The following is a 112,692-nucleotide window of genomic DNA, read 5'->3' as shown; positions in this document are numbered from 1 at the left end:
AGACCCACTGCCACGGCGAAAATCAAGCCAATGATGACGACAGTCGCCAACCCGAGCAAGGGCGCCAGATAGCTTCGCCCGGCGGGCCGGGCATGGCCGGCGCGCGGAGGTCGCCCGGCGGCCGCGCGACCCGCTGGCACACTCTGCGTCACTACCGTTCCACCTCCTTCGCTAACCGGACAGGTTGAAGTTGCCGTTCGTACCGTAGATAGCTAGCGAGACCAACAGCGTTACCGACACCACGACGATGAGCGAGGTGCGCACTGCGTTACCGGTCGCGTTGCCGACACCTGCCGGTCCCCCCGAAGCGAAATAGCCGTAGTAGGTGTGGATCAGCAGGATCGTGAGCGCCATCAGGACGGCCTGCAGGAACGACCACAGCAAGTCGATCGGGTTCAGGAAGGTGTTGAAGTAGTGCTGGTAAAGGCCCTGCGACTGTCCGAGTAAGAACGTCGTGGTGAACTGACTGGCCACGAACGACAGAATGACGGCGATGCTGTACAGCGGCGTGATGGCCATCATTCCGGCCAGGATCCTGGTGCTGACCAAATAGGCGACGGGCCGAATGGCCATGCTTTCCAACGCATCGACTTCTTCGTTGATCCGCATGGCCCCCAGCTGGGCGGTCACCCCGGCGCCGAAGGTGGCCGCCAGACCGATCCCGGCGACCACCGGTGCCGCGATACGCACGTTGATGAACGCGGCCAGAAAGCCCGTCAGCGCCTCGATGCCGATGTTGCCCAGCGAGGTGTAACCCTGAATCGCCAGGGTGCCGCCCGCCGCCAGCGTCAGGAAGCCGACGATCACAACGGTTCCGCCGATCATCGCCAAAGTGCCCGCGCCCATGCTGATCTCGGCCACCAGCCGAATAACTTCGCGCGTGTAACGGGTAGCGGCGAAGGGTATGCCGGCGAGCGCTTTCCCGTAGAACAGGGTGTGGTCGCCGATCCGGCCCAACGAGGCGACCGGCCTCTCGAATTGGCGGATCAATCGCGGATATGTGGCCCTCAGCGCCATGGGTAGCCCCTACTTCGCCGTCATCTTGATGCCGATCGCGGTGACGACCACGTTGACGACGAACAGGGACATGAAGGCATACACCACGGTTTCGTTCACTGCGTTGCCAACGGCCTTCGCGCCCCCGCCGGTGATCGACAGACCCCGATAGCAGGCCACCAAGCCGGCGATGAGGCCGAAAAGCGCCGCCTTGACGCACGAGATGATTACCTCGGGCACGCCGGTGAGCAAAGTGATGCCCGCGGCGAACGCACCCGGGTTGACGTCTTGCACAAACACCGAAAAGACGTAGCCGCCAAGGACGCCGATGATCACGACGAGGCTGTTGAGCAAGAAGGCGACCAATCCCGAAGCCAGCATGCGCGGTGTGACCAACCGTTGCACCGGGTTGATGCCCAGTACCTCCATCGCGTCGATTTCTTCACGAATCGTGCGTGCTCCCAGGTCCGCACACATTGCCGTAGCACCCGCACCCGCCACGATCAAAACCGTGACCAACGGTCCGAGCTGGGTGACCGCACCGAACGCGGCGCCCGCACCAGATAGATCCGCCGCGCCCAGTTCGCGCAAGAGGATGTTGAGCGTGAAGCTGACGAGGACGGTGAACGGGATGGCTACCAACAAGGTGGGAGCCAACGCCACCCGCGCGACGAACCAGGACTGCTCCAGGAACTCCCGCCACTGGAACGGCCGGCGGAAGGCGAACTTGACCGCATCCGCCGACATTGCGAACAACGCTCCGACGGCCTGCATGGGCCCCGACATGTCCCATTTCAGTTTCAGCTGGGGCAATCCCGCTGACCAGTGGTCAGCTCCCTTGGTCGCCATCGGCCTCAGACTCTTTCCCGGGTTACGAGACTGGCAGTCTTGTTCTCGCGTACTGACTGTTGTAGATTTGGCTGAACCGACGGCCACGGGGGCGTGTTGGAGACGTCGAAAGGCCCTGTGGGCGGCCGGAATCCGGCATATGCCTCGAGCATGACAGCGCTGTCCATCCTCACGCCAGGACCTCCGTTCTGTTGCGTGAGTAGACGCTTCAAAACGTGGGGCCCCGTGTCTTGAAGCGTCCGGCGATTATGACTCATGCCGAGTCCGGGTGGAACGGAAAACGCATAACCGTTATCCGACAACCCATCAGCACACCGCTTAGCCAGGGCGACTGAGGCGCAACGGACACGACGGTCGGCACAAACATCGGGGGATCCTCCGGCTCTAGGTGACGGCGCCGGCCGTCTTGAGTTCGATGATGCGGTCCCAGTCGAGTCCGAGTTCCATCAAGATGTCGTCGGTCTGTTCGGCGAAGCCCGGCGCCGGCCCTGTCTGTGGGGCCGCGACGTCGAACTGGACCGGGTTGGCGACCAACTCGAGCTCACCTGCCTGCACGATGTACTCGTTGGCCCGGATCTGGGCGTCTTTGGCGGCTTGCAGGGTGTCCTGTACGGGCGCCCACGGACCGGCGAGCGTGGCGAAGCGTTCACTCCACTCTTCCAGCGTGCGGGTTGCGATGACCTTGGTGAGGATCTCCACCGCTTCCGCCGTGTTGGCGGCGATCTTCTCCACCGTTTCGAAACGCGGGTCCTCGGCCAACTCCGGCAGGTCAACATGCCGGCAGACGTCGGCCCAAAACTTGGTGGGCTGCATCATCACGAAGGAGATATAGCGGCCGTCGGACGTCGTGTAAAGCCCGACCAAAGGATTGTTGGGAGCGCCGTGCACCCCGGGCGGCGGCGCTTCAAGCCGCTGGCCCAGATGGTTCGTCAGCGCGACCGTATGCCCCATCGACCAAAGGCCGCTACCGAGCAGCGACACATCGACCACGGACGGCTCGCCGGTGCGCTCCCGTTTGAGCAGCGCCGCCGCAATGCCACCGGCGAGGTTGGTGCCCGAGATGGTGTCGCCGTACGCCGGACCGGGCGGCGCGATCATTCCCGGCATGCCGGCGGGAGTGATGGTCGCTGCGGTTCCGGCGCGGCACCAGAACGCGGTCATGTCGTAGCCGCCCTTGACCGACTCTTCGCCCCGCGGGCCGAGCGCGCTTCCGCGCGCGTAGATGATCTTCGGGTTCACCGCCCGAATGTCGTCGACGTCGATCCCGAACTTCTGACGGGCGCCGGGCAGGAAGCTGGTGAGGAACACATCCGATCGGCGAGCCAGCTCGTAGAGCACCTCCTTGCCCTCGGGCACCGACATGTCCAGCCCGATGCTGCGCTTGCCGCGGTTTGCGTGCTCGATGTTGGGGTTGGGGTCACCTTCGACGCGCAGCATGCCGGTCTGTCGCAGCCCTCGCTGCGGATCGCCGGTCACCGCATGCTCGACTTTGACCACGTCGGCACCCCATTCGGCGAGCACCGCACCCGCCGACGGGACGAACCCGTACATGGCGACTTCCAGGACGCGGATGCCCTCGAGCGGCCTCACGCCGGGGCCCCCTGCACCGCCGGGACTGCATAAGTTTTGCGTTCCAAGAATTCCTCCAACCCGGCCACACCCATCTCGCGGCCCACCCCCGACTGCTTGAAGCCCCCGAACGGGCTGTCCGCGCCGAAGTAGTTGCCGCCGTTGATCGAGAAGGAGCCGGTCCGGATCCGGCGCGCCACCGCGAGCGCCCGGTCCTGGTCGCCGCTGAAGACGGCGCCGGCCAGACCGTAGATCGAGTTGTTGGCGATGCGCACCGCGTCGTCGTCATCGTCGAATGCGATGACGACGAGGACCGGCCCGAAGACCTCCTCCTGGGCGATCTCGCTGTCGGGATCGACGTTGGTCAGCAGCGTCGGTGCATAGAAGTAGCCCGGCTCCAACGGCTGGCCACCGGTGACCAGGGTCGCGCCTGCGGCGACGGCCCGCTGCACCATGCCGTCGACCTTGTCCCGCTGACGCTCGTTGATGAGTGGGCCCATGTAGGTCTTCGGATCGGCCGGGTCGCCGTGTCGGACCTTGGCGAAGTTCTCTGCGATCAGCCCGACGATCTCGTCGTGATGCGACCTGGGCACCAGCAGCCGGGAGGTCAGCGCGCACCCCTGCCCCGCGTGGGTCACCATGCTGAACGCCGCGAACATGGCCGCGCCGGCGAAGTCGGCATCGTCGAGCACGATGGCGGCCGACTTGCCGCCCAGTTCCAGGAAGACGCGCTTGACCGTTTCGCTCGCGGCGGCCATGATCTTGCGCCCCACCGCGGTCGACCCGGTGAAGGTGACGACGTCGACGTCGGGACTCGTGGTCAGCGCCTCGCCCGCCTCGGGGCCCGAGGAGCTGAGCACATTGACCACGCCGTCGGGTATGTCGGTGTGATTGGCGATCAGCTCACCGAGCGCCAGCGTGATCAACGGTGTGTCCGGCGCGCCCTTGAGGACCACGGTGCACCCGGCTGCCAGCGCGGGGGCCAGCTTCGCCAGCGCCAGCTGATTTGGGTAGTTGTAGGCGATGATCGCGGCGACCACCCCGGCGGCTTCCTTTTCCACCCAGCGGTGGTGGAGCATGCCCCGCGATTCTTTCTCGCCGAGGTCTTCGGAGAATTCGTAGCTGCGAAGCAGATCCGCGTAGAAGCGCACGATGCCGATCGGCTCGTCGAGCTGGGCGCCCTGGGTCAGCGCTCGGGTGGCGCCCACTTCGGCGATGGTCAGTTCACGCAGCTCATCGGCGTGTTCGATCAGTGCCCGATGCAGTTGGTCGAGGCAGCGGATCCGCAACGCAACGTCGGTGGGCCAACTGGTGGTGTCGAACGCACGCCGGGCCGCGACGATCGCCGCTTCGGCCTCCTCGACTCCGGCATCCGGAGCGTGCCCGATGACAGCGCCGGTGGCGGGATTGATCGACGGGAAGGATTTGTCGGTGGTGACCAGCCGGCCGCCGATCAACAGTCGGCGGTCGGCGGTTGACCCAGGCGCGGCATCCGCGATGGTCGCCGCAGTCGCAGTGGCGGGCTCTGCCGTGTCCTGGGCAGGCATTCCGTACCCCCTAATGTGGTGACGGTCACGATAATTTGATTCTCTTCCCCGGCGAATCTTACATTCGAGTCTCGATAATTCAAGAAACTCTCAGGAATGAGAGCGGGCCGCTGACCAGCAACCCGTACGTCGGCAAGCCGCCGCGTTGAGTAGTTTGACGCAGGCCGAACAGGGTTTCCAGAGTGTGTTGCACCACACTCCGGCGTGAGAGTAGGGTTCTCATAATTGTAAGCGAGATTCTTTGTGACTGAGACGGTCACCCCTGGAGTAGAGGCCTCAACGTGAAGACTGCGGTGGTCACCGGTGGCGGATCCGGCATCGGCCTTGCCGTCGCGCAACGGTTGCGCGCCGACGGTCTCGACGTCGCCACGATCGACCTCCGGCCGTCGGACGCCGACCATTCCTTCACGGCGGACGTCACCGACCGATCGCAGGTGGACGAGGCCTTCGCGGCGATCCGAGCGAAGCTCGGGCCGATCACCGTTCTCGTCAACGCCGCGGGCCTGGACGGATTCAAGCGCTTCAACAACATCACGTTCGAGGACTGGCAACGGGTGATCGACGTCAACCTCAACGGCGTCTTCCACACCATTCAGGCGGTCTTGCCCGACATGATCGAGGCGAAGTGGGGACGGATCGTCAATATCTCTTCGTCCAGCACGCATTCCGGCGCGCCCTATATGAGCCACTACGTGGCGGCCAAGTCCGCGGTCAACGGGCTCACCAAATCCCTGGCGCTCGAGTACGGCCCCAGCGGCATCACCGTCAACGCCGTGCCGCCTGGCTTCATCGACACCCCGATGCTGCGCGCCGCGGCGAAGAACGGATTCCTGGGGGACATCGACGAGACCATCGCGCGGACCCCGGTGCGCCGGATGGGTAAGCCGGAAGACATCGCGGCGGCATGCGCTTTCCTGGTGTCCGACGAAGCCGGCTACATCACCGGTCAGCTCTTGGGCGTCAACGGCGGTCGCAACACCTGAGCGGTGGCTATTCGTCAGCGGTGCCCGGCAACCAGATCAGGTGAGAGGAGACAGCCCCGTGAAGGTTTGGGTGGATTCGGAACGATGCCAGGGCCACACCTTGTGCGCGATGATCGCGCCGGAGTCGTTTCAGCTCAGCGACATCGACGGCAGTTCTTCTGCAATCGACGAAGTGGTCCCCGCAGACCGGCAGGACCAGGTGCGTGAAGCCGCCCAATCCTGCCCGGAGCAGGCCATCGTCATCACCGACGACGCCTGAGTCCGGCATCGGGTACTGACCGACGAAATACTTAGGGAGACAGAGCTTTGAGTGTCGACGACGTCGTCAGCGACAGCGGCCGCAAAAAGAACCGGTACAACTTCGATCGGCATTCCCCCGAGTACCGGTCGCAGTTCAAGTCGATCACCAAGGAGATGCACGCCAAGTGCCCGATGGCGTGGAGTGACACCTACGGTGGGCATTGGGTCGCGGCGGGCAGCCACGAGGTCTTCGAGCTGGCCCGCTGCCCGGCCGTCTCCAACGACCACGACATCAACGGCGAACGCCGTGGCTACAAAGGTATTTCGATCCCCACCGCCAGCCGGGTCAGCGTGGTGCGGGGCGGCATCCTGGAGATGGACGACCCCGAGCACCGCATTTACCGCACCGTGCTCAACCCTTACCTGTCGCCGGCGGCGGTCAAGCGATGGGAGCCGTTCATCGACGACGTGACGCGCGCCTGCCTTGACGAAAAGATCGAGGGCGGCAGCATCGACTTCGTCGACGACCTGGCCAACATCGTTCCGGCCGTCCTGACGTTGGCGATGATGGGCATCCCGCTGGAGAAGTGGAACATGTACAGCGAGCCGGTCCACGCCGCGGTGTACACGCCCGAACACTCCCCCGACATCGAGCGCGTCACCGAGATGCACAAGCAGATGGGCCTCGACATGGTGAACAACATGCTCGAGATCCGGGAGAATCCGAGGCCGGGAATCGTGAATGCCCTGCTGCAGATGCGCATTGACGGGGAGCCGGCGCCGGACCTGGAAATTCTGGGAAACCTCGGCTTGGTCATCGGCGGCGGCTTCGACACCACGACGGCCCTGACCGCCCACTCGCTGGAGTGGCTTTCCGAGCATCCCGAACAGCGGAAACTGCTCAGCAACGAGCGCAAAACGCTGCTCGACCCCGCCACCGAGGAATTCCTGCGCTACTTCACCCCCGCCCCCGGCGATGGCCGGACATTCTCCGACGATGTCGAGCTCGACGGCACGCAGTTCAAGGAGGGTGAGCGGCTGTGGATCTCGTGGGCGATGGCCAATCGCGATCCAGCGGTATTCCACGACCCGGACGACATCGTGTTGGGCCGTAAAGGTAACCGCCACTTCAGCTTCGGCCTGGGCGTCCATCGGTGCGCCGGGTCGAACGTGGCGCGCACGGTGTTCAAATCCATGCTCACCGCGGTGCTCGATCGGATGCCCGACTACCGATGTGATCCCGAAGGCACCGTCCACTACGAGACCATCGGCGTCATCCAGGGCATGCGCAAGTTGCCGGCCACCTTCAGCCCCGGCCGAAGGATCGGCGCCGGTCTGGACGAGACGCTGGAGAAGCTGCAGCGCATTTGTGACGAGCAAGAACTCGCCAGACCGATCACCGAACGCAAGGAAGCCGCCGTCATCGACTGAGCCGCTCGCGGTCCAGCGTCGCCATGCAGGAGAAAGCCGACCATTGACCGCTCCAATTTTTCCGAGTACGCCTGTTCAGCGTGGCCGCGCTCTATATTCAGGCCAGGCGCGTGCGCAGAGACGGGAGACGCATCGGTGAAGACTTTCGCAGCGAGCCTTGCGCTTGCGACGGCCGCGCTGACTCTTACGCCCACCGCCCACGCGGACATGCAGATCGGCAACTACAGGCTGGACACCAGCCGGGATCCCGGCCACGTCTGGATTTTTGCGATTCGACCGTGCAGATACGATCAGGGACCGGAATGCCTCACCGTGCAAGGGGTTCCGCAACCCAATGGGCAGGCGGCGCCCTGGAAGTCAGAAGCGCACCTATCCAACGGCCGCTACACCATGGCGGTTGACGTGCCCGACGGCGTGCGCTGCGTGGTCCAGTTCTTTCCCTCGCATGACGTTTACTCGTGGGATGCGGTGACGCTGGCGGGTCAGGTCGACTCGACGTTCGACACGGGTTGCGGTGGCGGACCGGGGGGCACCAACAGCTGGCCGTTCTCGCTCGTGCGATGGTAGCCGCGTGAGAGGCACAGGAGTCAGTCGATCATGAGGGCGACGGGCGGCAACCACGATGGCTGAGGCGAAGGAACCGCCGCAAGACTCGGCCAAATCGAAGGCCGACGCGATGGCGTTGCTCGAGGAAGCCGAGGCCGAAGCAGCCGAGGCCGAAGCGCTGGCCGCCGCAGCCCGCGCCCGGGCTCGTGCCGCCCGGCTCCGCCGCGAGGCGCAGGCCCAAGCCGAGAAAGAGGCCGAGGCAAAGACCGCCGAGGAAGCCCCGGACGCCGACGAGGACATCACCGACACCGCCGAAGCGGAGACCAAAGACGGCGTCACCGACACCGCCGCAGCGGAGACTGAGGAGAAAGTCTCCGACGAAGCCCGCGATAAGGCGGATTCGGAATCCGAGTCGGGCCGCTCCCGGCGTCGCGTGCGATTGCCACCGTTGTCCGTGGCATGGAAGGCGGCCGTCATCGTCCTCATCTGCGCCTTCGTCGCGGCCAGCGGATACATGATGTGGGAACGCCACGAAACCACCGAGCGCAACCAGCGCACCGCCAACTTCGTCGCGGGGGCCCGACAAGGTGTCGTCAACATGTTTTCCATGGACTTCAACAGGGCCAAGGAGGACGTCCAGCGGGTGATCGACAGCTCGACCGGCCAGTTCCGGGACGACTTCCAGCAGCGCGCAAAAGATTTCACGACCGTCGTCGAGCAGTCCAAAGTGGTCACCCAGGGGAGTGTGAACGCGGCGGCCGTGCAATCCATCGATGGGAATTCCGCGTTGGTACTCGTCGCGGCGTCATCGCGGATCACCAACGCCGCGGGGGCCAAAGACGAACCACGCAATTGGCGGCTCAAGGTGACCGTCACCGACGAGGGTGGGCAGTACAAGATGTCCAAACTGGAGTTCGTTCCATGAGCCAGGCTGACCGCCGCATCGACGGTGCCGACGACCTTTCGGAGCGGGCCGAACGCAGTGGGCGCGCGCGGCGCAAGGTGAAAGTCGTTCCTGCCGTTCTGATTTTGCTCCTGCTGATCTCCGGTGCCACGGCGGCGTGGCTGTACTTCAAGCAGTACCGGCCGGACAAACAGACCGACCCCAGCGTCGCGAGCGCGGTCGTCAGTTCAGCGTCCGACGGAACGGTCGCGTTGCTGTCCTACTCGCCCGACTCGCTCGACAAAGACTTCGCCGCAGCCAAGTCCCACCTATCCGGGGACTTCTTGTCCTACTACAACCAGTTCACCGAACAGATTGTGGCCCCGGCGGCCAAACAGAAGTCGCTGAAAACCAGCGCTCGTGTGTTGGGGGCAGCGGTCCAGGAACTACATCCGAATTCCGCCGTCGTGCTGGTCTTGGTCGACCAGAGCACCACGAGCAAGGACAATCCCGAGCCCGCGATGGCTTCCAGCAGCGTGCTGGTGAGTTTGACCCGCGTCAACGGCAATTGGCTGATCACCAAGTTCGACCCGGTCTAGCGAGGCTGCAGGTCAAGGGAACTCATCCCCGCGGCAGGCCGAGCACCCGTTGGGCGATGATGTTGCGCTGGATTTCCGAGGTGCCCCCGGCGATCGTCCCGGAAAAGCTGCGGGCGTAGCGCTCGAACCAGCTGGCGAAATAGTGGTCGAGGTTCATGTGCGCGTACGGCCCGGTCAGGCCCGGGTGAACGAGCCCCTCGGAGCCCGCCGACGTCAGTGCAAGCTCCATGCCACGCAACTCGGCCTCGGACCCGAGCAGCTTGAGCACCGAGATTGCCGCCACGTCATCTTCGCCGCGCGACGCGCGGGCCAGCGCCACCGAACCGAGCAGCCGCAACGCCTGTTTGTCCATGATCGTGCTGGCGTACTGGTCCCGCTCAACCTCGTTGCTGGGATGGAAGTCGTCGATCATGTTGTCGAGTCGATCGGCGAAGCCCAGCCACATCATCGTGCGTTCATGCCCCAGCGATCCGTTGGCGACCCGCCAGCCCTGGTCGAGCTCACCGACCAGGTTCTCCGCCGGTACCCGGACGTCGGTGAAGAACACTTCGTTGAAATCCAGATCGTCGGCACCGCAGATCGACGGGAACGGCCGGCGCACGAGGCCCGGGGTGTCGGTGGGGATGATCAGCACGCTGATTCCCTTGTGCTTCGGCGCATCTGGATTGGTACGCACAAATGTCAGCAGGACGTCGGCGTCATGGGCGCCCGAGGTCCACACCTTCTGGCCGTTGACCACGAAGTGATCGCCGTCCAGCACCGCGCGGGTGCGCAACGACGCCAGGTCGGAACCCGCGCTGGGCTCACTCATCCCGAGTGATGCGGTGATCTCGGCCCGCAGGATCGGCACGGCCCAGCGCCGCTTCTGTTCGTCGCTGCCGAACGACAACAGCGAAGCCCCAACGATGTTCACACCTTGCGGATTGAAGCTGTGGTAGATCCGCCGGCGGCTGAGCTCTTCAAGATAGACGAACTGCTGAATGACCGTCGCGTTGCGACCACCGAATTCCGGTGGCTGGCTCGGCAGCAGCCAGCCGTTGTCGAACAGCATCCGCTGCCAGTCGCGTGCCCACTGCGGCATGTGGGAGACCGACCGAGGCCGCTCGAGCGTTTCGCTCGCGGGAGGCAGGTTCTCGTCGAGGAAGGCCGCGAACTCCGCCCGGAACTCCTCGACATCGGAGTCAAAAGTCAGCTGCACGGTATTCCTCCGCGATCCGCGCCCGGTGCTCGGCGGCGCCGCCGAGCATCAGTTCACCGGCTTTGGCTCGCTTCAGCGCGAACTGCAGATCGTTCTCCCACGTGAATCCCATTGCGCCGTGAAGCTGTAAACCGTGCCGGAACACCAGCGACTGGCACTCCCCCGCCGACGCCTTGGCCATCGCTGCCGCGAGCCGGCGGCGAGGATCGTCGGCCGCGATGGTCAGCGCCGCGAAGTATGCCAGCGCACGGGCGCGTTCCACCGCGACGTGCATGTCGGCGGCCTTGTGCTGGACGGCCTGAAACGAGCCGATCGGCACACCGAATTGCTGGCGGCTGCCGACGTGTTCGAGCACCAGATCGAGGATGCGTTGGCAGGCACCGACCATGGTGATCGCCATGCCCGTCAGGGCGATGTGGTGTGCGCGTTCGGAGTCGACGGTGAGCCGGGCGGTGTCCGGCACGCGGACTTCGTTGAACGACAGGTCGGCGACGTGAAGGACGGGGTCGAAGACGGCGGCGCGCCGCGCCGACACCTGGTTGGCCCAGATGATGAACACCCCGGCGTCGGTGACCACCGCGAGGCGGTCGACACGGTCGCCGTCGAGGACATGGCGGGCCGTGCCGTCCAGCACCCAACCCTCGGCGTCGCGGTGTGCCGCCACCCCGGTGTACACGGCGGTGCCCGACTCGTGCGGGTCGAACTGTTCGGCCGCCAACGGCGCGTACTGGGTCATCGTCGCCAGGAATGGGGTGGGGTCGGTCGCGCGCCCCATTTCCTCGATGACGATGGCCAGTTCGACGGCGCTTTCTGGATCGTTCAGCTCGGTCCAGCCCTGATCGACGTACGACTTCCACAACGGGGTGGGGTCGACGCCGTCCTCGGCCACGCCGCGCACCAGCGAGGGTGGGCATTGCTTGGCGACGGCGTCGCGAACGGTCTTCTGCCACAGCCGCTGATCGGCATCGAACTCCAACAGCATGAAGGCCGCCTCCTGTCATCACCGACGCTGCGAGAATATCATTCTCGCACGCGGAAGTAATAATCTCGGAAACCGGTTACGGGGTGCCCGTGGGACGAGCGGGTTCCTCGCTCTAGACGGCCGCGGTCAGGCCGTCGGGGGGCCGATCCCAGCGGTCGAGCGCCACGAAGTCCGTGAGCGGGCGGCGGCGCAGCGGCCCGTGCTTGCCCTTCGGCCAGCCGACCACGACGTGGCCGGCCACCAGCCAGTCGTCCGGCACCCCGATCGCCTCACGCAGCAGCCGCTCGCCGCCATAGGACGCCCAGCTGGTCAGGCACGCACCCAGGCCCTGGGCGCGCGCGGCCAGCAGAAAGTTCTGCATGGCCGGAAAGATCGATCCGCCGAGCAGAAGTTCGGACGCGGTCGGGTAGTGCTGTTGGGCGAACAGGACGGAGGTGAACTCACCGGCCCGGTCGTGCAACTCGTAGGTCGCGCGATAGGTGCGGGCACGCCGGCTGTTGTCGTCGTCGGCGGGGCGGCTCATTCCGTAGACGGGCTCGATCACTTCCAGGGCGTGGGCCGCCGCTTTGGCCACCACGGCGCGCAGCTCGGGTGACCGCAGCACGACGAAGCGCCAGCCCTGCGCGTTGGCGCCCGACGGGGCCCACCTGGCCGCTTCGAGGCATCGCGCCAGGGTCGCATCGTCGACGGGCTCGTCGATGAACCGTCGGATCGTCCGCGCGGTCGACATCACTTCCCAGACGTCGTCGCTTGCTCCCGTCATGACTTCTCCCTGGCAATTGCGTTGCGGCACAAGCGGACTCGATCCTGGCGAATTGCGGCTCGTGTCAAGCATGCGCCCGATGACGATCTCAGATCGTTCATCGACCCTCGACTGTAGACCGCGCGGAAGAGTCGCGATGCGAGACTGCGCTCAGGGCGATTGCAAGCGCCAACGCCTCCACGACGAAGGAGAAGACCATTGGATCGCGAAACCTACCAGCGGGGGCTGCACATCCGCTCCGACGTGCTCGGCGAGGACTACGTCAACCGGGCCCTCGCCGATGCGGACGACTTCACCCGGCCTCTGCAGGATCTCGTCACCGAATACTGCTGGGGCGCGATTTGGGGTCGCGAGGAGCTGCCCCGGAAAACGCGCAGCATGCTCAACCTGGCGATGATCTCGGTACTGAACCGGCCCAACGAATTACGCACGCACGTCAAGGCGGCGCTGACAAATGGCGTCACCCGCGACGAGATCCGCGAGGTCTTCCTGCAGGTGGCCATCTACGCGGGCGTGCCGGCCGCGGTCGACAGCTTTCGCATCGCGCGCGAGGCGTTCGCCGAACTGGATGAGGGCTAGGGCCGGGCATGGAGGTCGGATTCATCGGGCTGGGAAACATGGGTTTTCCCGTGGCGCGCCGCTTGATTGAGCGAGGCCACGATGTCGTCGCCTTCGACACGCGTGCCGCGGCGCTCGAGCGCATCGTCGCCCTGGGGGCGCGCCCCGCGGCATCGGCGAGAGAGGTTGCCGACCGCACCGAAACCGTCATGGCCAGCCTCCCGACGCCGATCGCCTCACTCGAGGTGGCGACGGGTACGGCCGGCGTGATCGAGGGCGCAAGAATCAAGCGCTATGTCGACCTGTCCACCGTCGGCAGCCGCACGGCAAGGCAGATCTTTGACCGACTTGCCGAGCGGGACATCGTCGCGATCGACAGCCCGGTCAGCGGCGGCGTCAGCGGGGCGGAGAAGGGCGCACTCGCGGTCATGGTGTCGGGGCCGCGCGACGAATTCGACGTCATCCGAACCGCGCTCGAGGCGATCGGCCGGCCCTTCTATGTCGGAGACAAACCGGGGTCGGCGCAGACGATGAAACTCGCCAACAACATCTTGGCCGCCAACGTGTTGGCCGCGACCGCCGAGGTCGTCGTGATGGGCGTCAAGGCCGGTCTCGACCCCAGTGTGATGATCGAGGTGCTCAACGCCGGCTCGGGTGCGACGAGCGCGAGCCGGGACAAATTCCCCCGCTCGATCCTCCCCCGGACTTTCGATTACGGCTTCGCGACCGGCCTGATGGTCAAGGACGTGCGTCTGTACCTCGAGGAAGCGGAAGCGCTTGGCGTGCCAACGGACGTCGCCACAACGATCGCCCGCCTCTGGGAGACGACCGCCGATGACCAGGGCCCCGACTCGGACTTCACGACGCTGATCAAACCGCTCGAGAAGGCAGCCGGCGTGATCGTGGGCCGGTCGCCGGCCTAGCCGGCCGCTCCCCCTGGATAGAGGCGAATGGCTCTCATCCAGGAACGGGAGAATGGTATTATCGCTATTTAAGAACCGTACTTGCACGACGACCGCGAAAGCGCTCTCTACCAGGGACGTTCCTTAAACGAAACGCTTACCGGAAACCCGTTGATTGGCCCCCGAGAAGAATGTTAGGTTATCTATCATATGACCCGACTGGGTTCGCTCTGCGCGCCCGAGTCGAAGGATGGCTTTCGTGATCGAACACGCTGACGGAACAAGCACACCGCTCATCGACGCGAGCGTGCACATCTTCTTTCCCTCCAACAAGGCGCTGCGGAAGACCCTTCGTGAGCCGTTCAAGAGCCGAGGCTTCCCCGATTACGAGATGGACTGGTACGGCGCTCCGGGCGGTGAGTACGCGCCCAATACCGAGGGCCCGGACCGTCAGTACCCCGGTTCCGATCCGGATTTCGTTGCCAATGAGCTCTTTTCGAAACGCGGGGTCGACATTGCGGTCCTGCACCCGATGGCCCGCGGCATCATGCCGGACCGGCACCTGGGCAGCGCGCTGCACGCCGCGCACAACGAAATGATGGTGTCGGACTGGTTGGAGTCCAGCGAGTTCGGCGAGCGGTTCCGCGGCACCATCCGGGTGAACCCCGATGACATCGCCGGCGCGCTGCGGGAGATCGAGAGGTGGCGTGGGCACCCTCGGGTGGTCCAGATCGGTGTGCCGCTGCAATCCCGCGAGCTCTACGGCAAGCCACAGTTCTGGCCGCTGTGGGAAGCCGCGGTCGACGCCGGGCTTCCCGTTGCCGCGCACATCGAAGTCGGGTCGGGCATCGCCTTTCCGCCGACGCCCAACGGGAACACCCGCACCTACGAGCAGTACGTCAGCTTCATGGCGCTGAACTACGTCTATCACCTGATGAACCTGATCGCCGAGGGAGTGTTCGAGCGCTTCGACGGCCTGAAATTCGTCTGGGGCGACGGCGCGGCGGACTTCGTGACGCCGTTCATCTGGCGGATGGACACGTTCGGCCGGCCGCACCTTGAACAGACACCGTGGGCACCGCGGATCCCCAGCGACTACCTGCCCGGTCACGTGTATTTCGTTCAGGGCAGTCTCGACGGTCCCGGTGACACCGAGTTCGCCGGCGAATGGTTCGGCTTCACCGGCAAGGACGACATGGTGATGTTCGGCTCCAGCTATCCACACTGGCAGTGCGGCGATATCAAGAAGCTTCCCCGTGCCCTCTCTGCCGAACAGCGCGAGAAGCTGTGCTGGCGCAACGCGGCGCAGCTCTACAACATAGACATTCCCGCCGGGGTGGGCGCACAGTAGAAGTACGACCTGATACCGAGGAGTTTCAGATGACGTTGACCCATTCGCAGGAGCGGGTTCCCGCTGCCGAGCGCATAGCCGTCCGATGCGTCGACTCAGATGTCCACCCGGCGCCCAAGCGCGGAGAGCTCCTGCCGTACATCCCCGAGCCATGGCGCAGCAAATACTTCCTCACCCGCACCGTGGGTGAGCAGATTTACTACGACGCCCCAGACTACGCCCACTCCTACGCGATGCGGGTGGACTCCTTCCCCGCCAACGGCGAATTCCCTTGCAGCGACCCCGATATGGCGTTTCGCCAGCTGATCATGGAGGCCGGCTCGGACATCGCGATCCTCGAACCGGCCGCCTACCCGGCCCGCCTGCCCGAAGCGCAGCACGCGATGTCGAGCGCGTTGAACGACTGGCAGGCCAATCACTGGCTGGACAGCCACAACAACTGGCACCAGCGCTGGCGCGGTTCGATTTGTTGCGCCATCGAGGAGCCGGCAGAGTCCGTGCGCGAGATCGAGAAGTGGGCCGGGCACCCCTACATGGCCCAGATTCTGATCAAGGCCGAGCCGCGGCCGTCTTGGGGTCACCCGAAATACGACCCGATTTGGGCGGCCGCCACGAAGCACGACATCACCGTGAGCTGTCACCTGTCGCGCAGCCAGTTCGACGAGCTACCGATCCCGCCGGTGGGATTTCCTAGCTACAACCACGACTTCATGGTGACCTACTCGCTGCTGGCCGCCAACCAGGTGATGAGCCTTATCTTCGACGGCGTGTTCGACCGGTTCCCGACGCTGCGGATCGTGTTCGTCGAGCACGCGTTCACCTGGATCCTGCCGCTGATGTGGCGCATGGATTCGATCTACGAGGCACGCAAGTCGTGGGTCGACATCAAACGCAAGCCGTCGGAGTACGTCAAGGACCAAATCAAGTTCACCACCCAGCCGCTTGACTATCCCGAAGACAAGACCGAGTTGACCCGCGCGCTGGAATGGATGGAGTGCGAGAAGATTTTGCTCTTCTCCTCGGACTACCCGCACTGGACGTTCGATGATCCCCGCTGGCTGGTCAAGCACCTTCCCAAAGCTGCCCGCGACGCGGTGATGTACAAGAACGGCATCGCCACCTACCACCTGCCCGAGACCGTTCCGGTCCTCGAGGGTCAGACCCGGGTGCTCTGAATTGACCTTGGAACAAGACGGGGCAACCAAACGGCCGGAGCCCCGTCTCGCCCAGGGCCGTGAGCATGTTGTTGCGACCGTGGACGAGATCCCGCCGGGCAAGCACAAGTTGGTGCCCATCGGGCGGCACGGCGTCGGCGTATACAACGTCAACGGCAGCTTCTATGCCATCGCGAATTACTGCCCGCACCAAGGCGGTCCGCTCTGTTCGGGCCGCGCAAGGGGACGCACGATCGTCGACGAAACCGCTCCGGGCGACTCCGTCATGGTGCGCGACCTGGAGTACATCTATTGCCCTTGGCACCAATGGGGTTTCGAGCTGGCGACCGGCACAACCGCCGTCAAGCCCGAATGGAGTATCCGGACCTATCCGGTGCGCGTCGTCGGCAACGACGTTGTGGTGCAGGCCTAACTACAGGAGAATCGGGTGTCTTCAATCGAGATCAATGGGGGAAATGTTGTCTACGAAATCCTCGGTGACTCAGGCGATCTCATTGCCCTGACGCCGGGCGGCCGGTTCAGCAAGGAGATCGAGGGCCTGCGTCCGCTTGCCGACGCGCTCGCCGCCGGGGGCTACCGCGTGCTGCTGTGGGACCGGCCGAACTGCGGTGCTTCCGATGTGCAGTTCTACGGTCAGAGTGAATCACACATGCGCGCCGAGACGCTGCACAAGCTGGTGACCGGGCTGGGCTTCGAGCGCTGCATTCTGGCCGGCGGCTCCGGCGGCGCAAGGGATTCCATGCTCACCACGATGCTCTACCCCGAGATGGTCACCAAGCTCGTCGTGTGGAACATCGTCGGTGGCATCTACGGCACCTTCGTGCTCGGTTCCTTCTACATCATCCCGAGCATCCTCGCGGTGCGCGGCACCGGCATGGACAGCGTGGTGAAGGTGCAGGAATGGCGCGACCGCATCGAGGAGAACCCCGACAACAAGCAGCGGTTCCTCGACTTCGACTCCGACGAGTTCCTCAAGGTGATGCTGCGCTGGCTCAATGCGTTCGTCTCCAAGCCGGGGCAGACGATCCCCGGCGTCGAGGACGAGATGTTCGACCGGATCAAGGTGCCCACCTTGATCATTCGTGGTGGCGAGAACGACATGGATCATCCGAAGCGGACGTCGCTGGAGGTCAGTTGCTTGATCAAGGGATCGAAGCTCATCGACCCCCCGTGGCCGGAGGATGCGTGGGAGCGTGCGTCCGAGGACCGCGCGGCGGGGCGGGTGCAGCACTTCAACATGTTCGATACTTGGGTGCAGGCGGCGCCCGCGATCCTCGAGTTCCTGGGTTCGTGATGTCCCTACACGGTGCGAATGTGAACCTCGCAGTTGAGCGACGCCTCGAGAGCCGTGTGGACCCGGCTCTCGGGAATGCGTTCGAGGTCCTTCTCACGCAGCGTTACGTACACGATGTCGAAACCGTCGTCCCCGGGCGTCCGCTCGATGTCAGCGGTGAGCCCGAAGCCGGACAACACACCGTGGGCGTCGTCGTCGGTCCCCCGGCTGATGAAGGTGACGACTCCTGGAACCGGTTCGGCGGCGAACACCCTGCCGCACAGGTGGATCGCCAAATCTCTCGCCGCGTCGACGTCTTCGGCCGCGATCAGCAATTCGACTTCGCGGCGTCCGGCGGGCATCGCCGCGAGGTCGTTCTCGACCACGTCTGCACCCGCCTCACGCGCAAGCCCGAGGAGCGCTGCCATGCCGTCTCGTAGCTGCGGTACCGTGCAAACGCTCTCCGGGTCGACATTGACGCGCACCACCGCAGTTCGCATGTGCGCAAGCCTAACTAAGACGATGACAGGCCGGCCGTGAACACCGCCCAGTCCATGACCATCACCACCGTGACCTTCCCGGGCGTTGAACCCCGGCTGCTCTTCGAACGAACCGGCCAAGCCCGCGAGAACCTCACCGCGTATCGACGACTCGGCGGGTATCGCCCGCTTGCCGACGCCGATGCATTGCTGAGCGAGGTCGAAGGCAGCGGGCTGGTCGGCCGCGGTGGTGCGGCCTTCCCGCTCGCGGTCAAGTTGCGCGCGGTGCGCGATAACGGGCGCATTGCCGGCGGCGCCGTGGTTGTCGCGAATGGCGAAGAGGGCGAACCGGCTTCGATCAAGGACCGCTGGCTGCTGCGCAATCGCCCGCACCTGATCCTGGACGGGCTGGGGCTGGCCGCCGCGATCGTTGGCGCCGACCGCGCGTACGTCTACGTGTCCGACCCGGAATCGGCGCACAGCGTCGAAACCGCCCTCGGCGAACTCGATCCCGACGCCCTCGGCGGCGTCACGGTCGGCATGTTGACCGTGCAGCCCGGATACGTGGCAGGGGAGGAAACCGCCGCCGTCCGCGCGATCAACGGCGGCCCGGCCAAGCCGACAGACAAGCCGCCGCGCCCATTCGAATCCGGCGTCGATGATCGCCCGACACTGGTGAGCAATGTCGAGACCCTGGCCAATCTGCCTTACCTGCAGCGCCACGGCTCGGCGGCGTTCCGCTCACAGGGCACATCGCTGTCCCCGGGCACCTTCCTGGCCACCATCACCGGGGCGGCCCGCCCGGCCGTTCTCTATGAACTTCCGCAGGGCTTGCCGTTCCCGGAAATGCTTGCATTGCACGGTGTTTCACCTGAACAGGTGCGTGGGGCTTTGATGGGCGGCTACTTCGCCGGCCTGCTCAACCGCGCCGTGCTCGAAACAACTTTGGACCACGAGACGATGCGGCGACTCGGCAGCGGTTTGGGTTGTGGCGCGATCTCGGTGATCACCGACGACTGCCCCGTCGCGGTCGCGGCGTCGGTGCTGGCCTACTTCGACCGCGAAAACGCCGGGCAATGCGGCTCGTGCTTCAACGGGACGGCGGCGATGGCCGCCGTCGCCGGCGCGCTGCGTGACGGAGCCGCGACGACCGAAGACGTCGACCGGTTGCGCCGCTGGTCGGTGCTGCTGCGCGGGCGCGGCGCGTGCGCAACGCTGGACGCCGCCACCAACGTGGCCGCCAGCCTGCTCAGTCAGTTCCCGGACGAAGTCGCCGCACATCTCGGCGGCACGTGCCAGGACTGCGTCCGGGGCATGTTCCGCGCCGACCGTCCCTACGAGGCGGAAGTTGTGAGGCTGGCATGAAAATCCGCCTGGACCGCACCGTCTGCGACGGCTTCGGCATCTGCGCGAAGTACGCGCCCGGATACTTTTCGCTCGACGATTGGGGTTACGCCTCCCTCATCGGCGATGGCACCGTGACGGAGGCGGATCGTGACGCCGTCATGCGCGCCCTGATGGACTGTCCGGTGCACGCCATCGCCGAGATCGGTGAGCGCACATACCCCACCCCGCAAGCGCCGCTCGCCGACGCGGACGATCCGGCCGAGCGCCTCAAAACCGAGGAGAACGAGGCGGAGTGGGGCTTCACCCGTTGACCCCCTGATCAGAGGTACTCCTGGTCCGCCGTCTGGATGCGGCCTGTCCTTGCCCAAGGAACGATGCGCACCGCATGGTCCGTGACAGTGGGAGCCGACCGTCATGCCAAAGCGCATGTGGCCCATCGCCTACGGCACATACCGGTCCCACTCAAACGGCACCACCGCGAAAAACGCTGCGGCGAACAACGGTTCGACACCCGGCTCCTCCCAGCGCGCCGACAGCACCGGCCGCAGGCGTTCCCCCACGGCGACGGGATCGTCATCGAGGAAGCAATACGTAATGGCCTGGCCCGCTTGAGCGTTCGCCAGATGCGCGTCGACCTGCCGTGATACCGCGGACCATACGCCGGCGACGCCGGGCACTTCCACGAGCGTGTTCGCCGGTGCCGATCCCCGCTCGACTAGCAGGAAGACCCCCCGCGCGGGCAGCCAGGGCAGGACGTCCGACCCCACCTTGACCCGGGGCGCGGCCGCCTTGGCCCGCACCTCATAGACGCCGCGCTCCACCGGTGGCAGCAGCGGGAGCTTGCGCCCGGCGTTTCCGAGTGCCGAGGACAGTTCGTTGAACCCGCGCAGCCCGGCCCGGTCGGTGAAAAAGTACGTCATCACGTGGTCGACCCCGTCCAACGGCCCACCGCTGATCGGCCGCGCGGAGCGGCAGGCCGGCGTCGACACCAACCGCAACGAAGCGCGCACCGCCGCCAACCGGTGTTGCTCCGGTCGGTGGTCCAGGGTGTGCCAGCGCAGGTACTCGGCATCCAGACCGTCGGGATGGCGAGTCGCCATGGACACGAACAACGTGGAGATCTCTCCGCGCCCGGCGGCGAGGACTTCGGCGACCGCGTCCGATGGCGTGCCCGGAAGCTGCATCACGGGTGTCCTCAAGATCTCGTCGAGTCGTATTCGGGCAGCGCGATTTCGGGGTGCCGGGCCTCGATCATGCGCCGGAAGCCCTCGCGCCAGGGCACTTTCGTGTGGCCGAGCACCTCGTGCATGCGGGTGACATCCGGCCACAGCGGCGTGTGCGCGTCGGTCGTGTACTCGAAGATCGGCTCGACACCGGTCAACTGCCCCATGAACATGCAGTAATCCTCGACGCTGACCGTTTCGCTACCGGCCCAGTTCACCACGACCGGCGGCACCGCGCCGACCTCCATCGCGCGGATGCCCAGTTCCACGTAGTCGTCCTCGTAGAGGGGGTTGTAGTTGTTCGGCTTATCGGGATGCAGCCGAATCGGTTTGCGCGCCAACATGGCATCGAGGCGATCGGCGGGAGCGCCGCCCTGCGGCCCGTAGGTTGAGCAGATCCGGATGATGGTCAACGGGATTCGATAATGCCTGGCGATCCAGGTGCACACCGACTCCGCCGCGACCTTGGAGAAGCTGTAGTTGGCGCGCAGCGGGACTCCCGGCGGATCGGTTTCGGCCAACGGTCGCTGCCCCTGGTACGCGTAGATCGAGCCGGTTGAACAGAAGACGAAGCCCTTTGCGGCGCGGCAGTGGTACAGCAGTTCGCCGGACATGTGCGCATTCGTTTCGACGCAGCGGTTCCAGTCGCCCGCGCCGGTGTCCACCGCAGCGTGAAAGACGTAGGTGAAATCCTCTGGAAGGTCGGAGAAGTCACCCGCGCCGATGTCCAGCGGGACAGGTTTGATGCCGGCGTCGACGAGCCTCTTGCGGTCGGCGGGGTCTTTGAGGCGCGCGGCGCCCCACACCTCGTTGGAAGCCGCCAGAGCGCGCGCGATGGGAAACGCGATCTTGCCCGTCGCCCCGGTGATCAGGATCTTTTCTGCGTCGAGCAATCAGCCCTCCCGAATGTGAAGTACTTGATATGCCGGTTGGCAGCATAACTCCCGGCCGAAGGAAGACGGCAGGAGAGGTCTGTTCGGAATCCGTCGCGCCCGATGTTCTTACCTGGTCACGACGGTTTCAAGGGAATAAGCTGATACCCGCCAAGGTCAGGATGGCCCCACTGGGAGGCCCACCATGAGATGGTTTGTTCGTCGTCTGACCGCCGTCGTGGCGGTCGGCTTCGTGGCGATGGCGGTCGCGGTGATCGCGACGCCGGGAATCAGCTCGGCGCAGTGCGATCACAACATGTCGTTCAATCCGGTGACCTTCGAGTGCAAACCGCCGCCGGCGTCACCGGCGTGGTACACACGCCCGCCGGCGTACGCGCCCTCATTCGCCGGGCAGGCTGTGCCGCCGCCTCCGCCACAGCCATGGTGGACGTCGGAGTCCCCGATGTGGAGTGTCGGCTTTCATCAGTGGGGCATTTACGTAGGCGGCGTTTGGGTCCCGGTCTGACCAATCCCATCTCGATCACCCTTGCGTGCGAGTGATAACGTAATTCTCCGATTCGTATAACGGGCCTACCAGGTTGCATTCGGGGACCGTTCGACTCGCGGAGGTGACGTGTCTGCACCGGGACGCCCGCTGCCCCTGATGACGCAGGAAAACGAATTCTTCTGGACCTCGGGCGCCGACGGGAAGCTGCGCCTGCAGAACTGCAATGCTTGCCAGTCTCTGATCCATCCGCCGGCACCGGTGTGCCGGTACTGCCGATCCCGCGACATGGGCGTGCGGGCGGTCTCCGGCAAGGCGACGCTGGCCGGCTTCACCATCAATGAGCGGTTCAGTCTGCCCGGGCTGCCGGCGCCCTACGTGGTCGCCCAGGTCGCGATTGCCGAGGACCCCCGCGTGCGATTGACCACCAACATCGTGGAGTGCGAACCCGATCAGCTCGAGCTCGGCCAGCAGGTGGAGGTCGTCTTCGAGCAGGCCGAGGATGTGTGGTTTCCGCTGTTTCGGCCCTCGCAAGCGGGAGGCGCCAATGGCGAGCGCGGTCCGCTGCCGGACGACGAAATCGCGCCCGAGCGCTTCGGCGAACACGTCCGGCCGATGCTGACCGCCGAGAAGTTCGAGGACAAGGTCGCGCTCACCGGGATCGGCATGTCACCGATCGGACGCCGTTTGATGCAGTTGCCGCTGGCGCTGACGGTGCAAGCCTGCGAAGCGGCGATCGCCGACGCCGGCCTGACGTACGCAGACATCGACGGACTATCCACTTACCCCGGCGCGATCAATGTCGGCGGATTCGGGGAGGGCGGCGTCACCGCTCTCGAGGCGGCCCTCGGCATTCGGCCGACATGGCACAACGGCGCCATGGAGACATTCGGCCCCGGCGGATCGTTGATCGCCGCGATGCTTGCGGTCGCCGGCGGTCTGGCGCGTCACGTGCTGTGCTTCCGCACGCTATGGGAGGCCACCAACGGCGAACTGATGAAGCAGGGCAAGATCAGGCCCTCGGGAGGCCGGATGCCGGGCTGGCAGATGCCGTTCGGCGCCACGTCGGCGGCCCACACGCTGGCCATGAACGCGCAGCGGCACTTTCACCGTTACGGCACCACCAAGGAGACGCTGGGCTGGATCGCGTTGAACCAGCGGGCCAACGCCGAGCTCAACCCCACTGCCATCTACCGAACCCCCATGACGATGGACGACTATCTGAACGCGCGTCCGATCACCACACCCTTCGGCCTGTATGACTGCGACGTGCCCTGCGACGGCGCCATAGCGGTGATCGTCTCCGCCATCGACGCCGCCCGCGACCTCGCCAAGCCCCCGGTGCTGGTGGAGGCGGTGGGTACGCAGATCGTCGAGCGAATCGACTGGGACCAAAGCACTTTGACCCATGAGCCGCAGGTGCTGGGCCAGGCCGCGCACGTGTGGACCCGCACCTCGCTGCGGCCCGCCGACGTCGACGTGGCCGAGCTCTACGACGGCTTCACCATGAACTGCCTGTCCTGGATCGAGGCGCTGGGGTTCTGCGGGATCGGCGAGGCCAAAGATTTCCTCGACGGCGGCAAGAACATCGCCCGCGACGGCCAGCTGCCGCTCAACACGCACGGCGGCCAGCTTTCGCACGGCCGCACCCACGGCATGGGCCTGGTCCACGAGGCCGTCAGCCAGTTGCGCGGGGAGGCCGGCGACCGCCAGGTCGCCGACGCCCGGGTTGGCGTGGTAAGCAGCGGCGGCCTTACACCCAGCGGAGTGCTGCTGCTGCGGGCCGACGCATGAGCGCCCCCCGGCCCAGGCTGGTGATCGTCGATGGCGTGCCGATGTCGGCCCTGATCGCCGAAGCCCCCGATCCCAAGGCCGTCATCGTGGCCATCCACGGCGGAGGCACCACCGCGATCTATTTCGATTGCCCGGGTCACCCGTCGTTGTCCCTGCTACGTACCGGCGCCGCAGCCGGATTCACCGTGGTGGCGCTCGATCGGCCCGGCTACGGCAGCTCCGCGCCCTACCCGGAGGCGATGGCCCTGCCCGAACAGCGGATCAACCTTGCCTACGGGGCGGTGGATCGCATCCTCGGGGACCGACCGCGCGGTGCGGGCTTGTTCCTGATGGGCCATTCCGGCGGGTGTGAACTCGTGATGCGAATGGGCGCCGACGAGCGGGGAGGCGACCTGCTGGGCATCGAACTGGCCGGCACGGGCCGGCGTTATCACCCGGCGGCCCGGGACATCCTGAAAACCGCGACGCGCGAACGACGCCCGGCCGGCCTGCGCGAGCTGCTGTGGCATCCGGAGCATCTCTATCCGCCCGAGGTCCTCACCGGGGTCACGGTCTCTCCGACCGCGCCATCTTACGAGGACCAGATGGTGTCCAACTGGGCCCGCCAAGACTTTCCGGCGCTCGCCCCCGCCGTGCGGGTCCCGGTGCACTTCAGCATCGCCGAGCACGAAAGGGTCTGGCAGAACGACGCTTCCGCGATGGCCGAGATCGAGGAGCTGTTCTCCGGCTCGCCACGGTTCACCGTGCATCACCAGCCCGACGCGGGACACAACATGAGCCTCGGCCATACCGCGCCCGCGTACCACGAAAAAGTTTTCGCGTTCGCCGACGACTGCGTGGCCGTCCGCGCGAATCCCGTTGACACAGAAGGCGACCTGGAGGCCGGATGAGAGTCGGATTCATCGGCCTGGGCAGCCAGGGCGGCCCGATGGCACGGCGGATCATCGAGGCCGGCTACCAGACGACGCTGTGGGCGCGCAGACCCGCAACCCTCGAGCCGTTCGCCGACATCGACGCGAAGATCGCCGAATCGCCGGCCGCGCTCGCCGCGGCCAGTGATCTGGTCTGCCTATGCGTGGTGGGCGACGCCGACATCGACGAGATCGCGAGCGGTGAGCGCGGGCTGTTGGCGGCGATGGAGCCGGGTGGGGTGATCGCCGTGCACAGCACCGTGCATCCCAACACCTGCCGCGAACTGGCGAATGAGGCTGCAACCAAGGGAATTTCGGTGATCGACGCGCCCGTGAGCGGTGGTGGCGGGGCGGCGTCCGAAGGGCGCCTCCTGGTGATGGTCGGGGGCGACGCGGACGTCGTCGAGCGTTGCCGCCCGGTCTTCGCCACCTATGCCGATCCGATCGTCCACCTCGGCGAGCTGGGTTCCGGTCAAACCACCAAGCTGCTCAACAATCTGATGTTCACCGCCCACCTGGCCACTGCGGCCACCGCGCTGTCGCTGGCCTCGGCGCTCGGCGTCGACCCGGACCGCCTTACCGAAGTCGTCTCTCGCAGCAGCGGGAATAGCTTCGCGCTCAACGCCCTTGGCGGCATCGGCGGGTTGGACCGGCTTGCCGGAGTCGCCGGGACGCTGCTGCAAAAGGACGTTCGCCTGGTGGTCGACTTGGCCGATCGAGCCGGGGCAAACGGCGGCGCCGTGCTGGATGCGGCCGACGCCGCCCTGATCCTCATGGGCCATCCGCGGTGAGAGTCGGTTTCATCGGCGCGGGCCGGATGGGCCGCCCGATGGTGACCCGGCTGATAGCGGCCGGACACGACGTCCGGGCTGTGGGCCGGACCGAGGACCGGCGGGGCGATCTCGAGCAGCTCGGCGCCCGGGCGGTCCACGGGGTGGCAGCGGCCGGCGCTCGGGCCGATGTCGTGGTGCTCTGCGTGTTCAGCGATGAACAGGTGCGCGAGGTATGCCTGGACGGCGGGTTGCTCTCCGCCATGCCGCCCGGTTCGGCGCTGGTGGTGCACACCACCGCCAGTCCGAAGACAATCGAAGCCCTGGCCGCACGCGCCGACGGCGTCGACGTCGTCGATGCGGCGGTCAGCGGGGGCCCGCACGACATCGCGGCCGGCCGGCTCACCCTCTTCGTGGGTGGCACCGACGAGGCGGTGACCCGGACGCGGCCGGTGCTGAGCTGCTACGGCGATCCCGTCTTGCACGTCGGGCCCGCCGGAACCGGACAAAGGGTGAAGCTGGTCAACAACGCCTTGTTCGCGGGGCATATCGGGCTGCTCGCGGAATCGATCAGGCTGGGCCAGCAGCTGGGCGTGCCGGAGTCGACGCTGCTGACCGCCCTGGCGCACGGCAGCGCGAGCAGCCGCGTCTTGAACCTGGTGGCGGCGGGCGGCTCCGTCGAGTCGTTCATTGAGGTCGCCGGCGAATTCGTCAGCAAGGACGTGACGGTGGTGCGCAACATCAGCGATGAACTCTGCAGCGACCTGGGCGCACTCGATGACGCCATCAGGGCCATGAACGTCGCGAAGAGGGGTTGAGATACCCGTGTTTCGGTCTTTCCGGTTCGTCACGAAGGTATTACCGTTACCGTTACAGTGAACGACTCCGCTGTAAAGGTTTCAGCCCGCCCTCGCCGCTGAGGAGGATTCAGTGACAAAACCGAAGGTCGTCTTCGATCCGTATTCCGAGGACTACTTCAACAACCCGTTCGACGTCTATCGACGGATGCGCGAGGACGCGCCGCTGTACTACGACGAAAAAGAGGACTTCTACGCGTTGACCCGCCACGAGGACGTCGCGGCGGCATTCAAGGACTTCGAGACGTACTCCTCGGCGCGCGGCTGCGATCTGGCGATGGTGCGCAAAGGCCTCCCCCCCGAGCAGAAGTCGATCATCTTCATGGATCCGCCCGAACATCGCCACATGCGTAGCCTGCTCAACAAGGCGTTCACTCCGCGGGCGATCCAATCGCAGCGCGAGACCGTCATCGAGGTGATCGACAAGTACCTGGGCGCCGCCGACCCGGACAACTTCGACGTGGTCCAGGACTTCTCCGGGCCATTCCCCGTGGAAGTCATCACCCGGATGGCGGGGGTGCCGGAGGAATACCGTCAGCAGGTGCGCCACTGGATCGACACCAGCCTGTCCCGCGAACCCGGGCAGATCGAGACCAGCGAAGCCGGCATGCAGGCCAACATCGACACGGCGATGTACTACTTCGGCCTGATCCAGGAACGGCGCGCGGACCCGCAGGACGACATGATCAGCCGGCTGATCGCGGCCGAGATCCCGGGCGAGAATGGTCAGCCCCGCAAGCTCGACGACATCGAGATCACGGGCTTCGCGACCCTTCTCGGCGGGGCGGGCGCCGAGACCGTCACCAAGCTGCTCGGCAACGCGGCCGTGATCTTCGCCCGTCACCCCGACCAGTGGCAGAAGCTACAGGAGGATCGCGACAAGATCCCCGGCGCGGTGGAAGAGCTGCTGCGCTACGAGGGACCGGTGCAGTACAACGTCCGCTACACGCTCAGGGAGGCTCATGTCAGTGGTGGCGTGATCCCTCCGGGCAAGCCGGTGTTCCTCTGTGGCGCAGCGGCGAACCGCGATCCCGAGGCCTTCACCGACGCCGACACGTTTGACATCGAGCGTGACCAGACCGAGGCCCAGCACCTCGGGCTCGGGTACGGAATCCACAGCTGCCTTGGCGCCGCGCTGGCCCGCATGGAAAGCAGGATCGCGCTGGAGCGGCTCCTCGAATTCATGCCGCGCTACGAGGTGGACTGGGCGGGCTGCACACGGGTCACCATGCAGAATGTGGCGGGCTGGAAGAACGTGCCCGTCAAGGTACTTCGGTGAGGGGGTCGGCGTGACCAAGAAAATCGAAGTCGATTGGGAGCTCTGCGAGAGCAACGGTGTCTGCATGGGCATCAATCCGGAGATCTTCCTCCTCGGCGATGACGACATGCTGAGCGTCTTGCAGGAAGAGGTCACCCCGGAGAATGAGACGGACGTGCGTGAGGCCGTTCGTCAGTGCCCGCGGCAGGCCATCTCGATTGTGGGCGAGTAGCGATCAGAATCCGGACAGGATGACGGCGTTGCAGTCGGCCGCCGCCTGCCGCAGTTTCGCCGCCTGTTGGTAGCCCTCGGACTCGTACCACTCGCGGGCCGCGTCCACCGATTCGAACTCCAGCACGACGGTCTGGTCGCCGTGCCAGGTGCCCTCGATCACCTCGGGAGCGGTGTCCACCGCCAGAATGGTGGCCCCGGCCATCGCCGAACCGGCCGCCCGCCCATAGGCTTTCATGCCCTCCGGGTCCTTAATGGCCTCGGTAAGAATGACGTACCCTTTCGCCACTGAATCTCCTTAGATCTTGCTGATGGCCTGTTCGGGGCAGCACTCGATCGCCTCTTGGGTGGCCGCTTCGAATTCCGTTGGGACATCGGAGGTTATCGCCTCCGCGTAGCCGTCGTCGGTGAGGCTGAACACTTCCGGGCACAGCGTCGTGCAGACGCCGTGACCGCGACAGCGCTGGTCGTCGACTGTGACTTTCATGCCGGGGTGAACTCCAGGTGCAGTTCCGTCAGGCCGCGCAGGATGTACGTCGGAACGTATTGGTAGCGGCGGTCATTCGCCGGGCCGTGCAGGTCTTCGTTGATCCTGATGTCAGACGTCCGGTCGAGCAGGCGCTCGATCGCCACCCGGGTTTCGGCGCGCGCCAGCGGCGCGCCGGGGCAGCTGTGGATGCCGCGCCCGAACGAGATGTGCTGGCGGGCGTTCTTGCGGGCCGGGTCGAAGGTGGTGGGGTCGTCGAACCGGCGGGGATCACGGTTGGCGGCCGCTTGGACAACCATGACGGTGGTGCCCGCGGGCAGGTCCACACCACCGACGTTGGCGGGTACCCGATTCAATCGGAAGTCGCCCTTGACCGGGCTCTCGTGGCGCAACGACTCCTCGATGAAGTTGGGGATCAGGCTGCGGTCCTTGCGCAACTGCGCCTGGATGTCGGGCCGCTCCCCAAGCGTCTGCAGGGCGGCACCCAGCAGCCGGACGGTGGTCTCCTGGCCCGCGGAGAAGACGTTGCTGGCCACCCGCGCCACGTCTTCGACGTCGGGGGTCGAGCCGTCCGGGTAGGTGGCGGTGGCCAGGCCGGTCAGCACATCGTCGCGGGGGTCGCGCCGGCGGTCGATGACGTAGTCGGAGAAGAGACCGTAGAGGAATTCCAGCGGGCTGTGCGCCAGCGAGCCCTTGGTGCCCCCGACCCCGCCACCCGAGTGGTCGCGGATGCCCTTGATGAACTTGTCGCGATCCTCCTCGGGCACGCCGAGCAGGTCGGCGATGACCAGCAGCGTGAACGGTCCTGCAAAGCCCTTGATGAATTCGCCGTGGCCGGGTGCCAGGAATGTGTCGAGCACCTGGTCGGCGAGCACCCACATGGCGTCCTCGTTCTCCTTGAGGCGCTTCGGGGTGATCAGCCGCATCAGCAGCGAGCGGTGGTTGGTGTGGGTAGGGGGATCGAGGGTCGGCAGCTGGTCGCTGAACGGCAATTCGTCGCGGTGTTTCTCGATCAGTTCGGTGACGTCGTCGCCTTCCAGCGGCACCGGAAAGCCGGGAAACGGGCCGGTGACGGAGATGCATGAGGACCACGTCTCGGCGTCGTTGAGCACCGCGCACGCCTCGTCCCAACCGGTGATCATGGTGACGTCGTGATGGCTCTCCCGCGTGACGGGGCACTGCCGGCGCAGCGCCTCGTAGTAGGGGTACGGGTCTTCGATGAGCTCGCTGCCGCGGAAGAAGTCCAACTCGGAGAATTCGTTCGTCATCTCCTGCTCCTTGAATCTCGGCTAGTGAGAACGCGCCTCTCGCAGATGAGTATTACATTTCCACACGGCCTGGTTGGTCGTCAACGAGGGTCGGCCGTCGCCGAGGGTGCGAGGCGCGGTGTGCGGCGTTAGCCGGCGGGAACCAGATCCGCGGCGACCGATGGCCAGGCCAGGAGCCCGCTGCGGAAGGTCTCCGCGTGACCGATCGAGCCGTGCGGCACCGCGGCGGCGGCCAGGGCCTGGGCTTTGAACGTGTGGGCGGCCATGCTCAGCCGGTGCTGCACCAGGCCGACGCTGTCGTCGAGCTCGGCCGGCCAGGTCTCCCCCCACAGCGTGACCTCGGTGACGCCGTGATCAAGGGCCTGCAACACCCCTTGCCGGACCCGCGGGTCGCAGCCGAACAAGTCCGCCGCCGCCGCCAGGGCCTGGGGACGAGGACGAGACTGCACCGACGCCAACGCCTCTTCCAGGTCGATCACCTGGGCGCCAAGGATCTGCAGCGGCCGGTCGTCGGCGTTGTCGGCCAGGTCCGCCAGGAGCACGGTGACGTCCCACCCAGCCATCGCCCGGTCGAAAAGCCAGCCGCCGGCGAATCGCACCACGTCGACGACGGTGGCGGCGACGACGTCGAGCCGATATCTCATGTCCTCGCGCCGCTCTTCTACGGGGCGAAGTCCCGCGCCAGAGTCTCGGCGTACTGCTTGAACACCTCGGTTAGCGGTATCGATGGATCGAGCAACCATGTGGTTTCCATTCCGTGGACGAAGGCGAGTATTTCCACTGCCTTGACGGCGGGGTCTAGGTCTCTGCGGTACCGGCCATCCGCCTGCCCGCGGCGGATCAGGTCGGCAACGATGTCGGTCGCGGCGCGATGCCGGGCCAGCATCCGGTCGTGCAGCGGAGCGTCGGGAAGGATGTTTTCGACCAGCAGCACGGTGAACGTTCCGACCAGTTCGGGTGCCCGGTTGAACCGGTCGGCGACCTGGGCGATCTGGGCGAAGAGGTCCCCGGTCCGGTCGGCATGGAGGTCGTCGTCGAGATCACGCGCGTCGAGGACGGCGTGCAGCAGCTGCACTTTGGACTCGAAGTGATGCAGCAATCCTGCGGGGGTGACCCCGGCCTCGCCGGCGATCTGGGCGAGGGTGGTGCTGCGCCAGCCGTTGTGCGTGAGCAGCCGTTGCGCGACGTCGAGTATCCGCTGCTTGCGGTCCTCGCCTTTGGCGAGCAACGTGTCGTATCGCCGTGCGTCGGGCACCGGACTCCTTTGGCCGATTGGCGGGCTGAACCAACCTAGTGAACACACAGTAGGTTAGTTTGGCCGCTGTGACAACCGTCACGCGGGGTGCCTTTTTCGTCTTGCGGCGTGCCGCCGGGCTAGCGCACGAGCTCGACCAGGGTGGCGTTCGCGGTGCCGCCGCCCTCGCACATCGTCTGTAGCCCGTAGCGAATCCCGTTGTCGCGCATGTGGTGGGCCATCCGCGTCATCAACACCGCACCGGAAGCGCCCAGGGGGTGCCCCAGCGCGATGGCACCGCCGAGCGGGTTGACCCGCCCAGGGTCCGCCCCCGTTTCGGTGATCCATGCCAGCGGCACGGGCGCGAAGGCCTCGTTCACCTCGAACGCGCCCACCTCTGGGAGGGGTATGCCGGCCTTCTTCAGCACCTTCTCGGTCGCCGGGATGGGCCCGGTGAGCATCAGCACCGGGTCCGCCCCGGTCACCGCCCCAGCCAGGTAGCGAACCAGCGGCGTCAGCCCCAGCTCGACGGCCATCTCCGCCGTCGTCACCAGCAGCGCGGCCGCGCCGTCGGAGATCTGGGAGGAATTGCCCGCGTGGATCACCCCGTCTTCGGTGAAGGCCGGCTTGAGTCCGCTGAGTTTCTCGACCGTGGTCCCCCGCCGGATTCCCTCGTCGGCGGCGACGACCGCTTCGTCCTCGGTGAACACCGGCACGATCTGGTCGGTGAACGCGCCGGCGTCCTGGGCCGCGGCGGCCCGCTCGTGGGACTGGGCGGAGTACTCGTCGAGCCGGGTGCGGGAGAAGCCCCACTTCTTGGCGATCATCTCCGCCGACAGGCCCTGGTTGAAGGAGAAGCCGTCATAGCGGGCGAGCACCTTGGGGCCGTACGGCATGCCGGTCGCCCTGGCCGAACCCAGCGGAACGCGGCTCATGACCTCGACACCGCCGGCGACGACGACATCCTGCTGACCGGACATCACCGCCTGCACAGCGAAATCGAGCGCCTGCTGGCTGGAGCCGCACGCCCGGTTGACGGTGGTCCCGGGGATGGTCTCGGGCCATCCGGCGGCCAGCACCGCGTAGCGGCCGATGTTGCTCGACTGGTCACCCACCTGGGACACACATCCCCAGACCACGTCGTCGATGATCTCCGGGTCGACACCCGTGCGTTGCAGGAGTTCGTCCAGGACGACGGCGGACAGGTCGGCGGCGTGCATCCCGGACAGGCCGCCGTTGCGCTTCCCCACCGCTGTGCGCACGGCTTCGACGATGACTGTTTCCCGCATATCCCTACTCCGCTTCCTTCTCCGATTTCGATAGCGCCCACCGGCCAGTAAACGACGGCTCTCGCCGCTCCGCGAAAGCGGCATAGGCCGCGGCCGCGTCGGCCGTCGCGAAATTGCCCACCTGGGCGCGGGCCTCGTTGGCCAGCGCCTCGCGCAAGGTGTTGTCGGCTCCCTCATTCAGCAGGGCCTTGGTGTGGGCAAGGGCGATCGGCGGACCGGCCGCCAGCCGGTCGGCGAGATCGTCGACGAAGGAGTCGATCTCCGCGTCCGACACCACCCACGTCACCAGGTTCAGCGCGTACGCCTCCTCGGCGTCGATCGTCTCGGCGAGCAGCGCGAGCCGCTTGGCCTGTTGCAGGCCAACAAGTTTGGGCAACAACCAGGAACCACCGAGGTCTATTGACAGACCCCGCCTGGAGAAGATCTGGCAGAACGTCGATTCCGGCGTGGCGACGACGAAGTCGCATCCCAATGCCAGGTTCCAGCCCGCCCCGACAGCGACCCCGGCGACCTTGGCTATCGTCGGTATCGCGAGCTCGTGTAGCTCCAGCGCGACGTCAGTCAGCCGCTGCAGCTTGTAATTCGGGTGAATATCGTCGGGGACCGAGATGTCGGCGCCGGAGCAGAAGCTACCGCCGGAGCCGGCGAGCACGAGCGTGCGCACACCGCGGTCGTGACCGGCGGCGTGCAGCGCGTCGCGCAACGCGGCCCAGAGTTCTGGGTTGATCGCGTTCTTACGGCGCGGACGGTTGAGGGTTAGGGTGCGTACTCCGGCGCGGTCTTCCGACAGCAGCACGGGGTCGCCATGCGCGGTCAATAGCTCCTCGGCAACTTCAGAACGTTGGATCCCAGGAAGTTCAGGATCATCTCCTGGCTGACGGGCGCGATCTTCATCAGCCGGGCCTCGCGGAAGTAGCGCGTGATGTGATATTCCTCCGCATATCCCATACCGCCGTGCGTTTGCAACGCCCGGTCCGCGGCGGTGAAGCCGGCATCGGCGCACAGATATTTCGCCGTATTCGCCTCGCGGCCACAGGGTTTGCCGTTGTCGTACAACCAGGTGGCCTTGCGCAACATCAATTCAGCGGCGTCCAGGCGTGCCAGCGAGTCGGCGAGTGGGAACTGCAGGCCCTGGTTCATGCCGATGGGCCGGCCGAACACCTCACGCTCGTTTCCGTATTTCACCGCCTTGTCCAGCGCCACCCGGCCGATGCCGAGCGCCTCGGCGGCAATCAGCATCCGCTCCGGATTCAGACCGTCCAGGATGTATTGAAAGCCCTTGCCTTCCTCGCCGATTCGGTCCTCGACGGGCACCTCAAGGTTGTCGATGAACAATTCGTTGGAGCTGACGGCGTTGCGGCCCATCTTGCGGATCGGGCGGACGTCGACGCGGCTGCGGTCGAGATCGGCGATGAACAGCGTCATCCCGTCTGTCTTCTTCGTGACTTCCTCATATGACTGGGTACGCGTCAGCAGCAGGATCTTGTCGGACTCCATGGCTTTGGAGATCCATACCTTCCGACCGTTGACGATGTAGCGATCGCCGTCGCGCTTGGCGAAGGTGGTGATGCGCGACGTGTCCAGTCCGGCACCGGGTTCGGTCACGCCGAAGCAGACGTGTACTTCGCCGGTCGCGACCTTGGGCAGCGTGCGCGCCTTGAGTTCGTCGGAGCCGTGCACCACCACCGGTTGCATGCCGAAGATGGATAAATGGATCGCGCTGGCGGCGTTCATGGCGCCGCCGGATTTGGCGACCTCCTCGAGCAGGATAGTGGCTTCGGTGATTCCGAGGCCGTGACCGCCATATTGCGGGGGGATCGTCATGCCCAGCCAGCCACCCTGTGCGATGGCGTTGTAGAACTCGGTTGGAAATTCGTGCGCCTGGTCTTTTTCCATCCAGTACTGGTCGTCGAACTTGCGCGCCAACTCGGCGACCGACCGGCGGATCAACTCCTGGTCGTCAGTCAGCTCGAAATTCATCCCAGCGCTGGACATTGCGCGCGCCTCCTCTTTTCAGCGCGAGCAGACGCAAACTCGCATAATCGCGACCGGAGTTATGCGAGTTTGCGTCTGCTCGCGGGACTGGGGACCCTCAGTCCTTGTTGCCGGTAAGGGCTTTCGCGTTAGCCGCGAAGTCCGCGAAGGACGAGCCGACCCGGCTGTCCTTTTCGTGGCCCGCCGCCTTGATGGACACGTCGTGCCCCTCAGCGGCCTTGCGCAGCGCACCGACGGTCGCCTGTTCGCGCGAAATGTGCGTGAACGGGTCGAACGAGTACCACCGCATCGCGTTCTCGTGCGTCATCTTGTTGATTTCGTCGTCGGGAACGTTGTTGATGGACAACACATCCCACAGCTCTTCGGGCGCGCCCGGCCACATCGAGTCGCTGTGCGGGTAGTCGGCTTCCCAGCAGATGTTGTCGATGCCGATCATGTTGCGCAGCGCCACGCCGACCTTGTCGCTGATGAAGCAGGTCAGGAAGTGCTCGCGGAACACCTCACTGGGCAGCTTGCCCTTGAAATCCTGATGCGTCCACGTCGAGTGCATCTCATAGGTGCGGTCGGCGCGCTCAAGGAAGTAAGGGATCCACCCGGTGCCACCCTCGGAGAGCGCGACCTTGAGGTCGGGGTATTCCTTGATCGGCTTCGACCACAACAGATCCGCCGCGGCCTGCACAATGTTCATCGGCTGCAGCGTGATCATCACGTCCATCGGCGCGTCGGGCGCGGTGATGGCCAACCGCCCCGATGAACCGATGTGCACGTTCATCACGGTGTCGGTGTCCACCAAGGCTTTCCACAGCGGGTTCCAGTACTCGTCGTGGAAGCTGGGGTAGCCCATCGCGGCGGGGTTCTCGGTGAAGGTCAGTGCGTGCACGCCCTTCTTCGACACCCGGCGCACCTCAGCGGCGCACGCCTCGGCATCCCAGATCACCGGAATCGCCATCGGGATGAACCGTGCGGGATAGGCGCCGCACCACTCGTCGATGTGCCAGTCGTTGTAGGCCTGCACCAGCGCGATCGAAAAATCGTGGTCGTCGGTGGCGAACAATCGCCCGGCGAAGCCCGGGAAAGACGGGAAACAGATCGAGGCAAGGATGCCGCCGGCGTTCATGTCCTTGACGCGCTCGTCGACGTTGTAGCAACCCGGCCGGATCTCGTCGAGCCCGGTCGGCTCGATGCCGTACTCCTCCTTCGGCCGGCCGGCGACGGCGTTGAGTGCCACGTTGGGGATGACCGTGTCGCGGAACTTCCACATGTCCGAACCGTCGTCGTTGTGCACCAGCCGCGGCGCATCGTCCTGGTACTTCTTCGACAGGTGGTTCTTGAACATGTCGGGCGGCTCGACGGTGTGGTCGTCGACGCTGATCAGGATCATGTCTTCTTTGTTCATGGCCGTTGCCCTTCTGTCGGGTCCGTCTGTTCGATTCCGCTCCCACGCAGCCTCGGCGAATCGCTGTCCCGTGCCAAGATCACTAAAATGAAAACTATCTTCTCGCCAAGCGAGAATCAACATCCATCGGACGTCGCAGCCGGTCTTCACCGGCCGACCAGGGGCGGAGCGACCCGGTAATTTGCGCGGCGTAGAGCTACAAAGCGCTGAGGTAAATGCCTGCGTCGCGCGGCAGCCCGGCGTCGCTGCCGACGTTTGCGCTGGAAGACGGCGCCTCGACGGCCGAGTGGGGCCTCGGCGTCCGGCCCGGGCCCGCAGCCGGCCGTCGGCATTGACCGGGTGCCCGATTCATGCAACTCTATTGGTTGGAAATGAGAATATGATTCTCCCTGACCGAGAGGTGGTCGGGAGGATGGCGAGAGGAGAGCGCCGATGCGGTTGCCGCCGCTGCCGGCTGATCAGTGGGACGAGGCTACCCAGAAGGCACTCTCGGCAATGCGTGACGCGGACACCAACAATGCGCTCAGCACCCTCGCTCACCACCCGGCGCTGGCCAAGGCATTTCTCCGGTTCAACGTTCACCTCTTGACCTCGTCCACGCTGCCGGCGCGCATCCGCGAACTGGCCATCCTGCGGGTCGCGCACCGTCGCGAATGCGCCTACGAGTGGTCTCACCACGTCCGCATGGCCAAGGCCGAGGGAATCACCGACGACGAGATCGCCGCGGTCCAACAAGGTGAGTCCGCAGACGAGTTTGATCGCGCCGTCATCGCCGCGGTCGATGAGCTCGAGGAGAAATCACAACTGTCCGACGAGATGTGGTCCGCGCTCGGCGAGCAACTCACCGACCAGCAGCGGATGGATTTCGTCTTCACGGTCGGCTGCTACGCCCTGCTGGCCATGGCCTTCAACACTTTTGGCGTACAGCTCGAGAACGCCGATCAGAACCACGAAGAGAGGTAGAAAGTTGCCGCACTTCCCGAAACCAGCCGCCGGCAGCTGGACAGAGAACTACCCCGAACTGGGGACCGCGCCGGTCGATTACAGTGATTCGATCGACCAGGCATTCTTCGAAGCCGAGCGTGAGGCGGTTTTCAAGAGGACTTGGCTCAACGTCGGACGCGTCGAACGACTGCCACGCACCGGCAGCTACTTCACCAAGGAGCTGCCCTCGGCCGGCAAGGGCATGTCGGTGATCATCGTCAAGACCAAGGACGGCACCGTCAGGGCATTCCACAACGTCTGCCGCCACCGCGGAAACAAGTTGGTGTGGAACGACTTTCCCCACGAGGAGACCTCCGGCACGTGTCGGCAGTTCACCTGCAAGTACCACGCCTGGCGCTACAGCCTCGACGGTGACCTGACCTTCGTCCAACAGGAAGAAGAGTTCTTCAACCTCGACAAGGGCAACTACGGCCTGGCGCCCGTCCGCTGCGAGGTGTGGGAAGGCTTCATCTTCATCAACTTTGACGACAACGCATCACCGCTGACCGACTACCTCGGGCCGCTGGGCAAGAGCATCGAGGGCTACCCCTTCGGCGAGATGACGGAGACCTACTCCTATCGCGCCGAGGTAGGCAGCAACTGGAAGCTGTTCATCGACGCGTTCGTCGAGTTCTACCACGCACCGATCCTGCACCAGGGCCAGTACACGAAGGAAGAAGCCGCCAAGATCCAGAAGTTCGGCTACGAGGCGCTGCACTACGAGGTGGCCAGTCCGCACAGCCTGCAGTCGACCTGGGGCGGTCAGGCGCCGCCCCCGGACATGTCCATGGTCAAGCCGATGGACCAGGCGTTGCGCAGCGGTTTGTTCGGTCCCTGGGACAAGCCGGAGATCATCGAGAAGCTGGAGCTGCCTCCGGGTGTCAACGTGAAGCGGGTGCCGCAGTGGGGCATCGACTCGTGGCACTTCTACCCGAACTTCATGCTGATGATCTGGGAGCCGGGTTGGTTCCTGACCTACCACTACTGGCCGACTGCGGTGGACAAGCACATCTTCGAGTGCACGCTGTATTTCGTCCCGCCGCGCAACGCGCGGGAACGCCTCGCCCAGGAGCTGGCCGCCGTAACCTTCAAGGAGTACGCGCTACAAGACGCGAACACGCTGGAGGCGACGCAGACCATGATCGGTACCCGGGTCGTCAAAGAATTCCTGCTGTGCGACCAGGAAGTCTTGATCCGCCATTTGCACAAGGTGACCGGGGACTATGTAGCTAATTGGGCGAAGGAGTACCAGGGCAATGGCAAAATTACCGTCTGAATTCGCTGACCTCGAGCCCTATTTGGATTGGGACCTGGCAACGGAGCCTGAGCGCTACGCCAAGCGGCTGGCCTCCACGATGGCTCAGATGCAGGAGTTCTACGACGTCGCGTTCCCGCGCCTCGACGATGTCATCGAGTACTGCGACAACTACCCGTTGGACGATCTGCCCGACGACGCGAAGACTCTCATGCACATCATGCAGTCGCTCGTGACGGTGTCGTTTCCGATCGAGGCATGGAAACAGGCCCGGGTGCCCGACAGCGGCGCGGCCTGGGTGGAGTGCATCCGGGAACCGGTGATCTAGCCGGTGTTGACCCTCAAGGCCGCGGGGCTGCTCGACGTCGACGCCGGCGAGATCGTGTCCCCCGGCATTGTGCAGATCGAGGGCGACCGGATCGTCGGCGTCGGGGGCTCAGGTCCCCAGGGCCCAGAAGACTCGGTCATCGACCTCGGCGACCAGATCCTGCTGCCCGGGCTGATGGACATGGAGGTCAACCTGCTGATGGGCGGGCGCGGGGAGAAACCCGGCCTGTCCCAGGTTCAGGACGATCCGCCGACGCGGGTGCTGCGCGCGGTCGGCAATGCGCGGCGCACGTTGCGCGCCGGATTCACCACCGTGCGCAACCTCGGCCTGTTCGTCAAGACCGGCGGCTACCTGTTGGACGTCGCGCTGGGCAAGGCCATTGACGCCGGCTGGATCGACGGCCCGCGCGTGGTGCCGGCCGGGCATGCCATCACGCCGACCGGCGGCCACCTGGACCCGACGATGTTCGCGGCGTTCGCGCCCCACGCCCTGGAGTTGACCGTCGAAGAAGGGATCGCCAACGGCATCGACGAGATCCGCAAGGCGGTGCGTTACCAGATCAAACACGGCGCCGAGCTGATCAAGGTCTGCTGTTCAGGCGGGGTGATGTCACTGACCGGTCCGCCTGGCGCGCAACACTATTCGGATGAGGAGCTGTGCGCGATCGTCGATGAGGCCCACCGGCGTGGGCTGCGCGTCGCGGCGCACACGCACGGCGCCGAAGCGGTCAAGCATGCCGTTGCGGCCGGCATCGACTGCATCGAGCATGGCTTTCTGATCGACGACGAAGCGATCGCGTCGCTGGTCGAGCATGGCACCTTCCTGGTGAGCACCCGGCGCCTGGCCGATGGCGATGCGATGGACGTCTCGCACGCTCCGCCAGAGCTGCAGGCCAAGGCGGCCGAAATGTTCCCGAAGGCCAGGACCTCGATCCTGGCCGCCTACCAGGCCGGCGTGAAGATCGCGGTCGGCACCGACGCACCCGCGATCCCGCACGGACGCAACGCCGACGAGCTGGTCACCCTCGTCAATTGGGGCCTGCCGCCGTTGGCGGTTTTGCGGGCGGCGACGGTGACCGCGGCCGAGCTGATCAACACGACGGACCGCGGGCGGCTCGCGGCGGGACAGCTCGCCGACATCATCGCGGTGCCGGGAAACCCCTTGGAAGACATAACCGTTACCCAGCAGGTGAGCTTTGTCATGAAAGGCGGCAAGGTCTATGTCGACAAATCAGCCAACCCGAACTGACGACCTGGTCGAGATCCAGCAGCTGCTCGCCCGCTACGCGGTGACCATCACCCAGGAAGACATCGACGGGCTGATCGGTGTCTTCACCCCGGACGGGACCTACAGCGCGTTCGGCGACACCTACCGGCTGGACAGATTTCCCGAACTGGTGGCCGCGGCGCCAAAAGGCCTGTTCCTCACCGGAACTGCGCTGATCGAAAACATCGACGGCGACGCCGCGAGTGGCACCCAGCCGTTGTGCTTCATCGACCACGCCACCCACGACATGCGGATCGGTTACTACCGCGACACCTACGCCCGCACGCCCGACGGGTGGCGGCTGAAGACCCGTGCCATGACATTCATTCGCCGCAGCGGCGTGCACGACTCCGGGCGCCCGCACGCCGTCGGCCGTCCCACGCCGTGAATGTCGAGGAGTTCCGGGCCGGTCTGCGCTCGTGGCTCGACGACAATGACTTGACCCCGGGGCCCGACCACTCGCTGCAGGGCCACATGCGACAGTTCGCCCGCGTCAGCCGCGCGCTCTACGACGCCGATTGGATGCGCTACGGCTGGCCCACCGAGGTCGGCGGATTGGGTGGTCCCGCGGTGCTGCGCGCGATCGTCGGTGAGGAAGTGGTCGGTCGCCGTCTGGCGGAACCCGGACCCTATTCGATGCTCGAGGTGCTCGCTCCGACGATGATCGATTACGCCCCGGCAGGGCTTGCCGCCGAAATGGTGCCGCGACTGCTCAGCGGCGAAGAGCATTGGTGTCAAGGCTTTTCCGAGCCGGGGTCAGGCAGCGACCTGGCCTCGTTGACGACCCGCGCAACGCAGCAAGGTGATGACTGGATCGTCAACGGGCAGAAGGTCTGGACCAGCTTCGCGCAGTTCTCGACGCGTTGCGTCCTGCTCACCCGCACCGCGCCCGGGCACGACGGAATCACCGCCTTCCTCGTCGACCTCGACACCCCGGGCATCACCATCCGGCCGCTCCGGACAATGCATGGCGTCGACGAATTCTGCGAGGTCTATTACGACGACGTGGTGATCCCGGGCAGCCGGATGCTCGGCCGGCCGGGAGACGGCTGGCGGCTCGCCATGGACCTGCTCCCCTATGAGCGGTCCACCTGCTTCTGGCAGCGGATCGCGTTCCTGTACTCCCGCTTCGATGACCTCATCGCGCAGGCGTCCAGTGTCGGTGACCCGGACGAATCCTCCCTCGGGGCAGCGTATCTGGCGCTACACACGCTGCGCTGCCGGTCCCGGGACACCCAGCACCGGCTGCGCGACGGAGCCCGACTGGGACCCGACACGTCGATCGACAAGGTGCTGCTCGCCGGCGCAGAGCAGCGACTCTACGACACCGTCCGCGACCTGCTGCCCGGGGCCCTGGAGCTGGACGACACGCCGTGGCGCGCGGAATACCTGTACTCGCGCGCGGCGACCATCTACGGCGGAACCGCGGAAATCCAGCGCAACATCATCGCTCGGCGGCTACTCGACCTCGGGAAGGAGTGAACCGTGGAGCCGACGGATCCTGAGTCGCTGCGACTGCTCGAAGGTTCGCTGCGGACGACGATGACGGCCGCGTCGGGGGCTAAGCTCGACGTAGCGCTGGCCGACCTGGGCTGGCGCGACATGCTGGACGAAATGCCGGACATTGCTGTGCCTTTGATGTTCCGCCTGCTTGGCGAGACGGGCGCGCACGCGCCGGTGCTCAACGACGTGGTGTTACGCGAGAGTGGGGTCGCGCCGGGGGACACCGTGCCGCTACCGTTCGCCGGTGGCTCCTGGGTGATATGGGAGCGGGGCGAGGCGGGCGCGAAGTCGGCGGTCGACGATTCGCTGCCGATACACCTTGTGCCACAAGGGAGTTCTTTGCCGCCGGCCGCGCTGCATGCGGGGCGGCGGGCACTGGGTTGGTGGTTGGTCGGCGCCGGCCGGGCCATGCTCGCGCTGGCGCGCCAGCATGCCCTCGACCGCGTCCAGTTCGGGCGGCACATCAGCTCGTTCCAGGCGATCCGGCACCGGCTGGCCGAGACGCTCGTCGCGATCGAGGGCGCCGAGGCGACGCTGCACGTCGCCGCACAATCAAACGATCACGACGGCCTGGCCGCCCTGCTGGCGAAGGCCGCCGCCGGCCAGGCCGCGCTCACCGCCGCCCGCCACTGCCAGCAGGTGCTCGGCGGGATCGGCTTCACCGCCGAGCACCCGCTGCATCACCACGTCAAACGGTCGCTAATCCTGGACGGACTGCTGGGCAACGCACGGGAGCTCACCCGGGAGGCCGGAAAAGCATTGGTGGATAGGCGGTTCGCGCCGCGGCTTGCCGAGCTCTAGCCGGCCCACACTCCCGCCGCCACGCTCGCCGCCGGAGGACCGGAAAACCTGCGCGTAGACTCCGTCTGGCCACCAGGAGGACGCGACGCGATGAGTCAACCCGAGCAACCACGAAACGAGATGGGCGTCGCTGCGCTGCTCGTGGGCCTGGTCGCGCTCCTGACCTGCTGGATGCTGATCGGGGTGCCCTTCGGCATTGCGGCGGTGATCACGGGCGATATCGCGCGCAGACGCGTGCAGCGAGGCGAAGCGAACAATCCGCGAATCGCGCTGGCGGGCATGGCGTTAGGGGCCGTATCGATCGCGGCCGGGCTCGTCGTGATCGGGTACTACGCTTGGCTGGACGCCCGCTAGTTCCGGGGCAACGCCAGCACGCGTTCGGCGATGATGTTCCGCTGAATTTCCGACGTGCCGCCCGCAATCGTCGCGGCGAAGCTGCGCGCGTATCGGTCGAACCAGCTGCGGTAATGGCTGTCGAGGTTCAGCGGGGCGAACGGAGCGGTCACCGCGCGGTACACCAGCCCGTCCGCGCGCGCGGCGTCCAGCGCGTCCTCGGACGCCCGTTGCAGGGCTTCGGATCCCAGCAGCTTGAGCACCGATTGGGCCGGTACGTCCTCGTCACCGCGAGCGGCCCGCGATAACGCCGCGGACCCCAGGAGCCGCAGCGCGTGGGCGTCCATCACCAGGGTGGCGTAGCGATCTCGCTCCAGGGCGCTCGAGGGGCGGAAATCGATGCTCAATTCGTGCAACAGGTCGACGTATCCCATCCAGAGCATCACGCGTTCGTGTCCCAGCGAGCCGGTGGCCACCCGCCACCCTCCGTTGAGTTCGCCCACCAGATTCTCGGTCGGCACCCGCGCGTCGGTAAAAAACACCTCGTTGAAGTCGACTTCGTCGCTGTCGCACATCGACGCGAACGGGCGTCGCACTACACCCGGTGTATCGGTCGGGATCAGCAACACGCTAATGCCCTTGTGCTTCGGCGCCTTTGGATCGGTGCGCACGAAGGTCAGCAGCACGTCGGCATCGTGGGCGCCCGACGTCCACACCTTCTGCCCGTTGACGACGAAGTGATCACCGTCAAGCACCGCACGTGTTTTCAGCGATGCGAGGTCGGAGCCGGCCCCGGGTTCACTCATTCCCAGCGCCGCGGTGATCTCGGCCCGCAGAATCGGCACCGCCCATTTCCGCTTTTGTTCGGGTGTGCCGAAGGTCAGCAACGAGGCCGCAATGATGCCCACGCCTTGCGGATTGAAACTTTGATAGATGCGCCGCCGCCCCAGTTCCTCCAAGTAGACGTATTGCTGCAACAGCGTGGCGTTTCGTCCGCCGAACTCGGGCGGGTTGCCGGGAAGCAACCATCCGCTGTCGAACAACAGCCGTTGCCAGCGACGGGCCCATTCCGGCACGTGCGAGCTGGAGCGCGGTCGCTCGAACGCTTCGGCCTCGGTGGGTAGGTGCGCGGCCAGGAATGCGATGAATTCGGAACGGAACGCCTCGACGTCGGCGTCAAAGGTGAGCTGCACGCGACTCCCCGGAACGGTCGTGAGCACTGCCGGGTGTCGGTAGATCACGATTTCCGCCGACCGCGCGGTTCGCTCTTGTGATTACGCTTCCATACACACGTCTAAGAGAATAGTATTCTCATGGCGAGGAAGTTACAATCTCCGACACATGATCCGTGAGGGGGTCGAGCGCAGCGATGTCACGGCGTTCTCCGGTACAGTCCAATCATGTTCTCCCCTCGCGGCAATCAGCTGAGCCGGCCGTGACCAGCCCGAGCGAAGAGCCCGCCTGGAAGCAGCGCGCCGTCGAGAGGTCGATCAAGACGGCGAAATTGCGAGCTGCGCAACGCGTTCAGCGCTTCCTCGACGCGGCGCAGGCCATCATCATCGAGAAGGGCTCCACGGACTTTACCGTGCAAGAGGTCGTCGACCGCTCCCGCCAGTCGCTACGCAGCTTCTACCTGCAGTTCGACGGCAAGCATGAGCTGCTGTTGGCGCTGTTCGAAGACGCCCTGAGCCGGTCCGCCGACCAGATTCGCGCCGCCACGGAAAGCCAGGCCGATCCGCTGGAGCGCCTGAAGGTGGCCGTACAACTGCTGTATGAGGCCTCCCGTCCGGATCCGACCGCTCAGCGGCCGCTGTTCACCGACTTTGCGCCACGGTTGCTCGTTACCCATCCCGCCGAGGTCAAGGTGGCGCATGCCCCCCTGTTGGCTTTGCTCACCGAATTGATGGAAGCGGCGTATGACGCCGGTGAATTGCGCGCGGGCGTCAATGCGAAGCGGATGGCCGCGATGACCATGCAGACAGTGATGTTCATCGCGCAATCCAGCGGCGGCTCCGATGACGCGACCATGCATCCCATTACCAGCGAAGAGGTATGGGATTTCTGCTCACGCGGCTTCGTCGGCTAGCGCGAACCCCCGCCGGGCCGTCCCCGCTGCTGGACCTGATCAAATACCGCACGTCATTTGCTGCCGAGAATCAGATTCTCTAATATCTAGAATCACAAATAGCCAAAACGGATTCGTCGTTGACACTCAAGAGCGCGTGGTGACAGAGTGCAAAGGCGGCGAGGTGCACACGCCGGGGGCACGCGGCAACGGCTGTTCACGCTGAGGCATGCGATCACTAGTCAGGAGTTGAGGTAGCCATGACCGGACGTGTTGAGGGCAAAGTCGCTTTCGTCACCGGAGCAGCGCGCGGTCAGGGCCGCAGCCACGCAGTGCGGTTGGCACAAGAGGGCGCCGACATCATCGCCATCGACATCTGCAAGCCCATCCGCGAGGGCGTGACGGACACCGCGATCCCGGCTTCGACGCCCGAGGATCTCGCCGAGACGGCCGACCTGGTCAAGGGACACAACCGCAGGATCGTCACCGCCGAAGTCGACGTGCGCGACTACGGGGCGCTGAAAGCCGCCGTGGACAGCGGCGTCGAACAACTCGGCCGGCTCGACATCATCGTGGCCAACGCCGGGATCGGCAACGGCGGCGACACGCTGGACAAAACCAGCGAAGAAGACTGGACCGAGATGATCGACATCAACCTCGCCGGGGTGTGGAAAACCGTGAAAGCCGGTGTACCGCATCTGTTATCGGGCGGCAGGGGCGGTTCGATCATCCTGACCAGCTCGGTCGGCGGCCTGAAGGCCTACCCCCACACCGGTCACTATGTCGCCGCCAAGCACGGTGTCGTCGGGTTGATGCGCGCCTTCGGGGTTGAGCTGGGACAGCACATGATTCGGGTCAACTCGGTACACCCGACCCATGTCAAGACACCGATGCTGCACAACGAGGGCACCTTCAAGATGTTCCGCCCGGACCTGGAGAATCCCGGTCCCGACGACATGGCGCCGATCTGCCAGCTGTTTCACACCCTGCCGATTCCATGGGTGGAGCCGATCGACGTCAGCAACGCGGTGCTGTTCTTCGCCTCCGACGAATCCCGCTACATCACCGGCGTGACCCTGCCCATCGATGCGGGTAGCTGCCTTAAGTAGCATCCGGTCTGTGAACGGAATTGCCGGATTTGAAGGTCGCGGAGCGGTCGTCACAGGCGGTGCGAGTGGCATCGGCTTGGCCACAGCCACCGAATTCGCCCGCCGGGGGGCCCGCGTGGTGCTGTCCGATGTCGATCAGCCCGGCCTGGAGGAGGCGGTAAACCACCTGCGCGCAGGGGGATTCGATGCGCATGGGGTGGTGTGTGACGTCCGGCATCTCAGCGAAATGGTTCACCTCGCGGAGAAATCTTTTCGCCTGCTCGGCCGCGTCGACGTGGTCTTCAGTAATGCCGGCATCGTGGTCGCGGGTCCGATCGCGCAGATGACCCACGACGACTGGCGCTGGGTCATCGATATCGACCTGTGGGGCAACATCCACGCCGTCGAGGCCTTCCTGCCGCGGCTGCTCGAACAGGGCACGGGCGGACACCTCGCGTTCACCGCGTCCTTCGCCGGCCTGGTTTCCAACGCCGGCCTCGGGGCGTACGGCGTCGCCAAGTACGGCGTGGTCGGCCTGGCCGAGACGCTGGCCCGCGAGCTCAAGGACGACGGCATCGGTGTTTCGGTGCTGTGCCCGATGGTGGTGGAGACCAAGCTGGTCTCCAACTCGGAACGGATCCGGGGCGCGGACTACGGGCTGTCGTCCTCGCCGGAGGCGGCGGACGGGACGCTACCGACGCAGGACAAGGGCGTCGGTGTAAGAGATGTCGCCCGGTTGACGGCGGATGCGATCCTGGCCAACCGTCTGTATGTGCTGCCGCACGAAGCCGCCCGCGCGTCGATCCGTCGTAGGTTCGATCGCATCGACCGCACCTTCTCAGATCAGGCCGCCGAAGGGTGGAGCCACTAGCCGGACGGGCCGAGCCGGTACTCGCCCGTGTTCGGGTCGTGATACCAACCGCTCGCCGCGTGGGTGCCGCCGTCGACGTGCAGAGTCTGCCCGGTCAGGTATGCCGACATGTCGGATGCGAGAAAGACCGCGACGCTGGCGATTTCGTCGACATGGCCCGGGCGTCCCAGCGGCACCACGTGGCCGATTCGGGTCAGCGCCGCCTCGCCGCCGAGCTGCGCCAGCCCCTCGGTGAGCGTGATGTCGGGCGCGATCGCGTTGACCCGGATGCCCTGCGGCGCCAGTTCCAGCGCCGCGGTCTGGGTGTAATTGATGACGCCCGCCTTGGCCGCCGCGTATGCGGCGTAGCCCGGTGCGGCGCGCACCCCCTCGATCGATGTCACCGAGACGATGCTGCCGCCGATGCCGGCTGCCACCAGCTGCCTCGCGATGCGCTGCGTGCACAGCAGCACGTGACGCAGGTTGGCCCGGTAAAGGGCATCCCAACCGTTCTCACTGGTCTCCAGCAGCGGTGACGAAAACACCCCTCCGGCGTTGTTGACCAGGATCGTCGGAGTGCCAAGTTCGGCGTTCGTGCGCTGCAGCGCGTCGTCCACCTGGCCGCTGTCCCGGACATCGGTCACGATGCCCAGGGCGCCAATGGATTCCGCGGCCTGAGCACAGGTTTGCGGGTCGCGCTCCCAGATCGCCACTGTCGCGCCGAAGGCGGCGAGACCGGCCGCGACGCCGCGACCGATGCCCGCTCCCCCGCCGGTGACCACCGCCACGCGGCCGGTAAGCATGATGTCCGAGGGATCGATCGCCATCGTCGGTCACATCGCCGGTGCGCAACCGATAACGCCGTCCGCTTCCAGGTCGGCGATTTCCGAGCCGTCCAACCCCAGCTCGGCCAGCAATTCATGGTTGTGCTGCCCCAACAGCGGCGCGTGCTGGGTGTGGAACTTCGACGGCCCTGCGGACAGCCTCATCGGCACGGTGCTGAGCCTAGCCGGGCCGTTGACCGGGTGGTCGACTTCCTCGAAGAAGCCGCGAAACGCCAGCTGATCCAGTTCTGTTTGGCGGTGCGGCTGCATGACCTTGGCCACCGGAACGCCGGCATTCCAAAGAGTCGCGACGATCTCGTCGCGGCTGCGTCGCGCACACCACGCGTCCAACCGTTCGTCGATGGCATCCTCATGCTCTTTCCGGCCCTGTGCGCTGGCCAGCTTGGGATCCCTTGCCCATGGGGGCGACCCGATCGCGACGCACAACTCCTTCCACTGCTCGTCGGTGCTCACCGCGATCGCGACCCAGCTGTCGGGCCGGCCGAACTCGTCGATGTCGTTGCTGCGGTAAAGGTTTTGCGGAAACGCCGTCGGTCCCCGGTTGCCCGCGCGCTCCAGCAACGCCCCGTACGCAGAATATTCGATGACCTGCTCGGCGGCGATGCTGAGCGCGGCATCCACCATCGCCGCTTCGACGAACACACCTTCGCCGCTGCGGCGCCGGTGCTCCAGCGCCAGCAGCAACGCATTCACGGCATGCATGCCCGCGTTCGGGTCACCGATCGAGTATGGGTCATACGGTGTGCGGTCGGCGTATCCGGTCAGCCACGTCAATCCGGACGCGGCCTCGATGACATACGCGAATGCCGGGTTGTCGCGCCATGGGCCTTCCAGTCCGAAGCCGGGCATCCGCACCATCACGACATCGGGCTTAATCGATTGGACCGCAGTGAAATCAAGGCCCATCTGATCGAGCACGCGGGGCGTGAAGTTCTCCACAACCGCGTCGCAGGTCGCGATGAGCCGGCGCAGGAGATCACGGCCGCGCGGGCTTTGCAGATCCAGCGTGAGGCCCTTCTTGTTGGTGTTCAGCGCCGCGAAGATCGGCGACTTCTCCCACCACTGGTTCTCGCTGACGGGCACCCCCGCGATCAGCCGGGTCCCGTCCGGACGGCGGGTCGATTCCACATGGATGACTTCCGCACCAAGCATCGCCAGAAAGTGGGTGCAACAGGGGCCGGCCCAGAACGTCGTCATGTCCAGCACGCGAATCCCACTCAGGGGCAGCCGATTCCCGTCCCGGGTGGGCACGGGCCGGGGTATCAATTTTGCGGTCCGGTATTGCGCCGTGTGCTCGCCCAGCCGCGGTGCGGGTTGCGGCCGGCGAAGCCGCGCGGGCGTCATCCGGTAGGGATGGCCCGGTTGTTGGAACCGGCCGCCCGGGTTCTCGACAAACGAACCGCGCTCGCGGAACTGGTCGAGCGATGCGACGTTGGCACCGTCGGCAACCGGGGCGTTGGGGATTCGGAAGGCGGTTGCGAGTTCGCGTATCTCGTTGACCGTGTTGCTTTCGAACCACGCGTAGATTTCGTCGGCATTGAGGTTGGCCCGCTCGGTGATCGTCAGCGATGAGTCCTCGTCGATCCATTCGGGGTGGCCGACCATCGCGCACAAGTCGAACCACTGCTGCGCGGTCCCGCATCCGACGTCGACCAGTCCGTCCTTGGCACGCGCCACACCCGGTACGGTGACGCGGCGCGCGTCCCGCCAGGGCCGCCCGAGCATCTCGAAATAGGTGACGGGATAGTAGGTGAGGGAAAGGATCTGCGTTTCCAGCATGGACAGGTCGAGAAGTTCGCCCGGGCCATCGCCGCTCCGGCCGTGGCGCGAAGCCAGCATGGCCGCGCTCGCGTAGGCCCCGGCCAGATACTCGCCGACTTGTCCTCCCACGAACACCGGTGCGCGGTCCGCCTCGCCACGTCCGAGGCCGACGATCCCGCCAGACCATGCCTGCAACGTGAATTCGGTGGCTGCCCTATCGTGCCAGGGCCCCTCCAATCCGAACGGCGTGATCGACATGACGGTGAGGTGCGGATGGCGGCGGTGCATGACCGCGGGCGCGAACTCGGGGCGCTCCGCGACTTTCGAGCCGGCGGACCACACCACCGCATCCGCGGCCGCAAGTATCCTGTCGACCAGCTCGACGTCGACGTCGAGCCGTGGATCCACAACGACGCTGCGCTTCGACCCGGCCAGAAAGCTGAACAACGCCCCGTCGCCGCCGGGCGGGATGGCGGCGCCAGAGGCGGACCAGGAACGCAGCGGATCGCCTTCGGGCGGCTCGACTTTGACGACGTCCGCCCCACCGTCGCCGAGCAACTTAGTGCAGTAGGCGCCTGCGATTCCGGTGGATAGCTCGACCACGGTATAGCCGGCTAGCGGTGGCTCGATGGCGGACTCCGCCACTACCGCTTCCGCTTTCGATTCGGCTCCTTCTTGGCCCCCCCGCTCTTGCGTCCTTTCTTGCTCAGGCGCCATTCCTGGGGGAACTTGTCATCGTTGTCCTTCACCGCTCCGCCCAGTCCCCGATCGGTGGCATCACCGAGCATGAAGTCGTCGCCGTCGGGTCGGACCGCCCCGCCCATCGACTCGAAGAATCCGCTGAGCATGCTGCCCATGTACTCGCCCTGAAACTGTTTCATGATCTCGAAGAAGACCTTCTGCATGAAGACCGTGTCGGTGGGGCGATTGCGCGCGCAGGCCAGCGCGTACTTCTGCACCTCCGCTTCCAGCTCTGCTCTGGGGACCATGCTGTTGAGGAAGTTGCAGTCGTACATCTCCGCGGCGGTGAAAGCCCTTCCGGTGAACACCATTTCCTGGAATTTCCGGATCCCCATCGTCTGCGCCCACCACCACATTCGCGGCCCCCAGCCGTAATACCGGAAGGAGGGATGCCCAAAGAGCGCATCGTCGCTGGAGATCACCAGGTCCGCGTCGGCCGCTTGGTAGAAATGCCAGCCGTAGCAGTAGCCCTTGGCCTCGAGGATGCTGATCTTCTTGAAGTCCTGCAGGCCCCTTATCCCCGAGTTCGGGTTGGCGTACCACTGGCCCAGGATGGCACCCCGCCGAAACGAACCCTCGGGCGGAAAGCTGATTTCGTCGTCGCTGATCCGGTACTCGGCGAGCCGGTGCTTCTGGTCCGCGGAGTTCTGCGCCGCCATTTCCTCGACCAGATCCGCACCCGAGCCGAGATCGTCGCCGGCCCCACGGACCACCAACACCTTGACCTCGTCGTCGATGGAGGCGCGGTGTAGCAGGTCGGCGTAGCGCAGCCTGGCGGCGATCGTGGGCGCATTGAGTTGGCCCGGTCGATCGAACGTGATGGTGGCGATGCGGGTCTCAGCGTCCTTGTGGTACCTGACGATCTCCTCCGCCGGAGGTTTAGGCTTGCCGGCCATGGCTATCCGCGCCAAGCAGGACTGTCGGTCAGCACCTCGGAGCCTTCGGCGGTGATCAATACGGCTTCCCGGCCGAAGACCGCACCGATTCCCTGTTCCCAGACGTAGCCCGTCACGGCCAGCACCATGCCCGGATCCAACCGTTCCGCGGTCGCGGTCGCCGGCAGGTGGGTGGAGATCACGGGCGGGTCAAAACCCATGCCCAGCCCGCGGGCCACCGGCATCGGCGGTGGCGCCTCCCCGGCAGCCTGGTAGGCACCCAGCAATTCGCTCGCGGGGGCGCCCGGACGGCATGCGGCCAGCAGCCGGCCCCACAGGCTGTCCCAGCGTCGATACAGGGTGGCCGCGCCGCGTACGGCGCCCACCGGCCACGTGCGCCCAACCTCGCCGATGTACCCACCGGCCAGCACACCGGCCGAAAACGCCACCAGGTCGCCGTCTTTGACCCGGCCGTCACCGGTTGCCCGCCGCCACGGATGATCGGGTGACGTCACCCACGCGACATCCTGGTTCGACGGGGTACTCACCCCGCCGGCCGCGACCGCCTCCAGCAGGACACCGGCCAGCGCCTGCTCCGTTACCCCGGGCCGTAGTTCGGACACGGCGGCGGCCAAACCCGATTCGGCGACCGCGATGGCCTCCCGCAACGCAACCACTTCTTCGGCCGTCTTGATGCGCCGGGCGGCCCGCATCGCCAGTTCGCCGTCCACGAGCTCCGCATTGGGAAACGCCGTCGGCAGCAGTTGCGCGAAAACCGGTGATATCGCATCGGTTCCAACACGCCGGGCGGTGGCTGCGCCGTCGATGCGCTGCAGCGCCGACATGGTGTTCATCGGGTTCCACGAGATGCCGTACAGGTTCTCATGTGGAATGTCGTCGGGGATGCCCTCGTCCCAGGTGCTGAGGAGATGGATCGCCCCCGTCGCACGCACCAGCACACACGCCGGGCCGAACGGCCGGGTCCCGGCGACCCACAACTGTGGTGCGCCGGTGACGTAGCGGACGTTGGCCTGGCGGCCGAGGACCAGGACGTCGAGGTCGTGCGCCGCCATCTCATCCAGCACACGCCGGCGGCGGCCCGAGCGCAGCGCGCGATCGTCAGGGCGAACTTCAACTGACATGGGAGCCATAGGGGTCATAGGGGTAGTCGGTCAATCGGATCCAGCCCTCCTCGGTGATTACCAGGACCTCTTCGCTGCGGTAACCGCCGGTGCCGTCTTCCCACACCACGGGCTCCAAGACCAGCACCATGCCGGGTTGCAGGACGAAATTCTCGTCGAATTCCTGGCCGAGATCGGTTCCGATCATCGGCATTTCGGCCGCGTTCACACCGATGCCGTGGCCCAGGTAGAAGTGCGGGAGCCACGGCTTGCTACCGCCGTTGGCGTTGATGGCGGCCCGGCCCAGATCCGCCGCCGTGGCGCCGGCCTTGGCGACACCCAGCACGGCGGACATGATCGCGAACCATTTGTCGAACTGCGCCTGCTGGCGCGGCGACGGGTCCCGGCCGACGATCCACGTGCGTCCGAAGTCCGAGCAGTAACCGTGGTAGGTGATGCTGACATCGGTCCACAGCACGTCGCCTTCGGCTAGTTCGCGCTCGGTGCTCAGCAGGGGCAGCGCCAGGTCGCCGTGTGTGGTCCATACGCCGGCGGCCTTGCTCGGCGGCATCACCTGCCAGATCGGTTCCAGCATGCTGGCCGTGGCACCCAACTCGAAGGCGCGCCGCAAAAAGCTTGCGGACAGGTCGATCTGGCGGACACCCGGGGCGAGGCGCTTCTGGACCTCGACCATCGCCTCGTCGGTGATCCGGATGGCGGTGCGCATGCAGGACAGTTCGTCCGGTGTCTTCACCGCCTTCGCGGCGCTGACGATGGCCGCGGCATCGATGGGCGCACCACCGCGGAACAACGACTTCGCGGCGCGCGACATGGCGCCGGTGCACTCATCGACCGCGATCACCGCCTGCGCCGGAATCAAGTCGGCCAGCAGGCGCGCGAAATCCTGCACACCCTCGTCGAATTCGAGATAAAGCGGCCCGTGCAGATGGTCGGCGGGCAGATCCGACTCCGACGCCGCACCCTCGCGGAAGGGCAGGAACAAATGCGGCCACTCATCCCCGGCGAGCACCACGGCCACCGGCCGCTCCACGTAGGACAGGCCTGCATCACCCAGCGGCCAGCTGGTTCCGGTGGCATAGACCACCGCGCTGTTGCCCAGCAGGATCAGTGCATCGACGCCGCGTTCGGCCATCGCCGAGCGCAGCCGAGTCCCGGTCTCGCGGCGCATGCGGCCCAGGTCGGGCGTCTCGGGGATCAGCAGGCTACTGGTGCGCGCGCCCGCGTGCGCGAACGTCGTCATCGGCCCCGGCCCTACAAGCCCAGGAACTTGGTGACGTTGCCGTTCACTATTTTCGCCGCGTCCGCAGGCCCGACAGCGTCGACCACTGCGGCCAGTGACTTCTCCGAATAGCCGTAGGTGCTTTCGTTGTGCGGGTAGTCGCTGGACCACATCACCTTGTCCACACCGATCTTGTCGATCAGCTGCAGTCCGAGCGGGTCGACCATGAACGACGCGCTCATGTGATTGTCCCAGTAGTACCGCACGTCGTGCTGCAACGGGCGGTTGAACATGTGCCGGTATGAGGCCACCAGGTGCTCGGCGTCCTGCAGCGCCCAAGGAACCCAGGCGATGCCGCCCTCGAACCAACCGATCCGCAGGCCCGGGTGGTCGTCGAGGATGCCGCCAAAGATGTACTTGGAGAAGGTCTCCCGGAAGCCATCGATGTTGATCATCATGCCGACGACGACGCTGTTGAACTCGGTCGGGCTCTTTGGCGGCGTTTCCCCGATGTGGTGCGTAATGGGGAGACCGGCGGCCTCGATCTCGTCCCAGACCGGCCTCATGGAGGTGCTGGAGTAGTCGATCGGGTTACCGTCATCGCCCTTGCCTGGATTCAGCGGCATCAGGAAGGTCTTGAGCCCCAACGACTTCAGTTCTTCCAGGGTCTTACGGGTGCCCTGCGGGTCCCACCAGTTGATCAGCCCGGCGCCGTAGAAGTGGCCGTTGGAGCGCTCCTGCAGTTCGGCGATGTATTCGTTGTAGATGCGGAACGCGAGCTCACGAAGATCCTTGTCCGGATAGTGGAAGAGCGCCAAAATCGCGTTGGGGAAGGCCAACTCCTTGTCGACCCCGTCGTCGTGCAGTTCCTGGATGCGGGCCTCGATGTTGGTGCTCGCCGCCCCGGGCAGGTCGTCGTATTGCATCAATACCGCGCTGAAGTCACCCGGCAGGAACGACTGTCCCTTGCGGCCGACCTGGTAGGCGCCATCCTCGTACCAGATTCGCGGCGCCTTGTCCTTGAGGTCGTCCGGAAAGCGTTGGTAGAAAATGTCGTCCGCCAAAGAGATGTGATTGTCCGCGGAGAACACCACGGTTCCCGCCGGCAGGCCGACATCCGCGCCCGAGGCGTGACCGCGCCGGTCCTTCGGGGCGCCGAAGCCTTCAGGTGGGTAGAGCGAAACGGTGCTTGTGTGAGTCGTCATCCTTGACCCTCCATTCGGATCGGCATTTTCACAGTAGCGACCTGCGGGCTACCAGGTCACGGGAAGTTCGTAGACGCCATAGGCGAGCCGGTCGTCCTTGAGGGGTACGTCCTCGACCGGGACGGCCAGTTCCAGCGTGGGTACGCGGCGGAACAGGGTGCGGTAGACGATCTGCAGCTCGGCGCGGGCGAGTTGCTGCCCCACGCACTGATGCCGGCCATAACCGAAGGCGACGTTGCGGTCGGCCCCCGAGCGGTGCAGGTAGAGCCGGTCGGGTTCGGCGAAGGCGTGCGGATCCCAGTTGGCCGGGGCCAAGTCGATGATTATGCCTTCGCCGGCGCGGATCGTCTCCCCGACGATATGGATGTCCTCGAGCGCGACGCGGCGCTGGCCGTTCTGAATGATGCTGAGATAGCGCAACAATTCCTCGACCGCGCTGGCAACGACCTTGGGATCCTCGGCATCGCGGATGACTGCCAGCTGGTCCGGGTTCACCAGCAGCGCGAGCACCCCGAGTCCGATCATGTTGGAGGTGGTCTCGTGCCCGGCGATCAGCAGACCGGTGCCCAGCTGGGCGGCCTCCTTCACGCTGAGCTCGCCGGCCTTCACCCGCTCGGCAAGGTCGGAAACCGCGTCCTCAGCCGGGTTCTCGACCTTGGCCTCGACCAGCTGCGCGAGGTACTTGTGCAGGCTCATGGCGCCCTTGACGGTGTCTTCGCCCGTCGCATAACGCGCGAGTCCGACGTTGGCGTGGTGCTGGAACATGTCGGCGTCTTCGTACGGAACGCCGAGCAGCTGGCTGATCACCAGGGACGGGACGGGCAGCGCCAACGCGGTGACCAGGTCGGCGGGGCGGGGGCCGGCCAGCATCGCGTCGATGTGGTCGTCGGTGATCTGCTGGATGGTCGGACGCAACCCTTCAACGCGCTTGAACGTGAAGGGTTTCGACAACATGCGCCGAAATCGGGTGTGCTCTTCCCCGTCGGCGGTGAAGACCGATCGCGGACGCTTGTGCACGGTGGACAACATGCCCGCATTCCAGTGCGGAAACCCGGGCAGCCGGTCGTCGACACTGACCCGTGAGTCCGAGAACAGCTCCCGCACTTGCTCATAGCCGGTGACGAGCCATGGTGTGCTGCCGTCCCAGATCCGGACTCGGGACAGCGGGCGGGCTTCGGCCAGCGCCATGACGCCCGGCGGCGGGGCGAAGGGGCAGCCCGCCTGCCTCGGCATCGGGTAGTCGGGGATTTCGGGGGCCGCCTCGGCCGCAGAAGTGTTCGTCAGCGTCTCTGACATGTCATTCCTCGATGTGAATGGCCAGTGCGGGGCACGCCGCGGCCGCTCGCCGCGCGCCCTCGGCCTGTTCGGAAGTTGGATTGGGGTTGAGCAGAACGACTACACCGTCGTCGTCGCGTTGGTCGAACACCTCCGGGGCGTTCATCACGCAGTTTCCCGATGAAGCGCAAACATCCTGGTCGACAGTCACTTTCATCTGCAGACCCTTCACTCGTACGGTGTCACGGGCGCCAGCCACAGACCCACGATCGCGTCGATGAGACCGGATGCGGCGGCCCGCCAGGATCGCTGGGGCGGCGAGGCGCCCGCGGCAAGCGCCCGTTCCCGATCGGCGCAAGTGTGCATCAACAGGTTGCGGGCCATGATGTTTCGTTCGAAGTGCACCTCGGCCGGCAGGTCGGGCAGACAACGGTTGATGCCCTCGACGACCTGAACCAGGGACGGCGAGCTGAGGGCGCCCTTGACGATGATGTTGTAGTACGCGGGATCGGTCATCGCCTGCGCCGCGAAACGCGCGTACCAGGTGGGGTTGCCGAGCTCTTCGAGATGATCGGTGAGCGGGCGCACCAGGCACGCCACCCAGTCCCTCATCTCGGTCGAGCCACCCGATTCGCGTAGCTCGCTCACCATCTGCTCGCGCAGCTGCTCGACCGGCCCGCGGTGCTTCTGTTCGATCGCGCGCACCAGGTCGGCCTTGGTGCCGAAGTGGTAGCCCACCGCGGCGTTATTGCCCTGACCGGCGGCCTCGCTCACCTGCCGATTCGATACCGCGAACATGCCGTGCTCGGCGTACAACCGCTCGGCCGCGACCAGGATCGCTTCCTGAGTGGAGCTGGCCCGCTCCGTGCGAACGGTCCGGCCGATGGTGGTCACCCGGTTAGTCAACCGCGCACTTTCGATTAAGTCAAGCGATTGATTTAAAATCGTGCCTCGCTGACCGGTGAGCCGTCGCTTCGGTGCCACATAGCGAACAACGGGTGACAAAGGTCCCTCGCCCCCAACCGCCCCGCTGGGTGACGATGGCTGCTTGCGCGGCGGCAACGTGGCGGTGTCAGGACGGTGAATCATCTGCGGGGGTAGGCATGTTGTCAGCCAGCCGGGTCTCGGCAATCGAGGAGTCGGCGTGGTTTCAGTCGAAGTGGGCTCCCTACCTGTTGACCGATGCGGATTTGCGCATCCGTGCGGTGAACCCGGCCTGCGAGCGCGTGTCGGGACACCCCCGGGAGGGTCTGCTCGGCTACCAGCTGTTCGACGTCTTCCCGGATAACCCGGGCGATCCGGAAGCGGACGGCGTGGCCAACGCATCCGCGTCGCTGGAGTTGGTCCTTCGTCGCGGGATCCGGCACTGGCTCGGGGTGCAGCGCTATGACATTCCCGACTGGCGGAATCCGGGCGAGTTCGTCTACAAGGTGTGGACGCCGGTGAACTCCCCGATCAAAGAGGGCAAGAAGACCGTTGCCGTGCTGCAGCACGCCCAGGACGTCACCCGCGTCGTGCCCCCGGCGCCCGCCGACCGCGCGTATCCGAAACTGTTCGAGTTGAGGAGCGCGGCCGAGGTGCTGGGGCGCCAGTTCCCCGACCTTCCCTCCGAGGCTGTGCTCAGCGTGCTGGCGCATTCCCACAGCGTGATCATGGAAAGCGCTGGCGTGCAAGACTTTAAGCGCGCGGAAGCACTGGCCAAGCTACGGTTGGAAACCCACGCCGGACATGCCGCGGAAGGGCCCTGACGCCGACCTCACCCACCCTTGCCCGACTCGTTGCGGGGGCGAATCACCTTCCCGGCGGACGTCCCCCCGTCTACCGGCAGCACGGCCCCGGTGACATAGCGGGACCGATCGGTGGCGAAGTACAACGCCGCCTCGGCGACGTCCTCGGGGGTGCCCTCCCGCTTCAGTGGCCGGTCGTCACGCATTCCCTGGCGAATCCGCGCCTCGAACCGCGCGAGCTCATCGGGGTCCATGTCGACCGCCGACGAAGCCAGGATCGGCGTGGGGATGCTGCCCGGCGCGATGGCGTTGACCCGAACTTCGTGGCGCGCCAACTCGATTGCCGCGGACTTGGTGAACTGGATGACCGCGGCTTTGGATGCCCGGTAGACCATCACCCCGCCGCCCGCCTGGATGCCCCCGATCGACGTCAGGTTGATGATCGACCCGCCACCGGATTCGGCCATGTGGCGGGCGGCATCTCGGGTACCGGCCATCACTCCCAGGACGTTTACCCCCATCACCCGGTGAAAATCGGCCAGGTCGTCGTCGAGCAGTCGGCGCAGCGGGTTCGAGATGCCGGCGTTGTTCACCATGACGTGCAGACCGCCGAATTTCTCGACGGCGGTGGCGATCAGCGCCCCGACCTGTTCGGGATCGGAGACGTCCGTCCGCCGAAACGCGGCGCCGGCGCCCAATGTTGCGGCCAGTTCCTGTCCCCGGTCGGTCTCGATGTCGGCGATGACGACCCGCGACCCCTCGGCCACAAACCGTTCCACTATTCCGCGCCCGATGCCGGACGCACCGCCGGTGACGATGGCAACCTTGCCATCCAATTCGTTGACCACCCGATGAGTTAATCGGCGCCGAGCGCGTTAAGTCAAGCAATTGATTTAACGAAGTCGCGGACCGGGCGGCACGTCATCCAAGCGGCCGGCGGGGTCGGTAAGGTCAGAGAGCAATCCCTTACCTGCGGCGGTGTGCGTGACCAACACATTCCCGGCACAACGTTTGCGGGGCCGGCGCGGCGAATGCGCGGCCCTCGATCGTGTGACGTCCGCTGCGCGCTCCGGCCAAAGTCAGGTGCTGGTGCTGCGCGGCGAAGCCGGCATCGGCAAGACGGCGTTACTCGACTTCGTCTCCGAGCGCTCCTCGGGCTTCCGCACCACCCGGGTGGCGGGCGTGGAATCTGAAATGGAACTCGCATTCGCCGCCTTGCAACAAGTCTGCGCGCCACTGCTCGACTGCATCGACCGCTTGCCGGCCCCCCAGCGGGAGGCATTGAACATCGCCTTCGGCCGCAGTGCCGGGCCGGCGCCCGATCGTTTCCTGGTCGGTTTGGCGGTGCTCAGCCTGATCGGCGCGGCGACGGAGAGCCAGCCCCTGCTCGTCCTGATTGACGACGCTCAATGGATTGACCGCATCTCGGCACAAACGCTGGCGTTTGTCGCTCGCCGCCTCGTCGCCGAGCCGGCCGCGATGATCTTTGCGGTGCGCGACGACGTGGGCGACGACCTTGCGGGGCTGCCGGATCTGACGATCAGCGGACTCAATTTCGGCGATGCGCGCGCACTGCTGGATTCGGCCATCGTCGGGCGCTTGGACGATCAGGTACGCGACCGCATCGTGGCCGAGACGCGCGGCAACCCCCTCGCGTTGCTGGAGCTACCGAAGGGTTTCACCGCGGCGGAACTGGCCGGCGGGTTCGGCCGGCCAGACAGCTGGCCGCTGGCCGGACAGATAGAACAGACATTTCTGCGGCGGATTCGGTCGTTGCCGGAACACGCCCAGCAGTTGTTACTCACTGCCGCCGCGGAACCGGTCGGCGATACGGCACTGTTGCTGCGCGCTGCCGAGCAATTGGGCCTCGCCCCGGATGCGGCGGCCGGCGCCGAGGCGGCGGGATTGATTGACGTCGGGACCAGGGTGCGGTTCCACCATCCGCTGGTGCGTTCGGCCGCATACCGCTCCGCTGACGTGATGGAGCGCCGACGTGCTCATCAAGCACTGGCCGAGGCAACCGACCGGGACATTGATCCGGACCGGCACGCGTGGCACTTGGCCGTCGCCGCGCCGGGCCCCGATGAGTCCGTCGCCGTCCAACTCGAGCGTTCTGCGGATAGGGCGCAAAGCAGAGGAGGTGTTGCCGCTGCGGCCGCATTCCTGGAGCGGGCTGCCCAGCTGACACCCGACCCGGTGCGCCGCGGAACCAGGGCGCTCGCGGCGGCCCAGGCTAAACGCGACGTGGCCGCGTTCGACGCCGCGGAGGAGCTACTCACCATCGCGGAATCGGCGCCGCTGGCAGCATTGGAACGGGCGCAAGTGACACGACTTCGCGCGCAGATCGCATTCGCCAGGAGCCGCAGCGGCGACGCCAGCGCGCCGACGGTATCCGACTCGGCCGTCGGACTTCTGGATGCCGCGAAGAGGCTGGAGTCTCTCGATGACGCGCAGGCGCGCGAAACGTACTTGGAAGCCGTGGGGGCGGCGATGTTCGGCGGACGGCTGTGCCCGCACGGCGGCATTGCGATGACGGCGGCGGTGGCTCGCGCGGCACCGCCCCGGCCCGAGCCCGCTCGGCCCGTAGATCTCCTGCTCGACGGCATTGCCATCAGGGCCACCGACGGCCACTCCGCGGGAGTTCCAGCGCTCCGTGAGGCGATCGACCGGATCTGCGCGGAAGCGCAAGGCGGAGATTCCGACGTGATGCGGTGGTTCTGGCAGGCCTTCCCCATCGTGCAGGAATCCGCAGCCCACGAGCTTTGGGACGACGACGCGTGGCACCAGCTGGCCACCCACGCCGTCCGACTGGCCCGGGACGCGGGTGCGCTGGCTGTGCTGCCGCTCGCACTGGCCTACCGCGCCGGCGTGCACGTGCAGGCTGGCGAGTTCGCTACGGCCGCAGCGCTTATCGAAGAGGCCGAAGGTATCGCCACCGCAACCGGCTATGCCCCGATGAAGTATCACTCCATGACGTTGCCGGCCTGGCGTGGTGCCGAAGCCGAGGCGGTACCGCTCATGGAGGCCGCGCTTGCAGACGGAATGACCCGAGGCGAGGGGCGTGTGATCGGGTTGACCGGGTATGCGACGGCTGTGCTCTACAACGGCCTTGGTCGCTACGGGGACGCATTTGCGGCCGTGCGCCAGGCATGCGAGCACGAGGATCTGGGTTTGTTCGGTTGGTGCCTGGTCGAACTGATCGAGGCGGGCGTTCGCTGCGGTGAGCGCGACGCGGCGCGAGACGCCCTGCAAGAGCTCCAAAACCGCGCGCACGGCAACGAAAGTGATTGGGCAGCAGGGATGTTGGCTCGGTCGCGAGCATTGCTGGGCGATGACCGGGTGTCCGAAGGGGACTACCGCGAGGCGATCGAGAGGCTCGAGCGCACCAGGATTGCCGTGCACCTCGCCCGAGCTCACTTGATCTACGGGGAGTGGCTGCGCCGTTGCAACCGTCGTGTCGACTCGCGCGCTGAGTTGCACGCCGCACACGAGATGTTCGCGGGAATGGGAGCTGACGGGTTCGCCGAGCGCGCCCGCCGGGAGCTCATGGCGACGGGCGAGAAGGTGAGCAAACGGTCGGCCGCATCAGGAGACGAGTTGACGGCCCAGGAAGCGCAGATCGCCCGGCTCGCCGGCGAGGGCATGACAAATCCCGAAATCGCCGCCCAACTGTTCATCAGCACCCACACCGTTGAGTGGCATCTGCGGAAGGTGTTCGCCAAGCTCGGCATCACCTCGCGTAGGCAGCTGCGGGGAGCGACCACGCACTGACTACGGACTTCCAAGGGTTCGAGTGGCCCGCGTCCACGCAATGCTGAATTGGTCAGTTCATCGCACACATCGGGAGGGCGCGGATCATGAAGGTCTTGGTTATCGGCGGCAGCGGGCTCATCGGTTCGCAGGTCGTCACCAATCTGACGGAGCTGGGACATGAGGCGGTCTCGGCCTCGCCGCGCTCGGGTGTCGACAGTGTGACCGGCGAAGGCCTCGCCGAGGCAGTCGCGGGTGTCCACACGGTAGTCGATGTGTCCAACTCGCCGTCCTTCGACGACGACCCCGTGCTGCGCTTCTTCACCACATCGACGAAAAACCTTCTTGCCGCGGAACGCGAGGCCGGCGTGCAGCACCACGTCGCGCTCTCGATCGTGGGCGCCGACCGCGCCCCGGACAGTGGCTACATGCGGGCCAAGGTCGCGCAGGAAAAGTTGATCGAGGAATCGGGACAGCCGTATTCGATTGTGCGGGCGACTCAGTTCTTCGAATTCGTCGAGGCCATCGCCGATTCCGCAACCGACGGTGACACGGTCCGCTTGCCGGTCGGAGCGTTCCAGCCCATCGCCGCCAAGGACGTCGCCGCGGCCGTTACCCAGGCGACAGTCGGCGACCCGACCAACGGCATCACCAATATCGCCGGCCCCGAGAAGCACGGCATGGACGAATTCATCAGGATTGCCCTTACCGCAGCCAACGACCACCGTCAGGTCGTGGGAGACCCCACGGCCAGCTACTTCGGCACCGGGCTCGACGAACACACCATCGTTCCGCTCGAGAGCGAGGATCCGACGATCTACCCGACCCGCTTCAGCGATTGGATGGCCTCTCGGGCGCCCAGCGGTGCGCATTAGTCCGCCGGCGCGCTGAAGGGGAGGCGACAGTGACGCCCAGGGTGGCGTTGATCACCGGGGCCAGCCGCGGCATCGGCGCGGCGACGGCACGGGTCCTTGCCGAACGCGGGTTTCGGGTGGTGGTCAACCACCGCGCGAGCGCCCCGCAGGCCGAGGAGGTGGTTGCCGGCATCACCTCGGCCGGCGGTGAGGCCGTGGCGGTGCGGGCCGACGTGACCGTGCCCGGTGACGTCTCCGCCATGGCCGACGGGATCGCGCAGCGTTGGGGCGGCGTGGACGTGATGGTGCACAACGCCTTGATACCGTTCGCCGTCACCTCCTTCGGCGATCTCACCTGGGAACAGCTTGGCGGCAAGGTGGATGCGGAGCTGCATGCCGCGTACACGCTGACGAAGGCCGTCGTGCCGGGCATGATTTCCCGCGGCTACGGCCGGCTGATTTTCCTCAGCACCGGGCTGTCCCGCCGCCCGCGTGAGGGCATGATCGCCCTCGGAACGGCGAAGGCCGCACTGGACCAGTTCGTCCGATACGTTGCGCTCGAGCTGGCATCTCGCGGGATCACCGCCAACCTCGTCGCACCGGCCACCGTCAGCGGAACGACGGTGACTCAACAACTCACACCGGAAAGGATGCATCAGCTCGGAGAGGCCGCTCCGATGGGACGGCTGGTCAGCCCGGAAGAGGTCGCCCACACGATAGCGTTCCTGGCAAGCGAGGACTCCGGCTTCACCACCGGTCATTACCTGCCGGTCAACGGCGGCCTCGCGATGGACTGATTCACCCATGCACACGATCGACCTGGCCTACGTCGGGCGCGGCATCCACGAAGAACTGGTCGCCTACGTCGCCGATCAAGAGGGTTACTTCGAAGACGAAGGCGTCCACGTCGCTGTGAGAGACGGAATCGCCTGGGACACAGAGCGCCTACGCTCCTGCGCGACGATCGGCCTTGGACGCGCCGTGTTATCGCGGTTGACCGACGGCATCGAATGGACGGTGCTGAGCGTCAACACCCACCGTCCGTTGTTCTGGTTCCTCGGCGGCGCCGGCGTGACGTCGATGTCGGACCTGCGCGGACGCCGGTTGGCGGTGCATGCGGCGCACACCGCTCCCGGTTGCTTCGCGCGAATCGTACTGCGCCAGTGCGGTATTGACCCCGATCGGGACCTGGAATGTGTGGCGCGCGCCCCAGGCGACTACCAGATGGATTTGAGAAGGCTGCGCGATCATTCGATCGACGCTGCTTACGTCGGCAGCACCCTCGCGCCCGAGCAGGTCGCCGAGGAAGAGGGTTTTCACGTACTGGCCTGGGTGGGTGATCACTTCCAGATCCCGACCGTCGGAGTGGCGGTAGACGCGACTCGACTTCAGATTGACAGCCCCGCGGTGCAGGCCGTGGTGCGGGCCAACCAGCGCGCCCTGCGGACACTTGCCGACCGGCCAGGCCTCGCCATCGATTACCTGGCGTCGTTTCTGAGCCGGCTGACGCGTGCAGAGGTGCAACGGCACTACGAACGCTACATCGAGCCGTACTTCACCGGTGACGGCCGGGTGGACCTCGACGTCGCCCGGCGGGCGGTTGATGCGGTGGCGGCCGAACTCGGTGTCGCTTCTACATCTGCTGAGCAGATCTATCGGTGCTGACGACACCCGGGTCGCCACACAGCTCATCCGCAAGCCGACTGTCCCAACGGATGTAGGAGGTCTCAACGATGGAACTGTTGGACCACAGCGCCGTGATCACCGGGGGTACGGCCGGCATCGGGTTTGAAGCCGCAAGGTTGCTCGCCAGCGAGGGTGCGAGGGTCGTCATCTCCGGCCGGAACAACGCCAGGGGTGTACACGCGGTCGCAGCGATTGGTGAGAATGCGCGCTTTGTCCAGGCCGACATGGCCGATGCCGAGTCCGTTAATTCGCTTGTGCAGCAGTGCGGTGAGGTCGACATCATCGTCAACAACGCCGGTAGCTTTCCGTCGGCCTTGACTGTCGAGCAGGGCATGACGGCCTTCGAGACGATGTTCGACACCAACGTTCGCGGCGCCTACTTCCTGGTCGCAGGCCTGGTTCCGGGGATGTTGCAGCGCGGGCGCGGCAGCATCGTCAACGTCACCACGATGGCGGCGTTCAAGGGGATCCCTGGTGCCTCGGGCTACAGCGCCTCGAAGGCCGCGTTGGAATCACTCACCCGCACCTGGGCCGCTGAGTTCGGGGGGTCGGGGGTGCGGGTGAACAGCGTGGCGCCCGGCCCCACCCGCACGCCCGGGGTCACGGCGGAATGGGGCGACGTCAACGAACAGCTGGGGCGAGCGTTGCCGCTCGGACGCACCGCGTTCGCGTCCGAGATCGCCGAGGCAGTGCTCTTCTTGAGCTCTCCGCGGTCCAGCTTTGTCACCGGCTCCACGCTGCACGTCGACGGCGGTGGCACCGCCGTCTGAGCCGGGGCCATTCCTCCACGGGGTTCGGGGTTGGCGATTGCGCTCCGCCGACACCGCGGCACGGTATAAGACAATGGGGTGAGTCGAGGACAAGACGAGGAGCAATCAATGCCCGCGTTACCCACCAACGACGTGCCCTTCGACAAATCGCGCCTAACCAGACGCGGATTCATGGCCGCCGGCATCGCGGGCGGATTCGCGTTGGCGGCGTGCAGTCAGTCCAAGCCCGCGCTATCGGGCAACGCTCAGATGTCCGCCGCCATCGCCGCGACCGAGGCCGCGCGGCCGCATAGTGGCCGCACCGTCACCGCCAGCCTGACCGCCCAGCAGGTCCAGGTCGACCTGGGTGGACCGGTCGTCCGTACCCTGGCCTACGGAAACGCGATCCCGGGCTCGCCGATCCGCGCCAGGATCGGCGACGAACTAGTCGTGACGGTGAGTAACCGGCTCGACCATCCGACGTCGGTGCACTGGCACGGCATCGCGCTGCGCAACGACATGGACGGCGCCGCCCCCGCCACCCCGAACATTCCTGCCGGCCAGGACTTCACCTACCGGTTCTCGGTCCCTAATTCGGGCACCTACTGGGCCCATCCGCACACCGGTCTGGACGCCGACATGGGCCTATACCTACCGGTCATCGTAGACGACCCCACCGAGGGCAACTATGACACCGAATGGATTGTGGTCCTTGATGATTGGACCGATGGCGTGGGAAAATCGCCGCAGCAGCTCTACACCGAGTTGACCAGCCCGAACAAGCCCGCCCCATCAAGCGCCCCCGAGACCACACCGACGACACCGCCGGCCACTTCGACAACCAGTGAGACCTCGACGACCTCGTCAACCAGTGAGACCTCGACGACCTCGTCCACCAGTGAAACCTCGACGACGTCGACCAGCCCCACCACGTCGAGCAGTCCGAGCACTCCGGCGGCCGGGAGCGTCGGCAGAAGTGATCTGCTCGGCGGCGACGCGGGGGAAATCGCTTACCCCTACTATCTGATCAACGGCCGAGTTCCCGCCGCTCCCATGACCTTCAGCGCGAAGCCCGGCCAGCGTATCCGGATCCGTTTCATCAACTCCGGTTCCGACACCACGTTCCGTGTGGCGCTGGGCGGTCATGCGATGACCGTCACCCACACCGACGGCTACCCCGTGGTACCGGCCCAAGTCGACGCCCTGCTCATCGGCATGGCTGAGCGCTACGACGTCATCGTGACCGCCGCCGACGGCGTTTTCCCGCTGGTCGCACTCGCGGAAGGAAAAAATGCCGTGGGGCGGGCGCTGTTGTCGACCGGGGCGGGCAGCGCGCCCGATCCAGGGTTTCAACCGCCCGAACTCAACCGACGGGTGGGCACGGTGGAAATGTTCACGGCGACAACGCCCGTCAACCTGGGCCGGCCCCAGCCCGACCTCAACCTGCCGGTCGTACTGGGCGGCAACATGATGCAATACAACTGGACGATCAACGGAAAGCCCTACGGCGCCACGGAGCCGTTGCACATCCGAGAGGGGGAACGGCCCACTATCACGTTCGACAACACCACGATGATGTATCACCCGATCCACCTGCACGGCCACACGTTCCAACTGATCAAGGCCGACGGCAGCCCCGGCGCACGCAAGGACACGCTCATGGTGCTGCCCAAGCAGAAGCTGCTCGCCGTGCTGGTGGCCAACAATCCGGGTGTGTGGATGTTGCACTGCCACAACACTTATCACCAGGAGGCCGGCATGCAGACCCGCCTGGAGTACGTCTTCTAGACCGCGGCGGCGAGGAAGTCGAGCAGCAGCTGGTTCACCGTCGTCGACTGCTCGATCTGCGGGCAGTGGCCGGCCTTGTCGACCACGACCGAACGGGCGCCGTCGATCTCCTTGGCGATCTGCGTGGCCCAGCCGGCCGGAAGGAGCTTGTCGTCTCCGCCCTCGACGACGAGCGTCGGCGCGGTGATGCGCTCGTAGGGCCGGCCGCTCGAGGGCGTGCCGGACGGTGTGGCCCCCGGGCGACGAAACCGGGCCGCGGCGACAGCCTCCCACGCTCCGGGCGCGGTGCTCGACTCATAGCGACGCCGCACGTAGTCATCGTCGGCGGGATAGCCCGGGTCGTGGAACAGGGCCTCGACGATGCGCCGCATGCCGGGCAACGTCGCGTCGTATTGCTGTAGCGCCTCGAAGTGTTGATTCTGTTGGATTTCACCGCCCCCGCAGATGATCGTCAGGGTGCGGACGGGCAGTAGCGGTGCGTCCGAGGTGGCATCGGTCAGCAGGTTGATGGCGCCCATCGAGTTGCCCACGAAGTGCGCCGAGTCGATGCCGAGCAACTCGCAGAACCGCGCCACGTGCCGGATCCGCATCCCGCGTCCGTCAACGAAGTCGATGACCTTCGCCGACTGCCCGAAACCCAGCTGGTCCGGCGCCAGCACTCGGTATCGCGCGGCGAGCGCGGCGATGTTGCGTTCCCAGCCGAGTTCGGCGCTGGCACCGAACTCACCGCCGTGCAACAGCACCACCGGGTCGCCGTCGCCCGCTTCCAGATAGCTGGTGACCAACCCGTCGACCGTGGCGGTTCTGCGCTGGATCTGCATCACTTGATCGCTATCGGATTCACCGGCGAGCCCACGGCCCCAACGAATCTCAGGGGCGGCGCGACGAGCTGGAAGTCGTAGACCCCGTCCTCGGCACAGTCGGCCGCCAGCGCGGTGAGGTCCCAGTACTCGCCGAGCATCATTCCCATGTCGCGCAGCGCCAGCAGGTGGAAGGGCAGAAACACTCCGTCGACACCGGACACCGGGTCTTCGACCTGCAGGTTGTCGGAGGCCACGGCGGCGACCTCGTGATCGTGTAGCCACGAGGCGCATCGCCAGTCCAATCCCGAGTACGGCTCGGTCTTGTTGCCGGTCATCAGAAATCTTGTCCACCAACCGGTTCGGATGAGCACAATGTCGCCGCGTTCGATCGTCACGCGCTGTGCGCGGACGACGTCATCCAATTCCTCGGGGGTGATCGGGTTCCCGTGTTCGAGGAACACCTCGGCGCCCCGGTGGCGGACCAGGTCCAGCAGCACGCCGCGCGAGGTGATGCCCTTGCCGTCGACCTTCTCGATTCCCAGGTGAAAGGCCCCCAGGCTGGTGACCGAACTCGCGGAGAAACCGTTGTAGAGCTTGTCCTCGTAGTACACGTGCGACAGCGCGTCCCACTGGGTGGCGGCCTGCAGCGGCATGATGATCATGTCGTCGTTGAAGCGGAACAGGTTGTCGACGAAGTACGGACCCATCTGCGCCGCCGTCGGATTCCGCCCCCAACCCGGTCCGTACTGAGGGAGCGAGTTGGCATCGCCACCGTCCACCGTCATCACGTGTATCGGATTGTGCCGGAACCCGAAGGCGCCCTGCGGGCCCGAGGAACCGAAATCCACTCCGAGCGGAAACACCTTGCCGTGCCGGACCAGGCCGGCGGCCTGGGCAACCTTGTCCGCGGTGATGAAGTTAAGCGTGCCCAGCTCGTCGTCAGCGCCCCACCGCCCCCAGTTGGAGACTTCGCGAGCGACCCGGCGGAAGTCGGTCACGCTGGCCACGGCGCTCCCTCCTCCAGTTCCCGGGCGATGGCGGCACCCACATTCCCGCCGTCCACCCACAACACCTGACCCGAAATATAGCTGGCGGCATTGCTATTCAGGAAGAGCAGGGCCAAGGCTTGCTCGGCGGGGCCGGACACCCGCCCCAGGGGTTTGGGTATGTCGTCGAGGAAGGCCTGCCCGTACGCGCTGCGAAGCTGGTCGAGGATCGGGGTTTCGGTTACCCCGGGACCGGTGCAGTTGATGCGGATTCCCCGCCCGCCAAGGACGGTGGCGCTTCGCATCGTGTAGAGGATGATCGCTTCCTTGGAGAACTGATAGCCGCCGCCCGCGAGCGCGTCGGGGTGGGCGTGGCACCAGTCGATGCCCTCCCGCATGGTCGCGGTGTTCAGTAGCGGCGCCACCGACCGGAGATGGTCGCGGTATGCCGCCGCCGCGAGTGACGAGACGCTCACGATGGACGACCCCGCCGGCATCCTCGGAATCAGCGCCTCGGTGATGTGCCGCAGACCAAGGAAGTTGATGGTGACGACCAGTGGCGGGTTGCCGATGCCCGACGAGACGCCGGCGACGTTGAAGAGCGCATCCACGTGCCCGTCGACGGCGGCGACCGCGGCGTCGATCGATCCTTGATCGGCGAGGTCGACCTCGTGAAAGTCGTTGATTTCGAAGGCGGGCGGCCGCTTGTCCAGTCCGACGACTTCGGCCCCCAACTCCGTGAGCTGGCGCGCCACGTGTTCGCCGATGCCCGAGGCGCAGCCGGTCACCACCGCCCGGCGGCCGTCATAGCGCCACAGCTCGTCGATTCGTCCCAAGACTCAACCGGCTTTCGGTGTCACTTGCCTTGCTGTTCTTTCAACCGCTGGGCCGCCTGGACGCGGCCCTCATTGATCTCCGCCATGGCTTCGGGGATCTCGCTGGCGGTGAACTTACCGCCCCGACCGGTCGGCAGGCCACCGAACGAATAGTGCTCGTCGAATTGCGGCGCGGTCGATGCCGGCCGCCGCGCCTCGACCTTCTCGATGACGGGCTCCAACCGCTTGGCCTTTTCGGCCACCGCTTTCGCGTCGCGCTCGATGAACTCGGGCAGTACTTCGGAGCCCATCAGCTCGATGGATTCCATGGTGCCCTCGTGGCTGCGCGGGTTGAGCAGCAGGATGATCTCGTCCACGCCGCTTTCCTCGTAACCGCGCAGGAACTCCCGCACCGTGGCCGGAGACCCGATCGCGCCCCGCCCGGGGCCGTACGCCAGCGTCGGATCCTTCTCGACCTCTTCGAGATACCGCTGCCAAACCCCCGTCCGCCCGGGAGTGTGCACGCCCGTCATGTAGTAATGCATGATCCCGAACGAGAAGAAGCCGCCGCCCTGCCCGAGCCGTTGCAGCGCCTGCTCGTCGGACTTGGCGACCATCATCGACAGGTCGCCGCCGATGGCCAGGATGTTCGGATTGATCCGCGGTGTAACGGGCACGCCGTTCTCTTCGAACTCCTTGTAGTAACCGTTCACCCGCTCGGTCAGCGGCCCGGGTCCGGTGTAGGCGAAACTCAGTGCACCAATGGCCTTCTGGGCAGCCATCTGCACGCTCGCCGGGCGCGTACAGGCGACCCAGACCGGCGGATGCGGCTTTTGGAGCGGCTTGGGGACGACGTTGCGTGCCGGCATCTGGACGTGCTCACCGTTGAAGCCCGCGAACGGTTCCTCGATCATGCAGCGGATCGAGACCTCGAGGGCCTCCTCCCACTGGGCCCGTTTGTCGGCCGGATCGATGTTGAATCCACCGAGTTCACCGACGGAGGACGACTCTCCGGTGCCGAATTCCACGCGGCCGTTGGAGAGCAGGTCGAGCGTGGCGATACGTTCGGCGACCCGGGCGGGGTGATTGACCACGGGTGGCAGGTGCATGATGCCAAAGCCCAACCGGATGTTCTTGGTCCGCTGACTGGCCGCGGCCAGGAAGATTTCCGGTGCCGTTGAGTGGCAGTACTCCTCGAGGAAGTGGTGCTCGGTCAGCCAGACGGTGGAGAAGCCTGCCTTGTCGGCGGCCTCGACCTCGTCGAGGCAGTCTTGCATCATGACGTGCTCGTCGTCGGGCGCCCAGGGCCGCGGCAGGGCGAACTCGTAGAACAGCGATATCTTCATTGCTACCTCCTATGAGAATTAAGGGTTCGGTTGGCGGCTTGTGCGGCAAGGTGATTCGCCGCGACGAAGCCGAAGGTCATCGCGGGGCCGATCGTCGCCCCCGCGCCGGCGTAGCTGCGTCCCATCACCGGCGCGGACGTGTTACCCACCGCGTACAGCCCCGGTACCACGGTGTCGCCGTCCCGCAGCACCCGCGCGTATTCGTCGGTACGCAGGCCGCCGGACGTCCCGAGGTCGCCCAGGACGATCCGGAATGCGTAGTAGGGCGGATCGCCCAGCGGGTACAGGTTCGGGTTGGGCAGTGTCGGATCGCCGTAGTAGTTGTCGTAGACGCTGTCGCCGCGGTTGAAGTCGTCGTCGTGGCCTTTGCGGGCGAGTTCATTGAAGCGCCTGGCGGTTTCGGACAGATTGTGCGCGGGAACGCCGATCCTTTCCGCCATCTCCTCCCACGTCATCGCCGCCTTGACCACACCCGATTCCAGCCACGCCGAGGGGACCTTGCGGCCGGTGGGCACCGGCGCTCCCGGGATTTTCGGTATCGGCAGATGCCCCCCGATGACATAGCGATTCCACGACCTGTGGTCGGTGAGCAGCCAACAGGGGATGTGCGTGACCCCGGATCGGTGGCCGTCGATCATGGCGTGACCGAAGTCCATGTAGGGCGCCGCCTCGTTGATGAAGCGCTTGCCGTCGCCGTTGACGATGAACTGCGCGGGCATCATGCGTTCGTTGAGCATGAATTGCATGCGGCCGTCCGGCCATTGGATGGCGGGGAACCACCACGCCTCGTCGAGCAACTCGGTTGCGGCGCCGACCTTTTGCGCCACCCGGATGCCGTCGCCCATGGCGGCGGGGTTGCCGAAGCTCCAGTCCTGGTCCACCACGGGGAGCAGTTCCTTGCGCCAGGCCAGGTCGTGGTCGAATCCGCCAGACGCCAGGATGACCCCGAGGCGCGCCCTGATCCGCTGCGTTTCACCGCCCCTTTCCAATGACACGCCGGTAACAGTTCCGTCCGCGTCGGTGAGCAACTCGGTCATCGGCGAATCCAGCCACAATGGGATGCCGCGTTCCCGCAGGGTCAGCCGCAGGCGCGCGGCCAGTGACTGCCCGATCGCCGCCATCCGCTCGCCGAACAGCCGCGCGCGAACCATCCGCGAAATCAGCTTGAGGAGCACGCCTTTGCCGGCCCACGATTGCCGGATGCGGTAGAAGGTCCGGAGTTCTTTGGGCCCCAGCCAGATCCCCTTGGGGGCCAGCGCCAAGGGCTGGAGAAGCTTGTGCTCGTCGGGTCCCAGCTTCCGCAGGTCGATGGGCGGCACGTTGATCGTGCTGCCGAGTTCGGATCCGCCGGGCAGTTCCGGGTAGTAGTCGGCGTAACCGGGTTTCCAGACGAATTCACACCACCCGGAGAGCCGTTCGAGGAATTCGAGCATTTTCGGTGCGGACTCGACGTACTGCCGTATCCGCGCCTCGCTGACCAATCCGTCGGTGATCCGTTGCAGGTATTCGACGACGCCCTCGGGCGAGGGCATGTAGCCCTCCCTGCGCTGCGCGGGCGCCCCCGGCACCCAGATGCCGCCCCCGGACAGCGCGGTGGAACCGCCGAAGAACGACGACTTCTCCACGACCAGCGCGTCCAGCCCCGCGGCTTGGGCGGTCAGGGCGGCGGTCATGCCGCCGCCGCCCGACCCGACGACGAGTACGTCGACAACGTGGTCGAAGCCGTCCTCCCCCGTCATTTCAGCACTGCCGTTCTGATGGCGAACCCGGCGATCAGTTCGGCGGCCGGCTTGTAGTAGCGCCCCACGGTTTCGTACGGCCCGGCGCTCGCCAGCGCCGCGAATGCGGCGATCCATGTTCTGATTTCCTGGGCGGAGCCGCCGCCCTCGTGCGCGACGAACGAGTTCGACCACTGGTCGAGTTCGGCGAGCCAGCCACCGTCGATGATCTCGAGGAATCGCTGGTCCCACACCGGGTTCAGTGCCTGCAACTCGTCCTCGCCGGCGGCGAAGCGCTTGGCCGCATCGATCACGGCCGCCTGCCGGGCCTGGCGCTGCTCGGGCGTCATCGGCCGGCCGTGCACGATTCGCTCCCGTACCGGCGGCGGTGCGGTCGCCAATGTCGGCACCGGCGGGCTGTGGGAAAGCCCACCGGATCCCAACACCAGGACCCGCTTGTCCAGTGTGGCCAGATGGCTGCCGACGGCCGCACCGAGTGCCCGGCAACGATGCAATGGCCCCAGTGGGACGCCGATCGCGTTGATGAAGATCGGTATCACCGGGCGTGAGTTGGCCTCGCCGAACAGCTTCTCGAGGGGCTGAACGGTCCCGTGATCCACTTCCATGCAGGCCGAGACCGCGACGTCGACCCCTGCGTCGAGGACGGCTTTCGCGCACTCGGTGGCCAGCTTTTCCGGAACGTCGAGCGGCCCCGCATGCGTGCCGTAATCACCAACCCCGTTGGCGCTCGTGCCGATACAGAAGGGCGGCATCATCTTGTAGAAGAAGCCGTTGTAGTGGTCCGGGGAGAAGATGACGACGAGTTCGGGGTCGTAGTCGGCGACGAATTGTCGCGCGCCGGCGATCGCGCCTTCGATGTCGTCAAGCAGGTCCTGCGACGGCCCCGGAAGATTCAGGAGCGGGCTGTGCGACATACAGCACAGAGCCAGTGCCACTTTGCGGATCACCCCCTCGCGGCGTGAGCGTGAGTGCATCAATGAGCGCGGCGCTGAGGTCGGGGGCGCGCTGAGCGATGCACGCACCGGCGATGCACCGATCGGGACGCAGGAACAAAACCGATTCCTGGTGGGTGTCGAACCAGGATTTGACCGCACCGTCGCGATCGCCCACGACGACGACGTCGGGATCGTCGTGGCCGGTCCAGTGCAGCTGGGTCAGCGGCCGCAACGCAATGAATCGGGCGCCCAGGGCTTTCCAGTTCGCGAAGGCGACGTCGCCCAGAATCTTGCGGGGGTTGTTGTTCCAGCAGAGCACCGCGAACCAGTCACCGAGCACGTCGTCGAGCAGCACGTTCTGCTGATCCCGGGTGTCGACCCGGGGCTGGATGAAGAGCGTGCCCACCGCTGAATCCGCCCGGCCGGTGCCGGGTTCGTGGACAACGGCCCCCTGTTCGTAGCGCGGCATCGGCTTGAACCGCATCTCCAGGACATACCGCTTGAGCGACGGCACAATTGACGCCGACCGCACCAGGAGGTCACGCGCGCCGGCCACCCGGCGATTGGTGGGCGAAATCACTCGCCCCACCATGGTGGAAAGGTCGATCATGGCCCGCGCATGCTTGCGGCGCTCCATGTCATAGGTGTCCAGCAAGTCTTCGCCGGCACGCCCGCTCACGACCGCGGCGAGCTTCCAACCCAGATTGGCCGCGTCGCGGATGCCGCTGTTGTAACCCTGGCCCTGCCAGACGGGCATCAGATGCGCAGCGTCCCCGGCCAGCAACAGCCGGCCCTTGCGGAACGCGCCGGCGATCCGCGAGTGATGAGTGTAGACCCGGCGCCGGATCACGTCGACGCGGTCCGGGTGGGGCACCATCCGGGCCAGCATCCGCGTCAGGAACGCCGGATCCTCAGCCTGCTCGTCGGTCTCGTCGGCGTGAATCATGAACTCGAACCGGCGAATTCCGTGCGCGATCGAGATCGAGGCATAGGGACGTTCCGGGTCGGCGCCGACTTCGCTGTTGGGGTGACCGAGCGGGTCGTTGGCGATGTCGACCACCAGCCAACGGGTCGACGAAGTCGTACCGTCGAAAGATACGCCCATCATGCGGCGGGTCATACTGCGACCGCCGTCGCAACCCACCACGTAACGCGCTCGCAGGCTGGACGTTTCATGGTCGCGCTCGCCCCCGAGTTCGACGGTCACCCCGTCGGCGTCGTCCTGACACGCCACCATCGGGCGTCCCCACCGCACCTCGACGTGCCCGAATCGTTCTAGCCCGGCCAGCAATTCGGCGTCGACGAGCGGTTGCACGAAACCGTTGCGCTTCGGCCACCCGAACCGCGCATCGGGCGGCGCCATTTCGGCGAGCACCCGCCGCTTGGCATCGACGAACCGCAGGATCTGGTTGGGCACCGTATGCGGCACGATACGATCGGCCAGCCCGATCGACTGGAAGGTCCGCAACGCCTCGTCATCGAGCCCCACCCCGCGCGGATAGTCGATCAGCGTGTCGCGTTCGTCGACGACCACTGTCCGGATGCCCTGCAGCCCAAGGATATTGGCCAGTGTCAGACCGACCGGGCCGGCACCGACCACGACGACGTCGGTCTCGATTCCAGCCGGCTCGCGCCCCGCGTCGACCATCACCGCCCCAAGAGGAACTCGAGATGCAGCCGATTGAAGGTCTTGGGGTCCTCGTACTGCGGCCAGTGCCCGCAGCCGGGCATCACCTCGAAGCGGGCGCCCGGAATCATCGACGCGATGCGGCGGCCCTCGGTCACGTCCGCGGTGGGGTCGTCGCTGGTCCACAACACCAGCGTCGGCGCGGTGATCGCACCGTATTCGTCCGGGCCGATGATGTTGCGCGCCCGAATCTCGGGATCCTGCAGGGCCATGATGTCGCGCATGGCGTCGACGAATCCCGGTTGGCGATAGACGCGTTGGCGGCTGGCGACCAGGTCGTCGTAGCCCTTGGACTTGTCGGCCATCAACCACTTGATCCGCGCTTGCACCGTTTCCCAGGTCGGGTCTTCGGCGGCCGCCATGGATAGCGTGATGATGCGTTTCATCACCACCGGGTCGGCCTGGGAGCCGCCGGCGGTATTGAGGACGAGCCGGTCGACCACGTCGGGATGGTCGATGGCGGCGCGGGTGGCGACCCAACCGCCCAGCGACTCACCGCTGATGCTGGCGCGATTGACGCCGATGGTGCGCAGGACGGCCATCAGGTGCTCGACGTAGTGGTGGATTTCCAGCGGGTGGCCCGGCTTGCTGGTGTAGCCGTGGCCCAGCATGTCGATCGACCAGGTCCAGAAGTGCTCGGCGTGCGCCCCCAGGTTGCGGACGTACGCCTCGGCGTGGCCACCGGATCCGTGCAACAGCATCAACACCGGCTTGCCCGGGTCGCCGGCCCGCAGGTAGCGGGTCCGCACGCCACCGGCGTCGAGGTAGCCCTGCTCAAACGCGACGCCCTGGAGATCGCTCCAGATGCTTTCGAACTCCGCCACGGTTCCTCTCTGGCCTTCAGTTCGTGGAAATCGTATTCTCGTTCTTGACCAACTTGGTGTGCTAATATCGCACACTAACGTGCGTTATTAATAGAGCTTCGCTCTCGCGAGGAGGTCTGTCAAGGCTGTGGCAGGTTCGGTGACAGGTTCACAAACGCTGGCCCGGGGGCTGACCGCGCTGCAGATGGTGGCGGATTCCCCAGGTGGGCTTACCGCGCAACAGCTCGCCGAACAGGTCGGGGTGCATCGGACCATCGCCTATCGACTGCTTTCGACGCTGGCCGAATTCCGTTTGGTGGCCAAGGGAGAGGACGGGCGCTACCGGCCGGCTTCCGGGCTCGCCGTTCTCGGCGCATCGTTCGACCGCAACGTCCGCCAGGTCAGCCTGCCGACCCTGCGCGCGCTGGCCGACGAACTCGGCACCACGGTGTCGTTGCTCATCGCCGAGGGCGACCAGCAGGTGGCGATCGCGGTCATCGTGCCGAGCCATGTTGCCTACCAACTGTCCTTCCACGAAGGAAGTCGATACCCGCTCGAACGGGGTGCGGCCGGAATCGCCTTGCTCGCGAGCATGCCGCCGCGTCCCGGGGAACGCGACCTGGTCACCCGCGCTCGCGAGAGTGGCTGGGTGAGCACCTACGGGGAGATCGAGCCGAACACCTACGGCCTGGCCGTGGCGGTGCGCCGCCACCCGCCCTCCCCACCCACGTGCATCAACCTCATCTCCCACCGAGAAGACGTCGTGATGCGTGGAAAAGATGCGGTCATCAAAGCCGCGAAGCAGTTGTCCGAGCTGCTGGGCTGAAGGGATAACGATCAATGTCGTGGGACATGCAAGTCGACGTCGTCGTGCTCGGCAGTGGTGGCGCCGGGCTTACCGCCGCCCTCACGGCGGCCGCATCCGGGGCCTCGGTGGAGGTCTTCGAGAAGGCGCCGACCGTCGGGGGAACCACCGCGGTGTCGGGTGGCGTCGTGTGGATCCCCGCCCATAACCGTTCGCCCGACGGCGAATTGACGCCCGCCGACGCGTTGCGATACCTGCGCGCGCAGTCCCTGGGCTCGATGGACGACGAGTTGGTCGAGACATTCGTCCACACCGGCCCGGCGATGCTCGACTTCGTCGAGGCGCACAGCGGTTTGCGCTTCGAGATCGCCACCGGCTTCCCCGACTATCGGCCCGAATTGCCGGGAGGGCAACCGGCCGGCGGCCGTTCACTGAGTGCCGCTCCCTTCGATCTGGCGCAGTTGGGCGAATGGGCCACTCGGATCACGTCGTTTCCGGCCGACTGGTCCAACGTCGGATTCGATGCCGAGACCCGAGCCCGTCTGCACGCGGCGATCGACGAACGAACCAGCCACCTGTGCGTCGCAGGCACCGCGCTGATCGCGGGGCTCCTCAAGGGACTGCTGGATGCCGGTGTCACCCCGCACACCAACGCGCGGGCCGAACGACTCATCGCCGACGACGGAGAAATCACCGGCGTGCGGATCGGCTTGCAGGGACGCAACATCAACGTTCGCGCCCGGCACGGCGTCATCCTGGGCACCGGCGGCTTCGAGTGGGATCCCGCTCTGGCGCAAGCCTTTCTGCGCGGCCCGATGCACGGCGCGGTCTCGCCGCCCAACAACACCGGTGATGGCCTGCGCATGGCGATGGCACACGGTGCGGACCTGGCCAACATGGGCGAGGCCTGGTGGGTGCCGATCGTCCAAATCCCCGGCGACACCATCGAAGGCGAGCCACGCAGCCGCAGCGTACGGCTGGAACGGACGCGGCCAAGGAGCATCATCGTCAACTCGGCGGGCAGGCGATTCGTCAACGAGGCCTGCGACTACAACTCGATGGCCGGCGCATTCCACTACCTCGATCCCCGCGGCGGGTACGTCAACGACCGCGGGTGGATGGTGTTCGATTCAATTCACCTGCAGCGCTATGGGTTCCTGGGCATCGAACCGGGGCAGCCCGTTCCGGACTGGTTCTGTGAGTCGGCGGACCTCGCCGAGTTGGCCGCCAAGACCGGCATCGATGCGGACGGCTTGATCCGCACCGTCGAGACCTGGAACCGCCACGTGGCCGCCGGCGCCGATCCCGACTTCGGGCGCGGCTCCAGCGCGTACGACGGCTACTGGGGCGACGAGAGCGCGACCACACTGGCCGGCAAAACCCTCGGCCCGATCGACACCGCCCCCTTCTACGCGGTGCCGGTGCGCATCGGTGCGATGGGCACCAAGGGCGGTCCCCGGACCGATCGCGACGGGCGCGTGCTGCACGTGGGCGGTGAGCCGATCCCGGGTCTTTACGCCGCCGGCAATGCGATGGGCGGTGTGACCGGACGCGCCTACGGCGGTGCCGGCGGAACGTTGGGTCCCGCAATGGTTTTCGGTTACCGCGCCGGCTACGCGGCCGCCACCGGGAAGTCCATCGACCTGAAGTAGCCGTCCGCCGATCGGTCTATTTCGCGATCGGCAGCTCGACACAGATGTGAGTTCCGACCGGGACATCGAGGAACACGAAATCTCCCCCGGCGGCGTCCACGCGCGCCCGGTGCGACGCCAATCCGATGTGTCCCTCTCCGAGGCGGCGGGCGACGGTCCCGACGTCGAATCCCACGCCATCATCGACCACGTGCAGGACGCACCTGTCGTCGGTAATTCCAAGCATGACCGAAGCGCTGCGAGCCCGTGAATGTTGCACGACGTTGGACAGCAATTCGCGCACCACACCGAACACGATCGGGTCGATCGCATTGCGAATCGGGTAATCGATGTCGGTGGAGATCTCGATGCCCGAACGCTGGGCGGCGAAGACCGCCAGCTGCTGCACCGCGGCCGCGAGGCCGACCTGCTCGAGGACGGCGGGATGCAGCTCGAAAGTCGCCTGCCGCAGGCGTTCCGATGCCATCTGAAGGCCGGTGAGCGCCCGTCCGACACGATCATCGCCGGGCAATTCCGCGCCCAACTCGACGAGTTCTTGGCGCACCGCCAAGATGTCCTGCAGCGGCCCATCGTGGATGGATTCCGAGATCCGCCGCTGCTCGACGTCGGATGCGGTCATCGTTTGAGCGAGCAACTCCTCACGCAGTGTGCTCAGGCCCGCGACTGATCGCACGTGCCGCTCCTCGATCCGGACGACGACGAATGCGGTGGCGCACAGAAACCCGTAGAGCCCGAGCAGAAATACCGTGCTCGGCCAGCGTCCCGGACTCATCAGCACCCCGTCGTGAATGCCGGCGATGGCGAAGCCGACGAGCGTGAAGGTGAGCACCACCGCCGCACGCCGCGACGACACATCCACGCCCACCAGAACCGGCAGCAGCACCATGATCAGCAGCGGCAGGATCCCAAGGGCGGACAGCAATTGAAAGCCCGTCAACGCGACCACGTCGAGGATGGTGAAAGTAAACGGCTCCAGCCGGCCGACCCCGGCCGAGCCGCCCAACCCGACCCATCGGCGCACGGGGGTGAAAGCCAGCACGAACGCGCAGAGCGCAACGAGTGCGTACGCGACGACGAGAGCGCTTTGCTGCGGCCATTCCCATCGCGGGGTGTCGACGACCATGGCGGCAACCATGAGGCCCACCACACAGATCCGGAGCACCGAAACGATTCGATACGAGCGCAACTGGTGGACGCTGCGGACCCGGTCCAGTTCTGTGTCGCTGCCTTCGGTCATCCGATCACCGTAGTAATCCGCGTCGGCCCCGCCGAAGCAAACCGGCAGATTCCCCATCAGATTGCCCGGAAATTGAGAACGGCGCTTTTGAGCAGACCGCTACACTCATCGCCATGGCCGGGCCAGCAACGCCAGAAAAGGTGCGGGTGGTTGTCGGCGACGACCACCCGCTCTTTCGCGAAGGCGTGGTGCGAGCGCTTTCGTCGAGCGGTTCGGTGCATGTCGTCGGTGAGGCGGAGGACGGCTCGGCGGCGCTGGAATTGATCAAGGAGCACCTGCCCGACATCGCTCTGCTCGACTACCGAATGCCCGGCATGGACGGTGGTCAGGTGGCGGCGGCGGTGCGGAGCCAGGAGTTGCCGACCCGCGTGCTGCTGATCTCGGCGCACGACGAGCCCGCCATCGTGTACCAGGCGCTGCAGCAGGGCGCAGCCGGATTCGTGCTCAAGGACTCGACCCGCAGCGAAATCGTCAAGGCCGTGCTCGACTGCGCGCAGGGCCGCGATGTGGTGGCACCGGCTCTGGTGGGAGGCCTTACCGCGGAGATCCGGCACCGGGCGGCGCCGACGGGTCCGGTACTCAGTGCGCGAGAACGCGAGGTGCTCAACCGGATTGCGCGTGGTCAGAGCATCCCGGTGATCGCGGGTGAGCTGTACGTGGCTCCGTCGACGGTCAAGACCCACGTGCAACGCCTGTACGAAAAGCTCGGCGTCAACGATCGCGCGGCCGCCGTTGCCGAGGCGATGCGGCAAGGTCTGCTCAGCTAGCGGCCGACCGGTGGTCGGGTCCGACCGACGCCGGCCCGTCCGCCCGCAGCAGCGCGTTCGCGAATGCCGCGGCCTCGGCCACCAGCCGGCGAGCCCGGTGTTCCACCTCGTCGAGGTGTCCGGCGCTCACCCCGGCACGGGTCAGCTGCCGCTTGGAGGAGACCAACGGATCGACCGCTGCGGGGTGGTTGGTTCGGAAGGCCACCGCTTCCACCATCGCAGGACCGCCGCCGGCGCTCGCTCGTTCCACCGCTTCGGTGACCGAGTCATGCACGGCCGCAACGCTGTTGCCGTCGACCGACAGCACGGGCAGGCCGTGGTGCTCGCGCGGGCCCCGTCGCACGCCGGACGCATCGCGGATGTTTTCGACGACGAACACCACCGGGAGTCGCCACGACAGCGCGATCTGCGCGGCCGATTTGAACTCGGCGGAGTTCACAGCTTCATCCCCGATGGCACACAGGGTCACCTTCCCTTCGCCGGCATGCCGCTGCGCATACGCATCACCCAACGCGAACAAGATCGACTGCCAGACAGGGTCCGTGGTGGCGAACAACTGCTTCCATTCCGTCGCGAACGGGCTTTCCTTCGCACCGCCGGCCGCAGCCCGGCTCGGGGCGATCATCTCGGCGATGGCCGGACCCAGCGGAAGGGCGAGGCCGACCCGCTGGGCGTGCTCGAAGTGGTGGATCGCGGTGCTCATGACGTCGCCCGGCCGCAGCGCCGCGACGGCGCCGACGGCCACCGCCTCCTGGCCGAATGCGGCGACCGTTGTCGCCTTGAGCAGACCGCCGATGCGCCGCTCTTCCAGCGCCATGTCGAGCAGTCGCATAACCCACATCCGGCGGTACAGCTCCAGCTGTTCACCGAGGTTTACGGCCGACAGTTCGGGTGTGCGAGCCATGTGCGGGTCTCCTAACTGATCCTGGGTGGCGGCGTCGAGGTGACCGCCGTGTTGTACACAAGATCAACTTAGGGAGAGTGACGCGCCCGGACCTCCGCCGATCGGTCCGCAAAGGGGATGAATCCCCATTCCCCCGATCGGGGGACAAGACGGATGGTCAGTCCTGCGGGCCATCGGTCGGTGACAGCAACTGCTCGGCCGCCGAGTAGGGGTCCTGGTTGCCGTCGACGACCGTCTCGGCCAGCCGGTCGAGGTCCGGCCGGCTCCGCAGCCGGGTTTGCGCCAGCGACAGGATCTGCGCGCGGGCGCGGGCCAGTCGACGGGCACGACTGTCGGCGCGGTGGTGGGCCTCGATGGCGGCCATCAACTCCGCGATGCCCTCGCCGCGAGCGGCGATGAGGCTGACGATCGGGGCATCAGTCTCCTCCCGCAGGTCCCGCACGGTCCGTTCGGCACCTTCGCGGTCGGCCTTGTTGACCACCACGATGTCGGCGACTTCGAGCACCCCCGCCTTCGCCGCCTGAATCGCGTCGCCCGCACCGGGATTGAGGATGACGACGGTGGGGTCGGCGACTGCGGCTATCTCGATCTCGGATTGCCCCACCCCCACGGTCTCCAGCAAGACGACGTGGTAACCGATCGCCCCCAGCAACCGGATGGCTGCGGGGACCGCGGCGGCCAGCCCCCCGACGTGACCGCGGGTCGCCACCGACCTGATCAACACGTCGGAGTCGTTGATATGCGCGGCCATTCGTATCCGGTCGCCCAACAGCGCACCACCGCTGAACGGCGACGACGGATCCACCGCCAACACCGCCACCCGGTCCCCCCGCTCGCGGTAGGCGCCGACCAGGGCGGCGATCGTGGTGGACTTGCCCGCGCCCGGCGGCCCGGTGATGCCGATAACGCTCACCGATGAGGGCTCGATACCGGCCAGCACCTCGTCGCGGCGCTCGCCCTCGACGAGAGACAGTAGCCGACCCACCGCGCGCGGAGATCCGTTGCGCGCGCCGGCGATCAAGTCGGCGATCTCCATTTAGGGAGCTGAGACCTCGATGACCGTGGCGGACCCCATGCCGCCGCCCGCACACATGGCTGCGACCGCGATTCCGCCGCCACGGCTGCGCAATTCGTGGATCAGCGTGACGAGCATCCTCGCTCCCGTCGCCGCCACCGGGTGGCCCAGCGAGCATCCGCTGCCGCTGACATTGACCTTGTCCGGGTCGAGGTCGAGCAGCTTGACGGTGGCCACGCACATTGCGGCGAAGGCCTCGTTGATCTCGAACAGGTCCACCTCCGAGAGCGAGAGGCCGGCGCGGGCAAGAGCTTTCGGGATGGCTTCCACCGGCGCCAAACCGGTGATCGCCGGGTCCACCCCAACGGACGCCCAGGACCGCACCGTAGCCAGCACCGGTAGCCCAAGCTCGTCGCTCGCGATCGTCAGCGCCGCCGCGCCGTCGTTGGCGCCGCAGGCATTGCCGGCGGTGATGGAAAAGCCCTCAATTTCGGGATGCAGCGGCTTGAGGGCGGCCAGCTTTTCCATGGTGGTGTCGCGGCGGGGGTGTTCGTCGACGGCGAACAGTCCGTGCGGCGTTTCGATCGGGACGATCTCTTGTTTGAAGCGGCCCTCGTCGATCGCGGCGATTGCGTTGCGGTGCGACCGCAGCGCCCACGCGTCCATCTCTTCGCGGCTCACACCGGCTTTGACCGCGGCGTTCCAGCCGACGGTGATCGACATGTCGAGGTTGGGCGCCTCGGGACTGTCTGGATGGGTCGGGGGAAACCAGTCGACCCATTCGCCGTCCACCTGCATCCGGGATCGTGGGGACGTGGAGGCGGAGTTCACACCACCGGCGATGACGAGCTGATCCATCCCGGCACGCACGCTTGCCGCCGCGCTCTGCACCGCCGCCTGCCCGGCCGCGCAGTGGCGATTGTTCGCCAGACCGGGCACCTGGGTCAGGCCGGCGGTAATGGCCGCATGCCGTGCGATCACGCCGCCGCCGTAGAGCCCCTCCCCCAGGATCACGTCGTCAACCTGTGCCGGGTCCAGGTCCTTCGCCGCTTCGGCGACCACGTGGTGTGCCAGGTCGAAGGCGCTGGTGTCGCGCAGCGTGCCCTTCCGGGCGGTGCCAATGGGAGTGCGCAGGGCGGACACGATGACGGCTTCGGGCACGGTCTTCTCCACTTCGGCGAGCGCGACGCGAGTGCTCGAGAGCCCCCGCAGCTTATGAGAACAATATTCTCTCATTGCGAGAGTCAGCGTTGCAAGGAGCGGCGAACTCGCGAGCAGACGGAAAATTGCATGAACCGGCATCGTAGGCTGCGATTTTGCGTCTGCTCGCCAACCAGGAGGCATCGTCGGCAATGGAGGGAACGATCGCGGTCCCGGGTGGCACCGTGTGGTTCAAGCGGGTCGGCGCCGGAGCGGGCCTTCCCCTGCTGGTGGTGCACGGCGGTCCCGGTCTGCCCCACACCTACCTGCGTTCGCTGGAGCGGTTGGCTGACGAGCGCGAGGTCATCTACTGGGATCAGCTCGGTTGCGGCAAGTCCGAGCGCCCGTCGAACCGCGAACTGTGGACCATGCAACGGTCGGTGGCCGAAATGGATGCCGTCGTAGCTGGCCTCGGCCTCAACCGTTTCCACATCTTCGGCAATTCGTGGGGCGGGATGATGGCTCAGCAGTACGCGCTCGACGTGCCGTCGCGGGCGGTCAGCCTCACCATTTCGAACAGCATCGCGTCGATACCGCAGTTCTCGGAGATGGTGGCGCGGCTGAAATCGGAGCTCGATCCGGCAACGCAATCCACCATCGGACGTCATGAAGCCGCGGGGACCACGTACACGGCCGAATATCAGGACGCGATCCGCACCTGGAACGAAACCTATCTGTGCCGCGTGCGCCCCTGGCCGCCAGAGCTTTTGGAAGCCTTCGCCGCGATGGGCACCGACATCTTCGAGACGATGTTCGGCCCCAGTGATTTTCACATCGTCGGAACAATCAAGGAATGGGACGTGTTCGACCGGCTGCCCGAAATCACGTTGCCCACCCTGATTCTCGCGGGCAGGTTCGACGAATGCGTACCCGAACACATGTGGGACATGCACCAGCGCATCGCCGGCTCACGGTTCGTGTTTTTTGAAGAGAGCGCTCACATGCCCTTCATTGAGGAGCCGGCCAAGTTCGACTCCGTGATGCGCGACTTCCTGCGGCAACACGATTCGTCGCACGCGTAACCGTGATCAGTTCTTGCCGGCCGCCAGCTTGGTGACGATCGACCGGAAGTCTTCGGTGAGGAACGACTGGCTCTCAGCGGAGAGCGCGTAGTCGAGGCTGGCCAAGACCGCCCGCTCCAGATGGATATTGAGCACCCGCTTGGTGCTTTCGACCGCCTGCTGGGGCAGCTCCAGAATCTTTTTAGCGCAGGCGATCGCGTCCGCGACGGGGTCGGCCGCCACGTGGTTGGCCAGCCCGAGCTCGACGGCACGCTGCGCGCTGATGCGGGTGCCCGTCAATGCGAACTCCTTGGCGAGCAGCAGGCTGATGTGCAGCGGCCAGGTCAGCGGGCCGCCGTCGGCGGCCACCAGTCCCACTTGAACGTGCGGATCGGCGAGGTAGGCCTCTTCGGCGATGTAGACGATGTCGCTCAGCGCCACCAGGCTGCAGCCCAACCCGACGGCCGGACCGTTGACCGCGGCCACCACGGGAATTCGGCAGCGCGCCATGCCCAAGACGATCTCGCGCCCGTCCCGGATGGTCTTGGCGCGCAGGTCGGCGTCGGCCGACAGCTCCTTGAGATACGAGAAATCGCCGCCGGCCGAAAACGCCCTGCCGGCCCCGGTGATCACCGCCGCGCGAGCCGCGGGGTCGTCGGTCAATCGCTGCCACAGTCGCGCGAGGCCCACGTGCAAATTGTCGTTGACCGAGTTGAGCGACTCCGGCCGGTTCAAGGTGATGATCCGCAGCGGGCCGTCGGCTTGGACGTCGATTTCGGCAGGCATGTCGTACATGTCAGACTCCCAATCCCAAGATGCGTGAAGCGATGATGTTCTTTTGAATCTGCGATGTCCCGCCCATCACGCTCTGTGCGCGGCTGTACAGATAGGCGCTGAGCAGGTCCGCATCGCGGGTGCCGGTGACCGCCAGCGCGGCGTGTCCGACGGATTGCTCGACCCAGGTCATCAGCAGCTTGTCGAGCGACCCTTCGGGTCCGTGCGACACCCCGTCGAGCTGCTCGGACAGCCGCCGCCGGACATGATGCGTCAGCATCTCCGACTGGACCGCAGCCCACGCGAGCTCCTCGGGAACCGGACCACCAGAGCTCCCGTTGCGGGCGTAGAGGCTTCGCACCAGCTTGCCGTATCGCGCCGCGTAACCGAGCGTGGACGGCTCGCGCTCATGCCCGACGACGGTCATGGCGACCGCCCAGCCGTCACCGGGCGCGCCGACCATCCGGTCGGCCGGCACCTTGGCGCCGTCGAAGAACACCTGACCGAACTCGTTGGTCACCCCGTTGATCATGCGCAGCGGGCGCTGTTGCACGCCAGGTTGTTTCATCTCCAATACGAAAGCCGACAGTCCGCGGTGGCGTTTGGCCTCTGGATCGGTGCGGGCCAGCAAAAGGCACCAGTCCGCGACATCGGAGTAGCTGGTCCAGATCTTGTGCCCGTTCACCACATAGGTGTCGCCCTCGAGACGAGCGGTGGTGGTGAGCGAGGCCAGATCGGAACCGGCGCCGGGCTCACTGAAGCCTTGGCACCAGCGCTCGGTGCCGTTGATGATGCCGGGCAGGAACCGTTGCCGCACTTCGTCATTCGCGTGGCGACCGATCCCATAGATCAAGTAACCTACGCTTGGCCGAGGCGGGGCACCGGCTCGAGCGAGTTCCTCGTCGACGATGACGTCATACACGGGCGGCAATTCCTGTCCGCCGTATTCGCGGGGAAACGACAACCCGAAGAAGCCCTCTCGGTACAAGGCCTGGTGCCATTCGGCCTGCCGGGCCCAGTACTCGTCGCCGGATCCGGAGAACCCCTTGGCGTACACGGAAAGCCAGGACCTGAGCCGCTCCCGGTAGGCTGCTTCGTCTGGCGAGTCACGAAAGTCCAAGATCGATCTCCTTCAACGCGACGGGCCACAGCTCGGTCGATGTCAGGGCGCGGCGCAGGTAGACGTGCACCAGGCAGTCCCAGGTGTTGCCGATCCCACCGTGCACCTGAATGGCCGTCTCACAGACGGTTCTCGCGGCGCGGGCGCAATAGATCTTCGCTACCTGCGCGGCCCGGATGGCTTCGGGGGGCGACAGCTCGTCGACCGCCCACGCGGCGTGCCGCGATACGCTGATCGAACCTTCAATCAGCGCAAGGCTTTCGGCGAGCAGGTGGGCGATCGCCTGATAGGACCCGATCTGCTTGCCGTATTGCTCCCGGATTTTGGCGTAGTCGCACGCGACGGCATGGGCGCCCCGCGCGATGCCCACCAGGTCCGCCGTCGTGGTGACGAGCGCGAGCGCTCGCCACTGCCCCGCCACGTCGGAAGAGACTTCGCCCAGTGTCGCCGCCGTTTCCGCGATTGTGGCATCGCTCCGGGTCAAGTCCGCGCCGTCGGTCACGTCGCGCACATCGGCGGCCAGAACCCGCCCGCCCGTGAGGCTCAGGGCCCGCTGGGCGCCGCGCGCGTCGAGGGCGCGATCGTCGACCGCTATCGTCGCGCCGGCGCTGTCGGCGCCGACGCGGCGGGCGAGGTCGTCGGCGAGCACCGGGCCGAGAAACGGTGTGTCGACCAGCCGGCGTCCGAATTCCTCAGCGACAATGGCGACTTCGACACCCGACGCGCCGTCGGAGCGCAGCGACCTCCAGCCGGTCCCCGCGATTTGCCTGTCCAGGCGCGCAATCCGGGCCTGGTCGTCAAGGTCTTGGACCGCCGAGGGACCAAGGTCGTCGGCCAGCTTGGCGGCCGCGTCACGCAATTGCTGTTGTTCAGCTGTCAGACGTACATCCATAGCGCTCCTTTAGGACTCGGCGCAATACCTTGCCCGACGGCAGGCGCGGAATGTCGGGCACGAACACAACCCGGCTCAGCTGTTTGTAGGAAGCCAGCCGCTGATCGACCCGGGCGGTGAGCTCGCCGGCGTCGACGGGTGCGCATGTCGCGACCGCGGCGACGACCGCTTCCCCGTTGATCCCGTCGGGTACGCCGAACACCGCGCAGTCTTTGACGGCCGGGTGGCCGTGCAGCACCGTCTCGATTTCGGCGGGCGCAACCTGAAAGCCGCGCACTTTGATCATTTCTTTGAGGCGGTCGGTGATTCGCAGCCAGCCTCCGGTGTCGATCCACCCGACGTCGCCGGTCCGGTACCAGCCATCGCGAATCACCTCGGCGGTCGCTTCGGCCGGGAGGTAGCCGGCCATCAGCGACGACGACCGGGCCTGGATCTCACCGATCTCTCCGGGGCGGACCGGCTCACCGGTCTCCAGCGAGACCACCCGCAGGTCGACGCCCGGTACTGGACGCCCGACGGCGTCCAACCGGGCGCCCTCGATCGGATTGCATGCGATGACAGGCAGTTCCGTGGTCCCGTACGCCGGCACCCAGCCGACGCCGGTGCGCCGGGTGACGGTCTCCGCGACGGCGGCACTGACCGGCGTCGCCCCCCACATGATGTAGCGCAGTGAGGACAGGTCGTAGGACTCGAGCCTGGGATGCGAGGCGATGGCCAGCGCGATGGGCGCGACCGCCATTTCGACTGTGATGCGGTCGCTTTCGATGTGATGCAGCATCCGGTCGATGTCGAACCGGGTATGCAGCCGCACGCAGGTACCCGTGCGCAGCGCCGTGACAATGTTGAGCAGCCCGAGGATGTGCGAAGGCGGCGTGGCGATTTGAATCCGATCGCGCGGCGTCAGCCGCAGCGCTTCGCGCCAGTGCCGCACGGCCTCATCCAGCGCCGCGTGGGTGTGCCGGACCGCCTTGGGCAGCCCCGTGGTGCCGGAGCTGAACACCAGCACCGCGTCGGACCGGGGCGGTGGCGGGCCGGCCATCGGTTCTCCCGGCCCGGTCGGTTCGTCGAGGTGCAGCATCGGCATGGCGCCGGCCAGTACGGGATGGTCCCCGACGGCGTGGGCGGGATCGGTCAGCGCGAGCGCGTGGTCGACCTCGTCACGCTTGTATGCCGGGCTGATGAGTACCGCCGTTGCGGCCAGCCGCCAGATCCCAAGCAAAGCGGCGACGAATTCCGGGCGGTTGGACGCCATCAGAGCGACCCGCTGACCGGCTGAGACACCCTTTTTTGCCAGGGTCGCGGCCCAGCCGTCGGCCAGCGCGTCGAGCTGGGGCAGGCTCAGTCGCCGCTCCTCGAACACGACCGCGGCCGGCTCGGTCACGTCCCGTCCTTCCCTGACAGGCCGGGCCGACCTGACATCCGCGCAAACTTGAGAAGATCCTATCGCTCTGTGAGAATAGTATTCTCTATAGTGAAGAATGCAAGTACGGGAGGGGGCGGTGGCAGTGACAGTCGCCCGAAGCATCGAGGAGACCCCACGGGTGACAAATCCGTCAAACGGCTCCGAGGCGGGCACGGTGACCATCCACATGGACCGGAAGAAGGTCTCGGTGCCGCTGGTCCCCGGCGAAACGCTATTGCAGAGCGCGCGGCGGGCCGGACTGGAACCGCCGTTCAGTTGCGAGGCGGGCAACTGCGGCACGTGCATGGCCAAGCTCGAAGAAGGCCATGCCACCATGCGGGTCAACGACGCTCTTGAAGAAGACGAGGTCGCCGAGGGCTACATTCTGACGTGCCAGGGCGTGCCGGACACGGTTTCGGTAACGGTGCGTTACGAATAGCAGCCCGAAGAGAGGTGACGGCGATGGCCAAGGGAATCATGTACGTCGAAAGTCGGCCCAGTTCGCCCGATCGCGAACAGGAGTACAACACCTGGTACGACGAAGTCCACATACCCGAACTGCTGGCGCTCGACGGAATCGTCGCCGCTCGCCGGCTGCGCCCGATTGACGGGCAGGGTCCCTATGTCGCCATCTACGAACTCGAAGGCGACGATCTGCAGGCCATCTTGGACAACATGATCGCCAACGCCGGCCAGCTGCACATGTCCGATGCGTTGCTGTTAGATCCCGCGCCCATCCCCCGATTGCTCAAGACGACCAGCGAGCAGAGCCGCTGAGTCTGCATGAATGTCGATGACCTGATCCTGGTGAGCATTGACGACCACGTCGTCGAGCCGCCGGACTTTTTCCTGCGCCACGTGCCCGCCAAATACAAGGCAGAGGCCCCGATCGTCGTGGTCGACGACAAGGGCGTCGACCAGTGGATGTACCAGGGCAGGCCGCAGGGTGTGAGCGGGCTCAACGCGGTGGTGTCGTGGCCGCCCGAAGAATGGGGGCGCGACCCGGCCGGTTTCGCCGAAATGCGCCCGGGCGTCTACGACGTCCATGAACGCGTCCGGGATATGAACCGCAACGGCATCCTGGCCTCGATGTGCTTCCCCACCTTCACCGGCTTCTCCGCGCGCCACCTCAACATGCACCGCGAGGAGGCGACCCTGGTGATGGTCTCGGCATACAACGACTGGCACATCGACGAGTGGGCCGGCTCCTACCCGGATCGGTTCATTCCGATCGCCATCCTGCCGACGTGGAACCCGGAGGCGATGTGTGCCGAAATCCGCCGGGTGGCGGCCAAGGGCTGCCGGGCGGTGACCATGCCGGAACTGCCGCACCTGGAAGGACTTCCGAGCTATCACGACGACGAGTACTGGGGACCGGTGTTCCGCACCCTGTCCGAGCAGAACGTGGTGATGTGCCTGCACATCGGCACCGGATTCGGGGCTATCAGCATGGCCCCCGACGCGCCGATCGACAACTTGATCATCCTGGCCACCCAGGTCTCGGCGATGTGCGCGCAGGACCTGCTCTGGGGGCCCGCCATGCGCAAGTACCCCGACCTGAAGTTCGCGTTCTCCGAAGGCGGCATCGGCTGGATCCCCTTCTATCTGGACCGCAGCGACCGCCACTACACCAATCAGAAATGGCTGCGCCGCGACTTCGGGGACAAGCTGCCCAGCGAGGTCTTCCGCGAACACTCGCTGGCCTGCTATGTCACCGACAAGACGTCGTTGAAGCTGCGTCACGAGATCGGCATCGACATCATCGCCTGGGAGTGTGACTACCCGCACTCGGACTGCTTCTGGCCGGACGCGCCCGAGCAGGTGCTGGCCGAGCTGAATGCCGCCGGCGCCGACGACAACGACATCAACAAGATCACCTGGGGCAACGCCTGCCGGTTCTTCACTTGGGATCCCTTCGCGCGAACCCCTCGCGACAGGGCGACCGTGAAAGCCTTGCGCGCCAATGCGGTTGACGTGGACGTGTCGATTCGGTCACGCGCCGAATGGGCCCGGCGCTATCAGGAGAAGCAACTCGCCAAGCTGCCGTAGCAGGGCGGCTACCCACGCGCAGGTGACGCCGAGTGTGCGGCTAGCTTCACACTCGCGCGGTGGCGGCCTTTTTGGTTCAGGGCAGCGGCGCGCTGCCAGGCGGGGGTGCGAGGCCCCAGGTCTGGAAGGCCATGGCCAACATGGCGTATGTGCCGACGACGAAGATCAATTCCATTGCGGCGTGGGTATCGAGTATGGCGACCAGCCGCTCCCACGTCCCGCCGTCAACACGGCCGCCGGCGAGCATTTCGTCGGTTGCTTGCAGGACAAGCAAGTCGGCACCGGAGAACCCCGCGTTGCCTTCGGCGAGCCTCGCGATGTCCTCCTCCGGGACACCGCTGTCGATGGCAAGTCTGGCGTGCTCGCCCCAGAAGAAGGCCGAGCGGCGATTGTTGGCGACACGAAGGATCGCCAACTCACGTAGGCGCGGCGACAGCTCGCCGCGCCGCAACAGGAAGCCGTTGAAAGTCAGGAAGGCTTGAGCCATCGCGGGATGGCGGGCGAGCAGCCCGATGATGTCGAATTTCAACGGGTCCATGGCGTGACCCGACCCGGCACGCGGAACCCTGTCCCCCGGAATGCCCAGCAGCACACCGAAAGCCGAATACTCGGCATCCCCCCACTGGTCGGCGGCCAGGGGCGTCAGCGTTTGCCGCAGGCCGCTGTCCTCGTCGGTCATGTTCTCCGCCCTCCGTTGACGCCGATGACTTGTCCGGTGATGTACGACGATTCGTCTTGACAGAGGAACACCGCCGCGTTGGCGATATCCTCCGGCCGGCCGGCCCGGCGCACTGGCGTGATGCTCGCGAAGTGCTCCAGGCTAGCGGTAAACCTGCCCTCGGCGATCGCCTTCTCGAGCATCGGTGTCACCACCATGCCGGGCGGAATCGTGTTGACGGTGATGCCCTTCGGGCCTAGTTCCAAGGCCAAACTCTTCGTCAGCCCAATCACACCGGCCTTGGAGCTGACGTAGGCAGCCATCCGGGCCTGACCGCCCTGGGCGCTGGACGACGAGATGTTGACGATGCGGCCCCATCGAGCGTCGACCATATCGGGCAGCACCTCCTGCGTGCAGATGAACGGGCCACGCAGGTTCACCGCCATGACGCGGTCCCACTGCTCGTCCGAGATCTCCGCGAACTTGCCGAATTGCTCAATGCCGGCGTTGTTCACCAGGATCAGCACCGGCCCAAGCTCGGTGCGGACCTTGGACACCGCGGACTCGACCTGCGCGCGGTCGGACACGTCGACGACGTAGCCTCTGACGTCGGCGCCGTTTCGATTCAGCCGAGCCGCTTGCGTCTGCACCGACTCGGCGGCGACGTCGAACATCGCAACCTTGGTTCCGCGCGCGGCGAGTGCCTCCGTGATGGCCAAGCCCAGTCCCATGGCCCCGCCGGTCACGATTGCGGTTGTCCCCTGAAACGGCATCGCACTACTCGAATCGGATGTGCAGCCGGGTGAGCCCCCGCAATATGAACGTGGGCAAGTACCGGTACCGGCGGTCGCCGGGAGGGCCGTGCTTTTCCTCGTCGATGCGAATGTGCTTGGTGCGGGCGAGCATTCGCTCCAGACTGACCCGTGCCTCGGTGCGTGCCAGCGGCGCTCCGGGACAGGCATGCGGACCGCGGCCGAACGCGACATGACTGCGCGCGTTAGGACGGTGGATGTCGAACACGTCGGGCTCGGGGAATTTGCGGGGGTCACGGTTGAGCGCCGCATTGACGAGCATCACGGTGGTGCCCGCCGGAAGGTCGACCCCGCCGACAGCCACCGGGCACTTGGACAAACGAAAGTCACCGCGGACCGGACTCTCGTAGCGCAAGGCCTCCTCGATGAAATCGGGAACGAGTTCGCGGTTGGCCCGTAACTTGTCTTGCAGTTGCGCGCTTTCGGCGATCATCATCGCTGCGGCGCTGAGCAGGCGCACCGTCGTTTCCTGCCCGGCCGCGAACAGATTGGCCTACGCGCACCGCGTCTATCACTTCCGGCGTGCTGCCGTCCGGGAAGGTGGCGGACGCGACCCCGGTCAGCACGTCGCCGCGCGGATTTCGCCGCCTGTCCTCGATGTAGGCGGTGAACTTGCCATAGAGGTATTCCAGCGGGGAACGACGCATGGTGTCACCCTCGCTGCTACCGATCGTGCCCGCTTCGGTGAGCAGCGCGGCACGGAATTCCTCGTGATCCGACTCGGGAACACCCAGCAAGTCCGCGATCACCAGCATCGCGAATGGGGAGGCGAAATCCCCGATGAATTCGCACCGTTCGCCGCTCAGAGCGAAGTCCAGCTGACGATCGGCGAGGCGCCACATGAACTCTTCGTTTTCCTTGAGCCGCTTGGGAGTGATCATCCGGGACAGCAACGCGCGGTGCGCCGTGTGCACCGGTGGATCGAAGGTGGGCAACTGGTCGTTGAACGGCAATTCGCCACGCCGCGCCGCGATCAGCTCGCCGATGTCGTCGTCACCCCGGTCGTCCAGCGGCACAGGGAACCCGGGGAACGGGCCCGTCACCGAGATGCATGACGAGAACCTCTTGGTGTCGTTGTAGATCGCGACGCCCTCGTCGTATCCGGTGACCATCACCACGTCGTGGTGTTGCTCGCGCCGCAGCGGACAATCCTCGCGCATCGCGGCGAGATAGCCGTATGGATCGGCCAGCAATTCGTTGTCGGTGAAGAAGTCCCTCGTGTCGATGTCGTCGGCCTTCACTGCGGCAGTTCCACTCCCTCAAAGCTTTTGAACATCTCCGGTTGCGGCGGCGTCATCTGCAGGTAGAGGTCGATGTGCCGAATCCTGTCATCGTCGGTGAACTCGTATACCGACAGCGAATTGACCACGCTGCTGAAATCGCCTACTTCGCTGCGCTCCTCCAGCTCGAGGAACACCCGGCCGCCGGACTCCGTGATGTGTTTGAACGAGCACTCCCACTTCGACGACGTCGCCCAGTTGGTGAGGAATTCGACATAGTCCGGCCAGTTCATCACCTCTTTGAAGGCGCCGACTCGTTCGAACTCGCCGACGGCGACCAGTTCAGCCAGCGGCCCCCAACTGTCTGCCGAGAACCCCGGCTTCTTCGCCTCGTCGACAAGACGTTTCGTGACTTTGCAGTACTGCAGTACCGCGCGCGGTCGACCGGTGTGCGCGCCAATGACGTCCTCGACCTTGAGCAACACCTTCACACCGACACCCCGGCCTTCGCCAGGCAACGTTCGAGCGCCTCGACGTACTCCCCGGTGCCGTGGAAAGGACCATGCACTCCGATGGCGACGTCCAAGAAGGCGTTGTATTCGTCATTGACGTGGGTCTCCCAGCGCGTCAACTCCCCCACCTCGTTGGTCTCGATGAAGCTGTATGAGTAGAAGCCCATCCGGACACCGTCCTTGGTGTGGCCTTCCCATCGGGTCTTCATCACCACACCGTTTTCGGCCGGCCAGTATTTGAAGTCGGCGGGTTTCCAGTCCGGGAAGGTCAGCGAGTAGGCCTTGGCCTCCATCGTCGACGCGCGTGCGGTGTCCTCGGGGAACTCACTGAACTTGAACACCTGATCGCCGGTGAAATACGGCGATACGTAGATGCCGTCGACGGCGAATTTCCAAGCGTCGGCGAATGCTTCGCCGTCCTGGACTCCCTGGCGCAGGTAGGCGTCGCGGTAAGCCTCGGCCATCCGGCGGTGGTGGGCGATGCGTTCGTCGATGTTCATTGGACTTCCTCCCGGTTCACCGCACCATTGGCCATGTAGCGATCCACCACGGAGTGGTAGTGGCCGATGACGACTTCCTCTCTGACCAGCGACATGTGGTCGAGTCTGCTGTTGCGCAGTCCGAGTTGCTGTCGTGGCATCTGCTCGTAATCCTGTTGCAGCGCTTCGAAGTACTTGTAGCTGCCGGGCTCCTCGACTTCGGTCAGCGGGACCCTGAAGGCGTCACGGTGTTCCTGCGGCAGGTACATGTAACTGCTGACGTGCCAGATGCACCGGTTCGGGTCGCCGTCCGGATGGGGCACCGCCATGATGACGTGACATTCGCCGGCGCGGATCGTCATGAAGTAGTTGGGGAACAGCACCCAGCCCTGGTTGTCGCTCATCTGGTCGTCGGTAAGGCCACTGACGTCGAGACCCATGCCGGTCAGGGTGTCGCGGGTCGCCCGCTGAAGCAGCTTGCGCGCGGTGACGCCCTCAGGAAACTCGACCGAGCCGTCCGGCGCGCGGTATTCGTCGACCAGCTCCTGGAAGCGCGGGATGACCGCGACGGTCGAAGGAAAGGTGTCAGGCAGGTTCAGAATGCCCTCGATCTGCTTCTCTGCACTGGCACCCTTCACTTCGAACGGAGCAACCGCGACGCTGTGGTTTTCGAAGAACCGGTATCGGGCCGTCGTCGGATCGATCACGAGCACGGTGAGGAGTTGCGGGTGGATGCCGTTGATGTGGTAGCCCTCTTCGAAGGCGTCCATGACGACCTTCCAGTTGCACTCCAGGGGCTCTCGGACATTCATCACGGTGACCATGTCGTTGAGGTGGTATGGGGTGAGCAGTTCAATGACGTCGGGGCCAAGGAAGTCGCTGAGCGGCTGAGCATCTGGGTCCGGGTTGACGAAGATGAATCCACCGAAGGTGTCGACCGGCACTTCCAGGAGGGAGTTTTCGTTCTTGTCGATCGGGCCGGCGAGGTTCTCCCGCAGCATCCCGCGCAGCTTGCCATCCAGGTCGTATGACCAAAGGTGGTACTGGCACAGGAAGCCGCGCTTGGCGTTCCCGGCGGCGGCGTTGCACAGGATGTTTCCGCGATGACGACAGGCGTTGACGAATCCGCGCAGTTTCTCGTCCTTGCCGCGGACGATCACGAACGATTGGTTGAGGATCCGATATTGCTTCCAGTCACCCGCGTTCGGAAGCTCGTCGACTCGCCCGGCGATCTGCCATACCCGCATCCAGATGCGTTCGTGCTCCTGCTGGGCGTAGTCGCGCGACGTGTAACGGTCGGTCGAGATGGACATGTTGAAGGCTTCGAGGTCGTGTTGGTGGAGCCCCACACCTGCGTCGCGCTCCACCCACTGCCCCGGTCGTGTCACTTGGCTCATGCCGATCTCCTCATCGTGGCGACAGTCGGACGCGAGCGGACTGCGGCACGGCGTCCTGTGACGGGTGTCACCATATACATCACTGTATTAGATATACAAAAGTGTATTAAAGTGGCTCATGTCACACGTCGGGGCTCGCACCCCGCGGCCACTCGATCGAGACGTGGCGGCGGTAGGAGGGTGTTCCGGATCGTGGACGAGCGGTCAATACTGTTGTGCAACAGATCTTTTAGGTAGACCGCGCGGTATAAAAGGGCCGCAGGCGTGCTGCCGTGTGGGAGGATGAGCGGGTGGCGGAACGGTGGACGAGGGAACGACGCCTCGAACACACCCGCGGCCTGCTGTTGGATGCCGCGGAGGAGATCTTCGCGCGCAAGGGCCTGAGCGGCGCCGCGCTCGAGGACATCGCCGACGCGGCCGGATACACGCGCGGCGCGATCTACTCCCACTTCGGCGCGAAGGAAGAGTTGTTCCTTGCGGTCACTGACCGTCAACGGCAGCGGTTTCTCGACGGCTTCACCGAGGTCATCCAGTCCTTCCATCGGCTCGGCGACATCGATATCGACGAACTCGCCGAGCGGTGGAGCCAAGCCAGCAACGACCCGAACCGTGCCGCGCTCAACTACGAACTCACGTTGTTCTTGCTGCGAAGCCCGGAGGCCCGCGACCGGCTCGCCGCACAGCGATTGGAGACCGTCCGCTCGCTGGCCGATTTCATCGCCAAAAACGTAGCCAGACTGGGGGCGTCGCTCACGATGCCGGCCGATGCGCTGGCCCGCGTCATCCTTGCCGTCAACGACGGCGTCACCCTCGGCAGCCAACTCGACGGAGTGAATCTCTACCGCCCGTATCTGCAGCTGGTGGTGTCGGCGGTTGTGCCCGCCGGTGACTCGTCGTAACTAGAGTTCGGCCAGCGCGGGGCCCAGCTGTTCGAGTTGTTCGATGCTCGTGGCGAACTCGCCACCGATGGGCGGTAGCAGCGTGACGTGGTCCGCGCCCGCAGTCAGGTGCTCGTAGGCGCTGGCCGCGATATCCGCCGGATCGCCGTGAGCGACAAGCGCATTGACCAGCCGGTCGCTCACCCCTTCGATGTCGCCGGCCGAGTAACCGAGCTCCGCCAGCCGAGCCGCATAAGAGGGCGCGCCGAGCCGGGCCGACACCGCCTCCCGCGCGGCCTGGCTGTCGCGGGCCACAGACATCCCGACGACCAGAAGCTTGCCCGGTCCGAGCAACCGCCGGGCCCGCGCGGTGAAAACCGGTGGCAGTCCAGCCGGAAACGCCCCATCGGCGAGTTCGCCCGCCAGCGCAAGCATTTTCGGGCCGTTCGCGGCGACGATGCGGGCGTAAGTCGCATCGGGTGCCGGTGGCCAGGTCGGGCGGTACATCCGGTCCAGGTAGTCGCGCATCGTGACCAGCGCGCTGCCGAACTGTTGGCCGACGCTGGTTGCCTGCTGGGGATAACCCACGCCGAGTCCGAGCACGATGCGGCCCGGATACGCCTGTGCCAGTTGGGCGGCCGCGGAATGCATGGTCTGGGCCGCCCGAGCCCAGATGTTGGCGATACAGGTGCCGAACACCACCCGCTCACTGTCGGCCAGCAGTGTGGCGAGTTGTACCAAGGCGTCCTTACCGATGACCTCGTTGGTCCATACGGTGCGGTATCCGGCCCGCTCCAGCCGGCCAACCGCCTCTCGTTGCATCTCAATGGACGGCGAGCTGGTGAATGAGGCCGGCAAGCAAACGCCCATCGGCCCCAGCACCTTTCGTGCTTCATCGACCACAAATCCAGCCACGGCGTCGCTCACTCGCCGAAGTAATGGCCGGCGTCGAGGTCCTCGATCAACCCTGCGTGCTCGGGGTGCCAGTCGAGCACCTTCTGCGTCAGTGCATTCGACGTCGGGTTGTCCAAGGCGGCGAAAAGCGCGAGGAACCCGAAATGGCCGGCTTCTTCGGCCGGAATGCTCACTGCGGGCAGACCCAGATGACGGCCGATCACGGCGGCGATGTCGCGGAGCGACACACCCTCATCGGCCACCCCGTGCAAACGCGTTCCCGCGGGCGCGTTTTCGAGAGCCAGCCGGTAGAGGTGCGCGGCGTCGAGCGTGTGCACCGCGGGCCAGCGGTTGGCGCCGTCACCGATGTAGCCCGACACCCCGGTGTCGCGGGCGGTGTCGATCAGGTGGTTGGTGAAGCCGTGATGATCCAAGTTGCTGTGCACCAGCGGGGATAGGCGAACGACCGACGATCGCACACCGCGTTCGGCCAGCGCGATCACGGCGTTCTCCGAGTCGGCCCGCGGTCCGCCGGGCACCGTGTCCTGTTCGGTTCCGAGTCCGCCCTGCCCCAAGAGCGAGAGCAGGAGCGTCCCCGACGTGCTGACCAACGGCCGGTCGGACCCCACAAGTTCTTCGCCTATCGCTTGCACGGCGCGGAGATCCGTCTCGGCGGCGGCCGCGAAGTCGTCGAAATCGTGCCGGAAGGCGAGGTGGATGACACCGTCGGACGCAGCAGCGGCGGCCCGCAGGCCGTCGGGGTCGTCGAGGTCGCCCCGGTGCACGCCGACGCCCTTGGCCACGAGCGCCGCGGCGGACTCGTCGGAGCGGGCCAGGCCGGTGACGTGATGCCCGGCCTTCAAGAGTTCGTCGACGACTGCCGAACCGATGTGTCCGGTCGCGCCGGTCACAAAGACATGCATGGGTGGTCCCTTCACTTGCGTTGACTTTCGCGGTATCCAGTCAATGACCAAGCCGGGCCAGACGTCCAAGACCTATTCCGGATGGCGCGATACCAAAGACGCATCACGGCACTTCAGCCGGTAAACCAGAGCGCGGAGCGGGCTTCTTGACGGTTACACTGTTCGGCATGACCGAATCTGCATCGCAGGTGATCGACCTGGACCTGCGACTGGTCGGATACTTCGTGGTCGTGGCCGAGCAGCGGCACTTCGGTCGTGCCGCGAACGCGCTGCGAGTCGCGCAGCCGTCGCTGAGCAGGCAGATCCGCCGCCTCGAGCAGCAGCTCGGGGTCCGGCTGCTCGATCGCACACCGCAGGGCACTGGGCTCACGGGGGCCGGCGAGGTGTTCCTGCCCAGGGCCAAGGCGCTGCTGCGCTCGGCCGCGCAAGCGGCCGCGCAGGCCCGGGCCGCCGCCGAACCGAGCCGCATCACGATCGGGTACACGACGGGCATGATCGTCACTCCGGCGGTGCGCGAGATGCGCCGCGAGCACCCGGACGCTGAAGTGCAAGTCTCACACCTGAATTGGGGCGAGGCCCTTGATGCCTTGCTCGGCCATCGGGTGGACGCGGTAGTAACCCGGCTACCGTTTCCGACCGACGGGCTGCACGTGACTATCCTCTACGACGAGCCGCGAGTGCTGGCGCTATCCGTCGACCACCCCCTTGCGGGCCGGGATTTCGTGACACTCGACGACATCGCCGACGAGCCCATGCCGCGCGTGCGGAACTCCGACCCGGCGTGGAGTGCCTATTGGCGGATCGATCCTAGGCCCGGCGGTCGGCGCGCGCCCGATGGACCATTCATCGACGCACTCGAGGACAAGTTCGAAGTCATCGCCTCCGGGCAGGCGGTTGCCATCACGGCCGGCTTCCACGGCAGTGCCCTGCGGCCCGACATCACGACGGTCCCGCTGCAAGGCGTCGAGCCCTGCCATGTGGTTTTGGCGACTCGTGCCGGGGACCGCGGCCGGTTGGTAGCGGCCTTCCGCAAGCTCGCCGAGGCGCACCTCACGGGCCCGGTCAAGGCGTAGTCGCCGCCGGCAGGCTCCGGAGCGGCCTATTCGCTCAGCTCAGGCGGTGGCCGGTACTCGGGCTCGTAACCCGAAACGTGGATCGGACTCCCGACGAGGCGGAAATCGCCCGCAGCCACAACGATTTCGGGGGTCGCTTCTAGCGCCTCGGGCAGCGTCCTGACCGCAGCCGCCGGTACCCCCAGTGGACGCAGCCTACGTTCCCAATCGGCGGCGGTGTCGGTCGCCAGCATTGCGGTGACCACCGCGAGCACCTCGTCACGGCGGGACACCCGTTCGGCCATCGTCTCGAAGCCGCCGATACCCGCCTCGGTCGCGAACGATTTCCAGAAGCCGTCGTGCGTGATGAACAGCGCCAGATACCCGTCGGCGGTCGGGAAGAGTTGCGCCGGAACATAATACGAATGGGCACCGTAGGGCCTTCGCTGTGGTTCGACACCCTCGTTGAGGTAGGCGGAGGCGTGATAGTTGAGCTGCGACAGCATGACGTCGCGCAGCGAGACGTCCACTTGCCCGCCGGTGCCGGAGACGATTTTGGCCAACAGTCCCAGGGCCGCAGACATTCCGGTGGAGTTGTCGGCCGAGGAGTAACCGGGCAGCGTCGGCGGGCCATCCGGGTCACCGGTCAGTGCGGCGATCCCGAAGCCCGCCTGCACCACGTAGTCGAAAGCGGGATCGTCGCCGCCGTGCAGGCCGAACCCCGTGATCGCCACGCAGACGATCCGCTCGTTGTACCGGCCCAGCTGCTCATAGGTCAAGCCCAGCCGGCGGATCGCCGACGGCTTCAGGTTCACCAGCAGCGCATGGGATTCCGCTACCAGCTCACCCAGCCGTTGCTGTCCCATTTCGGAGTTGAGGTCCAGACAGATGCTGGCTTTGTTGCGGTTGAGGCTGGCGAAATAGCTGGGCCCTACCCCGCGCGAGATCTCCCCGCCGCGGGGCTCGATCTTGGTGACCTCGGCGCCCAGGTCGGCGAGCAACATCGTGGCGTACGGGCCCGCCAGCATGGTACCGACCTCGAGGATGCGTATCCCCTCGAGCGGTGCGGCGGATGTCGGCGTCAACGCAATTCCGTTGCGAGCGAGGCTATCATCTCGCGTGTCCGCCGTTTGGAGGCGACGAGCTCGTCACGGTTGTCGCCGATGGGCAGCAGCCGCACCGACAGATCGGTGACGCCGGCATCGGCGAAACGGCGCATCCGGGTAAGAATTGCCTCCGGGTCGCCGGCCGCGCACAGATCGCCGACATCGCGGGCGTCGCCGCGTTCGAGCAGGCGCTGGTAGTTGGGCGACACCTCGGCCTCGCCCAAGATGCGGTTTGCCCGCTCCTTGGCTTCGTCGACTTGCCCAGGCGCGCAGAGGCATACCGGGATGCCCGCGACGATTCGCGGTGCGGGCCGCCCGGCATCCGCGGCGGCCTTGGTGATCTTGGGTGCGATGTGGTCACCGATGGCCCGCTCGTCGGCCATCCACAACACGGTGCCGTCGGCGAGTTCACCGGCGATCTGCAGCATCACCGGCCCCAACGCAGCGACCAGAACCGGCATCGGGGTATCGGCCCCGATCGCCAGCGGATTGTGCACCGTGAACGAATCATTTTCGACGTCAACCGGTCCCGGTCCGGCGATTGCGGCGTTGAGCACCTGCAGGTAGTCGCGGGTGTAGGCGGCCGGCTTCTCATACGGGAGGCCGAGCATGTCCCGGATGATCCAGTGGTGCGACGGTCCGATACCCAGCGCCAACCGTCCGCCGGCCACGGCGTGCGTCGAGAGCGCTTGGCGGGCAAGGGCGATCGGATGCTGGGCCTGCAGCGGCACCACCGCGGTGCCCAGCTCGATGCGCGAGCTGTGCGCGGCCATCAGCGACACCATGGTCAGGCAGTCGAAGTCGTCGGGCACCTGCGGCATCCATGCGGTGTCCAGGCCCGCGGATTCGGCCCATTCGATGTCCGAGGCCAGCTTGTCCACCTTGCGGGCCATGTCGCCACGTTCGGCGCCGATCATTACTCCGACGCGCACTGATCCTCCACAACGGGTTCGGGGGTGCCGGTCAATGCGCGGATCTCACGCACGAGGACATCGAGCGATGTCCCGGTCGGGAATACCGCGGCGGCACCGGTGGCAAGCAGCTTGGGCACGTCGGCGTGCGGGATCGTTCCCCCGACCACGACCGCGATGTCCGCGGCGTCGGCGGCACGCAGTGCCTCGACGGTGCGCGCGGTGAGCGCCAGGTGAGCACCGGACAGGATGCTCAGGCCGACGACCGCCACGTCCTCCTGTACGGCGATCGAAGCGATGTCCTCGATGCGCTGCCGGATGCCGGTGTAGATCACCTCGAAGCCGGCATCGCGCAGCGTGCGGGCGACGATCTTGGCGCCGCGGTCGTGTCCGTCCAGGCCCGGCTTGGCGACCAGAATCCGGGCGGCCACTAGAACACCACCGGTTGCTGGAATTCGCCCCACACCGCCTTGAGCGCGGAGACCATTTCACCGACCGTGCAGTATGCGTTGGCGCAGTCGACCAGCCTGTGCATCAGATTGTCGTCTCCTTCGGCGGCCCGCGATAGTGCCGCGAGACTGGATTTGACAGCGGCCGAATCCCTTTCGGCCTTCACCTTCGAGAGTCGCTTGAGCTGGAGATCGCGGCCCTCGGCGTCCAGTTCGTACGTCACGACATCCGGTTCGGGCTCCTCGGTGACGAACCGGTTGACCCCGACGACGGGCCGGGCACCGGATTCGATGTCCTGATGCACCCGGTAGGCCTCGTCGGCGATCAGGCCCTGCAGGTAGCCGTCCTCGATGGCATGGACCATTCCGCCGTGCCGCTCCAGGTCATCCATGATCTCGATGATGCGAGCCTCGGTGGCGTCGGTCAGCGCCTCGACAAAGTAGGAGCCGCCGAGCGGGTCCGCGACGCTGGCCACGCCGGTCTCGTGGGCCAGGATCTGCTGGGTGCGCAGAGCCAGTGTCGTGGTTTCCTCGGTGGGCAAGGCGAACGGCTCATCCCAGGCCGCGGTGAACATCGACTGGACGCCGCCCAGCACCGCGGCCATCGCCTCGTAGGCCACCCGAACGATGTTGTTGTGGGCCTGCGGCGCGTACAGCGATGCGCCACCACACACGCAGCCGAAGCGGAACATCGCCGCCTTGGCCGTCGTCGCCCCGTAACGGTCCTGCACGATCGTTGCCCAACGCCTCCGCCCCGCTCGGTATTTGGCGATCTCCTCGAAGAAGTCCCCATGGGTGTAGAAGAAGAACGAGATCTGCGGTGCGAACTGGTCGATGGTCATCCGGCCGCGTTCCACCACGGTGTCGCAGTAGGTCACCCCGTCGGCCAGGGTGAACGCCATCTCTTGCACCGCGTTGGCCCCAGCGTCGCGAAAGTGCGCGCCCGCCACCGAAATCGCGTTGAATCGCGGCACCTCGGCCGCGCAGAATTCGATGGTGTCGGCAATCAGCCGCAGCGACGGCTCCGGCGGCCAAATCCACGTGCCGCGGGACGCGTACTCCTTGAGGATGTCGTTCTGGATGGTCCCGGTGAGCTTCGCCCGCGGTATCCCTTTTTTCTCGGCCGCGGCGACGTAGAACGCCAGCAGGATCGCCGCCGTCCCGTTGATCGTCATGCTCGTGCTGAGCTTGTCCAACGGAATGCCGTCGAACAGGATCTCGAAGTCGGCCAGGGTATCCACCGCGACGCCGACCCGGCCGACCTCCTCGCCGAACTCGGGATCGTCGGAGTCGTATCCGCACTGCGTCGGCAGGTCCAGCGCGACCGACAGCCCGGTCCCGCCTTGCTCCAGCAGGTAGCGGTACCGGCGGTTGGATTCCTCGGCGGTGCCGAATCCCGAGTACTGCCTGAAGGTCCAGAGCTTGCCGCGGTAGCCGGACGCGAAGTTACCCCGGGTGAACGGGAACTCACCGGGCGCCGGAGGCGACGCCTTAACGTCCCCCGGGCCGTACACCGGCGCAAGCGGAATGCCGGATGGTGTCTGAGCAGCGTTATCCATCGATGAATAACGTACTTGCAAAAAAAGAGAATGCCAATACCACATACCTGAGCTGGGGAAACAAGCGCAGATCGGCGGTGTTCCGGGGCCCCGATCGGGCTTTGACCCGCCTATGGCCGGCAGAGAATTTCGCCGTGTGGGATCGACAGCCAGCCATCGGGCGCCGCGGCCCATGCGCGCCACGCCGCGGAGATCTCCTCGAGTTGCGCCGCCGTGGCCAGAGCCAGATCCAGCAGGTCTTGCGCGACCCGCGAGTGCAGTATCCGATCGGCCCACATGCCACCCCACCATTCGCGCGTCGCCGGCGTCGCGTAGCACCACACGCTGCCCGTCGGCGTCACGTCGGCGAAGCCCGCCTGCTGGGCCCAAGACAGCAACCGCCGCCCCGCATCGGGTTCGCCGCGGTTCGCACGAGCGGCGCGCTGGTACAGCTCGCGCCACAGCTCCAGCGCCGGCAACTGCGGGAACCAGATGAATCCCGCGTAGTCGGCGTCCCGGACCGCCACGACACCGCCGGGTGCGCACACCCGTTTCATCTCCCGCAGTGCCCCTACCGGGTCGGCGATATGTTGCAGCACCTGGTGTGCGTGCACGATGTCGAATGCGCCGTCCGGAAAGTCGAGCCGGTGCACGTCGGCGGTCGCGAACGACACGTTCGACAGGCCACGCTGCTGGACCTCGGTGCGGGCGACATCAAGCACGTCGGCCGACTGGTCGACGGCCGTCACCTGTCCCGGTGCGACGCGGGCGGCCAGGTCAGCGGTGATCGTCCCGGGCCCGCAGCCGATATCCAGCACCGACGAGCCGGACTTCAGGTGGGGCAGCAGGTACGCCGCCGAGTCCTCCGCGGTGCGCCGCTGGTGGCTGCGGAGCACCGACTCGTGGTGCCCGTGGGTGTAGGTGGCCCCGCGTTCGTCGGTCATGCCTGAAGCGTAGCCGGTAATCCATAATATGGAACCACTATCTCACGATATGAGACTAATCCACTGGAACGTTGAGGATCGGGCGGTCGACCGCGGCGCCGGGACCATCGAAGTGCCACCACTCCCCGGAGTACGGGGCGAGCCCGCCGTACTTCATGGCGTCCCGCAGCGCCGCCCGGTTCGCCTGCGCGTCTGTGCTGACCCCCTGAGTTGCGAAAGCGTTTGCGCGCGAAGAGAAATCATCGAAGTCGGTGCCCATGTCGGCCAAGCAGAGCCCGTCCGCGTGCAGCCCGGACGCGCAAGGCTGCTGAGTCGTCGTCAACGTCACGTCGACTGAGCGCCCCGACTCGTGGCTGTGCGCATACTGCCCGGGCCGGGCGACCCACGCCGGGTTGGGCACGACGTTGAACATCTTGACCTGGACGTCGTGGGGCCGGTAGCAGTCCCAGAACACGAGCAGGTGCCCCTGCGGGCGCAGCGCCGTGGCGGCCGCCGCCAGCCCGGGGGCCATCGATTGATGCACCAGGCATCGGGCGTCGGAGGGGTACAGCTGTGTGTGCGTGAAGTTGTTGGTCGTCGCGTAGCGCAGGTCGATGACGGCGTCCGAGACGACGCTGCGGACGTCGACGAATCCCGCCGCGCGCGCCGCATCGCTTACCGGCGGGACATCGGGACTCGCGTGGGCGGTCCCCATCCCGGAGACCGCGACCGCTAGCGCAAGGGCGGAGCGCAAGTGACGCATCTGGTCATTGTCGCGGTTGGCCGCGCCGAGTCGCGTTATCTGCTAGGAGATGTCGCCCTCGACGTAGCGTTGCAAGTTCGGCGCCATCGCCGCCACCACCTCGTCCTCGGGCATCGACGCGATCGGCTCCATCCTCCAGACGTAGCGCAATAATGCGAAGCCGATCAGCTGGGTGGCGATCAAGCCGCTGCGCCGCAATCGTTCGTCCTCGTCTGCGCCCAGCGTGGAACCGCCGATCAGTCCGCGTTCGACGATCAGCCGCAGCTTGTCTCGGGTCTTGTCTTCATGGGCGGCGGTCAGCACCACCGCCCGCAGGATCGGCCCGACTTCCTCATCGGTCCAGGTGTCCAGCACGGTGCGGATCAATTGCCGACCCAGGTCGGCCTTGGGCGTCGCCCACGTCGCGGCCACCGCATCGAGCCACTTCTGCGGCGGCGTGGTGGCGGCATCGAGCAAACCCTCCTTGGAGCCGAAATAGTGATAGATCAGCGCCGGGTCGACGTCCGCGGTCCGGGCGACGGCACGGATGGCCGTGCCGGCCCAGCCATGTTCGGCGAATTCGTCGCGGGCAGCGGCCAGGATGCGCGCCGCCAGCACGCCGCGCTCGTCGCGCGGGCCGGGGGTGATCGATCGCTGCGGCACCGTCCCACCATACCCGAAGTTTCATCTTGCGTTGAGACTAGTTTCAACGTAGCGTGAAACTATGACCACGCTCAACGGCCCGCAGACCACCGGTCGGGAATACCGGAACCTCAGCGAGCCGCGGTACGCGTCGCGCACCGACATCAATACCGCGATCAGAATGCGGGACGGCGCAATGCTTTTGGCCGACGTTCACCGGCCCGATGCCGACGGCCGGTTCCCGGCGCTGTTGGCCGCCTCGCCCTATCCGCGGCAGATGCAGGACCTCGGCGCCCCGGCGGGTTTCATCGAGGCCGGTAAAACGGACTTCTGGGTGCCACGCGGCTACGTGCACGTCATCGCCAACCTCCGCGGCACCTGCGGCTCCGAGGGCACATTCAACTTCTTCGACGCGCAGGAGCGCCAGGATGTGCATGACCTGGTGGAGTGGACCGCGGCTCAGCCGTGGTGCGACGGAAACGTCGGCATGATCGGCATCAGTTATTTCGCGATGACCCAGCTCGAGGCGGCCGTCGAGCGGCCGCCACACCTCAAAGCGATCTTTCCCCTTGCCGTGACGAGTGACCTGTACGAGGGCGCCAACCACCACGGGCTGTTGAGTTCGTCGTTCATCACCCCGTTTCTCGCCATGATGGGCCTGACCTCCGACCGCAGCGACAAGCTGTGGCGCAGCAAGCCAGTCGGGTTGGCGCGGCGGGTCCTCAACAGTCCGGGCGTACACAAGAAGTTCGAAACCATGAACGGCGAGGCGGCGGTCACCATGCTGCGCCAATTGCTCAGGCTGCCACACAATCCCCACCCGTGGGACGAACTATGGCAAGAGGCGGTGGTCAAGCACCCGACGCGCGACGAGTGGTGGGAAGAACGAAACCTCTTGCCACTGCTCAAGAAAATCGACATCCCGGTCTACTTGGGGTGTGACTGGCAGAACGTGCCGCTGCACCTCCCATCGACCTTCGCCGCCTGGAACGCGTTGTCGGACAACGCGTGTGTGCGAATGGGGATGCTCGGCGAGTTCGGGCTGACCTGGCCATGGGAAAGCATGCACACCGAGGCATTGGCCTGGTATGACCACTGGTTGAAGGGCCGCGACACCGGGATCACCGAAGGGCCGGCGATCCGCTACTTCTTGCCCGGCGCCGACGAGTGGCGAACAGCCAACTCCTGGCCGCCGAAGGCATTGCATCGCGAGCTGGCCCTGCGCGCAGACGGCGGTTTGGACGTCGACGAGGGCGAGCCGGGCGGTCGCGAGTTCATGGTGCTGGGGTCGGGCCTGGGCCGCGTCAAAGCCAGCGAGATCGATCCGCCGTCGCTGTTGGTGTGGACCAGCGCGCCGCTGAGCCAGGACGTCGATGTGGTCGGCGATATCGAGCTGCGGCTGGTGGCCTCGGCGACGGCGATGGATACCGCCTGGATCGCGACGCTGCAGGACGTGGCGCCCGACGGGAAAACGACCGACGTGACCGCGGGCTGGTTGCGCGCCAGCTTGCGGGAGGTCGACGACGCGTCCAGCCGGCCCGGTGCGCCGGTGCTACCCTGCCGCACGCCGCAAGCGGTGCCCCCGGGAGAGGATGTCGAGTATCGAATCCCGTTGGTTCCCAATGCACGCCGGTTCAAGGCGGACCAACGCATTCGGCTGACGCTCACCAGCGACGACCAAAACCCCTCGACGCCGGCAATCATGAACTTCCGGCATGCCAGCGTCGGCACCTCTAGCCTGAACACCGTGCGCTCGTCGTCGCGGTTGTTGATTCCGGTGCTCGGTCCACCGGGGTGAATTCGATGTGCAACTCGGTAAGCCCGCGCAGCAGGAAGATGGGCTCATAGCGGTACTGGCGGTGGCCCGCGGGGCCGTGCTTGGCCGAACTGATCACCATGTCGCGCGTCCGGTCGAGGAGACGGCTGATGGTGATCCGTCCCCTCCACGCGCCGCGGCACGACCGGTCATGCCTGACTGCGACGAACACTTCGCGGAGGATCTGGGTCTCATCTTGACCGGTGTCGTGTACGGGGCGTTGGGTCAGTTTGCGGCTGCGTCCATCGAGATCACCGACATAGTGCCGACGATCGAGCGGGCCGTGTACTGGCTGACCAAGGCGCACCAAAGCGCGTGCAGTCACCAGTAATGGCCGTAGCGCGGGCAGGTATCGAACTTGATCCGGCACATCCCTTTTGGAGTACGAGATATCAGCGGAGACTGCGAAGGATCGGTTGATTGTGCATGGCGGCCAGGGCCGGGATCGAACCCCAGGCTTGCGCATGTCAGGTGAGAGGACAACCCATGGCACTTACGTTGGACCAAGCCCGCTGGGTCTACGACCGGATCGGCCGCATGCAGGATTGGCAAGGGTTCTATGAAGACGCGACCACCGAACGGTTGGTGGCCGAGGCGGCCCTGGCTGGAGACCAGACAATTTTCGAGTTCGGCTGCGGCACTGGCCGGTTCGCTGCGAACCTCCTGACCTCGCTGCCCGACAGTGTCAATTACCTCGGCGTGGACATCAGCCCGGTCATGGTCAACCTAGCTACCCGTCGGCTCCGAGCCTGGGCCGATCGGGCCGAGGTGGTGTTGGTCGACGGTACACTGCCGTTACCGGCTGATGACGGGTTCGCCGACCGTGTGTTTTCCGCCTTCGTATTCGACCTCCTCGACGTGCACTATGCCCGCGAAGTGCTTCATGACCTGCGGCGCATCCTCACCCCCGAAGGCCGGCTTTGCCTCGCCAGCCTCGCCCACGGCGATCGGCCGCTCGAACGCGCCGTATCACAAGTTTGGACCGGCCTCTGGCGCATGGCACCGCAAGTAGTCGGCGGGTGTCGCCCTATCAGCCTGTCCACCCTGCTGGGCGACGAATGGCAGGTCCAGCATCACTCACGTGTGCATCGCTTCGGGCTCGTCACCGACGTCGTGATCGCAGCACGCAACTCAGAACAACCGTGATCGCGTGTCCGCGCGAAGACGTGTGAAGCAGGATCGGGCGCTCTTCTAGCTGCTTGTGATGGCCGAAATAGTGCCGCGAAGCTCAAGATTGGTGGCCAGGGGCGGGATCGAACCGCCGACCTTCCGCTTTTCAGGCGGACGCTCGTACCGACTGAGCTACCTGGCCGGAAGGCATGTAGTGCCTCGCCGAGTTGGCGACCCTGACGGGACTCGAACCCGCGACCTCCGCCGTGACAGGGCGGCGCGCTAACCAACTGCGCCACAGGGCCTTGCTGCTGCTCCGCGTCACCGCGTCGCGTACCCCCAACGGGATTCGAACCCGTGCTACCGCCGTGAAAGGGCGGCGTCCTAGGCCACTAGACGATGGGGGCCAGAACCGAATCACTCCGGGGTACTCGCAACGTGGTTTCGTTAGGAGCCACGTCAGCTTAGGTCACTGTGTGCCCAATCCTCAAACGAGCCGGCTTTCGGGCCCAAGTATCCTGAATCTCCGCGGCCCCTATAGCTCAGTTGGTAGAGCTACGGACTTTTAATCCGCAGGTCCTAGGTTCGAGTCCTAGTGGGGGCACCAAAGCGTTTGTTGGCCGCGGTCGACGGCGCTCAGCGCCCGAGCACCGCGCTGCTGTAGGTGACATCGGCAAAGGCTTGGGCGACCTCATCGTCGGCGTAGACAAAGCCGTTGGCCGCGTGCAAGTCCGCGACCGTCTGCGACGACGTCCGCCAGCCGCGCTGGTCGAGGTGGTCGACGATGTGGCTGCGCTCGCCGTGATAGACGAGGTCGTTGAAGTCGACCTCGAAGCCGAGCTCGCTCATCCGGTCGTGGTGTGCCCGCCAGCGCGGGTCGGCGAAAACGGCGGTGTCAGGAACGAAGTCGAAGGCCAGGCGGCTGCCGGGGGCGCTCAGCGCGGTGATGTTGTCGAACAGCGCGTCCTGGGCCGCTTCGGGCAAATACACCAATAGACCCTCGGCACTCCACGCGGAGGGAGCCTGCGGATCGAATCCGGCATCGCGCAACGCGGTGGCCCAATCGTCACGCAGATCGACGGCCACGGTGCGGCGCTCGGCGGTCGGCTCGGCGCCCAGATCGTCCAGGGTCAGCGTCTTGAACTCGATGACCTCCGGCATGTCGACCTCGTAGACGACGGTGCCCGCCGGCCACGGCAGGCGGTAGGCGCGCGCGTCCAGCCCCGACGCGAGGATCACCGCCTGGCCGATTCCGCTCCGCGTTGCGTCCAGGAAGAAGTCATCGTAAAACCTTGTGCGACAAGCCATCCCTCGCGCCATCCGGTGCGGATCGAACTCGGAAGCCCCGCCGGCCGGGATCTCGCCGTTCACCAGCCGGACGTAGACGTCGATCCCGACGGCCCGCACGAGCGGCGCCGCATAGGGGTCGTCGATCAGGTTCGCGTCGGAGGACAGGGCCCGCTGGGCGGCGACCATCGTCGCCGTCGCGCCCACGCTCGTCGCCAGATCCCAACGATCACGATCGGTGCGCGCCATGGTGCTCCCTCATCCCGACAAATTAAATAGACAATCTAGTCAGTATCACAGGACTGATCCCCAAGGCCCGCGGGACTACCCTCCGGCCTATGACCGACTTCGCCCAGCGGACGATCGACCTAGCCCGGCGCAACGTCGCGGAGGGTGGTCGCCCGTTCGCGACCGTGATCGTCAAAGACGGGGAAGTCCTCGCCGAGAGCGCCAACAAAGTGGCACAGACGAGCGACCCGACCGCCCACGCGGAAATCCTGGCCATCCGGGAGGCGTGCATGAAGCTGGGCACCGAGCACCTGGTCGACTGCACGATCTACGTGATGGCGCATCCGTGTCCGATGTGCCTCGGCTCGCTGTACTACTGCTCACCCAAGGAAGTCGTCTTCCTTATTACCCGCGAGGCCTACGAGCGGTACTACCTCGACGACCGGAGGTACTTCGAGGTGTCCACCTTCTACGACGAATTCGCCAAGAGTTGGGACCGGCGACGCCTGCCCATGCGCTACCAGCCACAAGAGAGCGCGGTGGACGTCTACCGGCTCTGGAACGAGCGCAACGGGGGTCAGCGCCGGTCCACGGTTGTCCCGTCACCCTAGAAAGGCAGCCGTTGGCAGCGCCGCCGAACTTGAATATTATTTGCGTATGCATGCAGATAGTAGCGAAGGCCGGCTGCCGGACGATCAGGCGAGTCTGGTGGTCGAGGTCTTCCGGATGCTGGCCGACGCCACCCGCGTGCAGGTGCTCTGGTCGCTGACCGACCGCGAGATGTCGGTCAACGAACTCGCCGAGCACGTGGGCAAGCCGGCGCCGTCGGTCTCCCAGCACCTGGCGAAGCTGCGGATGGCGCGCCTGGTCCGCACCCGCCGGGAGGGAACGACCATCTTCTACAGCCTCGAGAACGACCACGTCCGTCAGCTCGTCATGGACGCGGTCTTCAACGCCGAGCACGCGGGTCCGGGCGTGCCCGGTCATCACCGCACGGACGGCGGACTGAAGGCCGTCGCCGAATCAGCGCCCCACCAGGCCGGCGGGACAGCGGCACCAAGTGAATAAGAGATCGGCACACCGCATTTGACCCAAGGAGTAGCACCATGACCGAGCAGCACACCCATGAAGCGCCGCACGCGCACGAACACGAGCACGGCGACGTCACTCATGCGCACGCGCACACCGCGCACGAGCACGAGCACGTCCAGCACGAGCACTCCCACGGCCACGCCGACGGCACCGAGCACAGTCATAAGCACGTGCACCAGGCGGGCCTGGAGGACGTTCACGGTCACCCGCACTAGAGGGCACTAAACCCGAGGGCAGTAGTGCTTTGGATCGCCGCGCAATTCCTGCGGCGGCAGATTGCGTGCCGGTGTCTGCGGCAGCGGCGCGTCGGGGGGGATGCGCCCGGATGCGCGGTCGAGGCCGGCGCGGGCCCGCGGGTGCTTGCGATACCTGGGCGGTACAAACGCGAAGATCAGCCGCACCAGGTTGCCGAAGCGCCGGTGCAACCACTCGTCGCGGTCGGTCCACTGAAAGCCCAACCGTTCGCGAACGGCTGGGTGATACAAGCCGACTGTGAGCCAGACGAAGAACGGCCGCGACAGCTTGGTCAGGCCGCCCCACAGCCAATCGGGGAGCCACGGAGCGATCGGCAGCTTGTCATATATGGTCAGATCGAGCACGGCCCGCGTCGCGTAATTGTCCTCTAACACGTTGCGGCACATGTGGTCCCAGTAGACCTGAAACGCTTCCCAGGTCTCTGGCACCGGACGCATGCTCATGCCGTACATCCGGTACCACTGAATGTGTTCGTCGAAGAGTTGGCGCTTTTCTGCTTCGGTCAGACCACCGCCGAACCGTTCGGCCACCAGGATTGTGCCCATGAAGAACGTGCTGTGTGCCCAATAAAAGACGTCGGGATTGAGTGCGTGGTACCGCCGCCCTTGGTCATCCACACCCTTGATGTCGGTGTGGTAGTCGCGGACCTCGGCGCCCGTCGTCGGAGCGCGGTCTCCATCGAAGACCACCCCGCCGATCGGGTACAGCGACCGCATCACCCGCGGCAACGGTTCGGTGAAGAACGTCGAGTGTTGCTCCACAGCGGCGCCCAACTGCGGGTGCATGTTCTGCATGGATCCCGCGAACGGGCCCTGCAGCATGCCGCGCCAGTCGCCGAAGTACCGCCAGGTCAGCGATTCGGGGCCGAGCGGGACTGGTGGCGCGTCGTAACCCAGGGGCGACACCGGGCAGCCGCCGGCTACACCCGCCGACGCGTCCGCGGTGGTTGAAGCGCCGCGCGCGACGTCGCTGTTCAGCGGGCGGGGTCCGGACGTATGTTGAGGCACTGGGTTCCTGTAGGTATCTGTAAAACTGACTACATGCGTTGTCAGTTTCAAGCTTAGGAGCGATGTGCAGTCCGGTCAACGACGGGGCCGGTGGACCGGCGTTCCCCTGGGGGATCGCCTTGCCCGCCGCCGCGACGACCTCATCGCCGCCGGTGTGCAATTGCTCGGCAGCGACAGTCGACCGGCGTTGACCGTGCGTGCCGTGTGCCGCAAGGCGGCGCTGACCGAACGCTACTTCTACGAAAGCTTCTCGGATCGAGACGAATTCGTGCGCGCGGTCTACGACGACGTATGTACGCGCGCAATGAATACGCTCACCTCGGCGAACACCCCGCGGGAGGCCGTCGAAAAGTTCGTCGAGCTGATGGTCGACGACCCGGTCCGCGGGCGGGTGTTGTTGCTGGCACCGGCGGTCGAGCCGGTGTTGACGCGCTCGGGTGCGGAGTGGATGCCCAACTTCATCGAACTGCTGCAGCGCAAGTTGTCGCGGATCGGCGATCCCGTGCTGCAGAAGATGATCGCCACCAGCCTGGTCGGTGGCCTGTCCAGCCTGTTCACCGCATACCTGAACGGACAGCTCGGCGCGACGCGCAAACAATTCATCGATTACTGCGTCGACATCCTGTACACCACGGCGGCCCCGTACGTGCCCGCGCCGGACCTGGGGTAAGTGCGACTAACTGTTTATCGGCCGTGGCGCGGCGGCAACTCAATAAAACGTGAACTTGATGGCCCCGAGAAGAGCAAAATATGGCATCTAACCGTTACCGCGGGGAGCGGCCAGGCAGCTTGATGCTACTGATGTACACAGATATATTGACTGCTACCCGTCGACACAGATAACTGGAGGCCTTATGTCAGCCGAGCTGACACACCTACAGCTGCTGCACGAGCTCGAACCGTTCGTCGAGACCTACCTCAACCGGCACGAGAGCATGCATAAGGACTGGAACCCGCACGACTACATCCCGTGGTCAG

At 65.9% G+C, this 112,692-nt stretch carries 119 protein-coding genes, 4 tRNA genes and 2 pseudogenes (2 of these 125 running past the window's edge); 57 read left to right on the top strand and 68 right to left on the bottom strand.

All coding sequences use genetic code 11. From position 1 onward, the window contains the following. The 5 genes from A5758_RS01590 to A5758_RS01570 all read right to left on the bottom strand — a co-directional run. Positions 1-152, bottom strand: the start of a protein-coding gene (locus tag A5758_RS01590) for an MCE family protein (protein WP_067735533.1). The gene continues 1,105 nt to the left of window position 1, outside the view; only the first 152 of its 1,257 coding nucleotides appear in the window; it begins with the start codon at positions 150-152; its stop codon lies off the left edge, out of view. A gap of 19 nt (positions 153-171) precedes the next feature. Then, entirely contained in the window at positions 172-1,017 is an 846-nt protein-coding gene (locus tag A5758_RS01585) for an ABC transporter permease (protein WP_067735530.1), read from the bottom strand. 9 nt (positions 1,018-1,026) lie between these two features. Continuing rightward, a complete protein-coding gene (locus A5758_RS01580; protein WP_067735527.1) occupies positions 1,027-1,845 on the bottom strand; it encodes an ABC transporter permease in 819 nt (272 codons plus the stop codon). Positions 1,846-2,229: 384 nt separating this feature from the next. After that, positions 2,230-3,435, bottom strand: a complete 1,206-nt coding sequence (locus tag A5758_RS01575; RefSeq protein ID WP_067735524.1) for a CaiB/BaiF CoA-transferase family protein — start codon at positions 3,433-3,435, stop codon at positions 2,230-2,232. After that, positions 3,432-4,961, bottom strand: coding sequence for an aldehyde dehydrogenase family protein (locus tag A5758_RS01570; protein ID WP_067735521.1), 1,530 nt, complete (start codon positions 4,959-4,961; stop codon positions 3,432-3,434). The genes A5758_RS01575 and A5758_RS01570 overlap by 4 nt, the downstream gene beginning before the upstream one ends. A gap of 281 nt (positions 4,962-5,242) precedes the next feature. Between A5758_RS01570 and A5758_RS01565 the strand changes: the two genes are divergently transcribed. From A5758_RS01565 to A5758_RS01540, 6 genes are all read left to right on the top strand, one after another. Beyond that, positions 5,243-5,944 (top strand): SDR family NAD(P)-dependent oxidoreductase, encoded by a 702-nt coding sequence (locus A5758_RS01565; RefSeq protein ID WP_067735517.1) that lies wholly within the window; start codon positions 5,243-5,245, stop codon positions 5,942-5,944. Between the two features lie 58 nt (positions 5,945-6,002). Then, a complete protein-coding gene (locus A5758_RS01560) occupies positions 6,003-6,203 on the top strand; it encodes a ferredoxin (protein WP_067735514.1) in 201 nt (66 codons plus the stop codon). 47 nt (positions 6,204-6,250) lie between these two features. Next, positions 6,251-7,615, top strand: a complete 1,365-nt coding sequence (locus A5758_RS01555) for a cytochrome P450 (RefSeq protein ID WP_067735511.1) — start codon at positions 6,251-6,253, stop codon at positions 7,613-7,615. A 207-nt stretch (positions 7,616-7,822) separates the two neighbouring features. Then, entirely contained in the window at positions 7,823-8,182 is a 360-nt protein-coding gene (locus tag A5758_RS01550; protein ID WP_067735508.1) for a hypothetical protein, read from the top strand. A gap of 55 nt (positions 8,183-8,237) precedes the next feature. Further along, a complete protein-coding gene (locus tag A5758_RS01545; RefSeq protein ID WP_067735505.1) occupies positions 8,238-9,086 on the top strand; it encodes a hypothetical protein in 849 nt (282 codons plus the stop codon). Then, the gene (locus A5758_RS01540) at positions 9,083-9,643 is read left to right on the top strand and encodes a hypothetical protein (protein ID WP_067735502.1); all 561 of its coding nucleotides are present in this window, start codon (positions 9,083-9,085) and stop codon (positions 9,641-9,643) included. Before A5758_RS01545 ends, A5758_RS01540 begins: the two co-directional genes overlap by 4 nt. 22 nt (positions 9,644-9,665) lie before the next feature. On the opposite strand, the gene A5758_RS01535 is transcribed toward A5758_RS01540, so the two are convergent. The 3 genes from A5758_RS01535 to A5758_RS01525 all read right to left on the bottom strand — a co-directional run bounded on the left by A5758_RS01535 (position 9,666) and on the right by A5758_RS01525 (position 12,586). Then, complete coding sequence (locus A5758_RS01535) at positions 9,666-10,841, bottom strand: acyl-CoA dehydrogenase family protein (protein ID WP_067735499.1); 1,176 nt, start codon at positions 10,839-10,841, stop codon at positions 9,666-9,668. Then, positions 10,825-11,823, bottom strand: coding sequence for an acyl-CoA dehydrogenase family protein (locus A5758_RS01530; protein ID WP_067735496.1), 999 nt, complete (start codon positions 11,821-11,823; stop codon positions 10,825-10,827). The genes A5758_RS01535 and A5758_RS01530 overlap by 17 nt, the downstream gene beginning before the upstream one ends. Before the next feature lie 112 nt (positions 11,824-11,935). Continuing rightward, positions 11,936-12,586 (bottom strand): nitroreductase family protein, encoded by a 651-nt coding sequence (locus A5758_RS01525; RefSeq protein ID WP_067735493.1) that lies wholly within the window; start codon positions 12,584-12,586, stop codon positions 11,936-11,938. Positions 12,587-12,784: 198 nt separating this feature from the next. Between A5758_RS01525 and A5758_RS01520 the strand changes: the two genes are divergently transcribed. The 6 genes from A5758_RS01520 to A5758_RS01495 all read left to right on the top strand — a co-directional run bounded on the left by A5758_RS01520 (position 12,785) and on the right by A5758_RS01495 (position 17,866). Beyond that, the gene (locus A5758_RS01520) at positions 12,785-13,165 is read left to right on the top strand and encodes a carboxymuconolactone decarboxylase family protein (protein ID WP_066957733.1); all 381 of its coding nucleotides are present in this window, start codon (positions 12,785-12,787) and stop codon (positions 13,163-13,165) included. An 8-nt stretch (positions 13,166-13,173) separates the two neighbouring features. Next, positions 13,174-14,067 (top strand): NAD(P)-dependent oxidoreductase, encoded by an 894-nt coding sequence (locus A5758_RS01515; protein ID WP_067735490.1) that lies wholly within the window; start codon positions 13,174-13,176, stop codon positions 14,065-14,067. A gap of 238 nt (positions 14,068-14,305) precedes the next feature. Beyond that, positions 14,306-15,397: an amidohydrolase family protein gene (locus A5758_RS01510; RefSeq protein ID WP_067736084.1), complete on the top strand. Its 1,092-nt coding sequence runs from the start codon at positions 14,306-14,308 to the stop codon at positions 15,395-15,397. A 29-nt stretch (positions 15,398-15,426) separates the two neighbouring features. Beyond that, positions 15,427-16,572, top strand: a complete 1,146-nt coding sequence (locus A5758_RS01505; protein WP_067735488.1) for an amidohydrolase family protein — start codon at positions 15,427-15,429, stop codon at positions 16,570-16,572. Position 16,573: 1 nt separating this feature from the next. Then, a complete protein-coding gene (locus tag A5758_RS01500; protein WP_156622459.1) occupies positions 16,574-16,984 on the top strand; it encodes a Rieske (2Fe-2S) protein in 411 nt (136 codons plus the stop codon). Between the two features lie 15 nt (positions 16,985-16,999). After that, complete coding sequence (locus tag A5758_RS01495) at positions 17,000-17,866, top strand: alpha/beta fold hydrolase (protein ID WP_067735482.1); 867 nt, start codon at positions 17,000-17,002, stop codon at positions 17,864-17,866. Between the two features lie 5 nt (positions 17,867-17,871). On the opposite strand, the gene A5758_RS01490 is transcribed toward A5758_RS01495, so the two are convergent. Beyond that, positions 17,872-18,345 (bottom strand): hypothetical protein, encoded by a 474-nt coding sequence (locus A5758_RS01490; protein WP_067735479.1) that lies wholly within the window; start codon positions 18,343-18,345, stop codon positions 17,872-17,874. 36 nt (positions 18,346-18,381) lie between these two features. Here A5758_RS01490 and A5758_RS01485 point away from each other — a divergent pair, with 36 nt between their 5' ends. Both A5758_RS01485 and A5758_RS01480 read left to right on the top strand, forming a co-directional pair. Next, positions 18,382-19,689: an NADH-ubiquinone oxidoreductase-F iron-sulfur binding region domain-containing protein gene (locus A5758_RS01485; protein ID WP_067735476.1), complete on the top strand. Its 1,308-nt coding sequence runs from the start codon at positions 18,382-18,384 to the stop codon at positions 19,687-19,689. Beyond that, on the top strand, positions 19,686-19,982 hold the full coding sequence (locus A5758_RS01480; protein ID WP_067735473.1) for a ferredoxin: 297 nt from the start codon (positions 19,686-19,688) through the stop codon (positions 19,980-19,982). The genes A5758_RS01485 and A5758_RS01480 overlap by 4 nt, the downstream gene beginning before the upstream one ends. Before the next feature lie 129 nt (positions 19,983-20,111). Here A5758_RS01480 and A5758_RS01475 read toward each other — a convergent pair whose 3' ends face one another. Both A5758_RS01475 and A5758_RS01470 read right to left on the bottom strand, forming a co-directional pair. Then, a complete protein-coding gene (locus tag A5758_RS01475; protein WP_067735470.1) occupies positions 20,112-20,855 on the bottom strand; it encodes a hypothetical protein in 744 nt (247 codons plus the stop codon). Between the two features lie 11 nt (positions 20,856-20,866). Continuing rightward, positions 20,867-21,787 carry an NAD(P)-dependent oxidoreductase gene (locus A5758_RS01470; protein WP_067735467.1) on the bottom strand — a complete coding sequence of 307 codons (921 nt, stop codon included), beginning with the start codon at positions 21,785-21,787 and terminating at the stop codon, positions 20,867-20,869. A 184-nt stretch (positions 21,788-21,971) separates the two neighbouring features. On the opposite strand from A5758_RS01470, the gene A5758_RS01465 reads away from it, so the two are divergent. From A5758_RS01465 to A5758_RS01435, 7 genes are all read left to right on the top strand, one after another. Further along, positions 21,972-22,292, top strand: a complete 321-nt coding sequence (locus A5758_RS01465) for a hypothetical protein (RefSeq protein WP_067735464.1) — start codon at positions 21,972-21,974, stop codon at positions 22,290-22,292. Between the two features lie 108 nt (positions 22,293-22,400). Beyond that, positions 22,401-24,065, top strand: a complete 1,665-nt coding sequence (locus tag A5758_RS01460; protein ID WP_197503675.1) for an OB-fold domain-containing protein — start codon at positions 22,401-22,403, stop codon at positions 24,063-24,065. Next, the gene (locus A5758_RS01455; RefSeq protein WP_067735461.1) at positions 24,062-24,955 is read left to right on the top strand and encodes an alpha/beta hydrolase; all 894 of its coding nucleotides are present in this window, start codon (positions 24,062-24,064) and stop codon (positions 24,953-24,955) included. Before A5758_RS01460 ends, A5758_RS01455 begins: the two co-directional genes overlap by 4 nt. Beyond that, positions 24,952-25,767 carry an NAD(P)-dependent oxidoreductase gene (locus A5758_RS01450; protein WP_067735458.1) on the top strand — a complete coding sequence of 272 codons (816 nt, stop codon included), beginning with the start codon at positions 24,952-24,954 and terminating at the stop codon, positions 25,765-25,767. Before A5758_RS01455 ends, A5758_RS01450 begins: the two co-directional genes overlap by 4 nt. Continuing rightward, positions 25,764-26,564, top strand: a complete 801-nt coding sequence (locus A5758_RS01445) for an NAD(P)-dependent oxidoreductase (RefSeq protein ID WP_082939527.1) — start codon at positions 25,764-25,766, stop codon at positions 26,562-26,564. Before A5758_RS01450 ends, A5758_RS01445 begins: the two co-directional genes overlap by 4 nt. 112 nt (positions 26,565-26,676) lie before the next feature. Further along, the gene (locus A5758_RS01440; protein ID WP_067735455.1) at positions 26,677-27,882 is read left to right on the top strand and encodes a cytochrome P450; all 1,206 of its coding nucleotides are present in this window, start codon (positions 26,677-26,679) and stop codon (positions 27,880-27,882) included. A 10-nt stretch (positions 27,883-27,892) separates the two neighbouring features. Next, complete coding sequence (locus A5758_RS01435; protein ID WP_067735452.1) at positions 27,893-28,093, top strand: ferredoxin; 201 nt, start codon at positions 27,893-27,895, stop codon at positions 28,091-28,093. Between the two features lie 3 nt (positions 28,094-28,096). On the opposite strand, the gene A5758_RS01430 is transcribed toward A5758_RS01435, so the two are convergent. The 9 genes from A5758_RS01430 to A5758_RS01390 all read right to left on the bottom strand — a co-directional run bounded on the left by A5758_RS01430 (position 28,097) and on the right by A5758_RS01390 (position 35,761). Then, positions 28,097-28,330, bottom strand: a complete 234-nt coding sequence (locus tag A5758_RS01430; RefSeq protein WP_231987202.1) for a DUF1330 domain-containing protein — start codon at positions 28,328-28,330, stop codon at positions 28,097-28,099. Between the two features lie 60 nt (positions 28,331-28,390). Further along, positions 28,391-28,579, bottom strand: a complete 189-nt coding sequence (locus A5758_RS01425; protein ID WP_067735446.1) for a ferredoxin — start codon at positions 28,577-28,579, stop codon at positions 28,391-28,393. After that, on the bottom strand, positions 28,576-29,847 hold the full coding sequence (locus A5758_RS01420) for a cytochrome P450 (protein ID WP_067735442.1): 1,272 nt from the start codon (positions 29,845-29,847) through the stop codon (positions 28,576-28,578). The genes A5758_RS01425 and A5758_RS01420 overlap by 4 nt, the downstream gene beginning before the upstream one ends. 128 nt (positions 29,848-29,975) lie before the next feature. Next, positions 29,976-30,491, bottom strand: coding sequence for a hypothetical protein (locus A5758_RS01415; RefSeq protein WP_067735439.1), 516 nt, complete (start codon positions 30,489-30,491; stop codon positions 29,976-29,978). Between the two features lie 17 nt (positions 30,492-30,508). After that, the gene (locus A5758_RS01410; protein WP_067735436.1) at positions 30,509-31,102 is read right to left on the bottom strand and encodes a TetR/AcrR family transcriptional regulator; all 594 of its coding nucleotides are present in this window, start codon (positions 31,100-31,102) and stop codon (positions 30,509-30,511) included. A 119-nt stretch (positions 31,103-31,221) separates the two neighbouring features. Next, positions 31,222-32,370: a thiolase family protein gene (locus A5758_RS01405; protein WP_067735433.1), complete on the bottom strand. Its 1,149-nt coding sequence runs from the start codon at positions 32,368-32,370 to the stop codon at positions 31,222-31,224. 4 nt (positions 32,371-32,374) lie between these two features. Further along, positions 32,375-33,187, bottom strand: coding sequence for an enoyl-CoA hydratase/isomerase family protein (locus tag A5758_RS01400; protein WP_067735430.1), 813 nt, complete (start codon positions 33,185-33,187; stop codon positions 32,375-32,377). Continuing rightward, positions 33,184-34,350, bottom strand: coding sequence for an acyl-CoA dehydrogenase family protein (locus tag A5758_RS01395; RefSeq protein WP_067735427.1), 1,167 nt, complete (start codon positions 34,348-34,350; stop codon positions 33,184-33,186). The genes A5758_RS01400 and A5758_RS01395 overlap by 4 nt, the downstream gene beginning before the upstream one ends. A gap of 112 nt (positions 34,351-34,462) precedes the next feature. Continuing rightward, positions 34,463-35,761, bottom strand: coding sequence for an amidohydrolase family protein (locus A5758_RS01390; protein ID WP_067735425.1), 1,299 nt, complete (start codon positions 35,759-35,761; stop codon positions 34,463-34,465). Between the two features lie 432 nt (positions 35,762-36,193). Here A5758_RS01390 and A5758_RS01385 point away from each other — a divergent pair, with 432 nt between their 5' ends. The 8 genes from A5758_RS01385 to A5758_RS01350 all read left to right on the top strand — a co-directional run bounded on the left by A5758_RS01385 (position 36,194) and on the right by A5758_RS01350 (position 42,252). Next, entirely contained in the window at positions 36,194-36,724 is a 531-nt protein-coding gene (locus A5758_RS01385; protein WP_067735422.1) for a carboxymuconolactone decarboxylase family protein, read from the top strand. Between the two features lie 4 nt (positions 36,725-36,728). After that, complete coding sequence (locus A5758_RS01380) at positions 36,729-38,021, top strand: aromatic ring-hydroxylating dioxygenase subunit alpha (protein WP_067735419.1); 1,293 nt, start codon at positions 36,729-36,731, stop codon at positions 38,019-38,021. Beyond that, positions 38,002-38,328 (top strand): hypothetical protein, encoded by a 327-nt coding sequence (locus A5758_RS01375; RefSeq protein ID WP_067735416.1) that lies wholly within the window; start codon positions 38,002-38,004, stop codon positions 38,326-38,328. The genes A5758_RS01380 and A5758_RS01375 overlap by 20 nt, the downstream gene beginning before the upstream one ends. A gap of 3 nt (positions 38,329-38,331) precedes the next feature. Beyond that, complete coding sequence (locus tag A5758_RS01370; RefSeq protein WP_067735413.1) at positions 38,332-39,576, top strand: amidohydrolase family protein; 1,245 nt, start codon at positions 38,332-38,334, stop codon at positions 39,574-39,576. Beyond that, complete coding sequence (locus A5758_RS01365) at positions 39,548-39,982, top strand: nuclear transport factor 2 family protein (protein ID WP_067735409.1); 435 nt, start codon at positions 39,548-39,550, stop codon at positions 39,980-39,982. Before A5758_RS01370 ends, A5758_RS01365 begins: the two co-directional genes overlap by 29 nt. Further along, on the top strand, positions 39,979-41,076 hold the full coding sequence (locus A5758_RS01360; RefSeq protein ID WP_067735406.1) for an acyl-CoA dehydrogenase family protein: 1,098 nt from the start codon (positions 39,979-39,981) through the stop codon (positions 41,074-41,076). The genes A5758_RS01365 and A5758_RS01360 overlap by 4 nt, the downstream gene beginning before the upstream one ends. 60 nt (positions 41,077-41,136) lie before the next feature. Continuing rightward, positions 41,137-41,898 carry an acyl-CoA dehydrogenase family protein gene (locus tag A5758_RS01355; RefSeq protein WP_082939546.1) on the top strand — a complete coding sequence of 254 codons (762 nt, stop codon included), beginning with the start codon at positions 41,137-41,139 and terminating at the stop codon, positions 41,896-41,898. A gap of 90 nt (positions 41,899-41,988) precedes the next feature. Then, positions 41,989-42,252, top strand: a complete 264-nt coding sequence (locus tag A5758_RS01350; RefSeq protein WP_067735401.1) for a DUF4190 domain-containing protein — start codon at positions 41,989-41,991, stop codon at positions 42,250-42,252. On the opposite strand, the gene A5758_RS01345 is transcribed toward A5758_RS01350, so the two are convergent. Next, on the bottom strand, positions 42,249-43,424 hold the full coding sequence (locus A5758_RS01345; protein ID WP_067735398.1) for an acyl-CoA dehydrogenase family protein: 1,176 nt from the start codon (positions 43,422-43,424) through the stop codon (positions 42,249-42,251). The genes A5758_RS01350 and A5758_RS01345 overlap by 4 nt on opposite strands. A gap of 242 nt (positions 43,425-43,666) precedes the next feature. On the opposite strand from A5758_RS01345, the gene A5758_RS01340 reads away from it, so the two are divergent. The 3 genes from A5758_RS01340 to A5758_RS01330 all read left to right on the top strand — a co-directional run bounded on the left by A5758_RS01340 (position 43,667) and on the right by A5758_RS01330 (position 46,255). After that, complete coding sequence (locus A5758_RS01340; RefSeq protein WP_067735395.1) at positions 43,667-44,317, top strand: TetR/AcrR family transcriptional regulator; 651 nt, start codon at positions 43,667-43,669, stop codon at positions 44,315-44,317. A 239-nt stretch (positions 44,318-44,556) separates the two neighbouring features. Continuing rightward, positions 44,557-45,405 carry a mycofactocin-coupled SDR family oxidoreductase gene (locus A5758_RS01335; RefSeq protein WP_067735392.1) on the top strand — a complete coding sequence of 283 codons (849 nt, stop codon included), beginning with the start codon at positions 44,557-44,559 and terminating at the stop codon, positions 45,403-45,405. Positions 45,406-45,424: 19 nt separating this feature from the next. Further along, positions 45,425-46,255: an SDR family NAD(P)-dependent oxidoreductase gene (locus A5758_RS01330; RefSeq protein ID WP_156622469.1), complete on the top strand. Its 831-nt coding sequence runs from the start codon at positions 45,425-45,427 to the stop codon at positions 46,253-46,255. Here A5758_RS01330 and A5758_RS01325 read toward each other — a convergent pair. From A5758_RS01325 to A5758_RS01285, 9 genes are all read right to left on the bottom strand, one after another. Further along, positions 46,252-47,061: an SDR family NAD(P)-dependent oxidoreductase gene (locus tag A5758_RS01325; RefSeq protein WP_067735386.1), complete on the bottom strand. Its 810-nt coding sequence runs from the start codon at positions 47,059-47,061 to the stop codon at positions 46,252-46,254. The two genes, A5758_RS01330 and A5758_RS01325, sit on opposite strands and share 4 nt — an antisense overlap. 6 nt (positions 47,062-47,067) lie before the next feature. Further along, a complete protein-coding gene (locus A5758_RS01320) occupies positions 47,068-49,485 on the bottom strand; it encodes a CaiB/BaiF CoA-transferase family protein (RefSeq protein WP_231987195.1) in 2,418 nt (805 codons plus the stop codon). Continuing rightward, on the bottom strand, positions 49,485-50,477 hold the full coding sequence (locus tag A5758_RS01315; protein WP_067735383.1) for an enoyl-CoA hydratase/isomerase family protein: 993 nt from the start codon (positions 50,475-50,477) through the stop codon (positions 49,485-49,487). Before A5758_RS01315 ends, A5758_RS01320 begins: the two co-directional genes overlap by 1 nt. 2 nt (positions 50,478-50,479) lie before the next feature. Then, positions 50,480-51,598 carry a Xaa-Pro peptidase family protein gene (locus tag A5758_RS01310; protein ID WP_067735380.1) on the bottom strand — a complete coding sequence of 373 codons (1,119 nt, stop codon included), beginning with the start codon at positions 51,596-51,598 and terminating at the stop codon, positions 50,480-50,482. Beyond that, positions 51,588-52,838, bottom strand: coding sequence for a Xaa-Pro peptidase family protein (locus tag A5758_RS01305; protein WP_067735377.1), 1,251 nt, complete (start codon positions 52,836-52,838; stop codon positions 51,588-51,590). The genes A5758_RS01310 and A5758_RS01305 overlap by 11 nt, the downstream gene beginning before the upstream one ends. A gap of 11 nt (positions 52,839-52,849) precedes the next feature. Beyond that, positions 52,850-53,911, bottom strand: a complete 1,062-nt coding sequence (locus tag A5758_RS01300; protein WP_197503699.1) for an amidohydrolase family protein — start codon at positions 53,909-53,911, stop codon at positions 52,850-52,852. A gap of 159 nt (positions 53,912-54,070) precedes the next feature. Continuing rightward, complete coding sequence (locus A5758_RS01295; RefSeq protein ID WP_067735371.1) at positions 54,071-55,318, bottom strand: cytochrome P450; 1,248 nt, start codon at positions 55,316-55,318, stop codon at positions 54,071-54,073. A 1-nt stretch (position 55,319) separates the two neighbouring features. Further along, positions 55,320-55,514, bottom strand: coding sequence for a ferredoxin (locus tag A5758_RS01290; RefSeq protein WP_067736072.1), 195 nt, complete (start codon positions 55,512-55,514; stop codon positions 55,320-55,322). Positions 55,515-55,525: 11 nt separating this feature from the next. After that, positions 55,526-56,191, bottom strand: coding sequence for a TetR/AcrR family transcriptional regulator (locus A5758_RS01285; protein ID WP_067735368.1), 666 nt, complete (start codon positions 56,189-56,191; stop codon positions 55,526-55,528). A gap of 209 nt (positions 56,192-56,400) precedes the next feature. On the opposite strand from A5758_RS01285, the gene A5758_RS01280 reads away from it, so the two are divergent. After that, positions 56,401-57,045, top strand: a complete 645-nt coding sequence (locus A5758_RS01280) for a PAS domain-containing protein (protein WP_067735365.1) — start codon at positions 56,401-56,403, stop codon at positions 57,043-57,045. An 8-nt stretch (positions 57,046-57,053) separates the two neighbouring features. Here the strand turns inward: A5758_RS01280 and A5758_RS01275 are convergent, their stop codons facing one another. Then, a complete protein-coding gene (locus tag A5758_RS01275; RefSeq protein WP_067735362.1) occupies positions 57,054-57,872 on the bottom strand; it encodes an SDR family NAD(P)-dependent oxidoreductase in 819 nt (272 codons plus the stop codon). Positions 57,873-58,002: 130 nt separating this feature from the next. Here A5758_RS01275 and A5758_RS01270 point away from each other — a divergent pair, with 130 nt between their 5' ends. The 6 genes from A5758_RS01270 (at position 58,003) to A5758_RS01245 (ending at position 65,851) form a co-directional block, all read left to right on the top strand. After that, the gene (locus A5758_RS01270; RefSeq protein ID WP_369816358.1) at positions 58,003-60,795 is read left to right on the top strand and encodes an AAA family ATPase; all 2,793 of its coding nucleotides are present in this window, start codon (positions 58,003-58,005) and stop codon (positions 60,793-60,795) included. A gap of 86 nt (positions 60,796-60,881) precedes the next feature. Beyond that, positions 60,882-61,649: an SDR family oxidoreductase gene (locus tag A5758_RS01265; protein ID WP_067735359.1), complete on the top strand. Its 768-nt coding sequence runs from the start codon at positions 60,882-60,884 to the stop codon at positions 61,647-61,649. 29 nt (positions 61,650-61,678) lie between these two features. Then, positions 61,679-62,425 (top strand): SDR family NAD(P)-dependent oxidoreductase, encoded by a 747-nt coding sequence (locus A5758_RS01260; RefSeq protein WP_067735356.1) that lies wholly within the window; start codon positions 61,679-61,681, stop codon positions 62,423-62,425. 7 nt (positions 62,426-62,432) lie between these two features. Then, on the top strand, positions 62,433-63,293 hold the full coding sequence (locus A5758_RS01255; protein ID WP_067735353.1) for an ABC transporter substrate-binding protein: 861 nt from the start codon (positions 62,433-62,435) through the stop codon (positions 63,291-63,293). Between the two features lie 68 nt (positions 63,294-63,361). Further along, a complete protein-coding gene (locus A5758_RS01250) occupies positions 63,362-64,084 on the top strand; it encodes an SDR family NAD(P)-dependent oxidoreductase (RefSeq protein WP_067735350.1) in 723 nt (240 codons plus the stop codon). Between the two features lie 108 nt (positions 64,085-64,192). Beyond that, positions 64,193-65,851 carry a multicopper oxidase family protein gene (locus A5758_RS01245; RefSeq protein WP_067735347.1) on the top strand — a complete coding sequence of 553 codons (1,659 nt, stop codon included), beginning with the start codon at positions 64,193-64,195 and terminating at the stop codon, positions 65,849-65,851. Here A5758_RS01245 and A5758_RS01240 read toward each other — a convergent pair. The 8 genes from A5758_RS01240 to A5758_RS01205 are packed head-to-tail and all read right to left on the bottom strand — an operon-like array spanning position 65,848 to position 74,986. Then, positions 65,848-66,672 carry an alpha/beta fold hydrolase gene (locus A5758_RS01240; protein ID WP_067735343.1) on the bottom strand — a complete coding sequence of 275 codons (825 nt, stop codon included), beginning with the start codon at positions 66,670-66,672 and terminating at the stop codon, positions 65,848-65,850. The two genes, A5758_RS01245 and A5758_RS01240, sit on opposite strands and share 4 nt — an antisense overlap. After that, a complete protein-coding gene (locus tag A5758_RS01235; protein WP_067735340.1) occupies positions 66,672-67,661 on the bottom strand; it encodes a cyclase family protein in 990 nt (329 codons plus the stop codon). Before A5758_RS01235 ends, A5758_RS01240 begins: the two co-directional genes overlap by 1 nt. Continuing rightward, positions 67,649-68,476: a coniferyl-alcohol dehydrogenase gene (locus tag A5758_RS01230; RefSeq protein ID WP_067735336.1), complete on the bottom strand. Its 828-nt coding sequence runs from the start codon at positions 68,474-68,476 to the stop codon at positions 67,649-67,651. The genes A5758_RS01235 and A5758_RS01230 overlap by 13 nt, the downstream gene beginning before the upstream one ends. 20 nt (positions 68,477-68,496) lie before the next feature. Beyond that, positions 68,497-69,801: an LLM class flavin-dependent oxidoreductase gene (locus A5758_RS01225; protein ID WP_067735333.1), complete on the bottom strand. Its 1,305-nt coding sequence runs from the start codon at positions 69,799-69,801 to the stop codon at positions 68,497-68,499. A gap of 2 nt (positions 69,802-69,803) precedes the next feature. Then, the gene (locus tag A5758_RS01220; protein WP_067735330.1) at positions 69,804-71,540 is read right to left on the bottom strand and encodes an FAD-binding protein; all 1,737 of its coding nucleotides are present in this window, start codon (positions 71,538-71,540) and stop codon (positions 69,804-69,806) included. Further along, positions 71,537-72,454: a 3-carboxyethylcatechol 2,3-dioxygenase gene (locus A5758_RS01215; RefSeq protein WP_067735327.1), complete on the bottom strand. Its 918-nt coding sequence runs from the start codon at positions 72,452-72,454 to the stop codon at positions 71,537-71,539. Before A5758_RS01215 ends, A5758_RS01220 begins: the two co-directional genes overlap by 4 nt. Beyond that, the gene (locus tag A5758_RS01210; protein WP_067735324.1) at positions 72,402-74,123 is read right to left on the bottom strand and encodes a bifunctional 3-(3-hydroxy-phenyl)propionate/3-hydroxycinnamic acid hydroxylase; all 1,722 of its coding nucleotides are present in this window, start codon (positions 74,121-74,123) and stop codon (positions 72,402-72,404) included. Before A5758_RS01210 ends, A5758_RS01215 begins: the two co-directional genes overlap by 53 nt. Continuing rightward, positions 74,123-74,986, bottom strand: a complete 864-nt coding sequence (locus tag A5758_RS01205) for an alpha/beta fold hydrolase (RefSeq protein ID WP_067735321.1) — start codon at positions 74,984-74,986, stop codon at positions 74,123-74,125. Before A5758_RS01205 ends, A5758_RS01210 begins: the two co-directional genes overlap by 1 nt. 127 nt (positions 74,987-75,113) lie before the next feature. On the opposite strand from A5758_RS01205, the gene A5758_RS01200 reads away from it, so the two are divergent. Together A5758_RS01200 and A5758_RS01195 are read left to right on the top strand one after the other, a co-directional pair. Then, positions 75,114-75,791 (top strand): IclR family transcriptional regulator, encoded by a 678-nt coding sequence (locus A5758_RS01200; RefSeq protein WP_067735318.1) that lies wholly within the window; start codon positions 75,114-75,116, stop codon positions 75,789-75,791. Between the two features lie 14 nt (positions 75,792-75,805). Next, on the top strand, positions 75,806-77,422 hold the full coding sequence (locus tag A5758_RS01195; RefSeq protein ID WP_067735315.1) for an FAD-dependent oxidoreductase: 1,617 nt from the start codon (positions 75,806-75,808) through the stop codon (positions 77,420-77,422). A 16-nt stretch (positions 77,423-77,438) separates the two neighbouring features. On the opposite strand, the gene A5758_RS01190 is transcribed toward A5758_RS01195, so the two are convergent. Then, entirely contained in the window at positions 77,439-78,659 is a 1,221-nt protein-coding gene (locus A5758_RS01190; protein WP_067736066.1) for a sensor histidine kinase, read from the bottom strand. 113 nt (positions 78,660-78,772) lie between these two features. Here A5758_RS01190 and A5758_RS01185 point away from each other — a divergent pair, with 113 nt between their 5' ends. Next, positions 78,773-79,426 (top strand): response regulator transcription factor, encoded by a 654-nt coding sequence (locus A5758_RS01185; protein WP_067202898.1) that lies wholly within the window; start codon positions 78,773-78,775, stop codon positions 79,424-79,426. Here A5758_RS01185 and A5758_RS01180 read toward each other — a convergent pair. From A5758_RS01180 to A5758_RS01170, 3 genes are all read right to left on the bottom strand, one after another. Further along, positions 79,419-80,330, bottom strand: coding sequence for a thiamine pyrophosphate-dependent enzyme (locus A5758_RS01180; RefSeq protein ID WP_067735312.1), 912 nt, complete (start codon positions 80,328-80,330; stop codon positions 79,419-79,421). The two genes, A5758_RS01185 and A5758_RS01180, sit on opposite strands and share 8 nt — an antisense overlap. A 157-nt stretch (positions 80,331-80,487) precedes the next feature. After that, positions 80,488-81,366, bottom strand: coding sequence for a methylmalonyl Co-A mutase-associated GTPase MeaB (meaB, locus tag A5758_RS01175; protein WP_067735310.1), 879 nt, complete (start codon positions 81,364-81,366; stop codon positions 80,488-80,490). Continuing rightward, the gene (locus A5758_RS01170; RefSeq protein ID WP_067736063.1) at positions 81,367-82,506 is read right to left on the bottom strand and encodes a thiolase family protein; all 1,140 of its coding nucleotides are present in this window, start codon (positions 82,504-82,506) and stop codon (positions 81,367-81,369) included. A gap of 191 nt (positions 82,507-82,697) precedes the next feature. Here A5758_RS01170 and A5758_RS01165 point away from each other — a divergent pair, with 191 nt between their 5' ends. Further along, positions 82,698-83,567 carry a proline iminopeptidase-family hydrolase gene (locus A5758_RS01165; protein WP_067735307.1) on the top strand — a complete coding sequence of 290 codons (870 nt, stop codon included), beginning with the start codon at positions 82,698-82,700 and terminating at the stop codon, positions 83,565-83,567. A 6-nt stretch (positions 83,568-83,573) separates the two neighbouring features. On the opposite strand, the gene A5758_RS01160 is transcribed toward A5758_RS01165, so the two are convergent. Genes A5758_RS01160 through A5758_RS01145 form a run of 4 tightly spaced genes read right to left on the bottom strand, consistent with a single transcriptional unit; the run spans position 83,574 to position 87,713 of the window. Continuing rightward, positions 83,574-84,341 carry an enoyl-CoA hydratase/isomerase family protein gene (locus tag A5758_RS01160; RefSeq protein WP_067202911.1) on the bottom strand — a complete coding sequence of 256 codons (768 nt, stop codon included), beginning with the start codon at positions 84,339-84,341 and terminating at the stop codon, positions 83,574-83,576. Between the two features lies 1 nt (position 84,342). Continuing rightward, on the bottom strand, positions 84,343-85,440 hold the full coding sequence (locus tag A5758_RS01155; RefSeq protein ID WP_067735305.1) for an acyl-CoA dehydrogenase family protein: 1,098 nt from the start codon (positions 85,438-85,440) through the stop codon (positions 84,343-84,345). Next, positions 85,427-86,332 carry an acyl-CoA dehydrogenase family protein gene (locus A5758_RS01150; protein ID WP_067736060.1) on the bottom strand — a complete coding sequence of 302 codons (906 nt, stop codon included), beginning with the start codon at positions 86,330-86,332 and terminating at the stop codon, positions 85,427-85,429. The genes A5758_RS01155 and A5758_RS01150 overlap by 14 nt, the downstream gene beginning before the upstream one ends. Beyond that, on the bottom strand, positions 86,310-87,713 hold the full coding sequence (locus A5758_RS01145; RefSeq protein ID WP_067735302.1) for a class I adenylate-forming enzyme family protein: 1,404 nt from the start codon (positions 87,711-87,713) through the stop codon (positions 86,310-86,312). Before A5758_RS01145 ends, A5758_RS01150 begins: the two co-directional genes overlap by 23 nt. Positions 87,714-87,837: 124 nt before the next feature. Between A5758_RS01145 and A5758_RS01140 the strand changes: the two genes are divergently transcribed. The 3 genes from A5758_RS01140 to A5758_RS01130 are packed head-to-tail and all read left to right on the top strand — an operon-like array spanning position 87,838 to position 89,783. Continuing rightward, the gene (locus A5758_RS01140; protein ID WP_067736057.1) at positions 87,838-88,173 is read left to right on the top strand and encodes a 2Fe-2S iron-sulfur cluster-binding protein; all 336 of its coding nucleotides are present in this window, start codon (positions 87,838-87,840) and stop codon (positions 88,171-88,173) included. A gap of 23 nt (positions 88,174-88,196) precedes the next feature. Next, positions 88,197-88,511 (top strand): DUF4286 family protein, encoded by a 315-nt coding sequence (locus A5758_RS01135; RefSeq protein WP_067736054.1) that lies wholly within the window; start codon positions 88,197-88,199, stop codon positions 88,509-88,511. A gap of 6 nt (positions 88,512-88,517) precedes the next feature. Beyond that, positions 88,518-89,783, top strand: coding sequence for an amidohydrolase family protein (locus A5758_RS01130; protein ID WP_067735299.1), 1,266 nt, complete (start codon positions 88,518-88,520; stop codon positions 89,781-89,783). 76 nt (positions 89,784-89,859) lie between these two features. On the opposite strand, the gene A5758_RS01125 is transcribed toward A5758_RS01130, so the two are convergent. The 6 genes and pseudogenes from A5758_RS01125 to A5758_RS01100 all read right to left on the bottom strand — a co-directional run bounded on the left by A5758_RS01125 (position 89,860) and on the right by A5758_RS01100 (position 94,861). Further along, the gene (locus A5758_RS01125) at positions 89,860-90,462 is read right to left on the bottom strand and encodes a carboxymuconolactone decarboxylase family protein (protein ID WP_067202927.1); all 603 of its coding nucleotides are present in this window, start codon (positions 90,460-90,462) and stop codon (positions 89,860-89,862) included. After that, positions 90,459-91,214, bottom strand: a complete 756-nt coding sequence (locus A5758_RS01120; RefSeq protein ID WP_067202930.1) for an SDR family NAD(P)-dependent oxidoreductase — start codon at positions 91,212-91,214, stop codon at positions 90,459-90,461. Before A5758_RS01120 ends, A5758_RS01125 begins: the two co-directional genes overlap by 4 nt. A gap of 4 nt (positions 91,215-91,218) precedes the next feature. Continuing rightward, a pseudogene (locus tag A5758_RS01115) lies at positions 91,219-92,413 on the bottom strand (cytochrome P450). 77 nt (positions 92,414-92,490) lie between these two features. Beyond that, positions 92,491-92,964, bottom strand: coding sequence for a hypothetical protein (locus A5758_RS01110; RefSeq protein ID WP_082939523.1), 474 nt, complete (start codon positions 92,962-92,964; stop codon positions 92,491-92,493). Next, complete coding sequence (locus A5758_RS01105; protein ID WP_067735296.1) at positions 92,961-93,485, bottom strand: hypothetical protein; 525 nt, start codon at positions 93,483-93,485, stop codon at positions 92,961-92,963. The genes A5758_RS01110 and A5758_RS01105 overlap by 4 nt, the downstream gene beginning before the upstream one ends. Beyond that, positions 93,482-94,861: an SRPBCC family protein gene (locus tag A5758_RS01100; protein ID WP_067735293.1), complete on the bottom strand. Its 1,380-nt coding sequence runs from the start codon at positions 94,859-94,861 to the stop codon at positions 93,482-93,484. Before A5758_RS01100 ends, A5758_RS01105 begins: the two co-directional genes overlap by 4 nt. A gap of 290 nt (positions 94,862-95,151) precedes the next feature. On the opposite strand from A5758_RS01100, the gene A5758_RS01095 reads away from it, so the two are divergent. Then, positions 95,152-95,760: a TetR/AcrR family transcriptional regulator gene (locus tag A5758_RS01095; protein ID WP_067203152.1), complete on the top strand. Its 609-nt coding sequence runs from the start codon at positions 95,152-95,154 to the stop codon at positions 95,758-95,760. On the opposite strand, the gene A5758_RS01090 is transcribed toward A5758_RS01095, so the two are convergent. Continuing rightward, a complete protein-coding gene (locus A5758_RS01090; RefSeq protein ID WP_082939543.1) occupies positions 95,761-96,609 on the bottom strand; it encodes an LLM class flavin-dependent oxidoreductase in 849 nt (282 codons plus the stop codon). A 53-nt stretch (positions 96,610-96,662) separates the two neighbouring features. Further along, positions 96,663-97,556, bottom strand: coding sequence for an SDR family oxidoreductase (locus tag A5758_RS01085; RefSeq protein WP_067203154.1), 894 nt, complete (start codon positions 97,554-97,556; stop codon positions 96,663-96,665). Positions 97,557-97,723: 167 nt separating this feature from the next. Between A5758_RS01085 and A5758_RS01080 the strand changes: the two genes are divergently transcribed. Beyond that, positions 97,724-98,629: a LysR family transcriptional regulator gene (locus tag A5758_RS01080; protein WP_067202942.1), complete on the top strand. Its 906-nt coding sequence runs from the start codon at positions 97,724-97,726 to the stop codon at positions 98,627-98,629. Positions 98,630-98,655: 26 nt separating this feature from the next. On the opposite strand, the gene A5758_RS01075 is transcribed toward A5758_RS01080, so the two are convergent. From A5758_RS01075 to A5758_RS01045, 7 genes are all read right to left on the bottom strand, one after another. Continuing rightward, entirely contained in the window at positions 98,656-99,693 is a 1,038-nt protein-coding gene (locus tag A5758_RS01075; protein WP_067735286.1) for a CaiB/BaiF CoA-transferase family protein, read from the bottom strand. Beyond that, positions 99,690-100,646: an LLM class F420-dependent oxidoreductase gene (locus tag A5758_RS01070; protein WP_067202947.1), complete on the bottom strand. Its 957-nt coding sequence runs from the start codon at positions 100,644-100,646 to the stop codon at positions 99,690-99,692. Before A5758_RS01070 ends, A5758_RS01075 begins: the two co-directional genes overlap by 4 nt. After that, positions 100,631-101,056, bottom strand: coding sequence for a cobalamin-dependent protein (locus tag A5758_RS01065; protein ID WP_067202949.1), 426 nt, complete (start codon positions 101,054-101,056; stop codon positions 100,631-100,633). The genes A5758_RS01070 and A5758_RS01065 overlap by 16 nt, the downstream gene beginning before the upstream one ends. Continuing rightward, a complete protein-coding gene (locus A5758_RS01060; RefSeq protein WP_067202952.1) occupies positions 101,056-102,633 on the bottom strand; it encodes a methylmalonyl-CoA mutase family protein in 1,578 nt (525 codons plus the stop codon). The genes A5758_RS01065 and A5758_RS01060 overlap by 1 nt, the downstream gene beginning before the upstream one ends. A 110-nt stretch (positions 102,634-102,743) precedes the next feature. After that, positions 102,744-103,556, bottom strand: coding sequence for a class I SAM-dependent methyltransferase (locus A5758_RS01055; protein ID WP_067735283.1), 813 nt, complete (start codon positions 103,554-103,556; stop codon positions 102,744-102,746). A gap of 55 nt (positions 103,557-103,611) precedes the next feature. Beyond that, on the bottom strand, positions 103,612-104,250 hold the full coding sequence (locus tag A5758_RS01050; protein WP_231987200.1) for a M15 family metallopeptidase: 639 nt from the start codon (positions 104,248-104,250) through the stop codon (positions 103,612-103,614). Between the two features lie 90 nt (positions 104,251-104,340). Then, positions 104,341-104,940 carry a TetR family transcriptional regulator gene (locus A5758_RS01045; protein WP_067735277.1) on the bottom strand — a complete coding sequence of 200 codons (600 nt, stop codon included), beginning with the start codon at positions 104,938-104,940 and terminating at the stop codon, positions 104,341-104,343. A 61-nt stretch (positions 104,941-105,001) separates the two neighbouring features. Here A5758_RS01045 and A5758_RS01040 point away from each other — a divergent pair, with 61 nt between their 5' ends. Further along, positions 105,002-106,717, top strand: coding sequence for a CocE/NonD family hydrolase (locus tag A5758_RS01040; protein WP_067735274.1), 1,716 nt, complete (start codon positions 105,002-105,004; stop codon positions 106,715-106,717). On the opposite strand, the pseudogene A5758_RS26145 reads toward A5758_RS01040, so the two are convergent. Then, positions 106,653-106,916, bottom strand: a pseudogene (locus A5758_RS26145) (hypothetical protein); the annotation flags it as partial. The gene A5758_RS01040 and the pseudogene A5758_RS26145 sit on opposite strands and share 65 nt — an antisense overlap. Here A5758_RS26145 and A5758_RS24900 point away from each other — a divergent pair. Both A5758_RS24900 and A5758_RS01030 read left to right on the top strand, forming a co-directional pair. Then, the gene (locus tag A5758_RS24900) at positions 106,887-107,066 is read left to right on the top strand and encodes a hypothetical protein (protein WP_231987194.1); all 180 of its coding nucleotides are present in this window, start codon (positions 106,887-106,889) and stop codon (positions 107,064-107,066) included. The pseudogene A5758_RS26145 and the gene A5758_RS24900 overlap by 30 nt on opposite strands. 155 nt (positions 107,067-107,221) lie before the next feature. After that, positions 107,222-107,881, top strand: a complete 660-nt coding sequence (locus tag A5758_RS01030; RefSeq protein ID WP_067735269.1) for a class I SAM-dependent methyltransferase — start codon at positions 107,222-107,224, stop codon at positions 107,879-107,881. 89 nt (positions 107,882-107,970) lie between these two features. On the opposite strand, the gene A5758_RS01025 is transcribed toward A5758_RS01030, so the two are convergent. The 3 genes from A5758_RS01025 to A5758_RS01015 form a co-directional block, all read right to left on the bottom strand. Beyond that, positions 107,971-108,047: transfer RNA gene (locus A5758_RS01025), tRNA-Phe, on the bottom strand. Positions 108,048-108,073: 26 nt separating this feature from the next. Then, a tRNA-Asp gene (locus A5758_RS01020) sits at positions 108,074-108,150 on the bottom strand. A 29-nt stretch (positions 108,151-108,179) separates the two neighbouring features. Beyond that, positions 108,180-108,252: transfer RNA gene (locus A5758_RS01015), tRNA-Glu, on the bottom strand. A 124-nt stretch (positions 108,253-108,376) separates the two neighbouring features. Between A5758_RS01015 and A5758_RS01010 the strand changes: the two genes are divergently transcribed. After that, positions 108,377-108,452, top strand: a tRNA-Lys gene (locus A5758_RS01010). 29 nt (positions 108,453-108,481) lie between these two features. On the opposite strand, the gene A5758_RS01005 is transcribed toward A5758_RS01010, so the two are convergent. Then, entirely contained in the window at positions 108,482-109,381 is a 900-nt protein-coding gene (locus tag A5758_RS01005) for a class I SAM-dependent methyltransferase (RefSeq protein WP_067735266.1), read from the bottom strand. An 89-nt stretch (positions 109,382-109,470) separates the two neighbouring features. On the opposite strand from A5758_RS01005, the gene A5758_RS01000 reads away from it, so the two are divergent. From A5758_RS01000 to A5758_RS00990, 3 genes are read left to right on the top strand one after another with little or no spacing between them, the layout of a single operon-like run. Continuing rightward, the gene (locus A5758_RS01000; protein WP_067735261.1) at positions 109,471-109,971 is read left to right on the top strand and encodes a nucleoside deaminase; all 501 of its coding nucleotides are present in this window, start codon (positions 109,471-109,473) and stop codon (positions 109,969-109,971) included. 46 nt (positions 109,972-110,017) lie between these two features. Then, a complete protein-coding gene (locus A5758_RS00995; protein ID WP_067202975.1) occupies positions 110,018-110,428 on the top strand; it encodes a metalloregulator ArsR/SmtB family transcription factor in 411 nt (136 codons plus the stop codon). Positions 110,429-110,466: 38 nt separating this feature from the next. Next, on the top strand, positions 110,467-110,667 hold the full coding sequence (locus A5758_RS00990) for a zinc transporter Slc39a7 (protein ID WP_067735258.1): 201 nt from the start codon (positions 110,467-110,469) through the stop codon (positions 110,665-110,667). Positions 110,668-110,673: 6 nt separating this feature from the next. Here the strand turns inward: A5758_RS00990 and A5758_RS00985 are convergent, their stop codons facing one another. Then, entirely contained in the window at positions 110,674-111,684 is a 1,011-nt protein-coding gene (locus tag A5758_RS00985) for an oxygenase MpaB family protein (RefSeq protein ID WP_067203157.1), read from the bottom strand. Positions 111,685-111,778: 94 nt separating this feature from the next. Here A5758_RS00985 and A5758_RS00980 point away from each other — a divergent pair, with 94 nt between their 5' ends. Next, complete coding sequence (locus A5758_RS00980) at positions 111,779-112,384, top strand: TetR/AcrR family transcriptional regulator (RefSeq protein WP_067202978.1); 606 nt, start codon at positions 111,779-111,781, stop codon at positions 112,382-112,384. A 184-nt stretch (positions 112,385-112,568) separates the two neighbouring features. Next, positions 112,569-112,692, top strand: the 5' end (the start) of a protein-coding gene (locus A5758_RS00975; RefSeq protein ID WP_067202980.1) for an acyl-ACP desaturase. It continues 899 nt past the right edge of the window; the window shows 124 of its 1,023 coding nt (coding positions 1-124); its start codon is at positions 112,569-112,571; its stop codon lies beyond the right edge, outside the window.

Source organism: Mycobacterium sp. 852014-50255_SCH5639931, assembly GCF_001665605.1.
Taxonomy (GTDB): Bacteria; Actinomycetota; Actinomycetes; order Mycobacteriales; family Mycobacteriaceae; genus Mycobacterium; species Mycobacterium paraffinicum.
Note: the sequence above shows the minus strand (reverse complement) of the source record. Positions and strands in the feature narration are given on the sequence as shown.

Coding starts and splice junctions, on each gene's coding strand:
- A5758_RS01060 (WP_067202952.1), bottom strand. CDS start 102,633: ATGGATAACGCTGCTCAGACACCATCCGGCATTCCGCTTGCGCCGGTG.
- A5758_RS00990 (WP_067735258.1), top strand. CDS start 110,467: ATGACCGAGCAGCACACCCATGAAGCGCCGCACGCGCACGAACACGAG.
- A5758_RS01290 (WP_067736072.1), bottom strand. CDS start 55,514: ATGAAAGTGACTGTCGACCAGGATGTTTGCGCTTCATCGGGAAACTGC.
- A5758_RS01195 (WP_067735315.1), top strand. CDS start 75,806: ATGTCGTGGGACATGCAAGTCGACGTCGTCGTGCTCGGCAGTGGTGGC.
- A5758_RS01190 (WP_067736066.1), bottom strand. CDS start 78,659: ATGACCGAAGGCAGCGACACAGAACTGGACCGGGTCCGCAGCGTCCAC.
- A5758_RS01365 (WP_067735409.1), top strand. CDS start 39,548: ATGTCGACAAATCAGCCAACCCGAACTGACGACCTGGTCGAGATCCAG.
- A5758_RS01210 (WP_067735324.1), bottom strand. CDS start 74,123: ATGGTCGACGCGGGGCGCGAGCCGGCTGGAATCGAGACCGACGTCGTC.
- A5758_RS01515 (WP_067735490.1), top strand. CDS start 13,174: ATGGAGGTCGGATTCATCGGGCTGGGAAACATGGGTTTTCCCGTGGCG.
- A5758_RS01135 (WP_067736054.1), top strand. CDS start 88,197: ATGGCCAAGGGAATCATGTACGTCGAAAGTCGGCCCAGTTCGCCCGAT.
- A5758_RS01120 (WP_067202930.1), bottom strand. CDS start 91,214: ATGCCGTTTCAGGGGACAACCGCAATCGTGACCGGCGGGGCCATGGGA.
- A5758_RS01185 (WP_067202898.1), top strand. CDS start 78,773: ATGGCCGGGCCAGCAACGCCAGAAAAGGTGCGGGTGGTTGTCGGCGAC.
- A5758_RS01040 (WP_067735274.1), top strand. CDS start 105,002: ATGACCACGCTCAACGGCCCGCAGACCACCGGTCGGGAATACCGGAAC.
- A5758_RS00995 (WP_067202975.1), top strand. CDS start 110,018: ATGCATGCAGATAGTAGCGAAGGCCGGCTGCCGGACGATCAGGCGAGT.
- A5758_RS01310 (WP_067735380.1), bottom strand. CDS start 51,598: ATGTCAGTTGAAGTTCGCCCTGACGATCGCGCGCTGCGCTCGGGCCGC.
- A5758_RS01395 (WP_067735427.1), bottom strand. CDS start 34,350: ATGAATTTCGAGCTGACTGACGACCAGGAGTTGATCCGCCGGTCGGTC.
- A5758_RS01450 (WP_067735458.1), top strand. CDS start 24,952: ATGAGAGTCGGATTCATCGGCCTGGGCAGCCAGGGCGGCCCGATGGCA.
- A5758_RS01220 (WP_067735330.1), bottom strand. CDS start 71,540: ATGACGGGGGAGGACGGCTTCGACCACGTTGTCGACGTACTCGTCGTC.
- meaB (WP_067735310.1), bottom strand. CDS start 81,366: ATGGAGATCGCCGACTTGATCGCCGGCGCGCGCAACGGATCTCCGCGC.
- A5758_RS01150 (WP_067736060.1), bottom strand. CDS start 86,332: ATGGATGTACGTCTGACAGCTGAACAACAGCAATTGCGTGACGCGGCC.
- A5758_RS01125 (WP_067202927.1), bottom strand. CDS start 90,462: ATGACCGACGAGGACAGCGGCCTGCGGCAAACGCTGACGCCCCTGGCC.
- A5758_RS01225 (WP_067735333.1), bottom strand. CDS start 69,801: ATGAAGATATCGCTGTTCTACGAGTTCGCCCTGCCGCGGCCCTGGGCG.
- A5758_RS01050 (WP_231987200.1), bottom strand. CDS start 104,250: ATGGGGACCGCCCACGCGAGTCCCGATGTCCCGCCGGTAAGCGATGCG.
- A5758_RS01305 (WP_067735377.1), bottom strand. CDS start 52,838: ATGACGACGTTCGCGCACGCGGGCGCGCGCACCAGTAGCCTGCTGATC.
- A5758_RS01550 (WP_067735508.1), top strand. CDS start 7,823: ATGCAGATCGGCAACTACAGGCTGGACACCAGCCGGGATCCCGGCCAC.
- A5758_RS01585 (WP_067735530.1), bottom strand. CDS start 1,017: ATGGCGCTGAGGGCCACATATCCGCGATTGATCCGCCAATTCGAGAGG.
- A5758_RS01335 (WP_067735392.1), top strand. CDS start 44,557: ATGACCGGACGTGTTGAGGGCAAAGTCGCTTTCGTCACCGGAGCAGCG.
- A5758_RS01420 (WP_067735442.1), bottom strand. CDS start 29,847: ATGACGAACGAATTCTCCGAGTTGGACTTCTTCCGCGGCAGCGAGCTC.
- A5758_RS01530 (WP_067735496.1), bottom strand. CDS start 11,823: ATGCTGTTGGAGTTCGATGCCGATCAGCGGCTGTGGCAGAAGACCGTT.
- A5758_RS01245 (WP_067735347.1), top strand. CDS start 64,193: ATGCCCGCGTTACCCACCAACGACGTGCCCTTCGACAAATCGCGCCTA.
- A5758_RS01350 (WP_067735401.1), top strand. CDS start 41,989: ATGAGTCAACCCGAGCAACCACGAAACGAGATGGGCGTCGCTGCGCTG.
- A5758_RS01030 (WP_067735269.1), top strand. CDS start 107,222: ATGGCACTTACGTTGGACCAAGCCCGCTGGGTCTACGACCGGATCGGC.
- A5758_RS01580 (WP_067735527.1), bottom strand. CDS start 1,845: ATGGCGACCAAGGGAGCTGACCACTGGTCAGCGGGATTGCCCCAGCTG.
- A5758_RS01265 (WP_067735359.1), top strand. CDS start 60,882: ATGAAGGTCTTGGTTATCGGCGGCAGCGGGCTCATCGGTTCGCAGGTC.
- A5758_RS01055 (WP_067735283.1), bottom strand. CDS start 103,556: ATGACCGACGAACGCGGGGCCACCTACACCCACGGGCACCACGAGTCG.
- A5758_RS01465 (WP_067735464.1), top strand. CDS start 21,972: ATGAGATGGTTTGTTCGTCGTCTGACCGCCGTCGTGGCGGTCGGCTTC.
- A5758_RS01250 (WP_067735350.1), top strand. CDS start 63,362: ATGGAACTGTTGGACCACAGCGCCGTGATCACCGGGGGTACGGCCGGC.
- A5758_RS01385 (WP_067735422.1), top strand. CDS start 36,194: ATGCGGTTGCCGCCGCTGCCGGCTGATCAGTGGGACGAGGCTACCCAG.
- A5758_RS01405 (WP_067735433.1), bottom strand. CDS start 32,370: ATGCGGGAAACAGTCATCGTCGAAGCCGTGCGCACAGCGGTGGGGAAG.
- A5758_RS01105 (WP_067735296.1), bottom strand. CDS start 93,485: ATGAACATCGACGAACGCATCGCCCACCACCGCCGGATGGCCGAGGCT.
- A5758_RS01455 (WP_067735461.1), top strand. CDS start 24,062: ATGAGCGCCCCCCGGCCCAGGCTGGTGATCGTCGATGGCGTGCCGATG.
- A5758_RS01255 (WP_067735353.1), top strand. CDS start 62,433: ATGCACACGATCGACCTGGCCTACGTCGGGCGCGGCATCCACGAAGAA.
- A5758_RS01430 (WP_231987202.1), bottom strand. CDS start 28,330: ATGAAAGCCTATGGGCGGGCGGCCGGTTCGGCGATGGCCGGGGCCACC.
- A5758_RS01215 (WP_067735327.1), bottom strand. CDS start 72,454: ATGTCGCACAGCCCGCTCCTGAATCTTCCGGGGCCGTCGCAGGACCTG.
- A5758_RS01540 (WP_067735502.1), top strand. CDS start 9,083: ATGAGCCAGGCTGACCGCCGCATCGACGGTGCCGACGACCTTTCGGAG.
- A5758_RS24900 (WP_231987194.1), top strand. CDS start 106,887: ATGCCTGACTGCGACGAACACTTCGCGGAGGATCTGGGTCTCATCTTG.
- A5758_RS01315 (WP_067735383.1), bottom strand. CDS start 50,477: ATGGCCGGCAAGCCTAAACCTCCGGCGGAGGAGATCGTCAGGTACCAC.
- A5758_RS01080 (WP_067202942.1), top strand. CDS start 97,724: ATGACCGAATCTGCATCGCAGGTGATCGACCTGGACCTGCGACTGGTC.
- A5758_RS01490 (WP_067735479.1), bottom strand. CDS start 18,345: ATGCGAACTGCGGTGGTGCGCGTCAATGTCGACCCGGAGAGCGTTTGC.
- A5758_RS01280 (WP_067735365.1), top strand. CDS start 56,401: ATGTTGTCAGCCAGCCGGGTCTCGGCAATCGAGGAGTCGGCGTGGTTT.
- A5758_RS01355 (WP_082939546.1), top strand. CDS start 41,137: ATGACGGCCGCGTCGGGGGCTAAGCTCGACGTAGCGCTGGCCGACCTG.
- A5758_RS01295 (WP_067735371.1), bottom strand. CDS start 55,318: ATGTCAGAGACGCTGACGAACACTTCTGCGGCCGAGGCGGCCCCCGAA.
- A5758_RS01100 (WP_067735293.1), bottom strand. CDS start 94,861: ATGAGCCAAGTGACACGACCGGGGCAGTGGGTGGAGCGCGACGCAGGT.
- A5758_RS01415 (WP_067735439.1), bottom strand. CDS start 30,491: ATGAGATATCGGCTCGACGTCGTCGCCGCCACCGTCGTCGACGTGGTG.
- A5758_RS01545 (WP_067735505.1), top strand. CDS start 8,238: ATGGCTGAGGCGAAGGAACCGCCGCAAGACTCGGCCAAATCGAAGGCC.
- A5758_RS01165 (WP_067735307.1), top strand. CDS start 82,698: ATGGAGGGAACGATCGCGGTCCCGGGTGGCACCGTGTGGTTCAAGCGG.
- A5758_RS01375 (WP_067735416.1), top strand. CDS start 38,002: ATGGCAAAATTACCGTCTGAATTCGCTGACCTCGAGCCCTATTTGGAT.
- A5758_RS01005 (WP_067735266.1), bottom strand. CDS start 109,381: ATGGCGCGCACCGATCGTGATCGTTGGGATCTGGCGACGAGCGTGGGC.
- A5758_RS01130 (WP_067735299.1), top strand. CDS start 88,518: ATGAATGTCGATGACCTGATCCTGGTGAGCATTGACGACCACGTCGTC.
- A5758_RS01425 (WP_067735446.1), bottom strand. CDS start 28,579: ATGAAAGTCACAGTCGACGACCAGCGCTGTCGCGGTCACGGCGTCTGC.
- A5758_RS01090 (WP_082939543.1), bottom strand. CDS start 96,609: ATGGGCGTTTGCTTGCCGGCCTCATTCACCAGCTCGCCGTCCATTGAG.
- A5758_RS01390 (WP_067735425.1), bottom strand. CDS start 35,761: ATGAACAAAGAAGACATGATCCTGATCAGCGTCGACGACCACACCGTC.
- A5758_RS01525 (WP_067735493.1), bottom strand. CDS start 12,586: ATGACGGGAGCAAGCGACGACGTCTGGGAAGTGATGTCGACCGCGCGG.
- A5758_RS01480 (WP_067735473.1), top strand. CDS start 19,686: ATGAAAATCCGCCTGGACCGCACCGTCTGCGACGGCTTCGGCATCTGC.
- A5758_RS01325 (WP_067735386.1), bottom strand. CDS start 47,061: ATGGCGATCGATCCCTCGGACATCATGCTTACCGGCCGCGTGGCGGTG.
- A5758_RS01570 (WP_067735521.1), bottom strand. CDS start 4,961: ATGCCTGCCCAGGACACGGCAGAGCCCGCCACTGCGACTGCGGCGACC.
- A5758_RS01085 (WP_067203154.1), bottom strand. CDS start 97,556: ATGCATGTCTTTGTGACCGGCGCGACCGGACACATCGGTTCGGCAGTC.
- A5758_RS01000 (WP_067735261.1), top strand. CDS start 109,471: ATGACCGACTTCGCCCAGCGGACGATCGACCTAGCCCGGCGCAACGTC.
- A5758_RS01505 (WP_067735488.1), top strand. CDS start 15,427: ATGACGTTGACCCATTCGCAGGAGCGGGTTCCCGCTGCCGAGCGCATA.
- A5758_RS01475 (WP_067735470.1), bottom strand. CDS start 20,855: ATGCAGCTTCCGGGCACGCCATCGGACGCGGTCGCCGAAGTCCTCGCC.
- A5758_RS01180 (WP_067735312.1), bottom strand. CDS start 80,330: ATGGCTCGCACACCCGAACTGTCGGCCGTAAACCTCGGTGAACAGCTG.
- A5758_RS01160 (WP_067202911.1), bottom strand. CDS start 84,341: ATGTACGACATGCCTGCCGAAATCGACGTCCAAGCCGACGGCCCGCTG.
- A5758_RS01240 (WP_067735343.1), bottom strand. CDS start 66,672: ATGCAGATCCAGCGCAGAACCGCCACGGTCGACGGGTTGGTCACCAGC.